Genomic DNA, 115,343 nt, shown 5'->3' on the forward strand with positions numbered 1-115,343 from the left:
CTGGAGTGCAGGTTGATGGACGCTGATTATTTCCTTTCCGTCGCGCGGCAGGCGGTATGGGTGCTGGCGCTGGCATCGGCACCGATCCTGATTCCGGCGCTGCTTTCGGGTCTGGTGCTCGGCATGGTGCAGGCGGCAACCTCGATCAACGAACAGACTTTGTCGTTCGTGCCCAAGCTGGCCATCGTCGGGTTCAGCCTCGTCATTTTCGGGGGCATGATCCTGGGGCTGCTCAGCGATTTCACCATCGATATCTTCGCGCGCATTCCCGAGCTGGTGCGATAGCGCGGTGCCGCCCGCCAGCCCATTTCCGTCGAACAACCAACCGTTCGTGTCGTGCGAAGTCGAGACACGCTGGCCGCGCGCCGGCGATACGTCCCTCGACTGCGCTCGGGACGCACGGGGGCAGTGGAGCTCGCGGGTATGACCATGGGCTTCGGCCTTTCTGTCGAGCCGCAGCTCTGGGCGTTGCTGTTCGTGATGGTGCGCGTCGGTGCGGCGTTTCTGGCCGCGCCGGTGTTCAGCGCGGTTTCGGTGCCGCTGCCCGCGCGCATCGCGCTGACCGGCGCGATCGGCGTGCTGACAATGCACGCCGCGCCGGTGGTGCCGCCCGAAGACATCTTCTCGATCACCACCATGTTGATGGTCGCAGCCGAAGCGCTGATCGGCCTTGCCATCGGTTTCGTTCTGCAAATCGCCTTTTCCGCGCCGCTCGTCGCCAGCGAAGTGATGGGCATTTCGATGGGGCTGGGCTTTGCCCAGGCAGTCGATCCGCAAAGCCAGACCTCGACTCCGGCGCTCGGCCAGTTCCTGTCGGTGCTGCTGACTTTGTTGTTCCTGTCGGTCGACGGGCATCTCGTGCTCGTCGACCTGGTCGTGCGCAGCTATGAACTGATGCCGCCGGGCGAGGCGTGGCTCAATCCGCAGCGACTGCTCAACATCGCGCTGTTCGGCGGCTATGCGTTTCTGGCCGGGTTGCTGCTCGCGCTGCCGGTCGGCTTCCTGCTGCTCTGCGTCAATGTGATCGTCGGCATGCTGTCGCGCTCGGCGCCCGCACTCAACCTGTTCGCGGTGGGCCTGCCGGCCAGCCTGGCGATGGGGGTGATCGCGATCCTGATCGCGCTGCCCGCAATGGGCGATTATCTGCAGGTCATCATCCACGAAGCGCTTGAAGCTTCGCAGACGCTGGTGCTCGGCTGATGGCGGAGTCATTCGGCGAAAAGACCGAGGCACCAACCCCGAAACGCAAGCGCAAGGCGCGCGAGGACGGCAATGTCCTCAAGTCGCGCGATTTCGCTGCGGCGCTGGTGGTGCTGGCGGGGTGCGGCTGGATGGCGTTCATGGGGCCGGCGATGCTGTCGGCCTGCCGCGAAGTGATGCGCGCGAGCTTTACCTTTGGTCGCGCCGATATCGAGGATTTCGAACCCTGGCGCGCGCTTGTCGAAGCGGGGTGGAAGCTGGCGCCTTCGCTCGCCAGCCTGCTCGTGCTGGTGATGATCGCTGCCGTGGCGAGCCAGGCGGGGATCGGCGCGCTGACATGGAACGGCAAGCTGATCGCGCCCAAGGGATCGCGGATCAATCCTGCATCGGGGCTCAAGCGTATCTTTGGCCCCAATGGCTGGATCGAACTCGGCAAATCGCTGCTCAAGGTCGTGCTGCTGGTTTCGATAGGCGCCTGGATGCTCAGCAGCGCATCGGGATCGATGATGGGGCTCGTCTCATCGGATATCGACAGCGCCATCGGCGCGCTGGGCGGACAATTCGTCGCGCTGATCTTTGCCATGGCCGGGGGGCTCGCCCTGATCGCGGGCATCGATTTGCCGGTTCAGATCGTCCGCCATCTCGGCAAGCTCAAAATGACCAAGCAGGAAGTGAAGGACGAGCACAAGGAAAGCGAAGGGTCGCCCGAAAACAAGGCGGCGCAGCGCCAGCGCCAGCGCGAAATCGTCAAGGGCGGGCTGCGCAAGAGCGTGCAGACGGCGCATGTCGTGATCACCAACCCGACGCATTTTTCGGTCGCGCTGCGCTATGACCAGGGCAATGATCAGGTGCCGGTGGTGGTCGCCAAGGGGCGCGGCCAGACCGCGCTGGCGATCCGCGAACTCGCCGCGGAGTTCGCCGTGCCGGTGCTCGAATATCCGGCGCTCGCCCGTGCCTGCTATTATACCAGCCGCGAGGGGCAGGAGATCCGCGACGACCTGTATATGGCAGTCGCGACAGTCCTGGCCTTTGTCTTCGGCATCAATCGCAGCGCCGGCGGCGCGGCGCCGTCGATCGACCTGCCGCAAACCGCATTGTTCGACGAAAATGGTCTGCAACCGGGCGCAAAACGCTAAAGGCGGCGCGCGCGCGGCCGTCCATCGGATCAGGAGGACGTAAGTGACGACGGCATCGATCATATCCACGCTGGGCGCCGGGTCGGGCATCGACACCAAGCAGCTCGTCAGCGATCTGGTCGACGCGCAATATGCCGCCGAAACCAGCAAATATGACACCAACAGCGAAACGCTCGACACGCAGATATCTGCGGTCGGCGATCTGCTGTCGGGCATCACCGGCTTTGCGGGCGCGCTCAAATCGCGCGCCACCGACGGCAGCCTGGCGACTCAGCCGACCAGCTCGGACAGTTCGATCCTGTCGGTATCGGCGCTATCGGGTGCGAGCGTCAGCGGCCTCGACGCGCAGATCGAAGTGCGCCAGCTCGCCTCTGCCCAGGTTGCCAGCACCGGCGTGATCGCGGGCGCGGATGCGCGGATCGGCACCGGCACGCTGACGCTGACGTTCGGCTCGGCGAGCGTCAGCGACGGCGCGATGACCGATTTCACTGCCGGCGAGAAAACATTCGATATCGTGATCGGCGAGGATGATGCGACGCTCCAGGGGGTTGCCGACGCGATCAACGCGGCCAAGGCGGGGGTTACGGCATCGATCCTGACCGATGCCGACGGCGCGCGCCTCGTGCTCAAGAGCGCCACGGGCGCGGACCAGGCATTCACGCTGACCGCCGCCGAAACCGAAGGCGATGAAGGGCTCGCCGCACTCGACATCGGTGTCGGCGCGACCGGCACGACCATCGGCACCGCCGCAGCCGACGCGATCGTTGCCGTCGACGGTATTGCCGTCCGGCGCGGCAGCAACACCATCACCGACCTGATCCCGGGGGTGAAGATCAACCTGTCAAAGGCGGCGCCGGGCACGACGCTGAAGCTGGGATCCGAACGCCCCACTGCCGCGCTGAGCGCGGTGGTCAGCGATTTCGTCGATACCTATAACCAGTATCTGGGGATGATCGGCGATGCGACCGATGTTTCGACCGGCACGCTGAAGAATGATTCGGCGGTGCGCACGCTGTCGCGTTCGCTGAGCGGGCTTACGCTCGCGCCGCTGATCGCCGATGCGCCGGCGGGAACGCCGACGACGCTGGCCGAAATCGGCGTTGCCACCAATCGCGACGGCACGCTTTCGGTCGATACCGAACGGCTGGAGGCCGCGCTGGCGCGTTTTCCCGATTCGGTCGAAAAGATGTTCGCCGCAGCGAACGGACTGCCGTCGAAAATGGCGGATATCTCCGCTGCCGCGTCGAGCGCCAAGACCGGCCTCGCCGCCAGCCAGACGCGCTATACCGACAAGCAGGACGATCTGGATGAGCGGCACGAAGCGGCGCTGACCGCCGCCGAAAGCCTGCGCACCCGGCTGACTCAGCAATATGCGGCGATGGATGCCAAGGTCGCTTCGTACAAGGCGACTCAGGACTTCATCAAGCAGCAGGTCGATGCGTGGAACGCGTCGAGCAACTGAACCCATGAACCGCTATGCCTCCCCTCTCGCCCGCAGTCCTGCGGAAACCTATCGGCGGATCGACATCGCCGGTCGGACGGGCGAGGCCGATCCGCATCGGCTGGTCGGGCTGCTCTACGAAGAAGGCGTCAGCGCGTTGCGCGCCGCCGCCTTTGCGATCGAGCAGGGACAGGCGCGCGTGCGCAACGACCGGATCTCGCGCGCGACGGCGATTCTGTTCGCGCTGGAGGCCGGGCTCGATTTCGATCAGGGCGGCGAAATCGCGCGAACGCTGGCGACCTTCTATCACGGGCTGCGCCAGCAGGTGCTGGCGGCGTCGACCGGCATCGATCCCGCCCCGCTTCGCGACGCGGCCGACAGCCTTCAGGAAATCGCGGGTGCGTGGAGCGCGGTGCGGGCGAGCTGAATATCCGCCGTCGCGACCGTCATTGCCAGCGTGAGAGGATGGTTTCGACATCCTCGGGCTGTTGCGCCACGGCCTGGGCGGGCGATCCGGAAAAGCGCGGCGCAGGCATCGGCTGCAGCATTCCGAGCGGCGATCCGAACAGGCCGCGCGCCATGTTATGCGGATGATGCGGCGCTTCGGCGAGCGACAGCACGGGCGACACGCATGCGTCCAGATCGGCGAACCGCTCTGCCCAGCCTTCGCGCGGGCGCGCCGAAAATGCCTCGGCAAATGCCGATTCCATGTCCGGCCAGCAGCTGCGGTCGAACTGTTTGAAACGATCCGGTGCGATTTCCAGCCCCTCGCATAACGCGCGGAAATGGACGGGTTCGAGCGCCCCCACTGCGACATGGCGGCCATCGGCACAGGCATAGCAGCGATAGAAGGGCGCGCCGCCATCGACCAGATTGGCCGCGCGCCGGTCATGCCAGCGGCCCCCGGCGTGGAGCGCGTAATGCAGCGTCATCATCGACGCCGAACCATCGACCTGGGCCGCGTCGATCACCTGGCCCCTGCCGGTCGCCTGGGACGACAGGATGCCCGCGACCATGCCGAGCGCCAGATAGAGCGCGCTGCCGCATTCGCCGACCAGATTGAGCGGCGGGACCGGTGTATCTTCGGTGCCGATCGCATGCAGTGCGCCGCTGATCGCCAGATGGTTGATATCGTTGCCGCCGCGTCCCGACAGCGGGCCGTCGAGCCCCCATCCGCCCGCGCGGCCATACACCAGCCCGGGATGGGCATTGATGCAACGGGCCGGATCGAGCTCCAGCTCCTCCATCGTGCCCGGACGGAATCCTTCCATCAGCCCGTCGGCGAGCGTGATCAGCGCGAAGACCTGTTCGCGCGCTGCGGGATCGGAAAGATCGAGCGACAATTCGGAGCGCCCGCGAAACAGCGACGGCGCAACCGCGCTGCCGTCCGGTGCGCTGCGCCGGATGCGGATGACGTCGCATCCCATATCGGCCAGCAACATCCCCGCGAGCGGCACCTGACCGGTCGAACCGAATTCGATAATCCTTACGCCAGCCAGTGGTCCGTGCGTAAATTCCACGCGCCCTTCCCCTCGAATCGCCCCATGATGCGGTAATAGTCGTAGCGGGCGGGCCAGACAAAGCGGCTTGGCGGTGGTTTCCGTCCCGCAATTCCGCTAGCGGGACAGGTGATGACCGAACCGCACATCGTCGCACTGGGTGGCACGCTGCGCCCGCAATCCTCCACTGGCCGGGCGCTTGCCGCCGCGCTCGCCATTGCCGAGGCGCGCGGTGCGCGCACGACGCTGCTTACCGGCGAAGCGATCGACTTTCCCAATTTCGATCCCGAAGCGGCGGAAAACCTGCCGCGCGTCGATGCGTTCATCGAAACGCTGCGCAGCGCAGATGCGGTGCTGATCGGCTCGCCCGGCTATCACGGCACGCTTTCGGGGCTGGTCAAGAATGCGCTCGACCATGTCGAGCTGACCAGCAAGGACGCGCGCGTCTATTTCGACGGCATGCCGGTCGGGCTGATCGCCACGGCGGCGGGGTGGCAGGCGGCGGTTTCGACATTGCAGGCGCTGCGCACCGTCGCGCATGCGCTGCGCGGCTGGCCGACGCCGATCGGCATCGCGATCAACACGATGGGCGAAGGCGATGCGGTGGCCGAATGCACGGGGCAGATGGCGATCATGGTCGGCCAGATCTTCGATTTCCTGGATCGACGCTGACCTGCCGACGCCGGGCTTAACCATTTTGTGACCGCTGCCGCCTAGCATGCGCCACTCCATACATGGGGGCTGGCGATGGACGATTCGGCAGGCGAAAATCGGCATTTGGCGTCGCGCAAACATATGCGGACCATATTGGCCGTCGATGAGAGCCGGACGAACCTCAACGTCATGGCGCGTCGACTCGGCGATCTGGGCTATATGGTCGTCCAGTCGGACAGCGGCGCCGAAGCGCTCGACCTGATATCGGGGCGCGGGTTCGATCTGGTCCTGCTCGACATGCGGATGCCGCATGTCAACGGACTGGCGGTGCTGCGCGAAATCCGCAGCGCGCCCGATACCGCCGATCTGCCCGTCATCATGATTACCGGCGGCGACGATCCGCAAAGCGGAGTCGATGCGCTGGCTTCGGGGGCGGACGATTATGTCGCCAAACCGTTCGAATTTTCGGTGCTTGCCGCGCGGATCGCACGCACGCTGGCGCGGTCGCGGCGGATCGAGGAATTGAAGCGATCGAACCTTGCGCTCGACGCGCGGATCGCGGCGCGCGCGATCGAACTGGGCGAAGCGCGCACCGAACTGGCGACCAGCCGTGCCGACCGGACCCGGCTGATCGCTTCGATTCAGGCGCTGCACGACGAAGTCGAGCGGCTCAGCGTCGGAACCAGTGCCTTCTGACGAAATAGGCAGTGATGGCGATCGCCATCACGACGCAAACCAGGACCACGCCGTCAAACGCCCAGGGGCGATGGGCAAAGGGTATCCCCTCGACATTCATGCCGAGCAGGCCGGTCAGGAACGTCAGCGGCAGGAACACCATCGCCACCACCGCGATGATCAGCGAGCGCTGATCGATCTGTTCGGCGCGCAGATCGGTCAGCGTTTCATGCGTCAGCGCAGCGCGTTCGCGAATGCTCTCCAGCTCTTCGGCCATGCGCGCGGCGCGATCGGCGGCGGCGGCGAGATGAAGGCGATCATCGTCGCGCAGCCAGGGTTGCGGCAGCGTGCTGAGCTTTTCCAGCGCGGAGCGTTGCGGCGACAGGAAGCGGCGATAGCCGATCGCGCGAATCCGCACATCGTTGACGCTGCGCCGCAATTCGAACGCATGGGCAATGTCGAGGTTTTCCTCGCAATCGTCGAGCCCGTCGCCCAGATCGGCGACCATCGGATCGAGCTCGGCCGTGATCGCATCGCCGATTGCGGCGATCAGGTCGCCGGGGTCGAGCACGCGTCCGTTTTCGACCTGCAGCCGGACCGAATCGACCGCGTTCATCGGCTTGCGCGTTACCGAGAAGACATTGCCTTCGCTGGCATAGAGGCGGATCGACGCCAGCGGATCCGATGCAGTGAGCATTGCCGAGGAAAGTCCGCGAAGATTGATCACCGCGCCATCGCCCACCGGATCGCAGCGCGGCCGGGTTTCCGCCGCCGTCAGCGCATCGACGATGAACGGGGGCAATTGCGCCGCGTCGGTCAGCCAGCGCCGGGCCTGATCGTCATTGGTGGTAAGGTGGAACCAGCGCAGTTCGCCGGCGCGCTGCAATGCATCGTGCAGGTCGGGCGATTCGACATGGCCGTCGTGCACCACATAGGCAAAGCCGCTCATCGCTTCATCTCCAGATCCAGGGAAAGGCCGGGGCCGGGATCGGCGGGCGGCGCGGCGCAGGGGTGCCGCGCCGCGTCGGCCCGGGCGCGGTCGAGGATCGCGGCGGGAACGTCCGCGCGATGGAAGACCCTGTCCGCCTGCCCCAGCAGGCGCGCGGTGCGCAGCGTCAGATCATCGGGGTCGACCGAAGTCAGCGTGATGCGGACCAGATCGGACCCTGCCGGAGTGTCGGCCGCCGCCAGCCACCCGGCCACACAGTCCTCCGCGTGATCGGCAAGAGGGTCGAGCGCGCCGCCGGGCGCCAGCGCGGCGCCGATGGCGCGGCGCCGGTCGCCGCCATCGGGCCAGCGGGTCCGCAACGCCGCCCGCGCCTCTTTCAGTCCCGAAGCCAGTGCGCCCAGCCCGGCGGGGAGCAGTGTTTCGAAACGCTGGCGCAGCGCCGCCGCAAGTCCCGCCGAAGCGCCGCCGGTGGCGATGGCGATCAGCACCGGATCGCGGTCGACAATCGCCGGCAGCGTGAAGTCGCACTGGTCGGGCCGGTCGGTGGCGTTGATCAGCACGCCGCGCGCCCTGAGCCGGGCGATCGCGGCGATTGCGGTTTCGGTGTCTTCGATGGCGACAATCGCCAGCGCCGCGTCGCCATCCTCGCCGCAAATCCGCGCACCGGCACGTTCGAGCAGACGGCGTTTCGCCTGGGCGGCCTCGCCCTCGCCGAGCAGAATCACCGGCCGTCCGGCGAGCCGCAGCAGCACCGGAAGGCCGGTTGCGCTCATGCGGTCAGCCAGTCCGGGACATTCTCCTCGGACATGATCGTTTCCGCAGCGATGCGTTCGGCGACGATGGCATAGCGGCTGCCCTCGACCAGCACTTCGGGCACCAGCGGGCGGCTGTTATAGGTGCTCGCCATCGTCGCGCCATAGGCGCCGGCGCTACGCAGGACGATCAGGTCGCCGCTCTCGACCGCGTCGATTTCGCGCGCCTTGGCAAAGACATCGCTCGATTCGCATACCGGTCCGGCGATGTTCGCGGTGATCCGCGTGCCGCTTGGGCGCACCGATTCGACGGCGTGATAGGCGTCGTACATGGCGACGCGGGTCAGATCGTTCATCGCGCCGTCGACAATGACCCAGGGATGGGTAACGCCCGGCTTCACCCACAGGACCTCGGTAACGAAGACGCCGGCATTGGCGGCGATGACGCGGCCCGGTTCGAACATCAGCTCGACGTCCCAGTCGCGCGTCACGCGCGCTACCATCGCGCCGAAATCGGCGGGGCTCGGCGGGGTTTCGCCGGGACGATAGGGGACGCCCAGGCCGCCGCCCAGATCGACATGGGTGATGGCGTGCCCGCCCGCCCGGAGATCGGCCACCAGCGCGCCGACGCGGGTAAAGGCGGCTTCGAGCGGGTCGAGGCTGGTCAGCTGGCTGCCGATATGGACGGCCACGCCGCGCAAATTCAGGCCGGGCAGCTTTGCCAGCCGGTCGAATATCGCCGGTGCCTGATCGATCGGCAGGCCGAACTTGTTCTCTGCCTTGCCGGTCGAAATCTTTTCATGCGTGCCTGCATCGACATCGGGATTGACGCGCAGCACCGCAGGCGCCGTGATCCCGCGTTCGGCAGCGAGCTGTGCCAGCACGACGCCTTCTTCCTCAAGCTCCAGATTGAACTGGCCGATTCCGGCGTCGAGCGCGGCGGCGAGTTCCCTGCGCGACTTTCCGACGCCCGAAAAGACGATGTCCTTTGCCGCCATGCCGCTCGCCAGCGCGCGCTTCATTTCGCCCACCGAAACCACGTCCGCGCCGAACCCTTCCTGTGCCAGCACGCGCAGCACCGCGAGGTTGGGATTGGCCTTGATCGCAAAGGCGCAATGGACGCGCGGCAGCGCCGACAGCCCTTCGCGAAACACCCGCGCATGGCGGCGCAGCGTCGCCGCCGAATAGATATAGACCGGCGTGCCGACTTCGGCTGCGATCCGCGAAACCGGAATATCCTCGGCGTAGAGCTCGCCGTTCTGAAGCGTGAAATGATCCATGGCGCGCCGTCCATGGGGGAAAGCGAAAGCGCTGGAAAGGGACTTTTCTGGCTGCACGGCATTGCAGATATGTTGTTGCGTACCCTAAACGATGTGCTCCCGGAACAGCGGAGACCCATGCGGATGATCTTCACGCATTGCCGAAACTGCCTTGAACCGGTTCGCGCCGACGGCCTGGGCAGGCAGGAGCTGACCTGCGGATCCTGCGGGGCGCAGTTCGTGTTCGGCGAAGGCCCGCTGTACCTGGCGCCGCCGCCCGGCGCCGACCCGGAGACCGCGGTGTATGAGCTGACGATGAAGGATGGCAGCAAGGTTCGGCTGCACCCCGAATTGCCGCCGCGACCGAGTGAAGCGGCAGCGGCGGCGGACGATTATCCGGCAAGGCTGGGCGAGCTGCAGAAGCGCGCGGTGATTGTGGAAATCGCCGACAAGGCGCGCCCGCGCCTGCTGGCCGAAGGCGCCATCGATGCCGATTTCCCCGATTTCATGTTGCTGCTCAATGTCGCGCGCGACTTGCTCGAAGCCGAGGCGCAAGGCGATCTGGGCGCGATGCTGTCGCAGTATCAGGTGCGCGTGCCGCCGGCCGCTGACGATCCGGTGCCCGATCCGGCGGCGCATGCCGACGATCTTGCGCGGATCAGCAATCCCGAATGGACGCCGGTGGAAACCGACGCGTTCAAGGCGGCGGCGCTGATGCTCTATACCTTCGCCGATGCGGGGCGTCCGGTCGGGCCGCGCGATGTCGATCTCGAACGCGCCTATCAGCTTGCCCTGCACGAGCGGCGCGCAGAAGCCGCTGCCGAGAGCGAAGCGGAAGTTCCCGACGAGGAACTGCCGCCGGTATCGGATATTTTCGAAGGGCTGTTCCGCGCGACCGGTTCGAAAGACGCAGCGGCCACCGCCGCACAGGCCCGCGTGCTCGAGGAAATTCAGCGCCGGGCCGCGGCGGGCGAGACGCTGCCCGACGAATCACCGCCCGCGGCGGCACCCGCCGCGACGGCCGCGCCAGCCGTGCCGCAAAAGGACGCGGGCGGCTGGACGATCTTCGCGGTCGGTTTCGTAATCTTCACGCTCGCGTTCCCGATCGCGCACATGTTCGAAAAGATACATGAAATGGTCGGGACGCTGGTGATGCTGGTGCTGCTCGTCGCGGGCGCGCGCGGCATGTATTCGGGATTGCGTCAGGCGATCGGCACGGCGCCGATCGTTACCGGCATCCTGGTATTCGTCGCGATGGGACCGGCCAGCGCGCTCAGCCTGATGGGCATGGCCGCGCTTGGCATGACGTCGTTCGAAAGCGAGAACGCAACGCCCGGATCGGGTGCGAATTCCGCCGCTGCGGCAGGCGCGATCAGCGATTAGGCGGCGGCAGGTCGAAATCGTCGTTGCGGCGCTTTTCCGAGCTTTCGATCAGATCGTCGCTGCGCGCCGGGCGCGTCTGGACCGGCGCGGCCAGCAAATCGTCGGGCGTGGGAGTCGCTTCTGCGCCATAGGGCGCGACCGGCAGCGGCTGGCCCGCCGAAGGTTCGAGCGATTCGCGCGCGCCACAGCCTGACAGCAGGAGCAGTGCACTGGTGGTGACGGCGACAAGGGCGGTCCGCATCACTGATCTTCCTCTTCCAGCGCCTGGCGTGCAGTCGCAATGGCTTCGCGAACCCGTGCGGGCGCAGTGCCGCCAAAGCTCATCCGGCTCGATACCGACGCATCGACGCTGAGCACGTCATAGACGCGTTCGTCGATCCGCGCATCCACTTCGCGCAAGGCTTCGATCGGCAACTGGTCGAGCCGCACGCCATCGGCTTCGGCCCGCGCGACGGCGCGACCGGTGATGTGATGCGCTTCGCGGAAGGGCACGCCGCCTTCGCGTACCAGCCAGTCGGCAAGGTCGGTCGCGGTGGCAAAGCCCGATTCGGCCAGCCCGCGCATCCGATCGGTGCGGAATTGCGCGCTTTCGACCATCCCGGTCATCGCCGCGATGCTGAGCCCCAGCAGGTCGTGCGCTTCGAACACCGGCGGCTTGTCGTCCTGCATGTCCTTTGAATAGGCGAGCGGCAGCCCCTTCATCGTCACCATCAGGCTGGTCATGCAGCCCAGGATGCGCCCGGCATGGCCGCGCACCAGCTCGGCGGCATCGGGGTTGCGCTTTTGCGGCATGATCGACGATCCGGTCGACCATTGGTCGGACAGTTTGACGAAGCCGAAGGGCTGGCTCGCCCAGATCACGAATTCTTCGGCAAGCCGGCTCAGATGCAGCGATGCCTGCACGGCGGCGGTCAGATATTCGATCGCGAAATCACGATCCGATACCGAATCGAGCGAATTGCGCGTCGGGCCATCGAAGCCGAGCGCGGCGGCAGTCGCTTCGCGGTCGATCGGAAAGCCGGTGCCGGCCAGCGCGGCGGCGCCGAGCGGGCAGCGATTGAGCCGCGCGCGTGCATCGGCAAGCCGCGCCCGATCGCGCGCGAACATCTCATAATAGGCCATCAGATGGTGGCCGAGCGTCACCGGCTGGGCGGACTGGAGGTGCGTGAAACCGGGCATCACGCTGTCGGCATGTTCCCCGGCGCGCGCGAGCAGCGCAGTTTGCAGCGCCTTCAGCCCGGCTGCCGCCTCGTCCATCGCTTCGCGCGTCCACAGGCGGAAATCGGTCGCGACCTGATCGTTGCGCGAACGTGCGGTGTGCAGGCGTCCGGCGACCGGGCCGATCTTTTCGGCCAGCGCGCTTTCGGTGACCATATGGATGTCTTCGAGCGCATAATCGACCGGCACGCCGTCGCGTTCGAAATCGGCGGCGACGGCATCAAGGCCCTGCGAAATCGTCTGCGCATCCTCGGGCGCGACAATGCCCTGCTTGCCCAGCATCGCGACATGCGCCTGCGATCCGGCGATGTCCTGCTGCCACAGTCGCTTGTCGAACGGGATCGAGGCGTTTATCTCGCGCATCACTGCCGAGGGGCCTTCGGCGAACCGCCCGCCCCACATGCTGTTGGAGCCTGTCTTGCGCCCGGTAATCGCGTTTCTCCTTGTCGCTTTCGCAGCTTCGCTCGCCGGCTGCGATAGGCAAAGCAACCCGCCGGAGCAAGCGAACGACGCGCTTCCCGTCGACGCGCCGATGCCGCCTGTCGACGGCAATGCCGCCGTGGAGGAAATCGGCAAGCTCGATCGCAGCCATGCCGGCGAAATGGCACCGCATCTCAAGATCGTTGCGCCCGACGGATCGGAAACGTCGCTCGACGCTTTCCAGGGCAAGCCGGTGCTGCTCAACCTGTGGGCGACCTGGTGCGCGCCCTGTGTCGCCGAACTGCCGACGCTCGATACGCTGGCCGGGCGCGAGGCCGGCAAGGTGCAGGTGATCGCGCTAAGCCAGGATTTCGACGGCGCGGAGAAGGTCGCGGCGTTCTTTGCCAAGAACCGCTACGCCCATCTCCAGCCCTATCGCGACGATGAAGCGGCCTTCAGCCTGTCGATGCAGACCAATTTGCCGACCACCATCCTGTATGATTCGCAAGGGCGCGAGGTCTGGCGGATGCTGGGCGGGATGGACTGGACTGGCGACGCGGCGGCGGAACTGATCGCCGAAGCAAGCTAGCGCGCAAACCGGATCGGGCCGGGCCGCGCGGTCCGCGAAAACACGCTGTCGGGCAAAGCCGCATTGCGGTGCGCCATATCGCCGAGCGGTTGAAAACCGCGCTGATACAGTCCAGTAATACAGCCGATTTCCCGGGGGCACCGATGACAGCGTTATTACTCGATCAGGTCACGAAGCGGTTCGGCAATGTCACCGCCGTCAACGATCTGAGCTTTGCGGTGCCCGAGGGGGAAGTGTACGGCTTTCTGGGCGGCAATGGCGCGGGCAAGACGACGTCGCTGCGCATGGTGCTCGACATCATCCGGCCGACCGCCGGGCGGATCGAAGTGCTGGGCAAGGCGCCGGGGCGCGAGAACAGCGCCGATCTGGGCTTCCTTCCCGAAGAGCGCGGCCTCTACAAGACGATGAGCGCGATCGACACGATCGTCTATTTCGGGCGGTTGAAGGGGATGAGCGCGGGCGATGCACGGGCCGAGGGCGAGCGGTTGCTCGAACGGTTCGGCCTGTCCGATTTTGCCAAGACCAATGTCGACAAGCTGTCCAAGGGCATGGCGCAGAAGGTGCAGCTCGCCACCGCAGTGGTGAACAAGCCGCGCCTGCTGATCCTCGACGAACCGTTTTCGGGGCTCGACCCGGTCAATCAGGGGCTGTTGGAGGACGAGATACGGCGTGCTTCGCAAGGGGGCGCCACGGTCGTGTTTTCCACTCATGTCATGCAGCATGCCGAACGGCTGTGCGATCGCCTGTTGCTGCTGGCCAAGGGGGCCAAGCGATTCGAAGGCACGCTCGACGAAGCGCGCGCCGAATTGCCGGCGCGGCTGACCATCCTGTCGCGTGAGGCGCCCAACGGCCTGCCGGGCGTCGCCCGCGCGACCATGGCCGGGCCGGCGGAACATGGCTGGACCGCATGGGCAGTGGAGATGGAGCAGGGCCGCGATCCGGGCGACCTGCTCGAAGCCTGTACGCAGCGCGGTTTTGCCCTGCGCGGGTTCGAACAGCACAAGCCCAGCCTGCATGATGTTTTCATCCATATCGTCGGTGCCGGGGAGGCGCGCGCATGATCCAGCACATCCTCCTCGTCGCCGCGCGCGAATTTCGCCAGATCGCCGCGACGCGCAGTTTCTGGTTCACGCTGCTGATCCTGCCGGTCGCGCTTGCAGTCGGGCCGCTTGCCCAGTCGTTTCTGGGCGATTCGGATACGCGCAACGTGATGTTGATCGACGGCGGCAGCGGCGCGGGTCGGGCCGTGGCGCAGCGGATCGAGCTTGACGAGCAGCAGCGCGTGCTCGGTGCCCTGGCCCGTTATGTCGAACGCTATGGGCTCGAATCGGTCGATCCCGCCGCGCCCTGGGCACAGCATGACCGCTGGTATACCGATGCCGACGCTGCGCAATTCGCTGCCGATGGCGGCGCCGACGCAGTGGCGAAGAAGCTGGCCGCCGCCGCGCCGAAGGGGACGCCCGAATTCGAAGCGCCCGAGGCGAATTACGAGATCGTCAAAACGCCTGCCGATATTGCGGCCGCGCCGCCTGCGCAGCTCGACGCGCTGGTGAAACCCTATCTCGACCCGCCCGAGGATTCGGACCTGCGCAAGCTGGATTATGTGCTGTACGTGCCCGAGCGCGTGACGCCGCAGACGCCGGTGCGGATCTGGTCGAACGGTCGCGTTTCGCCCGGCTTCGTGCAGACCGTCCAGTCGGTGCTGACGGGTACGATGCGGGTGCAGTATCTGCAGGATGCCGGGCTGAGCGCCCAGCAATCCGTCGCCGCGAACACGCTGGTCCCGGCAATCAGGATCAATAGCCCGCCGCCCGGTGGCGGACGCGAAAAGGTGTTGATCCAGTCGATCCTGCCACTGCTGCTTGCCTATATCCTGCTCATGTCGCTGCTGCTTTCGGGCAGCTGGATGTTGCAGGGAACGGTCGAGGAACGGTCGAACAAGCTGATCGAGACCGTGCTTGCCTGTATCAGCCCCAATGAACTGATGTACGGCAAATTGTTCGGCACGGTCGCGGTCGGGCTGGTGATGGTGCTGTTCTGGGCGGTCTGCGCCGCCGGCGTCGCCTTTGCCGCGCATGGCCAGATTGCCGATATGATGCGACTCGCGATCGCGCCGGTGGCAACGCCGGGGGTCATCCTGACGATGCTCTACTTCTTCCTCGCCGGCTATGTGATGGTGTCGATGATCTTCCTGGCGATCGGGGCGATGAGCGACAGTTTCCGCGACGCGCAAAGCTATCTGACGCCAGTGATTCTGGTGATCGCCATGCCCTTTGCCTTTATCGCGCAGGCAGTGATGTCGCAGACCGGCGGGCTGGCGGTGCAGGTGATGACGTGGATTCCGCTCTATACGCCCTTCACGATGCTCGCCCGGCTGGGATCGGGCGTGCCGATGCTCGAAGTGATCGGTGCGGGCGTGCTGCTTGCCGCGTTCATCGCCGTCGAATTCATCTTCCTCGGCCGCGTTTTCCGCCACAGCCTGCTCGCGGCGGGCGAAAAGGCCAGTTTGAAGCAGATCGGCCAGCTCATGCGTCGCCGCGAGGCATGAGCGGCCCCCGCAAGGGGAATTTTGCCGGCGCTGTGGAAGTTTGGATGCCCCGCGTGGATTCGAACCACGATTGACGGAGTCAGAGTCCGTAGTCTTACCATTAGACGACAGGGCAATGCCGTAATGAGGGGCGCGAAATAGGCGGCGGCCCCGCGCATGTCAACGCCTTGTCGGGCGCCAGCTTGCTCCGCGGCTCCCGCTGCGCTAGCCTCGCATGCAAGCGCCGGTCGGATCGGCTTTTCGATCCGTGACGGAAAGAACATAAGCGAGTGGATTATATGGGGGACGGCTCCGCCAGGATGCCGCGCCCAGGGAGCAACGGCCCCGGCCATGGCTCCTCGCGCGCGACGACCGCATCAACATCTTCAGGGCGGGGGCGATGGCCCCATGCGCGCCATTTTGCCGCGCTCGACCTTGGCACCAATAATTGTCGGTTGCTGATCGCCCGGCCCCAGGGGGCGGGATTTGCCGTGGTCGATGCGTTTTCGCGCATCGTCCGGCTCGGCGAAGGGCTCGCCACGCATGGCCAGCTCAGCGATGCGGCGATCGAACGGACCATCGCGGCGCTGCGCGTCTGTGCCGACAAGCTGCGCAAGCGCAATGTGGCATTGTCGCGTTCGGTCGCGACCGAGGCGTGCCGCCGCGCGAGCAACGGCACCCAGTTCATCGAACGCGTCTATCGCGAAACCGGGATCGCGCTCGACATCATTACCGCCGAAGAGGAAGCGCGGCTGGCCGTGCTGGGGTGCCATGCGCTGCTCGAACCGGGCGACGGGCCCGCACTGGTGTTCGATATCGGCGGCGGATCGACCGAATTGGTGCTGGTCGGTCCGGGCGAGGAAGTGCCGCCGATTCTCGACTGGCACAGCGCGCCCTGGGGCGTGGTGTCGCTGACCGAAGCGACTGCGCGCGGCGATTCGCCCGAGGCGCGTGCCGCGGCCTATGCCGATATGCGCGCGCGGGTGCGTGAGAGTTTCGCGCCCTTTGCCAAGCGGCTGAAAGCGCCGCCGGGGCGCCCGCGGCTGCTGGGTACGAGCGGTACGGTGACGACGCTGGCGAGCGTCCATCTGGGGCTCGAGGCCTATGACCGGGCCGTGATCGACGGACTGATCGTGCCGGTCGCGGCGATGCGCGGCGTCAGCGCCCAACTGGCCGGGATGAGCGTGGCGGAACGGTCGCAGGTGCCGTGTATCGGTGGCGAGCGCGCCGATCTGGTCGTCGCGGGCTGCGCGATCCTTGAAACGATCCTCGATTTATGGCCCGCCGAGCGGCTAGGGATCGCCGATCGTGGGATTCGGGAGGGCATATTGCGGCGTTTGATGCAGGGACAGCGGACATGAGCCGGGGCGGCGGGCGCGGCCATACGCGCGTGCGCACGTCGCGGGGGCGAACCGCGCAATCGACACGCTGGCTCGAACGCCAGCTCAACGACCCTTATGTGAAGCGCGCCAAGGCGGAGGGCTATCGCAGCCGCGCAGCCTATAAACTGACCGAGCTCGACGAGAAATTCGGATTTCTGAAGGGCGCTCGGCGAATCGTCGATCTGGGCATCGCGCCTGGCGGCTGGACTCAGGTGGTGCGCCGGAGATTGCCCAAGGCCGCCGTCGTCGGCATCGATTTGCTGCCGGTCGACCCGATCGACGGGGCGACGATCCTGCAGATGGATTTCATGGACGATGCGGCGCCCGAAAAGCTGATCGAAGCGCTGGGCGGTGCTCCCGATCTGGTCCTGTCGGACATGGCGGCGAATACCGTCGGCCATCCGCAGACCGATGCGCTGCGCACCATGGGGCTGGTTGAAACCGCCTTTGCCTTTGCCTGCGAAACGCTCGAGCCGGGCGGGGCGTTCGTCGCCAAGGTGTTTGCCGGCGGCGCCGATTCGGCGCTGGTCGCCGAAATGAAGCGCAATTTCGCAACGGTGAAGCATGCCAAGCCGCCCGCCAGCCGCAAGGGCTCGGTCGAATGGTATGTCGTTGCGCAGGGGTTCAAGGGGCGGAGCGAAGACGCGGGCGAGGCGGAATAGCCGGAACCGGCGTGCGACTCGCGTCGGCGGCGGTTCGCCTTTCGTGCGCGATGCAAGAAAAAGGGCCCCGGCGATCGATACGCCGGGGCCCTTTTTTCATCAAACCGTCTGTCGCGCGATCAGCCTTCGTAATCGCCGCCGACATTGGTGTTGCGCGGCGGAGCGGCTGCGGTGAGGCGCAGCGCTTCGGCCGAGGCCGAGAGCGAACCGATTTCGTCGGGCGCTTCCTCATCGTCGATCTGGACCCGCTGGAGCCCGCCGACAACGGCTTCCTCCAGATGGTCGGGACGAACCGTCTGCTCGGCGATTTCGCGCAGGGCGACGACGGGATTTTTATCGCGATCGCGATCGATGGTCAGATCGGCGCCGCCCGAAATCTGCCGTGCGCGCTGCGCGGCGAACAGGACCAGATCGAAACGGTTGGGGACCTTGTCGACACAATCTTCGACAGTGACGCGAGCCATGCGCGGCTTCCTCGAATCTCAGGGTTTCCGGAAAGGCACAGCACCTAGGGATGCGAGGCGCTGCTGTCAAGGAATGCGCCGGTATCGCCCGGCCGGATTTGCCGCGGCGATGGCTTGTTCTTTGCCGCACCCGGCCCCATCAGGAGGTAATGAGCGATCAGGATACGCCCCCGTACAGCCATGTTGTCGACGGCAATCGCCTGACGATGATCACGCGCGGGCCGGACCGGATGCGCGCGCTGCTCGACCTGATCGCGGGGGCGAAGCGTTCGCTGCGGCTGCTTTATTATATCTATGTCGCCGACGAAGCGGGCGAGGCGATTCGCGACGCGCTGATCGACGCGGCGCGGCGCGGGGTGACGGTTTCGCTGATCGTCGACGGGCTGGGCAGCGAGCAGGCGGCGAGCAGGAATTTCTTCGATCCGCTGTGCGAGGCCGGCGCGCAGGTCTGTCGTTTCGTGCCGCGATGGGGGCGGCGCTATCTGCTGCGCAACCATCAGAAGCTGGCGCTCGCCGATGAGGAGCGCGTCATCATCGGCGGCTTCAATATCGAGGACAGCTATTTCGGGACGGCAGCGCAAGAGGCGTGGCGCGATCTGGGGCTGCTGGTCGAAGGGCCGGCGGCGGCGCGGCTGGTGGGATATTTCGACGCCCTGTCGCGCTGGGTGCGGCATCAGCGCGCGCCGCTTTCGAAACTGACCGAAGCCCTGAAACAATGGAGCGAGCCGCACGGCAATGCGCGCTGGCTGCTCGGCGGCCCGACCCGGCGCCTGTCCCCCTGGGCGCGGGTGGTGAAGAAGGACATGGAGGATTCGCAGCGGATCGATCTGATCGCTGCCTATTTCGCGCCCAATCCCGCAATGTTGCGGCGGCTGGACAAGGTCGGGGTGCGCGGCCGGGTGCGAGTCGTGCTGCCGTCGAAAATGGATCATGGCGCCGCGATCTGGGCCGCGCGCTTTACCTATGCCGGGCTGTTGCGCAAACAGGTCCAGGTTTATGAATATCAGCCGACCAAGCTGCATACGAAGCTGTTCGTGATCGACGATGTCGTGCACATCGGATCGGCGAATTTCGACATCCGCAGCATGTTCCTCAATCTGGAACTGATGCTGCGGATCGAGTGCCCGGCCTTTGCCGCGCATGTCCGCGCCTATGTCGAAGGCGAAATCGCGAGTTCGGAAGCGATCACGCCGGCGTTGTACAAGCGGCGCACGACATTATGGGTCCGGTTCAAGCAGATGTGCGCCTATTTCGTGATGGCGGTGCTCGATTATAACGTGACGCGCCGCTTAAATTTCGGGCGCGATCCGCGCGAACAGTAACTGCCGCAGCGCCGTTGGCGGTTCGGCCGTCGTGCCCGCTTTCCCCTTTCATCACCAGGAATAGCACCGCCCGCGCGCTGTGGGTTCGCGGCGCGTCGGGCCTCGCCCAACGCTGCCCGAGTCAATACTGACTGACGAATAAGTCAGTATTGACTCGGGCAGGGAAAAGGCGGAAATATCGCCCCGATCGCTGAACGGCGCGCCGATAGCGCCGGGCGAGGAGGAGGGGATATGAAGACACTGGCTTATACCGCGTCGCTTTTTGCGCTGATCGCAGCGGCGCAGCCGGCCATGGCGCAGACGAGCACGACGCAGCCCGCGCAGGATGATGCCACTGCTGCCGATCAGGACGGAATTTCCGCCAACGAGATCGTCGTCACTGCCACACGCCGTGCCGAGCGCCTGCAGGACGTGCCGCTCAGCGTCACGGCGTTCGATCAGGAAGAACTGACCGAAAAGGGCATTGTCGGTTTCGAAGGCGTGGCGCGCGAAACGCCGGGCGTCGTGCTCAATCAGGCGAGCGACAATAATGCGCGCATCACCGCCCGCGGCATTTCGACCAATGGCTGGGGCGCCGGGCTTCAGACCACCACGACCATCTATCTCGACGAACTGCCGCTCAGCACCATCGGCAACACGGTAACGCTGAACCCGTTCCTCTATGACGTCGAACGCGTCGAGTTCCTGCGCGGGCCGCAGGGCACGCTGTTCGGATCGGGGTCGTTGTCGGGTGCGCTGCGCATCCTGACCAAAAGCCCTGAGCTCAACCATTTCGATGCGTCGGCGCTGGTCGATGTCGGCCTGACGCCGGTCAGCAGCAGCGCGCGCCTGCGCACGAGCGCGATGATCAACGTGCCGCTGGTCGACGACATGCTCGGCCTGCGCGTCGTCGGCTTCTATCGCGACGAAGACGGCTATATCGATAACCTTGGCACCGGCGTCCATAATTCGAACGGGCTGAAGGATTGGGGCGGTCGCGCGACCTTGCTGTTCAAGCCGACCGACCGGCTGAGCATCCGCCTGCTCGGTTCGTACGAGGACAGCTTCCCCGAGGATGCGTCGCTGACATCGCCCGATCTGGGCGAGCGCAAGCGCTATTCGCTGCGCCCCGATCGCTACACGTCGCGGACGCAGATCTATAACGGCACGATCGATTATGATTTCGATTTCGCCAAGCTGACCAGTTCATCGACCTATTCGATCGCGGACGGCCGGTTCGACGTCGATCTGCTCGGCACCTTCGGTGCGGCGAACGTGCCCTATTTCCTTGTCGACGGTCTGCATGTGAAGACCTTCGTCCAGGAAACGCGACTGGTGTCGCAAACTGACGGATTCCTCAGCTGGGTCGTTGGGGGCTTTTATCTGCACCGCGATTCGGAACTGACCGGCCAGAACCAGACGACGGCGGCGTTCCTTGCCGCCAAGCGCTACACGCTGCCCGGCGACGGAGTCACCTTCTCGGAATTCGGCAACGACACCTCGACCTATGAACTGGCGGGCTTTGGCGAACTGACGTTCAACCTGACCAGCCGGCTGTCGCTGACGGGCGGATTGCGCTACGGCAAATATGGCGGCGACGTTACCACCAAGCCGGGGTTCAATTCCTCTTATTTCGCCTATGCGCTGGCCGCGCGCGCGCCGAACGCGCCGATCCTGGCGATCCCGACGGCGGCGACCACTTCGACCACCAGCACGTATCCGGGTGCCGAACGCGCATCGTGGAAGGCGAGCATCAGCTATCGCCCCAACCGCGATCTTTCGACCTATGCGACGATTTCTACCGGCTATCGCACGCCGGTCTATAATGCCCGCGCGGGCTATGTCAGTCCGGTCGATCCCAACGACATCGTCATTCCGCAAGGCGCGGGATCGGACAGCCTGACCAATTATGAGATCGGCCTGAAGGGGCGTTTCCTCGACGGCAAGCTGACCGCTGCGATCGCCGGCTATTATATCGACTGGCGCAATATCCAGGTCCAGGCGAACCGTCCGTCGGATTCGGTGCAGTTCAGCACCAATATCGGCCGGGCGCGCAGCATCGGCCTGGAAGTCGAGCTCGCCTATCGTCCGACGCCGTTGACGGTGATCGGGCTCAACGGGTCGGTCAACGATGCCAAGATCGTCGATCTGACTCCCGAAGAAGCGCTGATTTCCGGTGCGGAAGAAGGGTCGCAGCTGGCATCGCCGCCGGTCCAGGGATCCTTCTATGGCAGCCATGGCTATAAGCTGTGGGGCGGCGCGAGCGGCTTTTCCGGCTTTCAGGTGCAATATGTCGGATCGTTCCCCAACGGCTTTCCGAACACGCCGGGCACCGGGGTGCCCGCCCCGCTGTATGACGAGACCGACGCCTATACCTATATCAACCTGCAGACGGGGGTCCGGATCGGCAATCTGACCACCACTTTCTATGTCGAAAACCTGCTCGACAGCGACGCGGTGACTTATATTCACCCCGAACGCTTCATCATCAGCCGTTATTCGGTTCTGCGGCCGCGCACGTTCGGCGTCCGCCTGAACTGGACGATGTAATCGACCGGACGTCGCCGCCGGAGCTGCGGTGGCGACGTCGATCGGCAAGGGGGACGATGCTCCGGCGTTGACCCTTCCTTGTCGGGTCGCCAGCGTGGAATTCTATGACCAGTACAAAATCCTCCGCGCTGAAGCCTTCCGTGCAGCCACCGGCCAAGCCGCGTCCCCGCAACCATAAGGAGCGGGTACGCGAGGCTTCTATCGAGCGTATCCTCGATGCCGCCGAAGCATTGTTCGCTGAATTCGGCTTTCATGGCGTCACGTTGAAGGACGTGGCCAAGCGCGTCGGCGTCAGTTCGACGCTGATCCATTATCATTTCAGCGGCAAGGAAAGCCTGTACGAGGCGGTGTGGGAGCGCAAGGCGCCGCTTTCCGCGCGCAACCGGCTGGAAGCGATGCGCCTCTATGCCGAGCAGGCCGGCGACGCAGTGACGGTCGAAGGCGCGCTGCATGCCTGGATCGATGCCGATCTCGACGCCCAGATCGAAGACGAGGAAACCTGGGTCGCGTTCGGCAAGATCGCCGCGCAGGCCAACAGCGCGACCGGATGGGGCGCGGAAAAGATGACCAATTATTTCAACCCGGTCGTCCTCGCGCTGATCGACCTGTTCAAGAAGGCGATGCCCGATTGCGACGAACGGCGCATCTTCTGGGCCTATCATTTCGTGTCGGGCGCGATGACGCACAATATGGCGCGGACCGGCCGTCTCGACGAATTGTCGCACGGCCTGTGTTCGTCCGACGATTTCGTTTCGATCAAACGGTACATGGCGAAGTTCATGGCCGCCGGCGTTCGGGCAATCTGCGAAGGGCCCGACGACGAAAACCTGTGATCGCATCAGGGCGGGCGCGGTGACCGAAAGGTACGGCCGCTGCCCGTGAGCAAGGGGCACGGCATGGCGAATGCAACAATGGCGGACAGCGCCGGCGAACGGCGGACGGGACGATATGCATGGGTCGTGCTGGCGCTGCTCTGCTTCGTCTATGTCCTCAATTTTCTCGACCGCCAGCTGCTGTCGATCCTCGCCAAGCCGATTCAGGACGAACTTGGCGTGTCCGACGGCCAGCTCGGGCGGCTGGGTGGCCTGTATTTCGCGCTTTTCTATTGCATTCTGGGCGTTCCGGTCGCCTGGCTCGCCGATCGCAGCAACCGCGTGCGCGTGCTTTCGATCGCTTGCGCGTTGTGGAGCGCGGCGACGATCGCATGCGGCATGGCGCACACCTATCCCCAGCTGGTGGTCGCGCGGATGAGCGTCGGCATCGGCGAAGCAGGCGGCGTGCCGCCGTCCTATTCGATCATATCCGATTATTTCCCCGCCAACCGACGCGGCACGGCGCTGGCGCTGTTCAACCTCGGGCCGCCGATCGGCCAGTCGCTGGGCGTGGCGTTCGGTGCGACGATCGCGGCGGCCTATGACTGGCGGCTGGCGTTCATCGTGCTCGGCGGTGTCGGGCTGATGGCGGCGGCGGCAGTGGGAGCGTTCGTGCGCGAACCCCGGCGCGGCGCGACCGACAAGCCCGCAGCCACGCCTGTATCGGCGGAAGCGGCCGCGATCGGTTTCTGGGCGACGATGCGGATGTTCGTCACGCGCCCGACGCTGTTGCTGGTGTCGCTCGCCGCGGCGGCGACGCAGTTCGTCACCTATGGCACGCTGGGCTTCACGACATTGTTCCTGATGCGCGAAAAGGCGATGACTCTCGACCAGATCGCGATCTGGTACACGCTGATCCTGGGTATTTTCGTCAGCGCGGGCATTTTTCTGTCGGGCCGGCTGACCGATCGCTTCGCTGAGCGCGCGCCGCAGGTTTTCGGCCTGTTGCCGGGTATCGCGCTCGCGCTTGCGGTGCCGGGCTTTATCGGTTTCGTCCATGCGCCCAGCTGGCCGGTCGCGATGGCGTTCCTCGCGGTCCCGACCTTCTTCAACTATTTCTATCTGACCCCGGCCGTAACGCTGGTGCAGAACCGGGTAGCGGCGCATCAGCGCACGCTCGCCGGGGCGGTGCTGCTGCTCATCATGAATCTCGTGGGACTGGGGCTTGGCCCCACCTGGGTCGGCGCGGTGAGCGACTGGCTGCGCCCGGCGCATCCGGACAATTCGCTTCAGCTGGCATTCTACAGCCTGATCCCCTTCTATCTGCTCGCGATCGGGCTGCATCTCGAACTCGCTCGCCGCCTCTCTCGCGAACGTCGCGCGGGTCAGCCCGCCGCATAAAAGGAACCGAACCGAACGATGAATGGCGCCACCGTGCCCGGCACGATGCAGCCCTATGCGCTGACGCTCGACCGATTTATCGACCATGCCGCGCGATGGCATGGCACCAGCGAAGTCGTGACCGGCGGCGACGGCATGTCGATGCGGACCGATTATGCACGGCTGCGCGATCGCAGCCGGCGCCTGTCGGGCGCGCTGCATGCGCTCGGCCTGGGGCCGGGCGACAATCTGGGCATCATGGGCTGGAACACCCAGGCGCAGATGGAATGCTGGTATGCGGCGATGGGCGTCGGGATCGTGTGCCACACGCTCAATCCGCGGCTGACGCCCGAACATCTCGCCGCGATGCTCGATCAGGCGGGCAATCGCGTGCTTGCGCTCAGTCCCGATCTTGCCGAGCTGGGCGACACGCTGGCGCGCGCATGCCCCGGGATCGAACATATCATCCTGCTCGACGAGCCCGGCGCCGAGGGGGGGCAGCCCGATTGCGGCGACGCGACCGTCTGGCGCTATGCCGACCTGCTGGAAGCGCATGGCGAAGCGGTGGCGTGGGGCCAGGTCGATGAAAATGCGCCTGCGGGCCTGTGCTTCACGTCGGGCACCACCTCCGCGCCCAAGGGCGTCACCTATACCCACCGCTCCAACTATCTGCACACGGTGCACCAGCTTCAGGCGGATGCCAGCGGCCTTCGCGCCGTCGACACGCTGTTGATGGCGGTGCCGATGTTTCACGCCAATGGCTGGGGCTTTCCCTTTGCCGCGCCGGCGGTGGGCGCGCGGCTGGTGCTGCCGGGTCGCTATCAGGACGGCGCCAGTCTCGCGCGGTTGATCCGCGAGGAGCGGGTAACGGTGGCGGCAGGGGTGCCGACGGTGTGGCTGGGACTGGCCGATCATCTCGACGCGACCGGCGAGGAATTGCCGTCACTCGAACGGTTGATGCTGGGCGGATCGGCGGTGCCCCAGGCATTGCTCGACCGGCTGGAACAGCGGCTGGGCGTGATCGTCCAGACAAGCTGGGGGATGACCGAATTGTCCCCGCTCGGCACCACCATGCCGGCATCGACGCCGCGGCGGGACGCGGCCAAGTCCGGGCGGCCGCCGATCGGTGTCGACCTGTGCCTTACCGATGCCGAAGGCGTGCCGCTTCCCGAACAGCGCGGCCCGGAAGGGCGGCTCCACGCGCGCGGCGCGAGCGTGGTGGAGAGCTATTTCGGTCAGGATACCCCGGCGGTGGATGCCGATGGCTGGTTCGATACCGGCGATCTGGCCACGATTGACGCGGCGGGCAATGTCAGCATCACCGGGCGGGCAAAGGACCTGATCAAATCCGGCGGCGAATGGATCAACCCCAGGGAAATCGAAGCGATTGTCGGTGCGTTGCCGCAAGTCGCGCAGGCGGCAGTGGTGGGACGCGCCCATGCCAAATGGGGCGAGCGCCCCATCCTTGTCATAGAGCCGCGCAAGGGCGCCGATTTCCCGGACGATCTGCTGCTCGATGCGTTGCGCCCGCGCGTGGCGCGCTGGTGGATGCCCGATGCCATAGTCCGCGTGCCTGCCATGCCGCTTGCAACGACCGGCAAGATCGACAAGCAGCGGCTGCGCGCCGAATATGGGAAGGCCGCCTGAGCGGCGGATGCCTGTTCCGGGCGCCGACGCCGATATTGTTTAGGGGTGTGAATGACGAGCCAGCTTATCCGCCGCGACGACCTGAATTTCCTGCTCCATGACTGGCTGCGGGCGGATGCGCTTGCCGATCGCGATACCGTCGATGCGATACTCGACCTTTCCGAAAAGCTCGCGACCGATGCGTTTCTGACGCATTACAAGCGGAGTGACAGCGAAGAGCCGCAATTCGCCGATGGCGCGGTGCGCATCTGTCCGGCGATTGGCGAGGCGCTGTCGCAATATGCCGAACTCGGCCTGTTCTCGGCGGGCTTTCCCGAGGAGCAGGGCGGGCTGGGGCTGCCCTATCTGCTGTGCGCCGCGTCCTTTGCCTATTTCGCTGCGGCGAATGCGGCGACGGCGGCCTATCCGATGCTGACGGTCGCAAATGCCCGGCTGATCGCCGCGTTCGGTACCGAGGCGCAGGTCGCCGCATTCGCCCGGCCGGAGATCGAGGGACGCTGGTTCGGCACCATGTGCCTGTCCGAACCGCAGGCCGGGTCCAGCCTTGCCGATGTGCGCACACGCGCCGTCCCGGACGGGGAGGACGCGCTGGGCGCGCGCTATCGCCTGACCGGCAACAAGATGTGGATTTCGGGCGGCGATCAGGACGCGACCGAAAATATCGTCCATCTCGTGCTGGCCAAGGTTCCCGGACCCGATGGCGTGCTGCCAGAAGGGACCGAGGGGATATCGCTGTTCATCGTGCCCAAGATCCTGCCCGACGGCACGCGCAACGATGTCACCGTTGCCGGGATCAACCACAAGATGGGCTATCGCGGTACCAGCAACTGCCTGCTCAACTTCGGCGAGCGGGACGGTGCGACAGGCTGGATCGTCGGCGCGCCGGGCGATGGCCTGCGCCAGATGTTCCAGATGATGAACGAAGCGCGGATCGGCGTCGGCATGGGGGCGGCGGCGATGGGATATCGCAGCTATCTGCTGTCGGTCGCCTATGCGCGCGAGCGGTTGCAGGGGCGCCCGGCGGGGCGGCGTTCGGGCGAACCGGTGGCGATCATCGAACATTCCGATGTGCGCCGCATGCTGCTTCAGCAGAAATGCTATGCCGAAGGCGCGCTTGCGCTCTGCCTCTATTGCGCGCGGCTGGTCGATACGGCGCAGGACAATGCCGAAGACGCGGCGCTGCTCGGTCTGCTGACGCCGGTCGCCAAGACCTGGTCGTCGGAATATGGCCTTGCCGCCAACGACATCGCGATTCAGATTCACGGCGGCTATGGCTATACCCGCGATTTCGATGTCGAGCAGCTGTGGCGCGACAATCGGCTGAATCCGATCCATGAAGGCACCACCGGCATTCAGGCAGTCGACCTGCTGGGCCGCAAGATATTGCGCGACGGCGGCGGATTGCCGGTGCTCGAGGCGCGGCTGATGCGTACGGTGGCCGCGGCGCGGACCGTCGCGGGGCTGGGCGACCATGCCGAAGCGCTGGACCGCGCGTGGGGCGCCGTGATCGGCACGATCGGCGCGCTGCGTGCAGGCGACGGCAAAGCGGCGCTCGACAATGCGACGCCGTTCCTTTCGGCATTCGGCCATGTCGTGCTGGGCTGGATCTGGCTCGATCAGGCGCTGGCGGCGGATGCGGCGGGCGCAGCCGGAACGGCGAACGCCGATTTTGTCGCGGGAAAGCGCCACGGCTGTCGCTTCTTCTTCGAATGCGAGTTGCCGCGCGTTGCGCAACTGCTCGATTTCGTAACGTCGGGCAGCGATGTCGCCTCGGCAGCACCGGTGCGCATCTTCTGATCTCTGCAAGATGCTGAAGGTATTGGCATGCCAAGGCGTCCCGGAATATCCGAAATGGAGCGTGTTTCCATCGGTTGCCCATGACTGCGGCAGAGGTGGAATCCGACTGTGTCCGAGAAGAATTGCACGGCGTAACTCGGATATTCGCTATCTCTACTTTACCGATAGGAAATGAATATCGCACGCTTCTGTCGACAGTAATCGCGATGATCAGTTTGTCTGACATCGACTTTTCGGTTGATGGTAAATGGCGCGTAAGGCATTGAAGCATTCCCCGCGTTTTACGGGGAGTGTTGTGGGCTGCATGGGGTAAGCGCGGCGTGCCAAAGCCGAAGAAGATAGTGAAATTATCCTCTCCCGGTGAAACGACTCTGCGGGATCTTTCGGAAGAACTCGGCGTATCGCTGACCACTATTTCGCGCGCGCTGCGTGGCAAGCAGGGCATGTCCGACGAAACGCGCGAGCGGATCAAGGCCGTGGCGGAGCGGCGGGGATATATCTCCAACAAGGCCGGGGCGACGCTGTCGACGGGACGGCTGTTTTCGATCGGCTATATCATTCCCGGCGAAGATCGCTGGCCGACCGGCCTGCTCCAGGCCGATGTGATGCGTGGCATGCTCAACGAACTGACGCCGCAGGGCTATTCGCTCCATGTCTATTCCGAATCCTATTTCGGGACCGACCGGACCTCGCTTCTGGAGGCGGCGCGCAGGCTGCGCGTCGATGCGCTCGCGCTGACGATCGAGCATGACGACCCGATCGTGCCGTCTTCGCATCCGCTGCCGTTCCCGCTGGTACTGATCAACCGGCGCGTCGAGGGCCTGGGCGCCAATTTCGTAGTCGCGGACGAGGAGCGCGGTGGGATGATCGCGACGGCGCATCTGATCGAATCGGGTCACCGGCGGATCGCGCATATCGGCGGCCCCAGCCGCACTGCACTCGAACGTCGCCTCCATGGGTATCGGGCGGCGCTCGACGCGGCGGGCATCGCGTTCGATCCCGCGCTGGTGGTCCATGCCGACGATGTTTCCTGGCGCGGCGGCTATCACGCTTGCGAGACGCTTTTCGAACGTTCGGGGGATCGACCGACGGCGCTGTTCTGCGGATCGGACATCCTTGCATTCGGCGTGCTCAAATATCTTGAGAATCATGCGATCCGGGTGCCGCAGGACGTCGCGATTACCAGTTTCGACGACAGCATGTTCGCCGAGATGACCGAGCCCGGGCTGACCAGCGTGCGAAAGTCGCGGCATGCGATGGGGCGAGAGGCGGCGCGGATGCTGCTGGCGCTGATCGACGGCAAGGCCGCGCCGGCGCAAATCATGTTGCCAGTGGAACTGATCGTCCGGGGCTCATCGGATCGCCCGGCGCGATTGCCGGCCCGGCTTCGGCACTGATCGTCCGGCGGTCGGACGCCGCGCGCAGCGTTGCCTGGAAAGGTGGATGCGCCCGGACTGGAATGTCCGGGCGCATCCGATCCGGCGACGGGATTGGGGGATCTGTCGCCGGATAAAGAGGTCAGAATTGCAGGCCGAAGCTCGCGCGCAATGACATGCCCACGCGGTCGTTCTGCTTTTCCGCGCCGATTTCGCCGCCGACCTGGAACTGTTCCGCACCGCCCATGGCGCGCACGCGGCCATACCAGCCATTGCTGCGATCCTCGGGGGTCAGCGTGAAGGACTGGCCACCGGCGAAATGCGCGGTCGTCGCGCCCATCGAACCGCCGACCAGCTCGCGCCAGCCGCCTTCGGCTTCCACACGGAACCAGTTGCTGTCGCGACGGCGGCTCCCCATCAGGTCCATGCCCAGCGTCACGCCGCCTTCGACGGCCATTTCGTCGCTGGTGCGCGATTCGACGATCAGGTCGAGCGCCTCGCCACCGCCGGTTTCGGTATAGCCGTCTTCGCTCAGCCGCAGATAATCGACCGAAACGCCCGGGCGGAGGAAGAAGCTGCTGCCGCCGAATTCATAGGAAACGCCGCCGCTGAACGATGTCAGCGTGCCGCCCCAGCTGCGCTTTACCTGGCGCTCGATTTCCTCGCCATCGGCTTCGCCGCTGAAGAAACGCGATCCGTTGAAATCGACCGTGCCGATCGATGCACGTCCGCGCGCGGCGAAACCGCCCCACTCGCCGCGCCAGAAGGCAGAGACCTGATAGGTATCCGACAGGACTTCATTGTCGCTGCCGCCATTGGTCCATTTATTCCACAAATAGGTCGCCGACAGGCCGAAATCGCCGACCCCGGTTTCGAACACGCCCGCCAGCGAAAAGCCCAGACCGCCCAGATCATAGGCCGCGGTGTCGCCTTCATCCTTGGTCGTGCCCCAGCCGCCGGCAGTCATCAGCATCTTGAAACCGCCGCGCTGGATCAGCGGGTTCTGCGGTTCGGCCAGTTGCCGCGCCATGGTGCGTTCGCCGAGACTCAGCCCGTCAAAGGCGCCGCCGGCATGATCGGGCAACATCTGGCGGAGCGTGTGGCGGAAGGATTCACCGTCGCGAATGCCGAGAAATACGCCTGCGACATCGTCATCTTGCGAAAGCGCGGCATAGATGGCGTTATAGGCCGTTGCCTGGGACTGGTTGAGGCCCAGTTCCTGTGCGTTGCGGCGCGTGATCTGGACGACCAGCTGGTTCGCGGGGGCGTCACTTGCGAGCACGCCCTTGTACAGGAAGGGCAGGAGATCGGAATCGGTGTCGATCTTCGATGCGCCGGTCAGCGATCCGGCCTGCAACACCACGAAACGCCCCTCGGCATTGTCGACATCGGTTACGTTCAGGCGCAGCGTCGCGCCGTCGCCGAACGATGCGGCACCCCCGACATTGAGCGCGGTGCCGATCGCGGAATCGGGGCTGAGCGTCACTGCAAGCACGCCATCGGATCCGACCGCGAGCGACCCGATCGACGATGCGCCGCGCGCGTCGAACACGCCGCCGGAAACCGAAACCGCCAGATTGCCGGCATTGGTCAGCGTTCCCGCGAAATGCGACGTTCCCGAAAGCGACAGCGTGTCGGCACCGCCGCCGAAATCGACCGAGCCGGTGAAGCTGCTCGATCCTGCCAGCGACATGGCGTCGGCACCGGCACCGAAGACGACCGCGCCCGACTGGCGCGCGTCTCCCGAAAGGCGCAGCGCATTGTCGCCCGCGCCGAAGCGCACCTGCCCCGCGACCGATCCGTCGGCGATTTCGAATATGTCATTGCCCGAACCGAAACGGACATCGCCCGCAATCGAAGGAGCAGTGATCCCTGCCGCCACTTCGGTCTGGCGCAGCGTCACGCCGCTGGTGTTCGCCGAAACGTCGATTGCGACGTTGCGGTTCGAATCGGCGGCTGCCCCGGTTGCGGAGATGGCGCCGCTATTTTCGATCTGAGTTACGTTGCCCGAGGCATCGATGATCGCGGTTGCGCTGCCTGCCGAAGACGTCGCCTTGGCGCCAAGCGCGCCGCTGTTGCGGATGGTGCCGACCGTGCTGCCGGCGTCGATGCGGATCGCCGTCGCGGTCGCGCCTTCCGCGCCGACCGCACCGGAAACGCGGATTTCGGGCATTGTCGTGCCCTCGCCGATGTGCAGCGCGGTTGCCGTTCCGCCTTTCGACGTTGCGGTAATCTTGCCCGCCACGCCCATGCCGTTGGCGATCGTGACATCGCCGCCGCGTCCGCCGATCACCAGCCCGTTGCCGTTAACGCCGGTGTAGACGCCATTGCCGGCGATCGTGCCGTCGATGATCAGGCCGAACTTGCTGCCGCTGGCGGCGACTTCCCCAATGGCGATGTCGCGGTCGGCGGCGCCGATCACCATCGCCGGGGCGGCGCCATAGGAAACGATGGCGGCATTGCCTTCCTTCGAATCGTCGATGCCGTCCTTGTCTTCGTCATTGTCGTTGGGGTCGCTGTTCGCGGGCGCGGTGGCGAGCACGATGCCGCCGCTCACATCGCCTTCGATGATCAGCGCCGATCCGCCCTGGAGCAGATCGTCGGCATCAAGCTTGCTCGTATCCTGGGGTGGGTTGGGATAGCGGTATCCGGTCGCCGAAATCGATCCCTGCACCACCATCGCACCGTCGATGTCGCCCGAAAAGCGCGCGCCGACTGCATTGGCGCCGGTGGCGGTAACCGTGCCCGCCAGCCGCACGTCGCCGACGATGTCCTGTGCCTGGACGGCGATCGAATTGTCGCCCAGCACGGTGGTCTTGCCATCGTGGGTGAAGGCGCCGGTCTGTGTGCCGCCCAGCCAGATGCCGGCCGAATCATTGCCTTCGACAGTGATCGTCCCGTCATTGACCAGCTTGCCGTTGTGCGCGCCATAGGTGCGGATGCCATAGCGCCCCGAACCCACGGCGAACGGGCCGTCCAGATCGCCATCCTTGTCGATATCGGTCGGCGTATAGGTTTCGTCGATCGTGATCGTGCCGCTATTGACGATATCGCCGCTGGTTCCCGCCGAGGCGCCGATGCCGACTGCGCCATTGGCGTTGCTGATCGCGATCGTGCCTTCGTTGGTGACGCCGTTGTTGCTGTCCATCGTCACGGCGGTGCCGCCGGTCGGCTTTACCGACCCGGCGCTGGAGATACGGATCGCATCGGGGCCGCCATCCTTGACTGTGGAGGTCCGCACCGGCTCGGTGCGTGCATTGCCGATTACGGTCTGGGCGGCGGCGGGTGTCGTGAAAACGACCAGTGCGGACGTGGCAAGCAGATAACGACGCATGAAAATCCCCTTCGGATCGGTACTCGATCCAAAGGACGGAGACGTTGCGGGCCAGCCTTGGCGGCCGACGCAAAAAAGTCAGAAACCGGCGTCGATGCCCAGCCGGAAGCTGCGGGGTCGAAGCGGCGTGATCTGATCCCGGCCGATCGAAAAAGGCGTGCCGAGCGCAAAGCGATTGCCGATCGTGTCGGTCAGGTTGGTGACGCTGGCCGACACGCCCAGCCGCGCGCTTCCGACACGCACCGTCACGCCGCTGTCCAGATAATTGCCCTGCCGCGCGCCGAGTTCGGGTCCGATGCCGAGGCGCGAGGGGCCGACATAGCGCGCCCATCCCTTTGCCTCGAGATTGAGATCGCCGCCGAGCGGGCGGCGATAGTCGAACCCGAACCGCCCGACGATGCGCGCGATATTCGGCACTTCGTCGATCCGCAGCATCGGCAGCATCCCGGCCGCCGGTTGGTCGACGCGGCTGTGATTGTAGATCAGGCCTGCGTCGAGACGCAGCGAAGGGGTGAGCGCGACGCCGCCCGACAGCGTGCCGGTCCAGATATGACCATCGCCGACATTGGCGGTGCTGGGAAATCCCTGTCCGTCGACGAAATCGGCCTGGATGTCGCGCCAGTCGGTATAGGATATGCTGGCCGCGATATCGAACGGTCCCGCGCCCGCGCGGCCATGGCGCACGCCGAATTCGAGTGTAGCGATGCGATCGTTGCGATAGCGGCGGACGAATTCGCCTTCGACCGCCAGTCCGCCGGGACGAAAGCCCTGCTGATACCGGATATAGACCGAAAGGTCGGGATCGAGCCGCGCCAGCAGCGATGCGGAAGGGAGGAAGGCGGTTTCCGTGCGCTGTGCCGTGATGTCGGCGCGCGCGAGGGCGATCGCCGCCAGCACGTCCTCGCCCGAGCCGCCGAGCAGCGACCGGGTCCAGCGCCCGCCGACCGTCGCCACCACTGCCGGATTGAGCCGCACGCTGGCTTCGCCATAGGCAGTGAATTCGTCGATGACATTTTCGACGCCGGTTGTCGGCGACTGGAGGAAGACCGATCCCAGCTTGCGCGTCAGGCGCGATTCATTGTGCGTATAGCTGACACCCGCAAGCCATCCGAAGCGTGTATCGAGCGGTTGCCAGAGGCGGGTTTCGTTGGCGATCATCCGCGTATGGCGATTTTGCCGGAACAGGCGCGGCGCTCCGTCGAGCAGCGTCGCGTCATAGCGTTCCTCGAGCGACTGACCGACCAGGCCGGTCGAGGAACGCAGCCTCACGCTCCCCAATTGCCCGGAAAGCACCAGCTGTGCCTGGCCGTAATCGGCGGAAAAGCCTTCGCCGACACTGCTCGATCGCGTCAGCGGCGGGCCGTCGCGATCGGCATATTGGCTGTCGGCGCCGCGCGTGCGCTGTCCCACGCCGAGCAGGTCGAGCGTCCAGACATCGCCCAGAGCCACGCGCAGCATCGCCCGCCCTCCGACGATGTCGGTACGATTGACGTCGTCGCGGCCGATCAGCGGCTTGTCGATATAGCCGCCCTGCCGCTCCGCGCCGAACGTGACGCGCAACGCCGCGCGGTCGCGTTGCAGGGGCAGGTTCGCGGTAAGGCTGATGTCGCCTCCGGGGGCGCCATGCTGCGTTGCCGTGCCGCCCAGCGTGCCGGTAACGACCGTCGAACCAAGATCGGGGGGATTGGGTATCAGCCGGATGATGCCGCCCACCGATCCGGCGCCATACAGCGTGCCCTGCGGCCCCTCCAGCACTTCGACCGACGCCATGTCGGACAGGCGCAGATCGGGGTCGGCGGCGTTATAATTGAGCCGCAGATCGCCCAGATACATGCCGACTGTCGCCTGAGTAGGGCCGGTGAAGCTCGAATCAGCGATCCCGCGAATGAACAGCTTGTCGCGGCCGCTGCCCAGATGCGTCGACGTGACGGTTGCCACTTGCGACACGATCCGGTCGCTGCCGCCTACCGAACCGAAGGCAAGGTCGCTGCCGTCGACTCTCGCCACCTGACCGGCATAATCGGCGAGCAGCGAATCGCGCTTGCTGGCAGTGACGATGATTTCGGGCTGTTCGATTTCGGGCAGGACGACGGGCTGTGGCGGAGCGGCCGGGCGCGCGGGCGCGGGGCGGATTTCGCGCCGGGGCGGCGGCGCATCGACCAGCCGCCATCCGCCCGGCCCGGCGGCGATTGCCGTCGCACCGGCGGCGCGCGCCAGCCGCTCGACGGCCTCACGCGCCGACATGCGTCCCCGGATTGCGGCTACGCGCCGGTTGGCGACGCGGGGATCGGGGATGACGATGCTGACGCCAAGCTGGCGCGCGAGTATTGCCGCCGCATCGCCCGCGCGTCCGGCAGGCGTGTCGACGCGCATCGTCGTCGCAGTCGCCTGCGCCGGGGATGCCGCGATCATGGCGCTGCACAGCAGCGCCGAACAAAGGGCCCTGTGGTGGTTCAGCCGATCACCCATGTGTCGCCGGTCCGGGTGAGTGCGATGCCCAGCAGCGCGCCCAGCATTTCCGGGTCTTCGCGGATATCGGCGGTGCGCACGCTTCCCGAAATACGCTTGTCCGCCGCGCTCGTCGAAACGGTGAAGGCGATGCCGGTCATCCGCGAAAGGTCGGCAGCGACATCGCGCAGCCTGGCATCACGGAACGTCAGCCTGCCTTCGCGCCATTCGCCGACCTGATCCGCCGGAACCTGCGAAACCGCATAGCCCGGGCTGCCGGCGCGGGTGGTCAGCACATCGCCGGGATCGAGCCGGACATTGTCCTTTTGCGGATTATAGGCGACCGCGCCTTCGGCCACGGCGACGCGGAGGCCGCCATCGCCGTTCGTCACGTCGAACACGGTACCAAGATCGACCAGATGCGCGTCGCCCACCGTCACGCGGAACGGCTTTGTGTCGTCGTGGCGGATCACGAACAGCGCCTGGCCGCGATCGAGTGTCGCGCTGCGCGGATCGTCATGGTTCAGCGCGACGCGACTGTCGCCCGCCAGCACGATCTGGCCGCCATCGGTGAGCGGAATCGTGCGCGTTTCGCCACTGGCGGTTTCGATCGCATAGCCGCCGTCCGACGATTGCCAGAAGCCGATGCCGGCGATCGCCAGCGATGCCGCGATGGCGCCGCCGACGAACCAGCGGCGCGTCGAGGCATGCCGGGCCGGCGTGGCTACCTCGTCCGTATCGGTGATCCGGACGGGCGGCTCGGACGCCACTGCGTCGGCCACGCCCGAGGCGACCCGGTCATAGGCGCGCGCATGGGCCGGGTCGCGCTCCAGCCATGCGGTGAAGCCCTCCCAATCCTCAAACGCGGGATCGCCGGTTCGCACGGCCCATGCCGCGGCCTGTTCTTCGATGCGTGCGTCATGCGCCATGCGGGCGACCTCCTGAGGGGAGGACGGAGACGATTGCCTCAAGCCTCATCGATTTCCTCCCGAAGCGCGGCGAGCGCGCGATAGACGATGCGCAGGTCGCTTTCCAACGTGCTCAGGCTGATGCCCAGTTCGCGTGCCACCTCGCGCTGGCGCAGCCCGTCGATCCGGTGGCGGCGGAACGCGGCGGCTGCGCGCGGATCGAGCGTGCCAAGGCGCTCGGCAACCAGCTGTGCATATTCGCGACCGATCAGCAATCGTTCGGCGGATGCTTCCTCGGATACGCCCGGCTGTGCGCCTGCCTGTTGATCGACCCAGGCATGTTCGCGCCGCCGCGCCTGCCGTTCGGCGCGATAGCGATCGATCATCAGGCTGTCGGCAGCGCGATAGAGATAGGAAAGCGGTGACGCGATTGGTCCCGGTCGCGCCGTTTCGATCCGAAGCCACAATTCGTGCAACAGATCCTCCGCCGCATCGCCCGCGCCGCGCGCGACCAGAAAGCGCAGCAGGGCGGCGCGATGCGTCAGGAACGCGGCTTCAAGGCCTGCGGGGGGAGCGGGGTCTGCCATATGATTCGAAATCGGCGGGGATATACACGCGGATATACAGGGGCCTGCAATCCCATGCCAGATCGGCGCCATGGGCCGGTCCCGCCGGCTCAGCCGCCCGAACCGCGCCAGTCGCTGGGGCGGATGCCGTGGCGACGCGCCTTGTCGTAAAAGGTCTTGCGCGGAATCCTGAGCAGGTCGACTGCCTTGCTCACATTGCCGCGCGTGGCGGAGAGCGCGCTGCGGATCTGCTGCGCCTCGAACGCATCGACTGCGTCGGACAGGCTCGGCCGGTTTTCGAACGACCAGGGCGCGAGCGCGCCTTCGCCTTCCAATATCCGGCGTTCGGCCATGTGCATCAGCTCGCGCACATTGCCCGGCCAGTCATGCGCGCGCATGTCGCCCCAGTCGGCATCGTGCAGCGCAGGAACCGCGCGTCCGTGCCGGCGGGCGCATTCGTCGAGGAAATGCGCATAGAGCAGCGGAATATCCTCGGGGCGCTCGCGCAAGGGGGGCAAGGCGATGGTGAAACGGTTGAGCCGGTATCGCAACGTGTCGATCATCCCGCCCTTGCGGATCGTGTCGGCCATCGACTGGCGGCTGGTCGCGATCATCCGGAAATCCAGATGGCGCGCTTCATTGCCGCCCAGCGGCACCACTTCGCGCGCTTCGATCGCGCGCAGCAGCTTGGGCTGTGCCGATTGGGTGAGCAGGTCGACATGGTCGAGGAACAACGTCCCCTGATCGGCTGCCTCGATGCGCCCGATGCGGGGCCAGCGGGCGCCGGGAAAGGCATTGGCGACATGGCCGAACAATTCGGCCTCGACCATCTGATCGGGCAGCGCGCCGCAATCGACCGTCACCATCGCGCGGCGGCGACGGTCGCTCGCGCGATGCAGCATCGCCGCGACCAGCGACTTGCCGGTGCCCGTTTCCCCTTCGATCAGGACGTCGACCGATGTCGGGCCGATCTGGGCAATGGTACGGCGGACCTGTTCGATCGCGGGCGAAATCCCGATCAGCGCGGATGCGCCCGCCGCCTGTTCGGCCTGCGTCCGCAGGCGACGATTTTCGAGCGCGACCTGTCGCATTTCATACGCCCGCCCCACCGCGCGCAGCAATGCGTCCGCCGGATAGGGCTTGGTCAGGAAATCATAGGCGCCGTCCTGAATCGCCCGCACCGCAGTGGCGACATCGCCATGGCCGGTGATCAGCACCACCGGCAGCTGCGGATCGCGCTCGCGCAGGGCGGCGAAAAGCTGAAGCCCGTCCATGCCCGGCATGCGCAGATCGCTGACGACGACGCCGGGAAAGTCCGCCGTCAGATGGTCGAGCGCCGATCGGGCATTATCGAACAGCAGCGGCTGATAACCCGCCAGTTCGAGCGTCTGGGCATTCGATGCGCGCATATCCGCATCATCGTCGACGAACGCGACGCGTTTTACCGGTTCGCTCATGCCGATTTGAGGGTCATGCGGAAACAGGCGCCATCGGCGACGGCGACGCGCGACAGGTCGCCGCCCAGATCGCGCATGATGTCGCGCGACAGCGTGAGGCCAAGGCCAAGGCCCTGTTCCTTGCTTGTCTGGAACGGCTGGAACAGCGATGCCGCCGCTTCTTCGGTCAGGCCCGGGCCATTGTCGGCGATATCGACATCGACTCGCTTGCCGCGTGCGGCGACCGTCAGCGTGATCCGGGGATCGGCAGCATCCTGCATCGCATCGAGTGCATTGACGATCAGATTGACCAGCACCTGTTCGAGCCGCACCCGCTCGCCGATCACCATCGCATCCATATCGCCCGCCACGGTGACTGCGACGCCGCGCCGCTCGATCCGGTCGCGCAGCAACAGCGTCGCGCCGTCGATCGCATCGCCGATCCGCAACGGGCCGAGCGTGCCGCGCGCCTTTCGCGCGAAACCGCGCAGTTCCGAAATGATCGCGTCGATCCGTTCGGTCATCGCGACGATGCGCGACAGATTGTCGGCGGCATCGGCGTTGCGCGCCTTTTCGATCAGGATGCGGCCATTGTCGGCATAGCTGCGGATCGCGGCGACCGGCTGATTGATCTCATGCGCGACCCCGGCCGTGATCTGGCCGAGCGAGGCGAGCTTGTTCGCCTGGACGAGCTGGTCGCGCGCCTGTTCGAGCTTTGCTTCGCTCGCGCGGCGATCGTGCATTTCCTGTTTGAGCTTGCGGTTGGCCTGACGCAGGTCGAGCGTGCGTGCCTCGACTTCGGCTTCGAGCTGCGCGCGGTTGGCTTCTGCGCGCGCGGCGGCCTGTGCGCGCCGCATCCTGCGGCGGACGAACATCCCGACCAGCAATGCCGCGAGCAACAAAATGACCGCCGTGACGATGCGCGCGCTATAGGCGGCCTGCTTCACGCCAGTGACGGGCGTGAGCAGGTGCAGCGTCCAGCCCGGTGTCGTGGTGGGCAGCAGCGTTTCGACATATTCGTTCGCCGCTTCGTCGCGCGACCCGGCGATGGTGACGATGCCGGGGCGATTGGTGCGCGCGATCGGCAGCGGCGTCAGTGGCGCCTGACCGAAATCGAGACTCTTGCGAAGCTGGGCGCGTTCTTCGCTGTCGATGAACCGGTTGGTGAGGAAGCGCCAGCCGGGGCGGCTGGTGATCAGGACGACGCCGCGCGAATCGGTGACAAAGGCAGGCGAGCCCGATTGCCGCCATTCATTTTCCAGCTGGTCGAATTCGACCTTGAGCACGACGACGCCGGTGCTGCGCCCGGTTTCGACGCGCCGGGCGATGTAGAGGCCGGGAAGGCGGCTGACGGTGCCGAGCGCGAATTGCTCGCCATTGCCGCTGGCGAGCGCATCCTGGAAATAGCTGCGGAACCCGTAATTGGACCCGACGAAGCTCAGCGGCTGATTCCAGTTGGAAGCGGCGATCGTCGTGCCTTGCGAATCGAGCAGATAGAGCGCCGCGCTGTGGATCCGATCGTTGAGCCGTTCGAGCCGCCGGTCGAACGTCACCACTGCCTCACGATCGGGCGAATCGAGCACCTGACGCGTCTGCGGATCGTCGGCCAGTGCGAGCGGGATCAGGCGAAATTTCTGCAGCTCGCTGCGGAGCAGGGCGGCGTGGAGCGCGGCGGACGCGCGGCCTTCGACGCGCGAGCTTTGATAGGCACGCTTCGAAGCGATCGAACCCGACAGCAGGATCGCGGCCACCGCCCCGATCAACGCCGCAGCCGCGACAACCATCACCCAGGGACGCAGGCGTCGGTCGGTCCGCATAGGGTTGGCGAAGCGCATGGCGCTTAGTGTGCGGATTTTCGCACATTGTCGAGATGTGCTGTGTGGTTATCCACACATCAATGCGGCACTCGGAATCAAAAACAAATATATATCAGTATCTTAGCAAGTTCAAGAAAATCGCTGTCGTCGCGCTGTCCAACGCTATCCTCACTGCGGTTACCGTCGGAAACACGCCGGAACCTTATTCGGGAGAGACTGACTTGCGAGACCTGACGGCTGCTGCAGCGGCGCCAAAGCGCACCCCATGGTGGCGGCATCTCTATGTTCAGGTGCTGGCCGGGATCGCGCTCGGTACGCTGGTCGGTGCGATCTGGCCCACCACCGGCGAAGGGCTCAAGCCGCTCGGCGACGCGTTCATCGCGATCGTCAAGATGATCATCGCGCCGGTCATTTTCCTGACGCTGGTGACCGGCATCGCCAATATGCGCGACCTCGGGTCGGTCGGTCGCGTCATGCTGAAGGCGCTGAGCTATTTCCTGCTGCTGTCGACCGCCGCGCTGATCCTTGGCCTGATCGTCGCCAATGCGACTCAGATCGGCGCGAGCATGCATATCGATCCGGCGACGCTCGATACCGCCGCAGTCGCCAAATATACGCAACAGGCGCATGATCAGACGATCACCGGCTTTCTGCTGCACATCATTCCCAAGACGATCGTGTCGCCGCTCGCCAGCGGAGAGATTCTCCAGGTGCTGCTGGTGGCGGTGCTGACCGGCATTTCGCTCGCGCTGATCGGCAAGGAAGGCGATCCGCTGCTCCGTGTGCTCGAATCGGCGAACCAGCTGGTGTTCCGCATGGTACACATGCTGATGAAGCTCGCCCCGATCGGCGCGTTCGGCGCGATCGCGTTCACGATCGGCAAATATGGCGTGGGCTCGCTTGCCAGCCTCGCGGCGCTGGTCGGCACCTTCTACATCACCAGCCTGTTGTTCGTGCTGGTCGTGCTCGGCGGCGTCGGCTGGCTGTTCGGCTTTTCGATCCTGAAGCTGATCCGCTATCTGAAGGATGAGCTGTTTCTGGTGCTGGGCACGTCGTCGTCGGAAGCCGCGCTGCCCAGCCTGCTCGAAAAGATGGAACGCGCGGGCTGCTCGAAACAGGTGGTCGGGCTGGTCGTTCCCGCCGGCTATTCGTTCAATCTGGACGGGACCAACATCTATATGACGCTGGCGGCGCTGTTCATCGCGCATGCCACCGGTACGCCGCTGTCGTTCGGCGAGCAATTGCTGCTGCTGGGCGTCGCGATGCTCAGTTCGAAGGGCGCGGCGGGAGTCACCGGCGCGGGGTTCATCACGCTCGCCGCGACCTTGTCGGTGGTGCCGTCGGTGCCGGTCGCCGGCATGGCGCTGATCCTCGGCATCGATCGCTTCATGAGCGAATGCCGCAGCCTCACCAATTTCGTCGGCAACGCAGTCGCCACGATCGTCGTCGCCAAATGGGACGGCGAATTCGATGCCGAACTGTTCGACCGGGCGATGCACGGCGCACCCGCCAGCATCGAAGAGGTCGAGCGAAAGGCGTCGACCGCCACAGGCTGAAACCCAAATCACATCGCACAGGGGAGCGGCAACGTCCGAAAGAGACGTGTCGCCGTGAGAGGAGACAGGAAATGAAGACATTCAGGACATGCGCGCTGCTGACCACGGCACTGGCAGGATGGCCGGCGGTCGCCGCCGCCCAGACCGCGCCTGCGGGACAGCAGGCCACTGCGCCACAGGGCCAGGACGCCACTCAGGCGGCCGAACAGGATGACGCGGCGCCGACCGAAATCGTCGTCGTCGGTTCGCGCATCACCGGGACCAGCATCACCGAAGCATTGCCTGTCACGGTCGTCGATTCGAACCAGATCGCCGCCACCGGCGCCGTGTCCGGCGATGAGCTGCTCCGATCGATCCCGCAAATGGGCGATGTCAGCTTCAATCCGAACAACAGCCCGCAAACGAGCAATGCCGCGCGCGGCGACGTCAGTTCGATCGACATCCGCGATCTGGGCCCCGGCAACACGCTGGTCCTGATCAACGGCCGCCGCCTGGTCCAGCACCCGGTTACCCAGGCCGGCATCGCCAATGTGCCGGAGCAGACGTTCAACGCCAATTCCCTGCCGGTCGGCGCGATCGAGCGAGTCGAGGTGCTGCGCGACGGTGCTGCCGCAATCTATGGCTCGGACGCGGTGGCGGGTGTCGTCAACGTCGTGACGACCGAAAACTATCAGGGATTGCGCGGCAGCCTGCGCTATGGCGGTGCGGAAGGCACGCATATGCGGGAATTCAACGCCAATCTGGCCGGCGGCACCAATTTCGGCAATGGCCGGGGCAATATCACCGTCATGGGCGAATATACCCATCGTACGGCGATGCTGGCGAGCGACGAAAGCTATACCGCTACCGGCGATCTTCGCGGCTATTTCGCCGGATATCCCGGCTATGCCGATTCGACCGATCCGGACAACCGGTCGAGCTATACGCCCTTCGCCAATTTTTCGACCAACGGCGTGGTGGTGCGTCAGGGATCGAGGACGCTGACGTCCGGTGCGGGGTCGTTCCACATCCAGCCGCAGGATCATGACGGCTGCCGCACCAATTTGTCCGACGGCATGTGCATCGGGCGCGGCAACATCAGCTATAACACGTTCCGCGATCTGCGGTTCGACGATGCGGTCGGGACGACCGTCCGGTCTCAGCTCGAGCGGATCAATCTGTTCGCCACAACGCATTACGACGTCAGCGACACCCTCACGCTCTTCGGCGAGGCTGGCTATTATCATGCGACGTCGCACCGGCTGCAACCGGCCGTCATCCGGTTGAACGACGTTACCGTTCCGGCATCGAATTACTGGAACCCGTTCGGCGCGACGACGCTGCCCGACGGATCGCCCAATCCCAATCGCCTGCCCGGGCTGGACATTCCGGACGAAGGCATTCCGGTGACTCTCACGCGCTATCGCTTTGTCGATACCGGCTTGCAGAATGTCGATGTCACCAACGATCAATGGCGCCTGTTGGGCGGCGCGCGCGGATCGTTCGACAAATGGGACTGGGAAGTCGCAGGGACCTATTCCGAAGCAACGTCGGAGGACCTTTCCGACAATATCAACACCACCTTGTTGCAACAGCAGCTCGCTCTGGCGACGCCCGACGCCTATAACCCGTTCAACGGTGGCGGCTGTGACGGCAACTACAGCGTCGGCGATTGCACGCCGAGTTCGGCCGCATCCTATCAACCGTTCCTTTTCAGGATGCGCCGGTTCGACAGGACGACGCTGGCGATGTTCGACGCGCGGATCAGCACCGGCCAGCTGATCCAGCTTCCCGCCGGCGATCTGGGGCTTTCGATCGGGATGGAGCTGCGCCGCGAAACCCAGCGCGACGACCGCGATCCCAATCTGGACGGCACGAACACCTTCACTGACATGGTCACCGGCGAGACCAATGAAAGCAATGTCGTGGCGGTCAGCCCCACGCCCGACAGCTATGGTTCCCGGCGGGTCTTTTCGGCCTATGGAGAGCTTGCCGTGCCGGTCATTTCGCCGGCCATGGGCGTCCCGCTGATCCGCAAGCTCGAGCTGCAGCTGGCGGGCCGGTATGAGAATTACAGCGATTTCGGTTCGATCTTCCGGCCCAAGGCCGCGGCGGCATGGGACGTGTTCAAGGGCGTCCGCCTGCGCGGATCCTTCGCGCTCGGCTTCCGTGCGCCGAACCTCGAACAGCTTCATGCCGGCGAATATGGCCGGCTGGGTACGAACAACGACTATATCCGCTGCGAAGCGGATTTGCGGGCCGGACGGATCAGCAACTTCAACCAATGCTCCGAACCGGCAAGCTATTCGATCCGCGTCGCCGGCAATCCCGATCTACAGCCCGAGCGCAGCCAGAATGTCACGTTCGGACTGGTGCTTCAGCCGGGTTTCATTCCCGACCTGACCTTCACGGTCGATTGGTGGCAGATCAAGCAGAACGGCATTGTCGGCCAGTTCGGCGGCAGCAACTCGCTGGCGCTCGACTACCTTCAGCAGATTCAGGGCGCGAGCAATCCCAATGTCGTGCGCGCCGCGCCGACGGCCGATGACGTCGCATTCTTTGCCGGCACCGGTATCGATCCGGTCGGCGAAGTCATCGGAGTGAACGATTCCTTCGTCAATCTCCTGCCGCAAACCGCGCGCGGCATCGACTATGGCGTCCGCTATACGCTGCGCGATCACGGCCTGGGCCGGTTCGAATTCAACCTGAACGTCGCGCAGCTCCTCAAATTCAAGCGCGACCGCGGCGATCTGGTCGATATCCTGTTCGATGCCCGCGACGCCGGGACGATCGATGCGGGGACGCCGCTGTCGGGCGGGGGCAATCTGCTTGCCAATAACGGCCGTCCGAAATGGAAGGGAACGGCCTCGCTCACCTGGTCGCTCAACGGCTTCCGGATCGGCGCCTCCGCGCAATATACCGGGTCGGTGCACGACACGAGCTTCCTGTCGGACACGGGCCAGGAATGGGTGGTGCCGGCGACGACGATGGTCAATCTCTATGTCCAGTATCGCATTCGCGAGCTGGGGCCGCTCGAGGGGCTGCGGTTCCGGATCGGCGCACGCAATGTGTTCGATACGCAGCCGCCGCTGACCGCAGACGGCTATTTCGGCGAGCTCTATCAGCCCTATGGCCGCTACATCTACACCTCGGTGGGTTTCGATCTGTGAGGATGCGGTTGAGGAAGGACAGGGTCGCCGGGGTCGTGCTTGCGCTTGCGGGTGTCGTGATGGCGCCTGCAGCATCGGCACAGGACCATCCGGCATCCCCGCCGCCGTCGGAAACAACGGCGGCGGCGGCGACCGCCGAGCAGCCGGAAACGATCCTCTTCATCGGCAACAGCTTCACCTATGGCGGGCATAGCGCGGCATGGCGCTATCGCGCCGACAGCGTCACCGATCTGAACGGCGACGGCGTCGGCGGGGTGCCTGCACTGTTCAAGCTGTTTACCGTTGAGGCGGGGCTCGATTACGCCGTCAGCCTGGAAACAAGCGGGGGCAAGACGCTGGGCTGGCACTGGGACCACCGGCGCGATGTGGTCGACCGGTCATGGGACCATGTGGTCTTGCAGGATCTGAGCACCTTCACGCGCGACAATCCGGGCGATCCCGCGACGCTGATCGCATATGCCCGCAAATTCGCGAACCTGTTCAAACGCGCCAATCCCGATGTCGATATCAGCATGATCGCGACCTGGTCGCGGCCAGACCTCACCTATATCGCGGGCAAACGCTGGTCGGGTCAGCCGATCACGCGGATGGCCGAGGATATTCGCGCCGGATATGACAAGGCCAAGGCGGAAATACCCGCCATTGGTACGATCCATCCGGTGGGGCAGGCGTTTTCGCGCGCGATCGCGGACGGCGTGGCCGATCCCGATCCCTATGACGGGATTGCGTTCGGCCAGATCGACCTGTGGACCTATGACCAGTATCATGCGAGCAGCGCGGGCTATTATCTCGAGGCGCTGGTCATCTTTGCCGATGTGACCGGGTGTGATCCGACCGGTTTCGGCAGGGATGAGATCGCAGCATCGGAACTGGGCATTTCGCCGCTGGCCGCCGTCGCGCTCCAGCGCGTCGCGCAGCAAACCACTGGCGCAAGCCGCGTCTGTACCGCTGTGCCCGCGCAGTGAAATGCGAATAGCGACGTGATTGCCCGAGCCACTCAGGGCCGGAAATGCGCGACCAGCGCGTGGCGGGTGCCGGGGCAGGTCTGGCGCGCATAGGTGATCCGCTCGCTCCCGCGCCACGTCCAGCGTTCGAGTGCGAGACAGGGGCTGGCGGGAGCGATCGCTAATTGCCGGGCGATCGCGGCGTCGGCGGCGACTGCCGTGATGCGATGCTCGGCCTCGGTCCAGGGAACATGGGCGAGCAGCCAGGAGCCCGGCGGTTCGTCGGAGAAATCCCGCTCCGCCGCTTCGGGCACGGCGGCAAGATTGATGAGGCGGAATTCCAGCGCATAAGGGTCGTCGCCCGCGAAATGCAGGCAATCGATCGCGAGCACATCGCCCGGAACATCGAGCCGCAACAGCCGCTGGTCGGCATCGGTCGCGGTCCGACGTTCGGTGCGCAACAGCTCCAGCCGATAGGCGAGACCCCGTCGCGCGACTTCCTCACGGATGTCGGGGATTTCCAGCGCCGCGCGATCGAAGCGCGGGGCTGCGACGAACGTGCCCGCCCGCCGCCGGCTTTCGAGCAGCCCGGCGTCGATCAGCCCGCGCAGCGCGCGGTTCACTGTCATTCGCGAACAGCCATAGCTGGCCATCCACTCATGTTCATAGGGAATGCGGTGCCCCGGCGCCCATTCGCCCGACCGAATGCGGCGTTCGATTTCCTGACGGATACGCGTGTGGATGGCGAGAGGCGGAACCGGACCGGCAGTCAATCGAGCAATTTCCCAAGCGTCTGGCGATAGCGTGCGGCAATGGCGTCGCGCGCGACATGGCGCCCGCCGCTAACGCAGCGGCGCCCGCGCGACCAGACGCTTTCCACCACCCCGCGCCCGCCCGCAAACACCCAGCTGTCGATCAGAGCGTCGCCCGGTCGTGCGACCAGCGCAGGGGCATCGGCGCGGAGCGCGACGATATCGGCAACGGCGCCCGGTGCGATTGCGGGTCGGATGCGGCCCAGCGCCTGTGCGCCGCCGGTCCGCGCCGCGTCGTACAGGTTGCGTCCCGTCGACCGGCCCGGCCCGGCGGCGAGCAGGTTGCGCCCGCCATGCGCAAGCCGCTGCCCATATTCGAGCAGGCGCAATTCGCCCGCCGCGTCGATCTCGACATTCGAATCCGACCCTATGCCGATACGCCCCCCCTGTTCCAGAAACGCGCGCGCGGGGAACAGGCCGTCGCCCAGATTGGCTTCGGTAATCGGGCAGAGGCCGACGACTGCGCCCGACCGGGCAATGCCGGTCAGTTCGGCGTCATCGACATGCGTCGCATGAACCAGACACCAGCGCGGATCGATCGCTATGGTGTCGAGCAGGAATGCGACAGGGCGGCGCCCGCTCCACGCCAGGCACGCATCGACTTCGGCCTGTTGCTCGGCGACATGGATATGGATCGGCCCGTCGGGCACCAGCGCGGCGAGGTCGGCAAGCTCGTCAGGCGTCACGGCGCGCAGGCTGTGCGGCGCCACCCCGAGCACCGCGCCGTCGAGCCCGGACACTGCCGTCCGGCACCCGTCGATCAGCCGCGCAAAGCTGTCGCAATCATGCACGAAGCGGCGTTGTGACGGGCTGGGAGGCGCACCGCCAAAGCCCGAATGGGCATAGAATACCGGGAGCAGACTGAGCCCTATTCCAGTCTCGCTTGCGGCTTCGACCACGGCCTGCGCCATTCGTGCCGGCGCGGCATAGGCACGGCCGTCGGGCGCGTGGTGGAGATAGTGAAATTCGCCGACTGCGGTGAAGCCGCTTTCGAGCATTTCGGCATAGGCAAGCGCGGCGATGGCGGCGAACCCTTCGGGATCGAGCCGGTCGACAAACCGGTACATCGCCTCGCGCCAGGTCCAGAAACTGTCCGCATCGTCGCCGGCACGTTCGGCAAGGCCGGCCATCCCGCGCTGAAAGCCATGGCTGTGGACATTGGGAATGCCGGGAAGCGCCGGGCCGAAGCATTGGTCGCCGGGCTGTGGCGCCGCCCCGGGCGCAACGTCGGCGATGGTGTCGCCCGCCAGCGTGACGCGCACCGAATCGCGCCATCCATCCTCCAGCAGGGCCCGTTCGAACCAGAGCGCCATCGCCTTCCTTCCCTGCAACTGGACAGGTGCTACATGTCGAATTTAAGTATATACATTATCGAATCGAGCGCCAATGGGAAGCGGATATGGCGATGCGCTGCGACAGTTTATGGACCAATGCGCGACTGGCGACGCTTGCTGCCGATCGCGACGGTCTGGGCGTGATCGAAGCGGGCGCGATTGCCGCGACCGATGGCCGCATCACCTGGGTCGGGCCTGCTGCGGAGGCGCCGCCCGCCGCGCGCAGCATCGATTGCGAAGGGCGCTGGATCACGCCGGGCCTGATCGATTGCCACACCCATCTGATCCATGGCGGCGATCGCGCGCAGGAATTTGAAATGCGGCTGGCGGGCGCCTCTTATGAGGAGATCGCCCGCGCTGGGGGCGGCATCGTGTCGACGATGCGTGCGACGCGCGCGGCAAGCGAAGCCGAGCTCGTCACCGGCGCGCTGCCCCGGCTCGACGCGCTGATCGCCGAGGGCGCGACGACGGTCGAGGTTAAATCGGGCTATGGCCTCGATCTCGACAGCGAGCTCAGGATGCTGCGCGCGGCGCGGGCGCTGGGCGCCGCGCGGCCCATACAGATCGCCACGACGTTTCTCGGCGCGCATGCGTTGCCGCCCGAATATGCCGGGAATGCCGACGGCTATGTCGACCATGTCTGCGACACGATGATACCGCGCGTCGCCGAGTTGGGGCTAGCCGATGCGGTCGATGCCTTTTGCGAGAATATCGGCTTTTCGCGCGACCAGACCGAGCGCGTGTTCGCCGCCGCCGCGCGCCACGACCTGCCGGTCAAGCTCCATGCCGAACAGCTTTCGAATCAACATGGCGCGGCGCTGGCCGCGCAATATCGCGCGCTGTCCGCCGATCATCTCGAATTTCTCGATGCCGATGGCGCGGCTGCCATGGCGCGGGCGGGAACGGTCGCGACCTTGCTCCCCGGCGCCTTTTACTTCCTGCGCGACACGCATCTGCCGCCGATCGACGCGCTGCGTGACGCTGGTGTGCCGATGGCGGTGGCGACCGATTGCAATCCGGGCACGTCGCCGCTTTCGTCGCTGTTGCTGGCCATGAACATGGCCGCGACGCTGTTCCGGCTGACCATCGACGAATGTCTGGCCGGCGTGACGCGAAACGCCGCCGCCGCACTGGGGCTGGCTGCGGAAACCGGCACGATCGCGCCAGGCAAATCCTGCGACCTGGCGATCTGGGACATCGAACGGCCGGCGGAGCTGGTCTATCGCATGGGGCTCAATCCGCTCCATGCGCGCATCTGGAAAGGGCAGGCGGCATGATCGAGCTGGTGGCGGGGGACGTCGCGCTGGCGCAATGGCGTGCGGTGTACGAAGGTGCGCCCGCGCGGCTCGACGCGGCCAGCGCGCCGCGCATCGCCGAAAGCGCCGCTTCGGTTGCGCGGATCGTCGCGCGCGGGGCGCCTGCCTATGGCATCAACACCGGTTTCGGACGGCTGGCGACGGTGCGGATCGGCGATGACGATCTCGCCACGCTGCAACGCAATCTGGTGCTGAGCCACGCCGCAGGTACGGGCGATCCGGCGCCGGTGCCGGTGGTGCGGCTGATGATGGCGCTCAAGCTGGCGAGCCTGGGTCAGGGCGCATCGGGCGTGCGCCCCGAAACGGTCGCGCTGATCGAAGCGATGCTGGCGCGCGGGCTGACGCCGGTCGTTCCGGCGCAGGGATCGGTGGGCGCGTCGGGCGATCTTGCGCCGCTCGCGCATATGGCGGCCGCGATGCTCGGCGTCGGGGAAATCGACACCGGCGCGGCACGGCTTCCGGCGGGGGAGGCGCTGGCGGGCGCTGGGCTTGCGCCGCTCGATCTGGGGCCGAAGGAAGGGCTGGCGCTACTCAACGGCACGCAATTTTCGACTGCCTATGCGCTCGCGGGGCTGTTCGATGCCGAAACCGCGTTTCGCAGCGCGCTCGTCACCGGCGCGCTGTCGACCGAAGCGGCCAAGGGCACCGACGCGCCGTTCGATGCACGCATCCACAGGCTGCGTCGCCATGCCGGGCAGATTGCCGTGGGGGACGCACTGCGCGAGCTGATGGCCGGATCGGCGATCCGCGCTTCGCATCGCGACGATGATCCGCGCGTTCAGGACCCCTATTGCCTGCGCTGCCAGCCCCAGGTGATGGGCGCCGCGCTCGATGTGCTGCGTTCGGCCGGCGCGATGCTCGCCACCGAAGCCAATGGCGTATCGGACAATCCGCTGATCTTCGCCGATACCGACGAAGTGTTGTCGGGGGGCAATTTCCATGCAGAGCCGGTTGCCTTCGCCGCCGACATGATTGCGATGGCGCTTTGCGAAATCGGGTCGATCGCCGAACGCCGCGTCGCGATGCTGCTCGATGCTTCGCTCTCGGGATTGCCTGCGTTCCTGACGCCGCGTCCGGGGCTCAATTCGGGCTTCATGATTCCTCAGGTAACCGCCGCCGCGCTGGTATCGGAAAACAAGCAGCGCGCCTTTCCCGCCAGCGTCGATTCGATCCCAACATCGGCCAATCAGGAAGACCATGTCTCGATGGCTGCGCATGGGGCACGGCGGTTGCGCGACATGGCGGCGAATGTGACGATGGTTCTGGGGATCGAGCTGCTGGCTGCGGCGCAGGGGTGCGATTTCCATGCGCCGCTTTGTTCCTCCGATCCGCTGGAGGCTGTGCGCGCGCGCCTGCGTGCCCAGGTTCCGACACTGGCCGATGATCGGCATATGCATCCCGATATGGAGGCGGCGGCGGCGCTGATCCGTTCGGGCGCGATCGTCGATGCCGTGGCCCTCCCGCTGCCCGGGATGGTGGCATGAGCTGGCTCAAAGTCACGCGCGGCGATGCGCCGCTGGTGATCGGTTTGCCGCATACCGGAACGGGGCTTGGCGATGTGGCGGAGCGATTCCGCTCGCACTGGCTGGCGCGGCGCGATGCGGACTGGTGGGTCGACCGGCTCTATGCCGTCGCCGCCGAAATGGGCGCCACGTTGGTGTGCACCGGCGTGTCGCGCAGCGTGATCGACGTCAATCGCGATCCGAGTGGCGCTTCGCTCTATCCGGGGCAGGTTACGACGGGGCTGTGCCCGGTCGAAACCTTCGACGGCGAGCCGCTCTATGCCGATGCAGAGCCCGATTCGGACGAGATCGCGCGCCGCCGCGCGTTGTGGTTCGAGCCCTATCACGCCGCGCTTTCGGCCGAGATTGCCCGGTTGCGCGCCAGCCATCCGCGCGTCGTCCTGTATGATGCGCATTCGATCCGCAGCCATATTCCCCGGCTGTTCGCCGGCATATTGCCGCAATTCAATATCGGCACCGATGGCGGCAGCACCTGCGCGAGCGAACTGACATCGGCCGTGGCCGATATCTGCGCCGCGAGCGGACTGGGCCATGTCGTCGACGGGCGGTTTCGCGGCGGATGGACGACGCGCCATTATGGCCGCCCCGAAACGGGCGTGCACGCGATCCAGATGGAACTGGCGATGCGCGGCTATCTCGATGAGCCGGAAACGCCGCGCGCGCCCGACTGGCCGCCCGAATTCGATGCAGAGCGGGCCGCGCCGCTCACTGCCGTGCTGCGCGACGTGATCGCCGCCTGCCTTGCCTTTGCCCGATCCTGATCGCTGGGAGAAACCGCGTGAATCGTCACGACAATAGCCGCGTCATCAAGCCTGCGACCGGAACGGCGCTGAGCGCGCGGAGCTGGCTGACCGAAGCGCCGCTGCGGATGCTGATGAACAATCTCCATCCCGATGTCGCCGAACGGCCCGAGGAACTGGTCGTCTATGGCGGCATCGGTCGCGCCGCGCGCGATTGGGACAGTTATGACCGGATCGTCGCGACGCTGAAGCGGCTGGGGGATGACGAAACGCTGCTGATTCAGTCGGGCAAGCCGGTCGGCGTGTTCCGCACGCATCCCGATGCGCCGCGCGTGCTGATCGCCAATTCCAACCTCGTGCCGCATTGGGCGAGCTGGGAGCATTTCAACGAACTCGATCGCAAGGGGCTGGCAATGTACGGCCAGATGACTGCGGGTTCGTGGATCTATATCGGCACGCAGGGCATCGTTCAGGGCACGTACGAAACCTTCGCCGAAATGGGGCGCCAGCATTATGGCGGCGATCTTTCGGGCCGCTGGCTGCTGACGGCGGGGCTGGGCGGCATGGGCGGCGCACAGCCGCTGGCGGCGGTGATGGCGGGGGCGAGCTGCCTTGCGGTCGAATGCCAGCCGAGCCGGATCGAGATGCGGCTGCGCACCGGCTATCTCGACACGTCGGCGAACAGCATCGACGAAGCGATGGCGATCCTCGAACGGGCACGCCAGGACGGCAAGCCGGTGTCGGTCGGCTTGCTTGGCAATGCCGCCGAAATCCTGCCCGAAATGTTCCGGCGCGGCATCCGCCCCGATCTGCTCACCGATCAGACGAGCGCGCATGATCCGGTCAACGGCTATCTGCCGATCGGCTGGAGCGTTGCCGAATGGATCGAGCGGCGCGAACGCGAGCCCGAAGCGGTGGCGAAGGCCGCGCGGCAATCGATGGCTGTCCATGTCCGCGCGATGCTCGATTTTCAGGCGGCCGGCGTGCCGACCACCGATTATGGCAACAACATCCGCCAGATGGCGAAGGACGAAGGCGTCGAAAACGCATTCGATTTTCCCGGTTTCGTACCGGCCTATATCCGCCCGCTCTTCTGTCGCGGCGTCGGGCCGTTCCGCTGGGCGGCGCTGTCGGGCGATCCGGAGGATATCTATCGCACCGATGCGAAAGTGAAGGAGCTGCTGCCCGACGATGCGCATCTTCACAACTGGCTCGACATGGCGCGTGAGCGGATACGCTTTCAGGGGCTGCCCGCGCGCATCTGCTGGGTCGGGCTGGGCGATCGCCACCGGCTGGGGCTGGCGTTCAACGACATGGTGGCGAAGGGCGAATTGAAGGCGCCGGTCGTGATCGGACGCGATCATCTCGATTCGGGATCGGTCGCGTCGCCCAATCGCGAGACCGAGGCGATGGCCGATGGCAGCGACGCCGTGAGCGACTGGCCGTTGCTCAACGCGCTGCTCAACACCGCGAGCGGCGCGACCTGGGTCTCGCTGCACCATGGCGGCGGCGTCGGCATGGGCTATTCCCAGCATGCCGGGATGGTGATCGTCGCCGATGGCAGCGCGCAGGCCGCGAAGCGGATCGAACGCGTATTGTGGAACGACCCGGCCACCGGCGTGATGCGGCATGCCGATGCCGGCTATCCCGAAGCCATCGCCTGCGCGCGCGAAAAGGGGCTCGATCTGCCCGCTATTCTCGACTGAGGGCGCGCGCTACGCGGCGGCGCGCATTCTACATGGGTGGTGCGGCAGCGATCTGTGCTAGGCTGGCCCTATCGTCGGCAGGTTCACATGTAAGCGCGGACGGCTGAGAGACATTGCGCTCCCGCTTACCGTTCGGGAGCCTCGTCATCGAAACACGTCTGGTGATTGCCTATGCGCTGATCGCGCTCATGGCCTTTGCGCTTTGTGCCACCGTTGCGGTTCTGAAGCTGCGCAGGCGGCGGGAACGATATCTGCTGCGATATCCGCATCAACGGGTGCCGGCATTCTGGGCGCGGCGGCGCAAATGACCGATGCGCCGCGCTATGCGATGCACGAATATCCCATCGCCATCCGCCCGACCGACATCGACGCGCTGGGCCATGTCAACAATGCCATCTATCTGGAATGGGTACAGAATGCCGTGCTCAGCCATTGGCACGCATTTGCCGATGCCGATGCGATCGCGGCGTTCCGATGGGTCGCGGTCCGGCATGAAATCACCTATCGCAAGCCGGCGTTTCTGGACGACGGGCTTGTGGCATCGGTGCTGCTGGAACGGGTGCGGCGCGAAAGCGCCTATTATGAAACCGTGATCCGTCGCGGTGACGAATGCGTGGCCGAGGTGCGATCGCGATGGTGCTGTATCGAAGCCGATACCAAGCGTCCGGCACGGTTGCCCGAAACGGTTATCGCGGGGTTTCCGCTAGCATGCGCGGCGGGCGCGCCCGGTCAAGGCCGGAACTGAAGCGCCCGTCGCGGCCGCACGCCGGAAATGGCGTGCGCGCGGTCGAACCTGTCAGCCGAGAATCGCGATCGCCGCTTCGCGGGCGACCGGGCAGAAGTTCGGGAGGTTCAGGGGCTTTGCACCATTCTGGCCGCACGGGGCGGGGCGGAAAGCATTATGCTGGCGGCGTGCGTGCCGCTGGTTGGAACGTGAAATCATGTAATATCCTGTAACTGGGTTCGGCCGTTGCGCGCTGCGGTCTCGCTGGATGCGGCATGCAAATGGCCGGGATTGTGATCGACACCCGGCGCGCAACGCCGCGGGGATGCGGCGTTCCGCCTGTGGCGACAGATGCGCCGCCGGCGTTTCGCCCTGGGTATCGGGTTGGTGCCAGCGGGACGTCCGCGGGCGCGTGCCTGGCATGTTCCTGCCGGTTCGTTCGGATGCACCGATGTACATCGATGGAAACCGGGGCATCGCCGCTTCGAATGTCGAAAGCGACGCCGTCATCGCGCTTCCGACATTGCGGAAGCTGGCAGTGCCAGAGGTGCTTGGGGAGATTCCTTTTCCTGAAATGAGCCGACCACCGGAAGATCACCCCGGCGCCGTTGTGCAGATAGAAGGAAAAGGGGGCCGCAAAGCTCCAGAAACCGTCGATTTGCGACTGTAGCGGAGCTCTATATGGCTGTTATGCCGCGTATTTGCAAGGCATATCTGGCCGCCCAACTTTGAGCGATCGGCCATGGTCCGCCAATAATATTCGGCACGGCACCGGATTTTAGAAACCGTTATTCCTCATTTCCTGCGCCCAGACGCGTTTTTCAGGGGTGTGAACCATGCTCCGCGAGTCGGGGCAAATGCACGCAAGCGCATGCTGTACTTCATCTGTCACCCGATCGCGGCGAGAGGCGATATGTCCACCCCAAACGAAAAACGCCCCGGAGTCTCCTCCGGGGCGTTTTCGTCTCGGTCAGGAACCGCGATCAGTGATGCGCCTGTTCCTCGATCACCGGCAGCGTTTCGAACTGGTGGAACGGCGGCGGGCTGGACAGCGTCCATTCCAGCGTCGTGGCACCTTCGCCCCACGGATTGGCTTCCGCCTTGCGGCCCGCCAGCAGCGAGAGGATGATGTTGAGGAAGAAGATCAGCACGCCGACCCCCATCACCGCATAGCCCCAGCTCGCGATATAGTTCCAGAAGGCATAGGCGTCCGGATAGTCCGGGATACGCCGCGGCATGCCGTCCAGGCCCAGGAAGTGCATCGGGAAGAACAGCATGTTCACGCCGATGAAGAACACCCAGAAGTGCAGCTGGCCGAGGAACTCGTTATACATCTTCCCGGACATTTTCGGGAACCAGTAATAGAAGCCCGCGAACAGCGCGAACACCGCGCCCAGCGACAGCACATAGTGGAAGTGGGCGACGACGTAATAGGTGTCGTGGACGACATCGTCGAAGCCGCCATTGGCGAGCGCCACACCGGTCACGCCACCGACGGTGAACATGAAGATGAAGCCGATTGCCCAGACCATCGGGGTCTTGAAGCTGATCGAGCCGCCCCACATCGTCGCGATCCACGAGAAGATCTTCACGCCGGTAGGCACGGCGATCACCATCGTCGCGGCGGTGAAGTACATCTTCACATTCACCGGCAGGCCGGTGGTGAACATGTGGTGCGCCCAGACGATGAAGCCGACCAGGCCGATCGCGACCATGGCGTAGGCCATGCCGAGATAGCCGAACACCGGCTTGCGGCTGAAGGTAGCGATGATCTGGCTGACGATGCCGAAGCCCGGCAGGATCATGATGTACACTTCGGGGTGTCCGAAGAACCAGAACAGATGCTGGTACAGGATCGGATCACCGCCATAGGCCGGATCGTAGAAGGCCGTGCCGAAGTTGCGATCGGTGATCAGCATGGTGATCGCGGCGGCCAGAACCGGCAGCGCGAGCAACAGCAGGAAGGCCGTGATCAGCACCGACCACACGAACAGCGGCATCTTGTGCAGGGTCATGCCCGGCGCGCGCATGTTGAAAATGGTGGTGATGAAGTTGATCGCACCCAGAATCGACGCCGCACCGGCAAGGTGGAGCGAGAAGATCGCGAAATCGACCGACGGCCCCGGCTCGCCATAGGTTGAAAGCGGCGCATAGACCGTCCAGCCGGTACCCGCGCCGATGCCGACGAACGGCGAAAGCATCAGCGACACGAAGCCCGCCACGGTCAGCCAGAAGCTGATATTGTTCATGCGCGGGAACGCCATGTCCGGCGCGCCGATCATGATCGGAACGAACCAGTTGCCGAAACCGCCGATCATGGCGGGCATGACCATGAAGAACACCATGATCAGACCGTGCGCGGTGATCAGCACGTTCCAGAAGTGAAGCGATTCGTCAAAGCTCTGCTCGCCGCCATGGACGAAGCCGGCAATGCCCTGGAGATACTGGATGCCCGGCTGGGCGAGTTCGAGGCGCATCACGCCCGAAATCACGCCGCCGACAATGCCGGCGATGATCGCGAAGATCAGATAGAGCGTGCCGATATCCTTGTGGTTGGTCGACATGAACCAACGCGCGAAAAATCCCGGCGTGTGATGATCGTCATGCGCATGATCATGCGCGGCGGGTGAGAGTGCGGTATCGGTCATTGCTTATTCCACAGCGGCGGGAGTTGCGGTGTTGTCGGCCGGTTCGGCGGCGTTGCCGTCGACGGCTTCGGTCGCATTGGCTTCGGCGGTTTCGTTCGAAGCGGCTTCGCTCGCCGCTTCGTCGCCCGGCATGGTGCCGCCCTTGGCGCGGACCCATGCGGCATATTCTTCCGGCGAGACCGCTTCGACGGTGATCGGCATGAAGCCGTGGCGCGCGCCGCAGAGTTCAGAACACTGGCCGTAATAGATGCCCGGTTCCTTGATCTCGAACGTGGTTTCGTTGAGGCGACCGGGGACCGCGTCGAGCTTGACCCAGAAAGCCGGGATCGCCCAGCTGTGGATCACGTCGTTGGCGGTGGTGATCAGGCGGATCGGCGTGTTGACCGGCAGCACCACGCGATTGTCGGTGGCGAGCAGGCGGGGGCCGTCTGCGTCGGTGCGATAGCGCTGGCCGGCTTCGACCTGATTGCGCTCCTTGAGCAGGTTCGACGAGAAGCTGATGTCGCCATTGTCGGGATATTCATAGGACCAGAACCACTGGTTGCCGATCGCCTTCAGCGTGACGGCATTGTCCGGTGCGGGTTCATATTGCTTGGCAAGCAGGCGGATCGACGGGACCGCGATCGCCAGCAGGATCAGCACCGGGACCAGCGTCCAGACGACTTCGATCGTGGTGTTGTGCGACGTCTTCGACGGCACCGGATTGGCGGCGCGGCGATAGCGGAAGATGACCCAGCCCAGCAGCACGAGCACGAAGACCGAGATGAGGATCAGTACCGGCAGCAGCACCCAGTTATGGAACCACAGGCCGTCATCGCCGATGACCGAATATTGTTCCTGCAGGCCGATCGCGCGAGCGACGGGCTGGCCCTTGCCGGCCACCGGCGCCACTTTCTGCGTGCCATCGGCATTCAGCGTGGGGTCGGCCGGAGCGGCCTGCGGGGTTGCGGGCGCATCGCTTGCGGCCGTTGTGCTTTCCGTCGCCGGAGCGGCGGTCGGAGCCTGGGCGTGTCCGGCGCTCCCCAGCGCCAGGCTCGCGGCCAGGACAATCGAAGTCAATCCAAGCATGCGCATCTTCAATAGTCACCCTTTTGCGGAGCGCCGGTTTTCTCGGTCGCAGGCGGTCAGTCGAGGCCTATACGCGCCGAATCCCGATGTCTCAAGCGTATGATCGGGGTCTTTTCGGCGGTGGTTGCGGCGCGTCAAGTGCCGTCTTAGAGGAAGTGCGGCTTCGATCAGGGAAGGAATGGCATGACAGGCGACGAAATTCTGGCGGAGTTCCGCGATGCGGGAGCCTTGCTGGAAGGGCATTTCATCCTGTCCTCGGGCCTGCGCTCGCCGATATTTCTTCAGAAGATGCGCATTTTCGAAGACCCGGCGCGCACCGGTCGCGTGTGCGGCGCGCTGGCACAGGCGATTCGCGAGTCGTTCGGCGAGGTCGATATGGTCGTCTCTCCCGCGATCGGCGGAATCATCCCCGGCTATGAAACTGCGCGCGGGCTCGGCTGCAGGGCCGTGTTCGTCGAGCGCGAGGATGGCGAGTTCCAGTTGCGGCGCGGATTCGAGATTCCGAAGGGCGCGCGGATCGTGATGGTAGAGGATATCGTCACCACCGGCCTTTCCTCACGCGAATGCATCGCCGCGATTCGCAAACATCCGGGCGAACTGCTCGGTGCGGCGTGCATCGTCGACCGGTCGAACGGCAAGGCCGATATCGGCGTGCCGCTGGTTTCGCTGCTCAGGATGGATGTGCCGGCATATGAGGCCGACAAGCTGCCGCCCGAACTCGCGGCGATCCCGGCGGTGAAGCCGGGCAGCCGCGCCCTTGCCGGGTAAGCGCCGATGAGCGGACCATTGCGCCTCGGCGTCAATATCGATCATGTCGCGACCGTGCGGAATGCGCGCGGCAGCGGCTATCCCGATCCGGTGCGCGCGGCGCTGCTGGCCGCCGAAGCGGGGGCAGACGGCATCACCGCGCATCTGCGCGAGGATCGCCGGCATATTACCGATGGCGATATCGAACGACTGTCGGCGGGGCTGCCGATTCCGCTCAACCTGGAAATGGCGGCGACCGACGAAATGCTCGCCATTGCGCTGCGCCATCGCCCGCATGCGGTGTGCATCGTCCCCGAAAAGCGCGAGGAGCGGACGACCGAGGGCGGGCTCGATGCCGCCGGGCAGATCGATCATCTGACGCCGATCGTCGCGGCGCTGCGCGAAAATGGCAGCCGCGTGTCGCTGTTCATCGAACCCGATGCCGCGCAGATCGACGCGGCGATTCGCCTGCGCGCGCCGGTCGTCGAATTGCACACCGGCCGCTATGCCGAACTGGAAGGCGAGGATTGTGCCGTCGAGCTCAAGCGACTGGCCGATGCCGCGGCGCTGGCGGCGAAAAACGGAATCGAGGTCCATGCCGGCCATGGCCTGACCTTCGACAATGTCGTGCCGATCGCCGCGATTCCGCAGCTCGCCGAGCTCAATATCGGCCATTTCCTGATCGGCGAGGCGATTTTCGACGGGCTCGCCCCGGTGGTGCAGCGGATGCGTGCACTGATGGATGCGGCGCGGTGAAACGCGCGCCCGGCTTCGGCTTCCGGCGCCACGCGGCGGGATCCGCTTCGATGGCGCTGGGGGGCTGAGTCCCGATCCGGAGCATTTCGGAACTATCGCGCGTTTCATGTCCTTATTGCCGCCCTATCCCTTCGCTAACGAGCTTTCATGATCATCGGCCTTGGCTCAGACCTTTGTAATATCGAGCGAATCGAGTCGTCGCTGCAGCGGTTCGGTGCGCGGTTCGAAAACCGCGTGTTTACCGAAACCGAGCTAGCAAAGGCGAACCGGCGTCCCTTTACCAAGCCGGGGACGCTGGCAAAGCGCTTCGCCGCCAAGGAGGCGTTCTCCAAGGCCGTGGGTACGGGATTTCGGGCCGGCGTGTTCATGAAGGATATCGGCGTGGTCAATGCGCGGTCGGGCGCACCTACGCTGGCGCTGAGCGGAGGCGCCAAGGCGCGGCTTGACGCGCTGGTGCCCGAGGGTCACGAGGCGCGAATACACCTGACGCTGACCGACGATCACCCCTGGGCGTTCGCGCTGGTGATGATCGAAGCGGTGGCGCGGGCAGAAGGGTAGAGAATGGCGTCGGACGATCTGGCACTGGAACGCGAGCAGCCGGTCGATGCGCGGCCCGGCGACGGTGCCGACGCGCCCGTGCATGACGGGGATGCCGTTGCCGATGCCGATGCCGCTGTTGATGCCGGCGCAGGCAGCGACGATGGCGACCCGCCCCATCGCACCGATTGGTGGGGCGAAATCAAGGGGCTGTTCTGGCTGGTGATCGCCGTGCTCGGCTTTCACACGCTGATTGCCAAGCCTTTCTATATCCCGTCCGAATCGATGCTGCCCGGCCTGTTGGTCGGCGATCGCCTGATCGTCACCAAATATCCCTATGGCTATTCGTTCGTCTCCCCGACCTTTCACATATTGCCGTTCATCCATGGACGGTTGTTCGGGAGGATGCCCGAGCGCGGCGATGTCGTCATCCTGACCCCGCCGGGGAAGGAAACCGACTATATCAAGCGCGTCATCGGCCTGCCCGGCGAAACGATCGAGGGGCGCGGCGGCACCGTCTATATCGATGGCAAGCCCATTCAGCGCACTGCCGAGGGGCCGAAACTGATTCCGGTCGATGCGAATAGCCGCTGCGACCGGGGCCAATATCCCGGCCGCCGGATCGAGGGTGCCGATGGCCAGCTTTATTGCCGCCTGCCCATCTATCGCGAAACCCTGCCCAATGGCCGTTCCTATGAAACGGTCGATCTGGGGCGTACCGTGGCGGATGATTTCGGGCCGATCCACATTCCGGAAGGGCATGTGTTCCTGATGGGCGATAATCGCGACAATAGCGCCGACAGCCGCTTTCCGGTCGCCGATGGCGGCCTGGGCGGCCCGGTGCCGTGGGAGAATATCGGCGGCCGCGCCGAATTCATCACCTTCTCGCTCAATGGCAGCGAAAGCTGGAATCCGGCGACCTGGCTCGGCGCGTTCCGCTCCGGCCGCGCGGGCAAGACGCTGCATCCGAGCTCCGGCAAGCAATGAGCCGGGATCGCATCCCCGTCTATCCCGAACCGGGCCCCAACGAGATGCGCGATCCGATGGTGCGCGCGGAATTGAAGCGCGCATCGGTCTGGTTCGGGCTGGCGATCGCAGTGGCGCTGGTGGTGCTGCTGATTCAGCCGCTGCTGATCATTTTCGGCGGGCTGGTGGTGGCATCGATGCTCGACGGCGGCGCGCGTCTGCTGGGCAAGGTGCTGCCGCTGCCGCGTCAGGTGCGGATCATGATCGTCGTGCTGCTGGTGATCGCGTTCGTCGCGGGCACTTTCTATCACGCCGGGATGGAAATCGCGCAGCAGGCCGAACAGCTGCGTGAAACGCTGATGGTTCAGGCCCAGCATGTCGCGCAATGGGCGACCGACATGGGGCTGCTTCAGGAACGGTCGGGCATATTCAGCCTGGCGCAACAGGTGGTGGGCTCGATCGGCAAGGTCACGTCGGTGGTCGGATCGGTAATCGGCGCGTTCGCGGCGCTGTTGATGATCATGATCCTCGGCCTGTTCGTGGCATTGGAACCGCGTATTTACGAGCGCGGGCTGCAATGGATGGTGCCGCTGTCCGCGCGCGACGATTTCGCGGTGACGGTGAACGCGATGGCAGTGACGATGCGGCGGTTGCTCGCCGGGCGGCTTGCCGGAATGGCGTTCGAAGGCATCATCACCTGGCTGTTGCTGTCGATCGCCGGCGTGCCGATGGCGCTTTTGCTCGGCATCATCACCGGTACGCTCGCCTTCATTCCCAATATCGGCGCGTTCATCAGCGGCGTGTTGATGGTCGCGGCGGGATTTTCGGTCGGCAATGCCGAAGGGTTCTGGGCGATCATCATCTATTTCGGGGTCCAGAATTTCGACGGCTATGTCGTTATTCCCATGGTGGCGCGGCGCACCGTCGACCTTCCCCCCGCACTGACTCTCGCTTCGCAGATTCTGGCGAGCACGTTGTTCGGCGTCCTGGGCCTGGCGCTGGCCGATCCGATGCTGGCGATGGTGAAAGTGCTGCTCGAACGCGAATCGGAACTCGCCGCACGCGATGGCGGGAGCGAGGATGATGGCGACAGTCCCGAAACCGTCGAGGCCGAACCATCGCCGGGCTAGCGTCCGCACGCGGCGGAGACGCATAGCCATATCGGACAGGATTCGTTTATACCGAATCGATTGCCCGAATTGCGGACGGCCGGACAAGGCCGCCGCCCTCCGCCGCGAGGAAAGGAAGCCACAGAGAGATGCTGCTCTACGATTATTTCCGTTCGTCCGCATGCTATCGCGTGCGGATCGCGCTCAATCTGAAGCGCGTCGCCTATGACAGCGCGCCCATATCCCTGATCAATGGCGAGCAGCGTTCGGCCGACCATCTGGCACGCAATCCCCAGGGGCTGGTGCCCGCGCTCGACACGGGCGAGGGCGCGGTGCTCACCCAATCGCTGGCAATCATCGACTGGCTCGACGCGCGCTTCCCCGAACCGCGGCTGATCCCGGCCGATCCGCTGGCGCGTGCACAGGCACTGTCGCAGGCGATGGTGGTGGGGATGGACGTGCACCCGCTCAACAATCTGCGCGTGCTCAACCACTTGCGCGACACGCTCGGCGCCGATGGCGATGCGCGCAACCAATGGTATCGTCACTGGACCGCCGAAGGGCTGGCCGCGCTGGAGGCAATGGCGGGCGAGGGTCGCTTTCTGGGCGGCGACGCGCCGGGCATTGCCGATCTGTTCCTGATACCCCAGCTCTATAATGCGCGCCGGTTCGAATGCCCGCTGGACGCCTATCCGCGACTGGTCGCGATCGATGCGCAGGCACAGGCGATCCCGGCATTTGCCGCCGCGCATCCGGACAAGGTGAAACCGGCGGAATGACGAAGCCGCTGTTGCAGGGCGCTGCCGCCGCGACTGCGCTGCTGGCGGCGATGCCGGCGCTCGCGCAACAGGCGTCGCCCGAAATCGTCGTGACCGGCGAGGGGCTGGACCCGTCCCCGGGCGACGACGTCTATGCGACCGTGGAGATCGATCGCGACCGCCTGATGAACAGCGCGAGCGGGCGGATGGAAGATCTGCTCGGCGATGTCGCGGGTATCGCTGCGTTCCGCCGGTCCGATTCGCGTTCGGCGCATCCGACCAGCCAGGGCGTGACGTTGCGCGGGCTGGGCGGCAATGCATCGAGCCGCACGCTGCTGACGCTCGACGGCGTGCCACAGGCGGACCCGTTCGGCGGATGGGTGGCGTTTCCCGCCTATCTGCCCGAGCGGATGGCGAGCGTGCGCGTGACGCGCGGCGGCGGCAGCGGCGTTGCCGGACCGGGTGCACTGGCGGGAACGATCGCGATGACCAGCGCCGGGCCCGAACTGCTCGGCCCGTTCGGCGCGGGGCTGCGCTATGGCAGTCGCGACAGTATCGACGCCGTCGCCACTGCCGCGATCACGCCGCGCGGTGGTGGTTTCGTCACGCTGGCGGGGCAATATGGGCGCAGCGACGGATTCGCGCCGGTGGTGGCACAGGATCGCGGCCCGGTGGACCATGCCGCGCCCTATGAACAGGCGAGTCTCGCGCTTCGCGCCGTGGCACCGCTCAGCGGCGTTACCGAATTGCAGGCCAATCTTTCGGGTTTCACCGACCGGCGCAATCGCGGCGTCGATTTTACCGATGTGAAGAGCGAAGGCGTGGACGCCAGCATCCGGCTGGTCGGGCGAGGGGCATGGCAATGGTCGGCGCTCGGCTATCTTCAGACCCGCACTCTGGCGAGCGGCTTTGCCAGCGTCAGCGACGCGCGCGACACAGCCACGCCCGCGCTGGACCAGTATAATGTCCCGTCGACCGGGATCGGCGCGCGCATCGAAGCGCAACCGCCGACGGGCGATGCGCTGACGCTGCGGATCGGCGCGGACCTGCGCCATGTCGAAGGCGAAACGCAGGAACGCTATATCTTCGTTGCCGGCGATCCGACCCGGCGGCGCGAAGCGGGCGGACACAGCCTGACCATGGGCGGCTTTGCCGACCTCAGTTATCGCGACGGTGCGGTCACGCTGAATGCCAGCGGGCGTATCGACCATTGGCGGATCGGCCAGGGTCGGCTGATCGAACAGCCGCTGATCGGCGGTCCGGCGCTTACCGATGCCCGGTTCGCGCCGCGCACCGGATGGGAAGCGACCGGCCGGATCGGGGCTGCGCTGGAAGCGGCACCGGCACTCACGCTGCGCAGCGCGGGCTATCGCGGCTGGCGCCTGCCGACGCTCAACGAACTTTATCGCCCCTATCGCGTCGGCGCGGATGCGACGGCGGCCAATGCCGAACTGACGCCCGAACGGCTATGGGGTGGCGAGGCCGGGATAGACTGGCGACCGGCCCCCGGGCTGACGCTGTCGGCCACCGGCTATTGGAACCGACTCGACAATGCCGTTGCCAATGTGACGCTGGCGAACGGCCCGGGCAGCTTTCCCGGGGTCGGTTTCGTTTCGGCGGCGGGGGTTTATCGTCAGCGGCGCAATCTGGATGCCATCGAATCGCATGGCGCCGAAGTCGATGCGCGCTGGCGGCAGGGGCCATGGGCGCTTTCGGCGAGCTGGGCATGGACCGACGCGCGCGTACGCGCATCGGGCGTCGCGGCGGCGCTCGACGGATTGCGGCCCGCCCAGACGGCGCGGCACAGCGTTTCGGCGAGCCTCGGCTGGTGGCCGGGCGAAGCGGGCGGCGCGGTGACGCTGCGTTATGCCGGTCCGCGGTTCGACGACGATCAGAATCTGGCGCGGCTGAACGGCGCGGTCACGGTCGATGCCGTGCTGCGCGTGCCGATCGCGGCGGGGCTTTCGCTCGATCTGCGCGGCGAAAATCTGTTCGACACGCGCGTCGAGGCGGGAATTTCGGATGTGATAGAACGCGCCAGCCCGCGCAGCTTGTGGATCGGCCTGCGCTACCGCCCCCGCTGAGCCATCAGCGCGTCGAACAGCGCCAGATAGGCCGCGGTCGAATCGATCGCCCCGGCCTGGCGCGGCGCCGGGCGGGGCGCACCGGGCGCAAGCCAGCGTTCGAGCGCAGCAACCAGCGCATCGCCGTCGCCCGGCGGCACGATGCTGCCGCTTTCGGGCGCGATCAGTTCGCGAATCGAAACGCTCGATTCGGTCGCCACCACCGGCGTGCCGAGCGCCAGCGCTTCGTTCACGGCGCCGGGAACTCCTTCGAAATCGGACGTCAGCGCCACCAGCGCCGCGCCGCGCATCGCGGGGATGGGATCGGCGGCATAGCCGGGCAGCATCACGCGATCCGCGATGCGCAGCTGTGCCACCTGTGCTTCGAGCGCGCCGCGCGCGCTGCCTTCGCCGAGCAGCAGCAGCGACAGGTCGGGCATATCCAGCCGCGCAAAGGCTTCGATCAGCCGCTCCCAGCGTTTCTGGGGCTCGAGCCGCCCGACGCCGAGCAGGTAGCGTCCGGCCGGCAGCGCCACGGGAACGGCGTCCGCGCGCGGCAGCGCCGGGGGATTGGGAATGACGGAAACGCGTTGCGGGGCAATCCGCATCTCGCGCACTGCTTCGGCAGCGGTCGCCCGGGTCATCGCGACAATATGGTCGCAAAAGCGCGGATGGCTGCGCAGCCACCGCCGATAGCCCCAGGCGCCGATGCCATGCATATCCGACCGGACCAGGCTGTTCGAAACCTTGGCGACGATCGGCGGCGCGTTGCTGCCCATCCGCAATCGTGTCCATGCCGCCACGCCGGTATAATGATTGCCGGGGATGAAGATCAGGTCGGGGCGATGGTCGCGCGCCAGTGTCGGCATCGCCATCAGCGCGCGATACGCGGTGTCGCCCAATTCGATCACGGATAGTCCGTCCGGCATTTCCTGCGCCAGCGGCCCTTCCCGGCTGCCCAGGATCAGCGTGACGCGGCGCCCCGCCGCAACCCATCCGCTTGCCATGCGCAGCATCGCGCGTTCGACTCCGCCGCCGCGAAAGCTTTGGGCGAGCGTCATGACATGCGCCGCTATGGGAGGGGTGGATTCGTGCATGGACTTGCGGATCGGCCTTATAATCGCCAAATCATCACGCCAACAGACCCGATCTCGGGAAGCCGAGTGTAGTGGAGCGTCGTCGCCGGGAGAGCGTAAGCCGCTCATTTTGAGTATTACGAACAGCCTTGTGAACGACAGCGAGAGCGATTTGGCAACCCGATCCGGACTGGATGCTCCCGCTGCCGGGGGCACGGTCGATACGCAATCCGAACCAGCCGATGTAACGGGGCTTGAGCCGATCCAGCGGATCCGGCGTCGCTGGCCGACGATTCTGGGCGCGATCCTATCTGTCCTGATGATCGTGGCGGTGGGTCGCGAGCTGCTGGACAGCGGTCTGGCCGGGCTGTCGCGCGTGATTCCGCGCAGCGTCGGCTTCTGGTTCTTCTTCCTGACCGCCTATCTGATCCCGCCGACCTTCGACTGGTTCATTTTCCGCAAATTATGGAAAATCCCGCTGTCGGGCATGGTCGCGCTGCACAAGAAGCGCATCTCCAACGAAACGCTGATCGGCTATTCGGGCGAAGCCTATTTCTATGCCTGGGCGCGGCAGCGGACGAAGATGGTCGCGGCGCCCTTTGGCGCAGTGAAGGACGTCACCATCATGTCGGCGATGGCCGGCCATGCCGTGACGCTGACGATGCTGTTGATCGTGCTGCCGCTCGGCATCAAGCTGCTCAAACCCGAGGATCAGCATACGGTGCTGCTCGCGGTGGGGGCGATCATCATCATGACGCTGCCGTTCCTCATTTTCTCGCGGCGGGTCTTTTCGCTGCCGGTGCGAACGCTCTGGTGGGTCTTCGGGATGCAATGTTCGCGCATCATATCGGGTTCGGTGACGCTCGCCTTTGCATGGTATTTCGCGCTTCCGGCGGTGTCGGTGGGAATGTGGCTGATTCTTGTTGCCGGGCGGCTGCTGGTGTCGCGCCTGCCCTTCCTGCCTCAGAAGGAAACGGTTTTCGCCGCATTTGCGATCATGATGATTGGTAGAGGAGATGCGATATCGGAGCTGCTCGCGTTCACCGCAGCGCTATCTCTGCTGTTGCATGCTCTGCTTATCGGCTGCTTCAGCCTCTATTCGGTTTTGAGGAAGGAAACATGAAGACCACCAACTTGCTGACCGTGGCGGTGTTTGGCGCGCTGACCATGGCTGCGCCTCTGCCTGCCGCCGCGCAGGGCAGTGGCATATTGGGCGACGATGCTTCGGCCTGTGCCAATGGGCAGGGCCCGGCGATTCGCGCCACGATCACCGGCCTGCGCGACCGCACCGGGCGGCTCAAGCTTGAACTTTACCCCGGCAACGAGAGCGATTTCCTGAAGGATGATCGCGACCTTGTTTCCGAAGGCAAGTTCTTCCGCCGAATCTGGGCGAACACGCCCGGATCGGGCAATGTCGTGATGTGCATCAAGGCGCCGCGCCCCGGCACCTATGCCCTGTTCTTCACGCATGACCGCGACGGCAAGAACAAGTTCAATTTCTGGCGCGACGGCGCGGGTTTTGCGCGTCCGGGCAATCTGGGCCGCAGCCGCCCGCGTCTGGAACAGGCGCTGGTGACGGTCGGTTCGGGCGTGACCAACGTCACGATCCGCGCGCAATATCTGCGCGGGGTCGCCGGCTTCCGCCCGATCGAATGAGCGGAGGCGGATCGATGCGCATCGTCGACGTCAACGAATATTATTCGCCCACCGGCGGCGGCGTGCGCACCTATCTCGACCGCAAGATGGGGATATTGGCGGAACTGGGGCACGAACTGATCGTGATCGCCCCGGGCCGCGAAAACAGCATCGAGGATCGGCCGGGCGGCGGGCGCATTCATTGGGTCAAGGCGCCCCGGCTGATCTTCGATCGCAATTACGGCATTTTCATCGACGGCGCGCCGATCTGCAAGCTGCTCGACGAAATCCAGCCCGATGTCGTGGAGGCGAGCTCCCCCTGGCGTCCGGCATGGATTGTCGGCAACTGGCAAGGCGATGCGCTCAAGATCTTCTTTGCGCATAACGACAATATCGGCGCCTATCCCCAGCGCTGGCTCGACGGCATCGCCAATCGCGATCAGGTCGAAGCGATGTTCGACTGGTACACCCAGTATATGAATCGCTTTCTTGAGAAATATGACGCGTTCGTCACCAACGGCGCGACTCTGGCGCGGCGGTTCCGGCGGCGCGGCATGCATGTCGATGCGTCGATGCCGCTGGGCATCGACAAAGGCTATTTCTCGCCCGACCTGCGCGACGAAAAGCTGCGCGCGGCGATCCTCGCACAGATCGGCCTGCCGCCCGAGGGGCATTTGCTGCTCGGCATGGGCCGGCACCATCGCGAAAAACGCTGGTCGGTGGTGATCGACGCGGTCGAGGCGGCGGGAAGCGACCTGCCGGTGGGCATGATCATGCTGGGCGACGGCGTCGATCGTCAGCGGCTGGAAAAGCGAATCGCGGGCAGCCCGCATATCCGCATGTTCCGCCCGATCTATGACCGGTTCCGGCTGTCGCAGATCATGGCGAGTTGCGACGCGCTGATCCACGGTGCCGACAGCGAGCCGTTCGGGCTGGTGGGCACCGAGGCGCTGGCGTCGGGCCTGCCGCTGATCGTGCCCGATCGCGGCGGATGTTCGGACATTGCCGAAGTGCAGTTCGCCGAAACCTATACCGCCGGCAACGCTCAGGCCGCAGCCGAAGCGATTCGCCGCATGTTCGCGCGCGAACCGGCGATCCTGCGCGCGGCCTCACGCGCCGCATCGCAACGGGTCCGGTCCGACCGCGACCATGCCATCGCGCTGATGGACTATTATGCCGAAAAGCTGGAGGAGCGGCGGCGCGGCGGATCGGTCCGGCTGCGCGTCGCCTGATTTCCCGTGCCGTCGGCGGGGACATAGAGGCGGAACCGGTCGCTGTTCATCGGCACCCGTCGCCATCCGGCATGCACTGCCCAGGCTTCGAGCATCGCATCGAGCGCGGAGTCGCCGCTCGTCCATGCGCCTTCGCCGCCGACCAGAATCGCCGCCGGGGGACGCGTGCGGAAACTGTCCGCGAGCCTTGGCGCCGAAACCAGATTGCGCGCCGTCTCTTCCTCTTGCGAAAGCAGCGACTGCGCCCGGAAATAAAAGGGGCCGGTGACGAAGCGTTTGTCGACCGCGCGCCCGGTCCCGGCAAGGAATTGCGGCGCCAGCGTCGCGACCGGACCGGTCACGCCGGCCGCGTCCATCGCCGCGGCTAGCGTCGCCATTTCGCGCGTCGCCGTCGCCATTGCGGGCTTTCCGGCAAAAACCGCCGACAGGCTGGGCGCGAGACCGGCCAGTGCGAATATCAGGAAGGCCATTTTCCAGGCTCCCGACAGCCGCTCGGGCAGCATGATCGCCAGCGCGACGAACAGCGGTGGCAGCGCGGGGAGCAGATATTGGCGCCAGATCGGCGTCGGCAACAGCGCGGCGATCAGTGCCGCCGCCGCGAGCGCGAGGCATAGCAGCGCCGGCTCGGAGCGCGGGCGATGGATAGAGAGAAAGACGAGCGCAGGCAGCGCGGGGCCAAGCGCGAGGAATTTGAGCGCATCGACTGGTTTGAGCGCGGCCCAGAGTTTCCAGGCACGCTCGCCCGCAGCATAATAATCGGCAGGCGCCGCTGAGGGGAAAATCAAAACGCCGAACAGGAAATCCTGCGGCGCGGCGATCCATAGTCCCACGACCAGCAGGCATGGCGCCAGCGCCCCGGCAGCGACCCAAAGCGGCAGATGCCGCCGGTGCCACAGGGTATAAAGGCCATAGGCCGCAGCCGGAAAGGCGCAGGATATCTTGGCCGCCGCAGCACTTGCCAGCAGCAATCCGGCAAGAAAGGCGCCGACCGGCGTCGCTTTGCCTTGCGTTGCGCGCAGGATCGGGATCAGCGCGGCGGCAACCAGCGCGCCGGGAAGCGCATCATTGCGCGCGACGCCGATGCTGAACAACAAAATGTCGGTCGTCGCGAACAGCGCCGCCGCGATCGTGGCGGCGCGTTGCGACGCTCCTGCCTCGCGCGCCGCGCGATGGACGCACAGCACCGCCACCAGCCCCAGCGCCGCATTCACCAGCCGCAGCCCCTGCCAGGCGAAAGCGCCGAACAGCGCGGCAAACGGCGCAAACAGCAGCGGTTGAAGCGGCGTCTGCAGATAGGCGAAGTCGCGAAACGGCAGCGCGCTGCCGCTCAATATCGCGGCGGCGACATATTGGCTCTCGTCATGGTCGATCGGCCGCGCGATCGCCAGCAACGCGAAGAGCAGGGCGAGCGCGGCAATCGCCGACGCCCGCCACGCGCTTTGGCTCATATTTCCTCGGGATAGATGGGCTGAATATCGACCGGGATCGCATCCATCGCGGCAATCGCGTCCTTCGCATGATCGTCGAGCACGGCCCAGCGGTCGAAGAATGCCCTGGTCCCGGCATAATCGCCATGCGCCTGCAGCATCAGCATGTCGTGGAGCAGCGCGCGGATGCCGCTCTCCATCCGGTCCATGTCGATGACATAATGGCCGCTGGCATCATCCCAGGCGAAGGCGCCATGCGCGAGCAGATAGCCATATTGCGCCGCTGCGCCCTTGCCATGGGCCTCCTCGGTGCCAAAGCGCATCGCGCGGAAGATACCGGTGAAATAGGTGGCGAGCAGCTGGTCTTTTTCGGCTTCGGGCAATTCGCCCTTGTCCATCATGAACAGGATGTTCCACGCGCCCATCACATCGGCCTTGGCCTCTTCGAGCGCCGAATATTGGTCGCGCAATTCGGCATTCACCGTGGTGGTGCGGCCGTCGATCGTGATCGTGCCCGGCCCCAGGCTGTGCGACAATTCGTGGAACAGCGTTTCGAGCTGCATATATTTCTTCACCACCAGACCGGCCTGATCGGGGGCGAGGACGATCGGGGCCATCGGCGCCAGAATGCGCTCATATTTGGCGCCGAGGACGTTCGACAGGATCACTTTCTTCGCGCCCTTCGCCTCACGCACGCGCTCGTCATTGGGCAGGTTGAAGGCGATGGTCTGCACCCCCGGTACATTGTCGCCGCCGCCATGCACCTGTTCGGCGACCGAGATCGGGCTGGCGAAACCGCGCTGGAAATTCTTGTACGCGTCATCGATCGGCAGATTTGCCTCCATGTCGCGGAGATAGCCCTTATATTTGTCGAGCGCGGCGCTTTCTTCCGGGTCGCGCAACGTGACGAAGCTTTCGAACGCCGTCTTGGTGCCCATCAGCCGGTCGGTATAGACTTCGTACGGTCCGATCGCGACTTCGATCGGCGTGTCCTTCAGGTCCATCCACGCCAGTTCGCTTTCATAATAATCGTCGGTACGGAACGATTGCGCACGCAGCGTCAGGAAGCGTTTGAGGCTGGGGTTGGTCGTGATCGCCGCTGCCTGTTCCATATATTGCGCGGCGGGTTCGAGCCATTGTTTGTATTCGACCGAATAGGGGATGGCGACGAGCGCGTCGCCGTCGCGCTTCACCACCGTATAGGGGCTGAGCAGCGCGTCCTTCTGATCGGGATGCGCGGCGATATAGGCGTCAAGCTGCTCGCGCGTCAGGTCGTGCGGATAGAAGCCGGCGCCTTCGGGCATCGCAGTCGTGCCCCAAAAGGGGTGCAGCTCGGCAATCTCGTCCCACGGTCCGAAATTGCGGTCGAACATCTTGAGCAGCAACGGCACATCGGCGCGGCGGCTGCGCGCGATGGTTTCGCGGAGCGCGGGCAGTTCCGGGCCACGCTGGCGCAGATAGACCTGATTGAGTTCGTTCGATGCCTTGATCAGCAGATTGACGACCTGGCGTTCCTCGTCGCTGAGAAAGCCCGTGTCGGGGTTCATGTCGATTCGCGCGATCTTGTCCCATTGCGCCTGAAGGTCATAGGCTTCGGCGTGCGGCGGGACGGGCGTTTCCACCGGAGCGGCGGGCACGGGTTCGCCAGGAACGGAGCCGGCCATGCCGGTGGTGCAGCCGGCGGTGGCGAGAAGCAGGGGGACAATAGCGAAGCGCATCGAGGAAGACCTTTCCGCGGATTGGAATATGATCCTGCATTAGCGGTGGCGGCGGACACTGTCACGAACCCGCCATATCCGCGGTGCAGGAGCTGGGCCGAACAGGAGTTTCGCCATGACGTTTCAGATCGACCGCCGTTCCCTTCTGATGACCGGCACGCTGGGCCTGGGTGCCTTTGCCGTGCCGGGTTTTGCCCGCGCGCTGACCGTCGCCGATATGCGCGGCTTTACCCATTCGGTGGCGAGCGGCGAACCGTCGGCGACGTCGATGCTGCTGTGGACCCGCTATGTCCCCGCCGATGGCGGCGCGGCGAAACTGCGCGTCGAAGTGAGCGAGGATGCCGATTTTGCGCAGGTCGTAAGCGGCGGCGAAATGATCACCGGCCCGTGGCGCGATCACACCGCCAAGATCACGGTGACGGGGCTGAAGCCGGGAACCGCCTATCATTATCGCTTCATCGCGCCCGATGGCGGCATGTCGCCAATCGGTCGCACCCAGAGCTTGCCCCAGGGCGATGTCGCGCGGTTCGGCATCGCGACTTTCTCCTGCTCGAACATGCCCTATGGCTATTTCAACGCCTATGGCCATGCCGCCGCGCGCGACGATATCGACCTGTGGGTCCATCTCGGCGACTATCTCTACGAATATAAGAAGGGCGGCTATGCGCCCGCCGGCGGCGCCGTCGACGGTCGCTGGCCCGCGCCCGATGGCGAGCTGATCGCGCTTGCCGATTATCGGCTGCGCTATGCCAGCTATCGTTCGGACCCCGATTTGCAGAAACTGCACGCGGCCAAGCCGATGATCGTGTCGATGGACGATCACGAATCGGCCAATGACAGCTGGGAAGGCGGCGCGCAGAACCATCAGGCCGATGAAGGCGACTGGAGCACGCGCAAGGCCGCGGCGCTGCAGGCATGGCGCGAATGGATGCCGATTTCCGACGAACCCTGGGCGCATTATCAGATCGGCACGCTCGCGACCTTCTTCCGCACCGATACGCGGCTGATCGCGCGCAGCAAGCAGGCCGAACTTGCGCCGCTGTTCACTGCCGCCAATCCGGGGCAGGCGCTCGCCCGGTTCCGCGACGGCGAATGGCAGGACCCGGCCGCAACGATGATGGGTACGACGCAGGAAGCCTGGCTTGCCGAGGAAATGCGCCATTCGATCCATCACGGCACCAAATGGCAGGTCGTCGGCTTCGGCACGATCATGGGCAATTTGCGCGCGCCGCAAAATGTGCTCGACTGGCTCTCGCCCGACGCGCCTTCTTATACCAAGCAATATTTTCAGGCCGGCGCGATCGCCGCGCAGGCCGGTCTGCCGTTCAATATGGACAGCTGGGGCGGCTATCCCGCCGCACGCGCGCGCTTCCTCAAATCGGCGCAGGAAATGGACGCCGAACTGCTGGTCCTGTGCGGTGACAGCCACAATGCCTGGGCGTTCGATCTGGCGCAGGACGGCAGGCCGGCGGGCGTCGAATTTGCCGGGCACAGCGTGTCGTCGCCGGGGTTCGAATCGGCGACCACCGCCGATCCGCGCACGATCGCGCGCAGCCTGGTCGACGCGAATAGCGAGCTGAAATGGTGCGACACCAGCAACCGCGGCTATATGGCGATGACGCTGACGCCGGAGAAGGCGACGAACGACTGGCTGTTCGTCGACAGCATCACTCGCCACGATCCCGCCGCGACGCGCGTCGGCTACAGCACCAGCGTGATGCGCGGTGCAAAGGTCATGGCGTAAGCGTCGCGCTTTCCCGGCCCGGTGGGGCCGGGGGCGGCGTGAGCCCTAAACCCGCTCCGCCGAGCTGACGACTTCGGTCGCGCGCAGGGCCGCGAGCAGGCGCATCAGGTGCTGGAGGTCGCGTACCTCCAGCTCGAGCGTGTTGGTGTGGAAGGTCGTGTCGCGATCGTCCATGCGCAGGCCAAGGATATTGGCTTTGTGCGCGCCGATCAGTGTCGCGATCGTGCCCAGCGCGCCGGGTTCGTTTTTCAGCGTCACGTTGATCCGCGCGACTCCGCCTGCGGCCTTTTCGCCCCATTGCAGGTCGACCCAGTCGGCATCGGTGACTTCGGCCAGTTTTTCGCAGGTGATGGCATGTACTTCGATGCCTTCGCCGGGCCGGCGGATGCCGACGATCCGGTCGCCGGGAATGGGGCGACAGCAATCGGCAAGATCATAGGCGACGCCCGGCGTCAGCCCCTTGATCGAAATCGCATATTGCTGCGGCGGCATATCCTGTTCGAGCCCGTCGGCGGTTCCGGGCATCAGCGCCTCGATCACCTGGGCGTCGGTCACTTGCTGCCGCGCGACTGCGTCCATCAGCGCCGCTTCGTCGGGTAGCTGCAGCCGCTTGAGCGCGTCCATCAGCCCGTCCATGCCGACCGGCGCGGGCAGCCGCTGGACGATTTCGTCATAGAGTTTGCGGCCAAGCGCTTCGTTTTCCTCGCGCTCCTTATGGCGCAGATAGCGGCGGATCGCCGCGCGCGCCTTGCCGGTGATCGCGAAGTTCAGCCAGTTTTCCTGTGGCACCTGTGCCTTGGAACGCAGGATCTGGACCTGATCGCCCTGTGCGATTTCGGTGCGCAGCGGCACGACGCGCCCGTTGATCTTTGCACCCACTGCCTGATCGCCCAGATCGGTGTGGACGGCATAGGCGAAATCGATCGGCGTCGCGCCCTTGGGCAACTGGATCAGCTCGCCCTTGGGACTGAAGGCGAAGATGCGATCCTGATACATCGCCATGCGGGTATGTTCGAGCAGCTCTTCGGCATTGCCCGCATTGTCGAGGATTTCGACCAGATCGCGGATCCAGCTGACCTGTGTATCGGGTCGCACCGCGTCCTGTTTATAGGCCCAGTGCGCGGCGAGCCCATATTCGGCCTGGGCGTGCATTTCGTGCGTGCGGATCTGAATTTCGACGCGGGTATTTTCGGCAAGGATCACGCTGGTGTGCAGCGAGCGATAGCCGTTGCGCTTGGGCGTCGAGATATAATCCTTGAAGCGGCCCGGGACCATCGGCCATTTGCGATGGATGACGCCCAGCGCGCGATAGCATTCCTCTTCGGTACCGACGATCGCGCGAAAGGCAGTGATATCGGAAAGCTGTTCGAGGCTTACATGCCGCTCGGACATTTTCTTCCAGATCGAATAGGGGTGTTTCTCGCGCCCCGACACTTCGGCTTCGATGCCGTTGCGTTCGAGCAGCTGCGACAATGTCTTGGAAACCCTGGCGATGCGATCGTCGCCGTCCTTGCGCAGCGCCTCAAGGCGCCGGGTGATCGATTCCCATGCCTCGGGCTCGAGTTCGCGGAAGGCGAGCGTCTGCATCTCCTTCATGAACTCGTACATGCCGATCCGCTCGGCGAGCGGGGCATAGATGTCCATCGTCTCGCGCGCGATGCGGCGGCGCTTGTCTTCCTTCTTGATGTAATGAAGCGTGCGCATGTTGTGCAGCCGGTCGGCAAGTTTGACCAGCAGCACGCGGATGTCGTCCGACATGGCGAGCAGGAATTTGCGCAGATTTTCCGCGGCGCGCTCATTCTCGCTCTGCGCTTCGATGCGCGACAGCTTGGTGACGCCATCCACCATCCGCGCCACCGACGGACCGAATTTGCTGAGGATTTCCTCCGGCGTCGCCACCGTATCCTCGATCGTGTCGTGCAGGATCGCCGTCGCGATCGTCTCATCGTCGAGATGCAGGTCGGTCAGGATGCCCGCGACTTCGATCGGGTGGCTGAAATAGGGGTCGCCCGATGCGCGCTTCTGGCTGCCATGCGCGTGCATCGAAAAGACATAGGCGCGGTTGAGCAACGCCTCATCGGCCTGCGGGTCGTACCCTTTGACCCGTTCTACCAGTTCATATTGCCGCAGCACGCGCGTCTTACTCTGTCCTCAGCCAATGCAGGCAGGAATGCCCAAGCTGAGCCTAGATGGGGCCGCGTGCTGCGGATTTGCAACAGAAATGGTCAGCTTCGCGCGTGCGCGTTGCAATTGGACAAGGATTCGGCGTCGAACGCTTCGCCATTGGCGCTGAAACTTGCGAGCTCACCGACCTCGCGAACGATCAGCTGGCACATGATCGCATCGCGCGAACGCCCCTTGGGCGCATCGCAGCTGGTCTCGCCGCAGGTCCACACCGTCGATCGGGTGACAATCTGCCCCGGGGCCGGAGCGGTTGCCGGCGTGGCGGAATAATAGCCGTTCGATACCTGGGCGATGCCCGTGCCGGGCATGAGGGCGAACGAGGCTGCAGCGGCAACAGCCGCGAAAGTCAGACGGGCCATGACGAATCCTTTGAAAAATGCGCAGCATTAAGTTGCGAAACGCTACTTAAATCGCCAAAATGATAGTTGCAAGTTGAAACTGTTGCTGCGACGCAAAACGCATAAGCGATTTGGGTCCGGCCGAAATGTGAGTATGGTGCGCGTTCATGGATGATGCCGTTCGACAATCGCTGCGGGAATTGGTCGCGAGCTGCAGCCTGCCCGCGGCGCTGGAAGCCATGGGCGAGCGCTGGTCGTTTCTGATCCTGCGCGGCGCGTTCAACAAATTATGCCATTTCGAGGAGTTCCAGTCGGAACTGGGCATTGCGCGCAATATCCTCGCCAACCGGCTCACGCGGCTGGTCGATCACGGCATCCTCGAACGCAGGCCGCATGCGGACGACCGTCGCAAGATCGAATATCGGCTGACCGACAAGGGTTATGCGCTGTTGCCGACGATGGTCGCGCTGCGGCAATGGGGCGAACGGTGGGAAACCGGGGTGCCCGCCAATCCGATCCTGGTCGACGCGCGCGATCGCAAGCCGATCCGCCAGGTGCAGGTGCTCAGCCATGACGGCCGCCCGCTGGGCAAGGGCGACATGCTCTGGGCGCTGTCCGAAGAGGCCGAGGCCGCTCCGGCGAACACCGAAGCAGCCGAATAGCAATTTTCGCAGTCAGAGCAGGATAAGATGGCCGTTCGCTCGCTTTTCGCCACGCGCTTCTATGAAGGCGCGCTCGACGATTCCGCATTGCTCGAGGAACTGGAGGATGCGTGCCGCGATCTTTCCGGCGATGATCGCGCCGGTCGGGCATGGTCGAAGGAACATGGCTATCGCGGCTATACCAGCTATGCCTCGCTCGCCGATCTGCCGCAGCGCGATCCGCGTTTCGGCGATCTGGTCCGTCACCTGAACCGCCATGTTGCCCGGTTCGCGAAGCTATGCGCGTTCGACCTTGGCGGGCGCAAGCTCAAGCTCGACAGCCTGTGGGTCAATGTGATGAAGCCCGGCGGAACGCATTCGGGGCATATCCATCCGCACAGCGTCGTATCGGGGACGCTCTATGTCACCGTGCCGCCGGGTTCGGGTGCGCTCAAGCTCGAAGATCCGAGGCTTTCGATGCTGATGGCCGCCCCGGTCCGCACGCCCGACGCGCCCGAGGATCTTCAGCCCTTTGTCTATGCGCAGCCGGAGGCCGGAGCGATCTTCCTGTGGGAAAGCTGGCTGCGCCACGAAGTGATGCAGAGCAGCGCGAAAAGCGACCGGATCAGCGTCAGCTTCAATTATCGGCTGTAACCGGCGCCATCAGCGTTTCGAGCCGTGCGCGCACGCGCGGCGAAATGGCCAGCGGGCGGCGCGTTGCGAGGTCGAGCTGGACGCTGGTGACATCGACCATGGTGTGCAGCGCGCCTGTCCCAGAGTGATAGAGTTCGACGCGCATCGTCATGCTCGAATTGCCGATCCGCGCGACATGCGCGCGCCCGTCGATCAGATCGTCATATCGGAAGGGGCGGGAATAGTTCAGCTCCGCGCGAACCACATTAAACTCCGCTTCGGTCCATTCCGGCCCCAGATCGTCGATCCCGGTCCAGCGCCAGAATTCGTTGATCACGACATCGGCATATTCCAGATAGCGCGAATTGAAGACGATCTTCTGACCGTCGATTTCGGAGTAACGGACGCGGATCGGCGTCGAAAATTCGGATGCGGAAATGGACATGGCCTGCGGATACCCACAGGCCATGCAAAAATCACGTGATTGTTGCGATGCAAAATCGCAGGCGCTTCAGCCGGTCTTCTTCTGTCCGCCCGAATTGACGCCCATCGATTGAAGATATTTTTTCACGTTGCGCGCCGCCTGGCGCAGCCGTTGTTCGTTCTCGACCATCGCGATGCGGACATAGCCTTCGCCATTTTCGCCATAGCCGACCCCCGGCGCGACCGCGACCTTGGCTTCGGTGAGCAACTGCTTCGAAAATTCGAGACTGCCCAGATGCGCAAGCGCGGGCGGCAGCGGTGCCCAGGCGAACATGCTCGCGCGCGGCGCCGGGATATCCCATCCGGCGCGGCCGAAGCTTTCGACCATCACGTCGCGGCGCTTGTGATAGAGTTGTCGGTTCTTTTCGACGATGTCCTGCGGGCCGTTGAGCGCGGCGCAGGCCGCGGCCTGAATCGGCGTGAAGGCGCCGTAATCGAGATAGGATTTCACGCGCGTCATCGCGGCGATCAGCTTTTTGTTGCCGACCGCAAAGCCCATCCGCCATCCGGCCATCGAATAGGTTTTGGACAGCGAGGTGAATTCCACCGCCACATCCTTGGCGCCCGGGACCTGCAGGATCGAAGGCGTCGGATTACCGTCGAAATAGAGCTCGGAATAGGCAAGGTCCGACAGGATCCACAGCCCCTGTTCCTTGGCGAAGGCGACCAGGCGTTCGTAGAAAGCGAGGTCGACGACTTCTGCCGTCGGGTTGGACGGATAATTGACGACGAGCACGCTCGGCCGCGGCACGGTGAAGTACATCGCGCGCTCAAGGCTTTCGAAATAGGCCTCGTCGGGCGTCGTCGGCACCGCGCGGATCGTCGCGCCGGCGATGATGAAGCCGAAGGTATGGATCGGATAGCTGGGGTTGGGCGCCAGAATGACGTCGCCCGGCGCCGTGATCGCCGTGGCAAGGCTGGCGAGCCCTTCCTTCGATCCCATCGTCACCACGACTTCGGTTTCGGGGTCGAGATCGACTCCGAACCGGCGCCCGTAATAATTGGCCTGGGCGCGGCGCAGCCCGGGGATCCCCTTTGACTGGGAATAGCCATGGGCATCGGGCTTGCGCGCAACTTCGCACAGTTTTTCGATCACATGGTCGGGCGGGGGCAGGTCGGGATTGCCCATTCCCAGGTCGATGATGTCCTCGCCTGCCGCGCGCGCCGCTGCCCGCATGCCGTTGACTTCGGCGATGACATAGGGCGGCAAACGCTTGATGCGGTAGAACTCGTCGGACATGGGAAAAGTCACGCCTCCTCGCGTGGAGAAAATGATTGCGGTTCCGAATTGGCAGCCGCTGCGCGTGACTCTATACCTGTGTGCACTGCCATGCCAGCAAAAGCGCGGCGAAAGGGGCAAGCAATGTCGCTTAACGAGGCCCGCCGCCGCCTGCGCGAGGCGGCGCAGGAAACATGGCTGCTCGGTCCGAGCATCGAAGCCACCGCAAGCTGGCTCGGCGGCATGCCCCAGGGGCATATCGGCGGCGACTGGCCCTATTGGGATGGCGAGCCGCTCGATTTCATCGGTCAGCTCGACTTGTCCGAACTGAACAGCGTCGGTGGTCCCGACTGGCTGCCGCGATCGGGCGTGCTGCAATTCTTCTATGACTGCAAACAGCGCGGCTGGGGGCTCGATCCCGCCAAGAAAGGCAGCTGGGTCGTGCGATTCCGACCGGGTGCCGAGCCTGAGGGGCTGACCTTGCCGCCGCCCGATGCATGCACGCCCTTTCCGGTCCGCCCGGTGATGTTCGTGCCGGAAGTGTCGTGGCCGACGACGGCACGGATCGCACTGGGCGATCTTGCGTTGTCAGAACGTGATCTCGACGCCCTGTACGAACCGTTCGAGCTGCTCGGAGAGCAGCGGCACCGCGTCGGCGGGTGGCCGGAACCGATCCAGGCGGATATCATGGAGGAGCAGTGCCAATGCGCCTCTCAGGGTATCCCGGTGCTGGAGCCGGACCAGTTGCCGCCGCACGCCGATACGGCGCTGGGCGCGGGCGCGAACGACTGGCGGATGTTGCTGCAGGTCGATTGCGACCCCGATCTCAACATGGAATGGGGCGATGGCGGCAGGCTCTATTTCTGGATACGCGAAGACGATGCCCGCAACGGCCGTTTTGGCGAAAGCTGGATGATCCTGCAGTCCTTCTGACGGAAAGGCGATAATGAGCACGAGCGACACCGGACCGAACACGGCGACGATGCCTTCGCTCGAAGACATGCAGCACTGGACCTGGGTCATCGGCCGGGCGCAGCAGATGATGCTCGAACATGGGCTCGACATGATGGCGCACCTGCCGCCGGCCGCCGCGCTGTCGCACGAGATCGACATGAGCGCCGCGATTCGTGCGAGCGCCGATTTCTGGTCGGACACGATGCAGCTGTGGACGCGGTTCCTGACTCAGGAACCCGGCGAACCGCTGGGTCAGGCCGCCGAACAGGCGCGCGACCGCCGGTTCAAGGCGCCGCAATGGCACGAACAACCGGTGTTCGACTTTATCCGCCAGAGCTATCTGGTGCTCGCCGAACATATGCTGAAGGGCGTCGACGCGATCGAAGGCGTCGATGCGCGGCACAAGGAACAGATGCGCTTCGCGACGCGCGGGTTGCTCGATGCGATGAGCCCCGCCAATTTTCCGGCGACCAATCCGGAAGTGCTGGAAAAGATCGTCGAGACCAAGGGCGAAAGCCTGCTCAAGGGTCTGCAGCACATGCTGAGCGACATGGCGCGCGGGCAGATGACTCAGACCGACCCCGACGCGTTCGAAGTCGGGCGCAATCTGGCAACGACGCCGGGCAAGGTGGTGAAGCGGACGCCGCTTTATGAGCTGATCCAATATACGCCAGCCACGCCCGACGTTCTGAAGACGCCGGTGGTGATCTTTCCGCCGTGGATCAATCGCTATTACATCCTCGATCTGACGCCGGAAAAAAGCTTCATCCGCTGGGCGGTGGAACAGGGCGTGACGGTGTTCGTCGTGTCGTGGAAATCGGCGGACGCGTCGATGAAGGATGTCGTCTGGGACGATTATGTCGAAGGCGGCCAGATCGATGCGATCGATACCGTGCGCGATCTGCTCGACGTCGATAGCGTCCATGCCATCGGCTATTGCGTCGCGGGGACCACGCTTGCCGCGACGCTGGCGGTGCTCGCCGAACGCGGGCAGGCCGACAAGGTCAAAAGCGCGACTTTCCTGACCGCCCAGGTCGATTTCAGCCGCGCGGGCGATCTCGTCAATTTCGTCGATGACGAGCAACTGGCGGTGATCCGCAGCCTTTCCACCGAAGGGTTTCTCGACGGTCGCTATATGGCGGCGACGTTCAACCTGTTGCGCGGCCGCGATCTGATCTGGAGCTATGTCACCAACAATTATCTGCTCGGCAAAGACTATACGCCGTTCGATCTGCTCCACTGGAATTCGGACGTCACCAATCTGCCCGCCAAATGGCATTATGCCTATCTGACCGATCTGTATCGCGACAATCGGCTGGTCGAGCCCGGGTCGCTGTCGGTCGGCGGCACCCCGATCGACCTGCGACAGGTAAAGACCCCCGCCTATATTCAGGCCGGGCGGGAAGATCATATCGCGCCGGCCGAAAGCGTGTGGAAGCTGACCGAGCATTTCAGCGGCCCGACACGATTCCTGCTTGCGGGCAGTGGCCATATCGCCGGTGTGATCAATCCGCCGTCGAGCGGGAAATACCAGTATTGGACCAATGGGCGCCGCGCCAAAACGCTCGAATCCTTTGTGAAGGGCGCCAAGGAGACAAAGGGAAGCTGGTGGCCCGACTGGGTCGCATGGCTGCGCGGGCAGGATTCCGAAACCACGCCCGCCAAGGGCGCGCGCGTGCCCGGCGACGGCAAGCTGAAGAGCCTGGCGGATGCGCCGGGAACCTATGTGCGGATGCGGTAAAACGTGCGTTCCGGGGGCTGAAGCCCTTATGCTGCACTGCACAATAACACTTGCAATTTAAACACTCCATGTCTAAATGCTGCATTGCAGCAAGAGACAGGAGCCCATCATGGCAAGCAAGGGACCCAAGCAGCAGGCACGTTCAGCTGCGAAGCCCGCGCAGCCGAAGAAGCCGGCTGCGACGAACAAGAAGACGCCCGCTCCGGCAGCCGCCAGGACCCCGGCAGAGCAGCCCGAAACGGTTGCGGCCCCGGCTCCCGCGGCAGCGGAGACGGCGCCGCAGGAAGCAAAGAAAACCGAACCGGCGCCGGCCCCCGCCAGCGCACCCGAACCCGTTGCGGCGAAGACCGAAGCGTCCGCCGCAATCAAAAAGGAAGTGATTGCAATGGAAGCCACTGCAGAAAACACCATCAACCGTGCACAGGCGATGTTCGCGGATTTCAACGATCGCACCAAGGCCGCCGTCGAAAAGTCGACCAAGATGGCCGAGGAAATGAACGATTTCGCCAAGGGCAATATCGAAGCCCTGGTCGAATCGGGCAAGATCACTGCCAAGGGCTTTGAAGGCTTTGGCCAGGAAGCTGCCGAATTCGGTCGCAAGTCGTTCGAGGAAGCCACTGCGGCGTTCAAGAACCTCGCGTCGGTCAAGACCCCGGCCGATTTCTTCAAGCTGCAGAGCGAATATGTGCGTGGCGCATTCGACAGCTATGTCGCCGAAGCGTCGAAGACGACCGAAGCGATGCTGAAGCTCGCCGGCGATGCCGCGCAGCCGCTTTCGAACCGTTTCGCCGTTGCGGCGGAAAAGGTTAAAACGGTCGCCTGAGCGCAGCCGTTTTCAAAGGGAGGCATCGGGCGGTCGCGCATGGCGCGGCCGCCCGAACCGCTTTTGGGGCATCGCGTTCCGGCGCCGACTGTCCCGCTACGACCGGCTTCCGTGCCGGGACCGGACGGCGGGTACTTGCCCTCTCGCCATGGGGTCCATATTTCTGGAGCCGCAATGGCAGTGACATTCCTTCCCATCCGGATGAACGAAGACGACGCCCAGGGCGGCGATGGCGACAACTCGGTCGGCATCGCGACCCGGACGCGTACGCGTACGAAAAAACCGACGCCGTATCGCGTTCTGATGCTGAACGACGATTACACGCCGATGGAGTTCGTCGTTCTGGTGCTCCAGCGTTTTTTCCGCATGGATATGGAAGAGGCGACGCGCGTGATGCTGCACGTGCATCAGCGCGGTGTCGGCGTATGTGGTGTCTTCAGCTATGAAGTGGCTGAAACCAAAGTCGCGCAAGTGATCGAATTCGCGCGGCAGAATCAGCATCCGCTGCAATGCACGCTGGAAAAGGCCTGATCCCGCGCGTCACCGCGCCGGCGGCAGCCAGCTCAGATCCAGACGTTCATAGCGATTGGCGTAGTTCGCCGCGCGCGTCAGCGCCGCTTCGTCGAGCAACGTGACACGCCCGGCTTCGCGGGAGATCATCTTTTCCTCTTCCAGCTGGCGGAACATGCGGTTGACATGGACCGATGTCAGCCCGGTGGCGTCGCCGACTTCCTCCTGCGTCAGGCCGAGCGGGAACACGTTGGTCACGCTGCGGTCGGTGCCGCGCAGCCGGTTGCGCAGTTCGAGCAGCAAGGCCGCGATCCGTGCCTTTGCCGATGTCCGGCCCAGCGCGGCCAGCCGGTCCGTTAACGTTACACGTTCGATCTGACAATAAACGAAAATCATCGCCGCAAGCCGGGGATGGTCGCTGAAAATACGCGACAAAAGGCTTCGGTCGAACGGCGCCACCACACAGTCGGTAAGCGCGCAGAGCGCTTCGGGCGCTTCGCTGTAAATCAGCGAGGAAACGCCGATCAAGTCGCCGGGAAACAGGAAGCGCAATATCTGTCTGCTGCCGTCATCCAGCAGGACATAGCTCATCATCAGCCCCTTGCGGAGCACATAGAGCTCGTTACAGCGTTCGCGCTCGCGTTGGAGCACCGCCCCGCGGCGCAAAGTCCGCTGACGCTCTTCAAGATTTTCAAGTGCGGCCGTTTCAGAGCCCGTCAGATCAATCAGACGGCCCAAAACATCCGCGAAACAACTCGCAGACACACTTTGCTCCCCCACCTGTTCGATCCAAAGCATCCCAAACAAATCAACGCATTAAAGTCGATCAAGTCACATACTCGCTCTGCCCCTTGCACCAACGCTGTCACCGGCTAGAAGCGCCGCAATGGACCGCATATTGATCCGTGGCGGAAATCGCCTTTCGGGCCGCATCGCTATCTCGGGCGCCAAGAACGCAGCACTGACGCTGTTGCCGTGCGCGTTGCTGACGGACGAGCCGCTGACGCTGCGTAATCTGCCGCGTTTGGCCGACGTCGACAGCTTCGGACATCTACTTAACCAGCTCGGTGTCTCCACCATGGTGGAAGGGGCGCATCCTGCCGATTTCGGGCGGGTTATGACGATGCGCGCCGCGCGACTCACTTCCACGGTCGCGCCCTATGACATCGTGCGAAAGATGCGCGCGTCGATCCTCGTGCTCGGGCCGCTGGTCGGGAGGATGGGCGAAGCGACCGTGTCGCTGCCGGGCGGCTGCGCGATCGGTAATCGGCCCGTCGACCTCCATCTCAAGGCGCTCGAATCGATGGGCGCCGAAATCGAAGTCACGGCCGGCTATGTGAAGGCGACGGCGCCGGGCGGGCGCTTGCCGGGCGGGCGCGTCAATTTTCCGATCGTTTCGGTCGGCGCCACCGAAAACGCCGTGATGGCGGCGGTGCTGGCCAAGGGTACGACCCGGATCGAAAATGCGGCACGCGAGCCGGAAATCGTCGATCTTTGCAATCTGCTGGTCGCGATGGGCGCGGCGATCGACGGTATCGGTACCGAGACGCTGGAAATCGAAGGCCGCGACCGGCTGCACGGCGCCACCTATCGCGTCATGCCCGACCGGATCGAGGCGGGCAGCTATGCCTGTGCCGCGGCGATCACGGGCGGCAGCGTCGATCTGGTCGGTGCGGCGGCGGGCGATATGCTGGCGACGCTCGATGCGCTGCGCGAAGCAGGCGTGACGGTCGAAGAGCGCAAGGATGCGATTCATATCGAAGCGTCGAACGGCCTTGCGCCGCTGACGCTTTCGACGGCGCCCTATCCCGGCTTCGCCACCGACATGCAGGCACAGTTCATGGCGATGTTGTGCAAGGCGGACGGCGCCAGCGTGCTGACCGAAACGATCTTCGAAAATCGCTATATGCACGTGCCCGAACTGGCGCGCATGGGCGCCGATATTCAGGTGCGCGGGCGTGCTGCGGTGGTGCGCGGCGTCGATCGGATGGTCGGTGCACCGGTGATGGCGACCGATCTGCGCGCGTCGATGAGCCTGATTATCGCGGGTCTGGCCGCCGACGGCGAGACGCAGGTCAACCGCGTCTATCACCTCGATCGCGGCTATGAACGGCTTGAGGAAAAGCTCCAGGCGGTGGGTGCAGACATCGAACGCGTCGGCGACGGCTGACGGGCGACGGGAGAGCGCCGGCTCCCGCGGCGCTCCCGTCACATGCAGGGCTCAGAAGCTGGCCCAGTCCCCGCTGTTGGTTTGCGCGCTGCTCGCAATCGCGGCCGGCATGAGCGGCGCGGATCGGGTGCTCGGCGCAGCGGGCCGGGCCGGGGCCCGCGTGCTGGCCGAACTTGCGGCGGGGCGGCGTCCGCCCGAGTCGATCACGAAGGACGATGCCTGATTTGACAGGGTTTCGGCTTCGCTGGTCAGCGAGCGCGCCGCGGCAGAGGTTTCCTCGACCATTGCAGCGTTTTGCTGGGTTGCCTGATCCATCGACCCGACGGCTGCGCTGATCTCCGTGATCGCACTGGCCTGGGCCTGATTGTCCTCGGCCATCGTGCCGAGCAGCCCATGGACTTCAGTAACGCCTTCGGAAATGGCCGACAGGGCCTCGTCAACGCGTTCGACTGCACTGACCGCCATCTGGATGTCGCCCTGCGTCGCGGTGAGCTGATCGCGGGCGCGACCGGCTTCCTCTTCGGCGCGCATGGCAAGCGCGGAGACCAGATCGGCGACGACCGCGAAACCGCGTCCCGCTTCACCGGCACGTCCGGCTTCGACCGCCGCATTCATCGCCAGAACGCGCGTCTGGAACGCGATCTTGTCGAGCCCCTCGATCACGCTGTCGATGCCCTTGGCGCTGTCCGAAACGCGGCCCATCGCCTGCACGGCTTCATCGGCAATCCCGCGACCGCCATCGACGGTAGCGATCGCGCCATCGGCGCGCGTCACGGTGCGCTGTGCGGCAGCGGCAGTCGCCTTGAGCCGGCCGTCCATCTGCGTGATCGACGCGGCAGTCTGTTCGAGGCTGGCCGCATTCGCTTCCGTACGACGGGCAAGGTCTTCGGACGCGGTCGCGATCTCGTTGGACCCCGTGCGAATCGCGAAACCCGATTCGATAACGGCGGCGATCAGGCCACGCAGGCTTTCCAGTGCGGCATTGTAATTGTTCTTCAGCGTCACATAGTCGCCGGTGAAATCGGTATCGATCGTCGCGGTCAGATCGCCATCGGCGAGTTTCTCGAGCTTTTCGGTAAAGGTGCTGACCATCACTTCCTGTTCGCGTGCGCTTTCCCGCTGGCGCTGTGCGGTGTCGCGAAAGGTGAACATCGCCTTGGTCATGCGGCCGACGCAGTCTTCAAATTCGGTGTATTGGATTTCGCTGTCGAGATCCCCGGCGGCCAGGCCCTCCATGCGTACCACGGTTGCCACATAGGGATCGGCGATCGCCTTTCGCAGGCGCATGCCGAGCACCCCGGTGAATATCGCGACGAGCGCGCCGAGCGGCAGTCCGATATAGGTCGGCGTCAAGGCAGCGCACAGCACTCCCAGGACCACCAATGCGGTCATCGCGATAAACGTGACCTCCAGCTTTTTGCGTATCGGCGCCTTGGCCGTGAACCACTCCATGCTAATTCCTCATATACCAAACCTGCGGAGCCCGATTGCTCTTCTGTTCTTTCGTAGAGGGCGAGCGGGCTGCCGGACGGGGAATCAGACAAAAAAGGGCCGAAAACGCAGTTAAAATGCGTTTTCAGCCCATTTCCATATCAATTTCTTGATATGGGTTGGTGTAGCCGCGATTCAGATTGCCGCCAGCGCGGCTTCGAAATCGGCGATCAAATCATCGGCATCCTCGACCCCGATCGAAATGCGCACCAGATTGTCGGTGATCGCGAGCGCCTTTTTGCGTTCGTCGGGAACCGAAATATGCGTCATCGCGGCCGGTGCCGATGCCAGCGTCTCGGTGCCGCCCAGGCTCACTGCCAGCTTGGCGATCCGCAACGCGTCGAGAAAGGCGAAAGCCTCTTTCTCACCGCCCTTGAGATAGAGTGAAAAGGTCGATCCGGCGCCGGTGCAGTGGCGGCGATAGATATCCGCCTGCGCATCGTCCTTCAGAAAGCCGAGATAGCCGACTTTCTCTACCTTGGGATGGGTGCGCAGGAATTCGCACACCTTTGCGGCGTTTTCCCCCGCGCGGGTCATGCGCAATTCCAGCGTCTCCAGGCTGCGCAGCAGCATCCACGCCGTGTTGGGATCGCAGATCGTGCCGATCGTGTTGCGCATCGCGCGGATCGGATCGAGCAGCTTCTTCGATCCCAGCACGCCGCCCGCGACCAGATCCGAATGACCGCCGGCATATTTGGTCAGGCTGTACACCACGATATCGGCGCCGTGGCGCAGCGGCTTTTGCCACAGCGGACCCAGAAAGGTGTTGTCGATTGCGATCGGCGGGCCGTTGTCCTTGCCGAACACGGCATCGCGCGCGGCGACCACCGCTTCGATATCGACCAGCACATTGGTGGGGTTGGCGGGACTTTCGAGATAGATCAGTGCGACGCGGCTTTCGCCTGCCTTGCGCATCACTGCCTCAAGTTCGTCGCGGCTCGCATCGGCGGGGAAATCGAGCCAGTTGACGCCGAACTTGCCCAGCACGCGGCCGATCATCGTTTCGGTGGCAGCATAAAGCGGCCCCGAATGGATCACCGTGTCGCCGGGATTGGTCATCGCCAGGAACAGAGTCGAGATCGCCGACATGCCGGAGGAAAAGGCGAGCGCCTCCTCGGCTTCTTCCCACACGCCGAGCCTATCCTCCAATATCTCCTGATTGGGACCGTTGAAGCGCGAATAGACCAGCCCTTCGGCGCCGCCCGGGCGAATGCCGGTGACGCCTTCGAAATGGCGCTTGCCGGCGGCTGCGTTGGGAAAGACAAAAGTCGAGGTGGCAAAGATCGGCGGCTTCAGCGCTCCTTCCGACAATGTCGGATCATAGCCATGGCCCATCATCAGCGTCGACGGCCTGAGCTTGCGTCCGCCAATCTCGTCGACATCGGGCTTGGGCCGGCGGCGCGGCGTGATGCCGGTCATGTCGGCTTCGGTTTCGTCGGTCATGCAATTCCTCTCAAAGACTGAAGTTCGCCCGACTGGCGCGGGCGCAATATGTCCTTGTAACGAACCCGGTGGCCGGTTGGATCACCCAATATAATAAAATTGCGCGTGATGTTTTTCTGCCGCGCCCGACGCGCGGGGTTCAGGCGAGCCCGATCAGGCTGATCTGCCGTCCATAATCGGGTTCGCCGCGATGGGTTGCACGGCGATAGCTGAAGAAACGGTCGGCATCGGCATAGGTGTCGAGGCCGAGCAGTTCGACCTGCCGGATGCCGGCGGATGCCAGCCGGTGCGCGACATAGGCTTCGAGATCGAACTGGTGATGCCCCGGGCGTCCGGCGGCGAAGAAGCGTTCATTCTCCGGGTCTTCGGCACAGAATCGCTGAAGGAAGCCGTCATCGACTTCATAACTCGCCCGCGCGATGCACGGGCCGATGGCGGCGGCGATCCGGTCGCGTTGCGCGCCCAGCATCTCCATCGCCGCGATGGTCGAATCGGTAACCCCGCCGATCGCGCCTTTCCATCCGGCATGCGCTGCGCCGATCACCCCGGCCTGCGGATCGGCGAACAGCACCGGCGCGCAATCGGCGGTCAGAATGCCGAGCAGCAGCCCCGGCCGGTCGGTTACCAGCGCGTCGGCACGCGGACGCAGGCGTTCCTCAAACGGTTCGACAATGGTGACGGCATCGGCGGAATGCACCTGATACAGCGTAACGAGCCGCGCGCCCGGCAGCACAGCTTCGCGCGCACGGCGGCGATTTTCGGCGACGGCTTCGGCTTCGTCGTCCGATCCGGGACCGACATTCAGCCCGGCATGCATCCCCTGTGATACGCCGCCGCGTCGTCCCAGAAAGCCATGCGGAATGTCACCAAGCGCACTGGCGCGGTGCACGTCGATCGCGGCGCTCACAATGCGCGCGCCCAGATCCGGTCATCATCGACATGATTGCCGACGCGAAACGCATAGCGCCCGATTTCGACAAAGCCGTTGCGGGCATAGAATCGCTGGGCGCGGATATTGTCGACAAAAACGCTGAGCACGATCCGGGAATAGCCTTCGTCACGCGCATGATCCAGCGCCCAGTCGATCAGCGCCTGCGCCACGCCGCTGCCCTGCGCTTCGGCAGCGACATAGAGCTGGTGGAGTTCGGTCGTGTCGCTGCCCCAGTCGCCGGGAAAGGCGACCGGGCCGGTCTTGATAAAGCCGACCAGCGCCCCGCTCGCTTCGGCGACGCGAATGGCAAAGACAGGGTCGCCGATCTGAGCGGGCAGGCCCCCGGGGCCGAACGTTTCGTTCAGAAACTGCGCAAGATCCTCGGGCGCGTACAGCGTGCCGAATGTTTCGGTGAAGATTCGCGATGCGAGCGCCGACAGCGCCGCCGCGTCCGAAGGCGACGCCGGGCGGATCGCCGCCATCAGAAACCGGCCGGTTCGGGCGCGCCGGGCGCCGTGACGGCGAGCATCTTGAACAAATGCCCCATGGCGTCGGGGCCGGTCAGGCGCCGTTTGGCGATGTCGATATCCTCGGCGCGATCCGGGGCCGCTGCCGCCAGCGACGCGGCGCGCGGGCCGATGCCCAGCGCTTCGAGAAAGGGGCCCTGTTCGACCGGGCCATAGAGTTCCAGTTCCTCGGCCACCGCTTCCTGTGCGAGCGTTCCGAAATCGACATGCGCGGTCAGGTCCTGCTCGCCCGGATCGGCGAACGGATCGGCATAGGCATGGCCGCGCACGGCCTGCAGCGTCTCTCCGGTCGCCGGGCCGCGATAGCCATAATCGGCGATCAGCGCGACGCCGCCCTGATGGTGCAGCCGCGCGGCAAGCTGACGCATCACTGCGATCGCCGCGGGGCAGGTTTCGAGGATCGATCCTTCGGGCGCGTCGCGCAGCGTCTGCGGTACGATCTGGTCGAAGCGGCGGTCGCCGACCACGCCGTGAAACACGCCGCTGGTGCAATCGACCAGCCGTTCGAACCATCCCTCGCCGGTCTTCACGAACTGGCGGATCGGCAGCGCATCGAAAAATTCATTGGCGACGACCAGCAATGCCGCGTCGTCGGGCACGCCCACCAGATCGACATGCCATTCGGCATCGGGCACGCGTTCGGCCTGGGCGGCGCGCAGCACCGGGCTGGTTTCGATGAAATGCACCGGCGGTTCGAGCCCGACCTTTCGCATCGCGCGCAACGCATCGGATGCCAGCGTGCCGCGCCCCGGCCCGAATTCGACATAGCGGACCGGTGGGCGTTCGCCGCGATCCCACAGATCGGCGAACCACAGGCCGATCAGCTCGCCGAACATCTGGCTGATCTCGGGCGCAGTGGTGAAATCGCCGCGCGCGCCGAGCGGATCGCGCGTCGCATAATAATGGGCGTTCGCCTCGCCCATATATTGGGCGAGCGGGATCGGCCCGCTTGCGGCGATGCCTTCGGCAAGGCGCTGGGCGAGCGGAGCCTGCGTCACTGGTTCAGGCGGCATTCTCTTCGGCGGGCACCGGGCGCACGCGATCGGTGCGCCGGTTCGCCGTGAGGATCAGATAAAGCCCGCCGAAGATCATCGGCAGCGTCAGCAACTGACCCATATGGATCACCGAATAGAGGAAAGTGCCCTGAAACTGCTGGTCGGCTTCGCGGAAAAACTCGACGAAGAAGCGCGAACAGCCATAGCCGAGCAGGAAGGTGCCGACGAGCAGGCCTGGCTTGTACCGCGCCCGGGTCTTCCAGAACAAATAGGTGAGGATGGCGAGGAGCAGCAGCCCTTCCAGTCCGGCTTCGTACAGCTGGCTCGGATGGCGCGGCCATGGCCCGGCATTGGGAAACACCATCGCCCAGGGAACATCGGTCCGCTTGCCCCAGAGTTCGCCATTCACGAAATTGGCGCAGCGACCGAAGAACAGGCCGATCGGCGCGACGGTGGCGACATAATCGTGCACCCGCATCCAATCGAGGCGGAATTTGTGCGCGGTATAGAACATCGCAAGCGAAGCGCCGATCGCGCCGCCATGGAACGACATGCCGCCATCCCATAGCTGCAGGATCTGCAGCGGATTGAGCAGCATTTCGGGCTGATAGAACAGCACATAGCCCACGCGCCCGCCCAGAATGACGCCCAGCGCGGCATAGAAGAACAGGTCGTCAGCATGGCGCGGCGCCATCGGCGCACCGGGTTGCTTCAGCATCCGGATCAGCACGATCCAGCCGAGGATCAGCCCGGCGATATAGGCGATCGAATACCATTTGAGCGACAGCGCATGCCCCCAGACCATGATGGTGAAGACATTGGGATTGAGATGGAGGTCGCTGAAGTGAAGATAGTTGCTGGCGACGGAGAAGATGGATTCGATCACGTGGGAGAGCCTTTTCCGGCGCCGGGGTCCGTTCCCGGGGGTCGCGCGTCTCTTATCGCGGTGCGGCGACAAACCCAAGACGGCAAAATCGCGCGGGCACCGCACAGGCGACGGCTGGCGAAGCGCGCGCGGGCGCGATAGAGCGATGGGGATGGCGGAAAACGGACATGCGAATCGCGGGCCCAGCCGGCGCACGCTGCTGATCGGCGGCGGGGCCGGTATCGGGCTGATCGTCGCGTGGAGCCTGTGGCCGCGCACTTATATGCCCAACCTCACTGCCGAAGAGGGCGAGAGCATTTTCGGCGCGTGGATCAAGATCGGCACCGACGGGCATGTCACGGTTGCCGTGCCGCAGGCGGAAATGGGCCAGGGCGTGTTTACGGCATTGCCCCAGATCGTCGCCGACGAACTGGGCGCCGACTGGAACCGGGTGGGCGTGGAGGCCGCGCCGCTCAATCCGCTTTACGCCAATCCGCTCGCCGCCTCGATCCTGTTCGAAGTGGCGCTGGGGGGACTGCCGGAGGATTGGCAGCGCAGCCATGCGACACGATCGACGCTGATGCTGACGGGCGCATCGACGTCGATCCGCCAGTTCGAGGAACCGTTGCGGATCGCCGGCGCTTCGGCGCGGATCATGATGTGCAAGGCGGCGGCGCGGCGCTGGAATACCGATTGGCAGGCTTGCGGCACCGCCGATGGCAAGGTCATTCATGGCGACGCGCGGATCGGCTTTGGCGAACTGGCGGCAGAGGCCGTGCATGAAAAGCCGCCCAGCCCGGTGCTGTTGCGCGGCGGCGAGGAAAACCGCCTGACCGGTCAGGCGCTACCCCGGCTCGATGTTCCGGCCAAGGTCGACGGCAGCCTGAATTATGCCGGCGATATCCGGTTGCCCGACATGGTATTCGCCGCCGTGCGGCAGGCGCCTCCCGGTGCGACGCGGCTGACCAAATATGACGGCCAGGCCGCCGATCGCGTGCGCGGCATCTTTACCAAGGTGCGCACCGACACATGGATTGCGGCGGTCGCCAATAATGGCTGGGCCGCCGAACGCGCTGTCGAGGCGATGAACCCGCAATTCGCCGTCGAGGGCGAACCGGTGAACAGCGATTCGATCGAGGCCGCGCTGACCGCGGCGCTGGATGGCGGAGGCACGCGCGTCGCATCGGCGGGCGACCTTTCGGCGGTGTTCAAGGATGCGCGCGTGGTGACCGGCGAATATCGCGTCGGGCTGGCGGTCCATGCGCCGCTCGAACCGATGACGGCGACGGCCTATTACGACAATGGCCGCCTCAGCCTGTGGCTGCCAACCCAGGCGCCGGCTCTCGCGCGTGCTGCGGCGGCCCGGGCGGCGGGCGTCAGCGAGGATCGCGTCGTCATTCATCCGATGATCGGGGGCGGTTCGTTCGGCGCGAAGCTGGAACATGCGGTCGCCGAACAGGCTGCGGTGCTTGCCAGACAGGTCGAACGTCCCGTCCAGCTTACCTGGTCGCGCAGTGAGGATCTGGCGCACGATCGTTTCCGTCCCGCGGCGGCGGCGCGGATGACCGCCCGGATCGACGACAAGGGCGCGATTATGGGCTGGCTTGCCAAGATCGCGGCACCGGCAAGCGGGCGCGAGCTTGCTTCGCGGCTGCTGGGTGGCGATCTGGTCGCATCGGCTTCGCTGGCGCTGGGCAGCTCCGATCCCAGCGCAGTGGCGGGCGCGGTCCCGCCCTATGCCATTCCCAGCTATGCGGTGGATCACCATCCCGCCGATATCGGCGTGCCGACCGGATATTGGCGGTCGGGCGCGCATAGCTACACGGCGTTTTTCACCGAAAGCTTCATCGACGAACTCGCCCATGTCGCGGGGATCGAAGCGCATAGTTTCCGCATGGCATTGCTTGGCGACAATGTCCGGCTGGCGCGCTGTCTCACCACGGCGGCGCAGCTGGGCGGCTGGCAGGGCGGGGTGCCGGGAAGCGGGCAGGGAATCGCCTGCCACGCCTTTCGCAATTCCTATATTGCCGTGATGGCGGAGGCGCATATCGGCAGCGACAAGAAAGTGAAGGTCGAACGGCTGGTCGCTGCAGTCGATTGCGGACGCGTGATCAATCCCGATCTGGTGCGCCAGCAGATCGAGGGCGGGCTGATCTTCGGCATGGCGGCGGCGCTGGGCGGAACGACCAGCTTTACCGAGAATATGGCCGATGCACAGCGGCTGGCCGATCTGGGGCTGCCGACCCTTGCCGATTGTCCCGACATCACCGTCGAACTGATCCGCAGCGGCTCCGATCCCGGGGGCGTCGCCGAACTGGCCGTGCCTGCGGTCGCGCCTGCCATCGCCAATGCGCTTCAGGCGAGCACCGGCGTTCGCTTCCGTCGCCTGCCCCTCCTCTCGGACGCGTCCTGATGCTGCCTGAAAACCATCCGCCGGTGCCCGATCGCCGGATCGGCGTGCTGCTGATCAATCTCGGCACGCCCGAGGCGCCCGATGCGCCGTCGGTGCGCCGCTATCTGGGCCAGTTCCTGTCGGATCGCCGCGTCGTAGAGATTCCGCCCTTGCTGTGGCAACCGATCCTGCGCGGCATCATTTTGCGCACCCGCCCCAAAAAATCCGCCCATGCCTATGCTCAGGTGTGGAGCGAGGCGGGGTCGCCGCTCGCTGCGATCACGCGCGGCCAGGCACAGGCGCTGGAGGGCGCGTTCGGCAAGCAGGTGGTGGTCGATTATGCCATGCGCTACGGCAATCCGGCGATCGACGACCGGCTGGCGGCGCTCAAGGCACAAGGATGCGAGCGCATCCTGCTCGCTCCGCTCTATCCGCAATATTGCGCGGCGACGACCGCCACGGCCAACGACGCGGCCTTTGCCGCGCTCGCGGAAATGCGCTGGCAGCCCGCGATCCGCACGCTGCCGCCCTATCACGACGATCCGGCCTATATCGAAGCGCTGCGACAATCGGTGAGCGACGCGCTGGCGACGCTCGATTTCGCGCCCGATGCGATCCTTGCCAGCTTTCACGGCATGCCCGAGCGGACGCTGCATCTGGGCGATCCCTATCATTGCCATTGCCGCAAGACCGCGCGCTTGCTGGGCGATGCGCTGGGGCGCGAGCTGATCGTGACGTTCCAGTCGCGTTTCGGTCGTGCAAAATGGCTCGAACCTGCGACCGACACGGTACTCGCCGGATTGCCGGGACAGGGCGTTCGCAAGATCGCGATCGTCGCGCCGGGCTTTTCCGCCGATTGCCTCGAAACGCTCGAGGAGCTGGCGATCCGCGGCCGCCACACTTTCGTCGCAGCCGGTGGAACCGATTTCGCCTATCTGCCTTGTCTCAACGATGGCGATGTCGGCATCGCCATGCTGCATAAGATATTGCGCAGCGAGCTTGCAGGCTGGGTCACAGCTGCATAGCTTTCGGCAACAAGCATAGTTGAGGGGAATGTCAGTGGCACGACGCATAGCCATCGTAACCGGAGGCACGCGCGGAATCGGCGAGGCGATCAGCCTGGCGCTCAGGGATCAGGGCGTTGTGGTGGCCGCCAACTATGCCGGCAATGAGGAAAAGGCCCGCGCCTTTTCCGAACGTACCGGCATCGCGGCGTTCAAATGGGATGTCGGTGATTTCGACGCTTGCGAAGCGGGCGTGAAACAAGTGTCCGAAACGCTGGGCGGGAATGTCGACATCGTCGTCAACAATGCCGGCATCACCCGCGACGCGACGCTTCAGAAAATGTCGCGCGACATGTGGGAAGACGTGATCCGCATCAATCTGGGCGGCTGTTTCAATATGGCGCACGCCACCTATCCCGGCATGCGCGAACGCAAATGGGGGCGAATCGTCAATATCGGTTCGATCAACGGCCAGGCCGGACAATATGGCCAGGTGAATTATGCCGCGGCCAAATCGGGCATCCACGGCTTCACCAAGGCACTGGCACAGGAAGGTGCGCGGTTCGGCGTCACCGTGAATGCCGTCGCGCCCGGCTATATCGATACCGACATGGTCGCAGCGGTTCCTGCCGAGGTTCTGGAAAAGATCGTCGCGAAGATTCCCGTCGGCCGCCTGGGACAGGCGAGCGAGATCGCGCGTGGCGTTGCTTTCCTCTGTTCGGAAGAGGCCGGTTTCGTCACCGGATCGACCATGTCGATCAACGGTGGCCAGCATATGTATTGAGGGCGTCCGGCTGCCTCAATAAAGACTTGGGGCCGGAATCCCTGCGGATTCCAGCCCCGACCCTCGGTACGCCACATGAGGGATGTTACGCTACAACAGTCCAGACCCTAATCGGGTTCCGTTGAAACGGTGCTGAACGATATGGTTACCAAACGTTCAGTTTCCGGTTCTGCCGTTTTCCGCTGGATTCCGGGCCGGGCATCGGCCTGGCGTTTCTTCCTGCTCGCGCTGATCCTGTCGCCTTTCGCGGCGCTGCAACCCGAATGGCGCTACACGCTGGGCCCTGCCCGCGCGATCGTGACTCAGAAAGTGGCGCTGGATCCGGGCAACCCCGGCCGGAAAAAGCTGGGGAGCCTGACCTATCTGGGCGGGGTGCGGCTGATGAGCCGCGATTCGGTGTTCGGCGGTTTTTCCGATCTGGCGGTGGTCGGGGATCGATTCATTCTGTTGAGCGATCGCGGCGGGATCGTCGATTTCCGCATGGGGCGCGACTGGCAACCGCGCGATGTTCGTTTCGCCGATCTGGGCGATGGCCCGGGACAGGGGTGGAACACGCTGCAACGCGACAGCGAATCGCTGGCGCATGATCCGGCGACCGGGAAATTCTGGGTCGGTTTTGAAGTCGTCAACCAGATCTGGCGGTACACGCCCGATCTGCGCGTTGCCGAGCAGCATGTCGCGCCCCCGGCAATGGCGAAATGGATTGAGACGGGCGGCCCCGAATCGATGGCGCGGCTCGCCAACGGCGCTTTTGTCGTCCTCTCCGAATGGAGCGCTGGCGACAATCCCAGGCTGCGCGACGGTATCTGGTTTGCGGGCGATCCCGTCGAAGCGCCGCGCCACGGCTTTCGTTTTTCCTATCGGCCCCCGCGCGGCTATGCGCCGACGTCGCTCGCCGAATTGCCCGATGGCGATCTTCTGGTGCTGTTGCGCCGGTTTCGGCTGCCCGTTCGGTTCGATTCGCGGATCGAACGAATCCCGCGCGAATCGATTCGCGCCGGTGCCATTGTTTCGGGCAGCGAAGTCGCGACACTGGCCGCGCCGCTGATCCACGACAATTTCGAAGGGATTGCGGTGACGCGCGAAAACGGGGCGACGATCGTCTGGATCGTGTCGGATGACAATCAGATGATGCTGCAGCGCAGCCTGTTGCTCAAATTCCGGCTCGACGCCGAACGCTGACAGCAAAACGGCCCGCCAGCCACGCGCTTCCGCAGCGACAGGCTACGGAAGGGAATGGCAAACGGGCCCTTATCGCATGCGTCCGGCGAACCGGACGACCGATCAGGCGGCGAGTTCGGTACCCGCGACCTTCTTGCGAATCTCGCGCTTCAGGCGGCGTGCACGCAGCGACAGCTTGTCGTCGCGCGTCTTCAGCAGCCAGTTGTCGAGACCGCCGACATGCTCGACCGAGCGCAGGCCGTGCGTCGAAACGCGCAGCTTCACACCCTTGCCCAGAGCATCGGAGATCAGCGTCACATTCTGCAGATTGGGCAGAAAGGTCCGCTTGGTCTTGTTATTGGCGTGAGAGACATTGTTTCCCACCTGCCGGCCCTTGCCGGTCAGCTCGCAAATGCGCGACATCGCTTCCAAATCCTGATTTCAGCTCGTTTTAGCGAGCCCGGAAAGAGCGCGCCGATACCCGCAATGGGACGCGGCGTCAACCGATTCACCGTTTACCGCGCAACCATCATGGTTGATAGAGTGTTATTACGCTGCCGATTCAACCACGGCAAATTACAAGGGAGACAGGACGATGCGTGCGATTCTCGCCCTGATTGGTATTGCAGCAATTGCCGTCGTCGTCCTCATGGCGCTCGGCATGCTGAAAATACAGCAGGAAGAAGGGGCTTCGCTGCCCTCCGTCAGTTTCAATGTGGAAGGCGGCAAGATGCCGTCGTTCAAGGCCGAAACCGGAACCATCGGTATCGGCACCACCAACAAGACCGTCGAATTGCCGACCGTCGAAATGCGCAACACCACGATCTCGCTGCCGACTGTCGAAGTGAAACAGGCGGGCGATCCTTCGCCGACCCCCACGCCCGCGCAGTGATTCGCGCCTTGCTCCGCCGATCGGCGGAGCAAGGTGACGTACGACCACTCCGGTATTAAAGGCGTCGGGCGATGTTTCCCTTGCCCGAACCGATGCGCGCGGCGCTTGCCGCAGCGCACGCCGCCGCCGCCGATGGCGAAGTGCCGGTCGGCGCGGTGGTGACGTGCGGCGGACGAATCGTCGCGAGCGCGGCCAATGCGCCGCGCGGGCTGAACGACCCCACTGCCCATGCCGAAATACGCGTGATTCGCGAAGCTGCCCGGACGCTGGGGCGCGACCGGCTGGAAGATTGCGATCTGTGGGTGACGCTCGAACCCTGTGCGATGTGCGCGGGCGCCATCGCACATGCGCGAATCGCGCGGCTCTATTATGGTGCGCCCGATGCCAAGGGCGGCGCGGTGGAACATGGGCCGCGCTTTTTCTCGCAACCCACCTGCCATCATCGTCCGGAAATCTATGGCGGTATCGGCGAAGGCGAAGCGGCGGCGCTGTTGCGCGATTTTTTCCGCGACCGGCGATAAAAAAGGCCGGCCTCTCGCGCGAGAGACCGGCCGGATGGTCCGAAAGGAGCCGGGGCGCCTTATTGCTGAATCGGGACCAGCTTGATTTCCACGCGGCGATTGGCGGCGCGGCCTTCCTCGGTCTCGTTCGATGCGACCGGCTGGGTTTCACCGAAGCCGCGCGTTGCGATTCGCGCCGAATTGACGCCGTGTGCGCTCAGATAATCCGCGACCGAGCTGGCGCGGCGTTCGGAAAGCGCCTGATTATAGGCTTCGCTGCCCACCGAATCGGTGTGCCCGTACACGTCGACGAAGGTGTTTTCGTAATTGGCGAGCACGTCCGACACCTGATCGAGTGTCGAGCGGAACTGCGGCTGGATGGTCGAGCTGTCGGTGGAGAAGGTCACGTTCGACGGCATCGACAGGATCAGGTCGTCGCCTTCGCGAACGACGCTGACATCGGTGCCTGCCGTGCGCTGGCGCAATTCGCGCTCCTGCCGGTCCATATAGCTGCCGACCGCCGCACCGGCGATGCCGCCAATGCCTGCGCCGATCAGGCTTTCGGTGCGGCTGTTGCGACCGCCGATGATGTCACCGAGCAGATAGCCGCCCAGCGCGCCGCCGATGCCGCCGATTGCGGTGCTGGAAATCCGCCGCTGGCCGGTAACCGGATCGGTAACGCACGCCGCGGTCAGCGTCATCGCACCCAGCGCAGCCGCGCCCAGAATCTTCGAACCCATTTTCATAGTCTTCCTCCTGTCGGCCATTTGGCCGTTGATCGTCATTCTCGAGGCGCAAAACCCGCCACCGGCACGACTTGTTCCGCCTCCGATTTGAACGAAAGATGACCAGCCAGTTGTGAAGCGCGTGAAAGTGCGGTTATGGAGAGACACTCCCGATGGACCCGCTTCCTCCCTTTCCCTGGCTCGACGTCGCGATCATTCTCGCGCTGATCGGTTTGAACGGCGTGTTCGCCATGTCCGAACTCGCGATCGTGTCCGCGCGCAAGGCGCGGCTGGAAGCCTTGGCGCGCGCGGGAAAGACCAGCGCCACCACGGCGATCCGACTTGCCGAGGACCCTGGCAAGTTCCTTTCGACGGTCCAGATCGGCATCACCCTGATCGGCATCGTCGCGGGCGCCTATTCCGGCGCCAGCCTGGGCGGACCGGTGGGTGCGCGACTCGAAACGCTGGGCATCGATTCGGCAACGGCGGCGACATTGGGCTTCGCGCTGGTGATCGGACTGACCACCTATGGTTCGCTGGTGATCGGCGAGCTGGTGCCCAAGCAATTTGCGTTGCGATCGCCCGAACCGATCGCAATTCTGATGGCGATTCCGATGCTGTGGCTGTCGCGAATCACGGCGCCGCTCGTCTGGCTGCTCGATTCGACCACCGGCCTTGTCTTCCGCCTGTTGCGGATGAACCGCGAATCGGAAAACCGCGTCACGGCGGAGGAACTGCACCTGCTGGTCGCCGAAGCCACGCGGTCCGGCGTGATCGAGGAGCATGAGCGCTCGTTCATTTCGGGAGTCGTGCGGCTTGCCGATCGTCCGGTGCGCGAAGTGATGACTCCGCGAACCGATGTCGAATGGCTCGATGTCGATCTGGACGATGCGGGGGTTCGCGCGGCGCTGATCGATACGCCGCATACGCGCCTGCCCGTGGCCGAAGGATCGGTCGACAGCGTCATCGGCGTCGTTCAGGCGCGCGATCTGGTCGCGGCGCTCAGCCGGGGCGAACCGCTCAACCTGCGCAAGCTGATGCGCGACGCCCCCGTATTGCCGGATCAGATCGATGCGATGGATGCGCTCGACATGCTGCGCGCCGCCGAAGTGCCGATGGGGCTGGTCCATGACGAATATGGCCATTTCGAAGGCATCGTCTCGCCGGCCAATCTGCTTGCGGCGATCGCGGGCGAATTTCTCTCCGACGTCGATCCCGATGACGACCCCGATATCGTCGAGCGCGAGGACGGATCGTTGCTGGTGTCGGGGCAGATGTCGGCGGACGGTCTTGCCGACAAGCTGGAGATCGAACTGCCCGAGGATCGCGATTATGCGACGGTCGCGGGGCTCGCGCTCGCGCATCTCAAGCACCTTCCCGAGGAAGGCGAGCATTTCCACGAACAGGGCTGGCGCTTCGAAATCGTCGATATGGACGAACGCAAGATCGACAAGCTGCTGGTCAGCAAGGAAGCGGGCGGGGATTAGGTCGGGGATTCGGCCGCTTATCGGCGCCTGCCGCGCGCTTTTTTAATCTCCGCTTGCGCTGAACCTATCGAAGGGCCGTTCCTTCTTGTCCCGACGAGCGGAATGAAGAAGGACAGCGCTTCGACAAGCTCAGCGCGAACGGTGCATGATTGGCCAAATCAGCGCGTCGGAACCGGCGTCTCGCCCGAATAATCGTAAAAGCCGCGCCCGGTCTTGCGGCCATACCAGCCCGCTTCGACATATTTGATGAGCAGCGGGGCGGGGCGGTATTTGGGATCGCCGGTGCCTTCATGCAGCACCTTGCAGATTTCGAGGCAGGTATCGAGCCCGATGAAATCGGCGAGCGTCAGCGGGCCCATCGGGTGATTGAGGCCCAGCTTCACGGCGGTATCGATATCGGGAATCGTCGCCACGCCTTCGCCCAGTGCGAAACAGGCTTCGTTGAGCATCGGCATCAGCACGCGATTGACGATGAACCCCGGCGCGTCATTGGCGTGGACGATTTCCTTCCCCAGCGACTTGCCGAAGCCTTCCACTGCCGCAACGGTCGCGTCGGACGTCGCAAGGCCGCGGATCAGTTCGATCAGCCCCATCACCGGCACCGGATTGAAGAAATGGACGCCCATGAAGCGCGCCGGATCGGGCGCCGCCTGTGCCAGCCGCGTGATCGGAATCGACGAAGTGTTGCTGGCAAGAATCGCAGTATCGCTCAGCACCTTGCCGACATTCTCGAAAATCCTGCGCTTGATTTCCTCGCGCTCGGTCGCCGCTTCGATCACCAGATCGCACGAGCCCATTTCCGAAACATCGCCGATACAGGTCAGGTTGGCGAGCGCGGCGTCGCGGTCCGCTGCAGTGATCTTTTCCTTTTCGACCGCGCGGGCAAGCTGTTTGGCGATCCCGGCCTTGCCCTTTTCGGCATGTTCGAGGTCGAGGTCGGAAAGCAGCACATTATAGCCCGCCTGCGCCGAAACCTGCGCAATTCCCGCGCCCATCTGTCCTGCACCGATCACGCCGATGGTCTTCATTCTTGCCTCCTCAATCACTGGCCGCGCTCTATCGGTTGCAAGGCCGCGGGGGCAAGCACAACCGCGAAACCCGAATGGGAAAGCGGACTCGCGCGCCTTAGGGCGCGGGCCGAACCGGCTTCGCCTCGGCCAGGATCAGCGCGAACCAGTCCCTGGCGTCGGTCCATTCGGCAATCGGCGTCCAGTTGCCCGACCGCAGCAGCAGGCGCGCATCGCGGGGCCCGTATTTATGGCTGTTCTCGGTATGGATCGTCTCGCCCGCTTTCATGGCGAAATGTTGGCCGCAAACCGTGAAATCCACGTCCTCCAGCGCCTCGAGATGCATTTCGACGCGCGCGAGATTGTCGTTCCACACCGCCTTGTGGCGAAACGCGTCGACCGGAATGTCGCCATCGAGTTCGCGATTGATCCGGCGAAGCAGGTTGAGGTTGAATTCGGCGGTCACGCCGCCCGCATCGTCATAGGCCGGGATCAGGATGCTCGGGTCCTTCACCCGGTCCATGCCGATCAGCAGCAGCGATCCTTCGCCAAGCGAAGTCCGCATCGCGCGGAGCAGATCGACTCCCGCGGTGGCGGTCATGTTGCCGATCGTCGATCCGGGAAAGAAACCCAGCTTGGGCACATCGCGCACGCTTTCAGGCAGCGCGATGGGCTTTAGGAAATCGCCCTCGACCGGATGGATCGGCAGCGCGGGAAAAGTGTCGCGCAGCGCATCCGCCGAAGCGCGCAGGAAATCGCCCGAAATATCGATCGGGACATAGGCGGAGGGATCGCTTGCTTCGAGCAGGATCGGCGTCTTGGCCGAACTGCCCGACCCGAATTCCACCACCGCCCGGCCCTTGCCGGCGATTTCCGCCACTTTGGGACAGGTTTCCCGGAGCAATGCGGTTTCGGTGCGCGTCGGATAATATTCGGGAACATCGGTAATATCCTCGAACAGTTCCGACCCGCGATGGTCATAGAGCCAGCGCGCCTGAATCGCCTTGGGTTCGAGCGACAGTCCGGCAAGGACATCGGCGCGGAATGCAGGATCGACCGGCGTGCTGTCGTTTCCGGATTGCTCGGCGGTGTCCGCTTCGGGTTTCAGCATGTCAGAGATCCTTTGCCAGACGCACGCCGGTGAATTGCCAGCGCTGATGCGGATAGAAGAAATTGCGATAGCTGGAGCGCACATGGCCGCGCGGCGTGGCGCAGCTGCCGCCCTTGAGCACGAACTGCCCGCTCATGAACTTGCCGTTATATTCGCCGACTGCGCCTTCGGCGGCGCGAAAGCCGGGATAGGGGCGATAGGCGCTGCCGGTCCATTCCCACACATCGCCGAAAAAGGCCGGGCCGCCGATCGCGGGGCGCGGTTCGACCGGGCCTGCGGCATCGAGCTGATTGCCGCTATCGCTGGCATGTTCGGAGGCTGCGGCTTCCCATTCGGCTTCGCTGGGCAGGCGCACCCCCGCCCAGCTGGCATAGGCATCGGCTTCGTAGAAGCTGACATGCGTGACCGGAGCAGCCGGATCGATCGCGCGACGTCCGTCGAGCCCGAATCGGGTCCAGGCCTCGCCCTCGCGTTCCCAGTACAGCGGCGCTTCGATGCCTTCGCCCTGCACCCATGCCCAGCCGTCCGACAGCCAGTGGCGCGGATCGGCATAGCCGCCATCGGCGATGAAGGCGGCCCATTCGCCGTTGGTCACCGTCCGGTCGGCAATGGCATGGGGATGGAGCAATTCGCGATGGCGCGGCCCTTCGCAATCAAAGGCGAAGCCATCGCCGTCATGTCCGATCTCGACCAGCCCGTCGGCACCTTCGATCCAGCCGATCGGTCCGGGCATGCGCACCGGCACCTTGCGCTCGCCGGGCCAGAGCGCGGGCTGAAGCGGATTGCACGAAAGCCCGTGGAGGATATCGGTCAGCAGCAATTCCTGATGCTGCTGCTCATGATGGCAACCGAGCGTCACCAGCGCCCGCGCCGCCTCTGGCAGGTCGGGCAGGGCAGCGGTCAGCGCGGCGTCCACTGCCGCGCGATAGGCCAGCACTTCGTCAAGGCTCGGCCGCGTCAGCATGCCGCGCCGGGGACGCGCGTGGCGCTGGCCCTCGGCCTCGTAATAGCTGTTGAACAGAAACGGAAAGCGATCGTCGTGCAGCCGATAGCCGGGGACATGATCGCGCAGGACGAAGGTTTCGAAGAACCAGGTGACATGTGCCAGATGCCATTTGGCCGGGGAGGCGTCAGGCATCGACTGCAGCGTTGCATCGGCATCGCTCAGCGGCTGCGCAAGTGCCCGGGTGAGCGCGCGAACCTGCCGGAACTGTTCTTCCTGTGCCTGTGGGGCCGTTTGTCTTGCCGTGCTTGCTCGCATCGCGCCTCTCCTTTCGCGGTGGCGAGGGCTATCCGTCCCCCGGTTGCTCCTATGGGTCGGTCTGCTCCGATTTTGCCCGCGTCACGCCGGGACGCCACAATATGTCGCCATCGGCCGATGCGTTAGTAACGCGCGCGAGGACAAAAAGATGATCCGACAGGCGATTTAAATATTGCAGCGCCAACGGGTTGAGCAAAACCTCGCTCGCCGCGGCCACTGCCGATCGTTCGGCGCGACGCACCACGGCGCGGGCCTGATGCAGCGCGGCTGCGGCCGGACTGCCGCCGGGCAATATGAAGCTGGTCAGGGGTTCGATGACGCTATTCATCGAATCGATTTCCTGTTCCAGCCGCTCCACCTGATCGGCGGTGATGCGCAGCGCCATGTCCGAAGGCGCGAAATCCTCGCCCGGAGTCGCCAGATCGGCGCCCAGGTCGAACATCTCGTTCTGGATACGCCGCAGCGTGGCCGTGCTGGGCCGGTCGCGGATCAGCGTGACCGCGATGCCGATCGCGCAATTGGCTTCGTCGACATCGCCGATCGCCGCCATGCGCGGATCCGCCTTGGACAGGCGCGATCCATCGACGAGCCCCGTCGTGCCGTTATCCCCGGTGCGGGTGTAAATCCGGTTGAGCCGGACCAGCGGATCAGCTCCCGCTGCTGGCGAGCATCAGGATGAGCGCGACGATCACCAGGGCGATGCCCTGAAACAGAATCCGCGCCTGCATCATCTTGTTGGCGCGCAGCCCGGGCGTGCTCGGTCCCGTGCCGTTCAGATCCGCCTCGGTCGTCTTGAGGAAGATGATGATGCCGCGCACGAGCGCGACCACAGTGGCGATCATCGCCGCGATCAGCAGCAGGGCGAGAAACAGGTTCATGGCATCAATTTAGTGCTTTGCGACGCCGATGCCAACCGGCAGCGTTCCTGCACGCAGCGCAGCGGCAACCGCCAGCCCGTCCGCCCCCGATTCGCGCATTTCGGCAAGCGTCGGCGCGCCGTGTCGCTTGGCGAGCCGTTCGCCCTTTTCATCGGTCAGCAACCGGTGGTGGCGATAGACCGGAGTCGGCAGGTCGAGCAGCGCCTGAAGCAGGCGATGGACATGCGTCGCTTCGAACAGATCCCGGCCGCGAATGACATGGCTGATGCCCTGATCGGCATCGTCGACAGTGACGGCCAGGTGATAGCTGGCGGGCGCATCCTTCCGCGCGAGCACGACATCGCCATGCGCCATCGGGTCGGCGGCGACATCCCCCGCGATTTCGTCGTGCCACCATAATTCCTCCCCGGCACGGGGAGGGGGACCAGCCCCAGGCTGGTGGACGGGGGGCGCCGCACACGCGGCGCTGCCGGGTAGCCGCCCTCCACCACTGGCTTTGGCAGCGTTCCCCCTCCCGATACCGGGGAGGATCTCCACCGCCTTCGCCATGTCGATCCGCCAGCAATGCGGCTGCGACAGATCGGGCGCGTCCAGCCCGCGACAGGTGCCGGGATAGAGGATGCCGCTGGGGCCATGCGGTGCGCTGGCGCTCGCCGCGATATCGGCGCGTGTGCAGAAACAGGGATAGAGCAGTCCCATCGCGCGCAATCGGTCGAGCGCGGCTTGATAATGCCCCAGCCGCTGCGACTGGAAAACGACTTCGCCATCCCAGGCAAGCCCCAGCCAGCGCAGATCGTCGAGGATGGTCGCGACATGTTCGGGGCGGCTGCGCGTTCCGTCGATATCCTCGATCCGCAACAGGAACTGCCCGCCATGGTCCCGCGCAAAGTCGTGCGCCTGCACCGCCGACCATGCATGGCCCAGATGCAGGCGCCCGGTGGGGCTGGGGGCGAAGCGTGTGACTATCGACATCAACGCTGCTCTTGACCGCGAGTCGCGCCCTGTGCTGTCATCATGGCGTCATCTCGATTGTCGAAAGGCGTTGCGAGTGAAACAGGGCGAGGGGAACGCATGTATCATCCCGATCTGATCCGGCATCCGGACGGATGCCCGGCTCTTGTTCTCAACGCCGATTATACGCCGCTCAGCTATTATCCGCTCAGTGTGTGGCCCTGGCAGACGGCGATCAAGGCAGTGTTTCTCGAACGCGTCGATATCGTCGATTATTATGACCGGGAAGTGCGAAGTCCCAGCGCGAGGCTGAAGCTGCCTTCGGTCATCGCGCTCAAACAATATGTGAAACCTTCCCAATTTCCCGCCTTCACACGCTTCAATCTCTTCCTTCGCGACAAGTTCAGCTGCCAATATTGCGGCTCGCAGCGCGACCTGACCTTCGACCATGTCATTCCTCGCGCCCAGGGTGGTCGCACCACCTGGGAAAATGTCGCAACGGCATGCGCGCCGTGCAACCTGCGCAAGGGCGGGCGCACTCCCAAACAGGCGAACATGGCGCTGCACATCGCGCCGATTCGCCCGACCAACTGGCAGCTTCAGGAACATGGCCGCCGCTTCCCGCCGCATTATCTGCACGATAGCTGGCGCGACTGGCTTTACTGGGATGTCGAACTGGAGGCCTAGCGCGATTGCCAGCGGCTTTCCGCCTGCTAGATTCGCTGCAAATTTTCGGGGAGTCGGGCAGTGAGCGGATTTTCGGTAACGCGGCGGCAGGCGCTGGCGCTTTCGACGGGCGGTCTTGCCACGCTGGCGACTCCGGCCTGGGCGCGGCACGCGCTGCTCGACGACGGGCTCGAAGCCCGGGCCGATGCAGTGGTCACTGCGTTCATGGAAAAATTCGACACGCCCGGCATCGGCGTTGCCGTCGTCCGGCCCGGCATGGCGCCGTTCCTGAAAGGCTATGGCGTGCGCACCATGGGGCAGGCGGCGCCGGTCGACGTGCACACGCGATTCGGCATCGCGTCGAACAGCAAGGCGTTCACTGCCGCCGCGCTGGCGATGCTGGTCGATGCGGGCAAGCTGGGCTGGGAAGACCCGGTTACGCAGCATATCCCCGAATTCCGCATGTACGACCCCGCGGTGACGGCGATGATGACGGTGCGCGACCTGCTGGTCCATCGCAGCGGGCTGCCGCTCGGGGCGGGCGACCTGATGTTCTTTCCGGCGTCGAGCCATGTGCCCGAAGATGCGCTGACCGCGCTGCCCTATCTCAAGCCCGCGCGCGGTTTCCGTGCCGGTTATGATTACGACAATATCCTCTACATCGTCGCCGGGCTGCTGGTCGCGCGCGTTTCGGGGCAAAGCTGGGAGGATTTCATCAGCACGCGGCTGCTGCGCCCGCTCGGCATGGCCGATGCGGTGCCGTCGCGCGATTTGCTCGATACCCCCAATGTCGCCGGGCGCCATGCGCGGCTGGGCCCGCCCGTGCGCGGCATGGGCGCGATGGAAATCGTCCAGCCCGACGAAAGCACGATGATGAATGCGGCCGGCGGCATTCAGGCGAGCGTTTCGGACATTGCCCATTGGCTGTCGGCGCAAATGGCGTTCGGCGCGCTGCCCGATGGCGAGCGGCTGTGGAGCCGCGAACAGGCAAGGGAAATGTGGACGCCGCAGACGATCATCGGCGCATCGAACGGCCCGACGCCCGATTATCCGATCCGGCCGGTCACCACGACCTATGCGCTCGGCTGGTTCTGTCAGGATTATCGCGGCGAGCGGCTGATCCAGCATTCGGGCGGATTGTCGGGCCAAGTGACGCAGACCGCGATGCTGCCCGCGCGCGGCATCGGCGTCGCGGTCTTCTCCAACACCGAAGACGGCGTGTCCGCGGGCATTCGCAACGCCCTGCTCGATCATCTGATCGACGCACCCGCTTTCGACTGGGTGAACTGGCTCGACACGCGCGTCACCGCGTCGCAGCAACAGGCGCTTGCCGCGATTTCGGGCGGCATCGACACCGCGCCCGATGGCGGCCCCAGCCTGCCGCTGTCGGCCTATGCCGGTCGCTATCGCGATCCCTGGTATGGCGACATCCTGGTGTCGCAGCATCAGGGCGGGCTGTTCATCGATTTCACGCCGACCCCTGCGTTCAAAAGCGCGCTGACCCCCTGGGGGCCGGACGCGTTCCGCACCAATTTTGCCAAGGATGCCGGCGAGGATGCGATCGTCACCTTCACGGTGGCCGATGGTCGGGTGACCGGAGTGACGATGAAGCCGCTCTCGCCGCTCGCCGATTTCAGCTATGATTATCAGCATCTCGATTTCACACCGGTGCGGTGAGGATCGCTGTATTATTGAATTAATACACAAGGTGATTTACCATCCGTCGCTTCGGGACTCGGGAAGAATCGGATGAAGCCAGGCACCATCGTCACATTTCGTTCGACCCCCGGCCGTTCGCCCCGCGCCATGGTTGAATCGCGCGCGTGAGCGACAAGGAACCTTTCGACTGGACGCATTTCGGCCCGCGCGAGAGTGACGAGCCGCTCGAACTGCGCGGAGGTATGCCGCCGCCGCGCAGCCTGAGCGCCGCGCGCGTGCCGTTGCGTACGCCCGTGCCCTCTGCGCCGTCGGGGCCGGTGCCGCCGCCCAACGATCCGGACGATGAACCGGATTTCGGGCCGGGCGGCTACACCACCAATTTGCCGGTCGCCTATCGCCCCAGTCCCTGGCGCTGGGCAGTGCGCGGGCTTGCCGCGCTGCTGTTGCTGGTGATCCTGGCGATTGCCTGGCTGACCGTCACGGCGCCGCTTTCCAAGTCGCTGCGACCGCCTGCGCCGCCTTCGATCACGTTGCTCGCTTCGGATGGCACGCCGATCGCGCGGCGCGGCGCCAATATCGGCGATCCGGTCGATGCCACCCAGCTTCCCGATTATGTGCGCGAGGCATTCGTCGCGATCGAGGACCGGCGCTTCTATTCGCACTGGGGCGTCGATCCGCGCGGCGTGCTGCGCGCGGCGGTGCATAACGCCACGACCGAAGGCGATACCCAGGGCGGCAGCACGATCACCCAGCAGCTGGCCAAGAACGCGTTTCTCGATTCGAGCCGCAATATGGGCCGCAAGTTTCAGGAGGCGCTGATCGCCTTCTGGCTGGAAGGCTGGCTGACCAAGGACGAAATCCTCTCGCGCTATCTCTCCTATGTCTATTTCGGCGACAATGCCTATGGCCTGTCCGCCGCCGCGCGGCATTATTTCAGCACCACGCCCGACAAGCTCACTTTGTCGCAGGCGACGATGCTCGCGGGGCTGGTTCAGGCGCCGTCGCGGCTGGCGCCGACCGGCAATCTGGCGGGTGCACGCGAACGGCAGCAGCTGGTGATCGCCGCGATGGTCGATGCCGGCTTCCTGACCGAGGAAGAGGGCGAGGACGTAAAGCCGGCGGTGCTCAAGACCGACCATGTCCGCGAGCTGCCGATCGGCACCTATTTCGCCGACTGGGTGTTGCCGCAGGCGCGCGACCGTGCGGGCGAAATCGCGACCGAACAGACCGTGCGCACCACGCTCGACATGCGGATGCAGCGCGCGGCAGAGGCCGCCGTCCGGCGCGCTTCGCTGGGCGGCGCGCAAGTCGCGCTGGTGGCGATGCACCCCGATGGCAGCGTCGTCGCGATGGTCGGCGGGCGCAAATATTCCGAAAGCCAGTTCAACCGCGTAACCCAGGCGCGGCGCCAGCCGGGATCGACGTTCAAGCTGTTCGTCTATCTCGCCGCGCTGCGATCGGGGATGACGCCCGATTCGACCGTCGCCGACGAACCGGTGACGATCGGCGACTGGTCGCCGTCGAACAGCGACGGGCGCTATCTGGGCGATATCAGCCTGCGTCAGGCGTTTGCGCGGTCGAGCAATGTCGCGGCGGCGCGGCTGACGCAAAAGGTCGGCCCGCGCGCGGTCATCCGGGCGGCGCGCGATCTGGGCATTTCGACCGACATCCCCAACGAAGCCTCGATCGCGCTGGGCACTGCCAATGTCTCGCTGCTCGAGCTTACCGCTGCCTATGCCGCGATATCCTCGGGTGAGGCGCCGGTGCGGCCGCGCGGCCTTCCCGAGGAAGAGGATAATGACGTCTGGCTTGCGCAGGACCGCACCCGGGCGCTCGGCCGGCGTGAGCTGGAAGGCATGCGGACGCTGCTCGCTTCGGTCGTAACCGAAGGCACCGGCCGCCGCGCGGCACTGTCGATCGACGCGTATGGCAAGACCGGCACGACGCAGGACAATCGCGACGTCTGGTTTATCGGCTATGCCGGCGATCTGGTCGTCGGCGTGTGGGTGGGCAATGACGACAACAGCCCCAGCAATCGCCTGCGCAGTTCGCTGCCCGCCGGGATCTGGCACGACTTCATGGTGTCGGCGCTGCGCGTCGCGCCGCGTCCGGCGCCGCGCGAACCGGTGATCGAAGAAGCCGTGTCGGACGATGGCGATATGCTGGAAAACGGCATTGCGTTCGACGTTCCCGAAATCGGACTGGAGGGCGAAATCTCCGGTCGCGGCCTGAATATCCGGATCGGTCCGAACGACGAGCTGATCCCGCTGCCACCGCCCGCGCCGCCGGGCAGGAACGCGCCGGAAACCGATGGCGAAGCACGCGACCGGGCACGCGATCGCCCCGAAGTGCAGCAGCGCGGGCCCGAACGGGGGCAATAGCCGAACCGCTGGCCGCAGCGCAGCGCGGTCGCGATTGACGCACGTCGCATGGCACGCCAAGGCGCCAGTCATGCGTTTCTTTTCCGACAATGCCGCCCCGGTCTGCCCCCAGGTCATCGAAGCGATTTCGAGCGCCAATGTGCTCGACACCGCCTATGATGGCGACGAATGGAGCCAGTCGCTCGATGCGCGCTTTTCCGAAGTCTTCGAAACGCGAGTCCATGCGCTGTGGGTGCCGACCGGCACGGCGGCGAACGCGCTGGCGCTTGCCGCGCTCTGTCCGCCCTATGGCGGCGTGATCTGCCACCGCGACGCGCATATCCAGAATGACGAATGCGGCGCGCCCGAATTCTACACCCACGGCGCCAAGCTGATGCTGGTCGACGGGCCGCAGGCCAAGCTGACACCCGATGCCATCTCTACTCTGCTCGGCACGATCCGTGACGACGTGCATCAGGTGCAACCGCACGCGATTTCGATCACCAACGCCACCGAATATGGCTGTGTCTATACGCCCGACGAAGTGGGCGCGATCGGCGCGGTGGCGCGCAAGCATGAACTCGGCCTGCATATGGACGGCGCGCGCTTTGCCAATGCGCTGGCGCATCTGGGTTGCGCGCCGTCGGAACTGACCTGGCGCGCGGGGGTCGACATGCTGAGCTTCGGTTTTGTCAAGAATGGCGGGATGTCGGCCGAGGCGCTGATCTGTTTCGGCAGCGATCTGACGACGGCGACGCTGTATCGCCGCAAGCGCGCCGGCCTGCTCCTGTCCAAGGGCCGCTATCTGGCGGCACAGCTGCATGCGATGCTCGAAGACGATCTGTGGCTCGCCAATGCCGCCGCGGCCAACGCCGCCGCGCGCGTGATCGCCGATGCCGCGGACGATCGGCTCGTCTATCCGGTCGAAGCGAATGAAATATTCATCCGCCTTTCGAAGGAGGAAGCGGGGCAGCTGCGCAAGCTCGGTTTCGATTTCTATGACTGGGGCGAAGGCGAAGCGCGGCTGGTGACCAGCTGGAATCATGGCGAGGCCGATGTCCGCCCGCTTGCCGACGCGATTGCGGCACTTCCATGAGCGATGCGCCGCCACCGCAATCGACGCGGATGGCGATCCTGATACCGTTTTTCATCGTGACCTTCATCTGGGGGTCGACCTGGCTGGTCATCGTCGATCAGATTGCCGTGGTGCCGCCCAGCTGGTCGGTCGCCTATCGTTTTCTGGTCGCCGGGGTGGCGATGCTGGTCGTCGCGGCGCTGCGGGGCAATTCGCTCCGGCTCGATGCGCGCGGCATCGCCTTTGCCGCGATGTTCGGCATTCCGCAGTTCGCGCTCAATTTCAACTTCGTCTACCGCGCCGAACAACATGTCACATCGGGGCTGGTCGCGGTGGTATTCGCGCTGCTGCTGGTTCCCAATGCGCTGTTCGCGCGCATCTTTCTGGGCCAGAAGCTGGGGCGGCAATTGCTGCTCGGGTCGTGCGTGGCGATGATCGGCGTGGCGATGCTGTTCCTGCATGAGGCGCGCCGCGATCCGGCGGCCAGCGGTGAAGTGCTGATCGGCGTCGGGCTGACGCTTCTCGGCATCCTGTCGGCCTCGATCGCCAATGTGCTGCAGGCGACCAAGACCGCAAAAGCCTATCCGCTGCCCACGCTGCTCGCCTGGGCGATGCTGATGGGTGCGGCGGTGGATGCGGCTTTTGCCTTTGCGATTGCCGGGCCGCCGACCGTCGAATGGCGGGTCGGTTATTTCCTCGGCATCGCCTATCTTGGCATTGCTGCCTCGGCGATTGCCTTCTCGCTCTATTTTCGACTGATTCAGGTCATCGGCCCGGCCAAGGCTGCCTATTCCAGCGTCCTTATTCCGGTGATCGCGATGCTGCTGTCGACCTTGTTCGAAGGATATCGCTGGTCGTTGCTGGCGGCGTCGGGGGCGGTGCTGGTGATTGCCGGACTGATCCTCGCGCTCAGGGCACGCAGGCCCAACCGGTAATCGTAAAAGCGCGGGCGCCAGCCGAGCAGGCGCTTGGCGCGGCCGTTGGCGACGCGGCGGTTTTCCGAATAAAAGCCGCGCGCCGCCGGCGAGATGGCGGCGTCGTCGAGCGGGACGAGCGGTGGAACCGGCACGCGCAGCAAGGCGCAGCCATAGGCAATGACATCGGCCTGCGGCGCGGGCATATCGTCGGACAGATTATAGGCGCCCGGCGGGCCGTCGAGCGCGCGCACGACCCCTTCGGCCAGATCGTCGACATGGATGCGGCTGAACACCTGATCGCCCGCGTCGACGCGCGTCGCGCTGCCGCTCGCGATCTTGTCGAGCACCGAACGGCCAGGTCCGTAAATGCCGGGCAGGCGAAAGACATGCGCGCGGGGCAGGGCAAGCCAGTCGGCATCCGCCCGGGCCCGCGCGACGCGACGGCCGCCGCCGGTGGGCGCGCTTTCATCGACCCAGGCGCCGCGCGTGTCGCCATAGACTCCGGTCGAGGAAAGATAGCCGATCCACGCGCCCGAAGCGGCGATCGCGCCGCCATAGTCGGCAAGCACCGGATCTGCGTCGTCGGCGGGCGGGACCGAGGAAAGGATATGCGTCGCCTGTTCGATTTCGAAGGCGACGCGGTCGCGATCGGCAAAGGCGATGCTGCCGTCGCGACCGTCGCGTGTCGTTCCCGCGATGCGCCAGCCCCGGGGAGCGAGCCGCGCCGCGACATGCGCGGCGCTATAGCCCATCCCGAAAATCAGCAGGCGCATCGCGGGACGATCTTAGTTTGCCGCGTCCGTTTCCGGCTCGCGGTCGGCGCCATAGCCATTGTAGCGAACGCCATATTCGTCGCCCGGATTCCAGGCGGGACGGTCATCGGCATTCGCGACATTGCGGACGAAGGTATAGGAAAGCAGCGCGAACTTGCCCGCCGATTCCCAGTTGATCAGGCCGATCTCGTCCGACGGCTTGTGATAATCATTCTTCAGGAAATGCTGGATCGCATCGGTGCCCGTGCCGTCCGGCGCGGGGCCCGAATCGATCGAGATCGCCGGAATGCCTGCGGTCACGAAGCTGTAGTGATCCGAACGGACGAAGAAATTCTCTTCGGGGAACGGATCGGGGATGACGCCCAGCCCGACTTCGTCGGCGGCGACATGGACCGCCGGCCCGAGTGTGCTGTGCTCTTCGCCCAGCGCGACGATATGGGTCAGCGGGAAGGTGAGGATCGGCATGTCGAAATTCAGGTCGCCGACCAGCATTTCACCATCGCCCACCGGCCAGTGACTCGCCATGTAGCGCGAACCGAGCAGGCCCTTTTCCTCTGCCGTCAGTGCGACGAACAGGATCGAGCGGCGCGGCGCCTCGCCGGCGTCCTTGAACCGCTTGGCCATCGACAGCACGGTGGCAACGCCGATCGCATTGTCCATCGCGCCGTTATAGATGGTGTCGCCTTCGGCATTGGGACGACCGACGCCGACATGGTCGAGATGCGCGGACACCACCAGATACTGGTTGGCGAGTTCGGGATCGCTGCCGGTCAGCTTGCCGATCACATTCTTGCTGGTGAAACGCTTCATATCGGTCGTGACATGCGCGGTCATCGTCGTGCCCAGCGCGCCGTGCGGAATCGGCTTGGCATCGTTTTCCGCGGCCAGCACGTCGGCAAAGTCGATGTCCGACCCGGCAAAGACCTTGGCTGCGGCTTCCTGGCTCAGCATCGCGATCGGTTCGACCATGTCGCTTTCGTCGCCCAGATCGAGCGTGGTGCGGCCGCCGCTCAGATATTGGGCAATCGTGGCGAAGGGAATGCGCGCGCGCAGCTGCGCCGATTCGATCAGCACAACGCCGGCGGCGCCGTGATCCATCGCGCCCTTCACCTTGTCGGCAAGCCCGCCCCAGCGATTGGCGACTTCTTCGGGCGCATTCTTGGGCACGCCGAACAGCATCGCGACGATCTTGCCGTCGACATCGAGGCCTTCATAATCGTCGATACCTGCTTCGGGATCGTCGATGCCGAAGCCGACGAACACGACCTTTGCCGAAACCGAGCGATCTTCCTGCGTGGCCGAAGGAATGCCGAGCACTTCGGTGCCCGCCGTCAGTTCGGTCGGCGTCCCGCCGCGCGAAAAGCTGATGCTGACATCGCCGGGTTTGTACGTGACGAGCGGAACCGGCTGGAACCAGGTGCCGTCGACGCCGCCGGGCTGAAGCCCGATCGCCTCCATCTGCGACACGACATAATCGGCCGCCTTGTCGAAATCGGGCGTGCCGGCTTCGCGGCCGCGCAGTTCGTCCGACGCCAGATAGGCGACGTGATCGTGCAATATCTGTTCATCGGGCGTCAGCTGCGGCGCGGTCTGCGCCGTGGCTGCAAGCGGTGCTGTAATCAGCATCGCGGTAATCAGGGTACGTAACATTGGGATCCCCTCCCGTGTGGAAAAGACGTTGGGAGCGACGTGACGCCGCCCACGCGAAACTCAATCGGCCATCGGCCCTTCATACAGCGTGCCGAAATAATCGCCCTTGTTCCAGACCGGCGTCTGGTCGGCATCGGCGATTTCGCGTGCGATCTGGTAATTGACGTTGATGAAACGGACACCCGCTTCCCAATCGATCGCGGGCGACTGGCCCACTTCGTCCGACGGCTTGTGATAATGGTCGGCGAAGAAGCCGTTGGTGCCCGCTTCGCCATTGCCGGCATAGCCGGGCCAGACGAAGACCGACGGGATGCCCTGCTGAACGAAGCGATAATGGTCCGACCGGACGAACAGGCTCTGTTCGGGCATCGGATCGGGCGAATAGCCGACACCGGCATCTTCCGCTGCCTTGCGTACGATCGGGCCGAGCGTCGAGCGATCCGCGCCAAAGGCAATGATGTCTTCGAACGCATAGGTCAGGATCGGCATGTCGAGATTGACGTCGGCGACCAGCCGGTGACCGGGCAGCGTCGGATTGTTGGCGAAATAGTCCGAACCGACCAGCCCCTTTTCCTCTGCCGTGACGGCAAGGAACAGGACCGACCGGCGCGGCGGCTTGCCCGATTCCTGAAAGCGCTTGGCTTCTTCGATCAGCGACGCGATGCCGACGGCATTGTCCATCGCTCCGTTGTAGATCGTGTCGCCCGAAGCATCGGCACGACCGACGCCGACATGGTCGAGATGCGCGGTCAGCACGACGACTTCGCTCGCCAGGTCGGGGTCGCTGCCCGGGATCAGGCCGCCGACATTATAGCTGACGAAATCCTCGCGCTCGGTGTTCACGATCGCATGGAGCGACGTGGCGAGCGGGAATGGCTTGAATTTGGTCGATGTGTCGCCGGCCTTGGCGGCGATGTCTTCCCAGCTTGTCGGGGCCCCTGCGAACAGCTTGGCGGCGCTTTCGCGGCTGATCGTCGCGAGCATCGGCGCGGCGGCGGACGGCGAATGGCCATTGCCCTCGCCATCGACCCAGGTCGTGGCGGCGCGTTGCCAGTTGGCGGCCAGCGCCGAGAAGGGCCAGCTGCGGCCACCGGTCGGATTGTCGATCACGATCGCGCCGATCGCGCCGCGACGCGCCGCCATTTCGGCCTTGCTGCTTGCCCGGCCCAAAGTCGCGCGGATTTCGCTGTGCAGATCCTCGGGCACGCCGTTCAGGAACACGACGATCTTTCCGGTGACATCGACCCCGGCATAGTCGTCATGCCCTTCGCC

At 64.9% G+C, this 115,343-nt stretch carries 100 protein-coding genes, 1 tRNA gene and 1 pseudogene (1 of these 102 only partly in view); 59 read left to right on the forward strand and 43 right to left on the reverse strand.

Annotation, left to right across the window (positions count from 1 at the left end; genetic code table 11):
- Positions 1-15 precede the first annotated feature (15 nt).
- The 5 genes from fliQ to DKB74_RS10475 all read left to right on the forward strand — a co-directional run bounded on the left by fliQ (position 16) and on the right by DKB74_RS10475 (position 4,204).
- On the forward strand, positions 16-285 hold the full coding sequence (gene fliQ, locus DKB74_RS10455) for a flagellar biosynthesis protein FliQ (RefSeq protein ID WP_109808071.1): 270 nt from the start codon (positions 16-18) through the stop codon (positions 283-285).
- 138 nt (positions 286-423) lie between these two features.
- Positions 424-1,200, forward strand: a complete 777-nt coding sequence (gene fliR, locus DKB74_RS10460; RefSeq protein WP_239987464.1) for a flagellar biosynthetic protein FliR — start codon at positions 424-426, stop codon at positions 1,198-1,200.
- Positions 1,200-2,336 (forward strand): EscU/YscU/HrcU family type III secretion system export apparatus switch protein, encoded by a 1,137-nt coding sequence (locus tag DKB74_RS10465; protein ID WP_109808073.1) that lies wholly within the window; start codon positions 1,200-1,202, stop codon positions 2,334-2,336. Before fliR ends, DKB74_RS10465 begins: the two co-directional genes overlap by 1 nt.
- 43 nt (positions 2,337-2,379) lie before the next feature.
- Positions 2,380-3,798, forward strand: a complete 1,419-nt coding sequence (gene fliD, locus DKB74_RS10470) for a flagellar filament capping protein FliD (RefSeq protein ID WP_109808074.1) — start codon at positions 2,380-2,382, stop codon at positions 3,796-3,798.
- 4 nt (positions 3,799-3,802) lie between these two features.
- Entirely contained in the window at positions 3,803-4,204 is a 402-nt protein-coding gene (locus tag DKB74_RS10475) for a flagellar export chaperone FliS (RefSeq protein WP_109808075.1), read from the forward strand.
- A 19-nt stretch (positions 4,205-4,223) separates the two neighbouring features.
- Here DKB74_RS10475 and DKB74_RS10480 read toward each other — a convergent pair whose 3' ends face one another.
- On the reverse strand, positions 4,224-5,297 hold the full coding sequence (locus DKB74_RS10480; protein WP_161956846.1) for a CaiB/BaiF CoA transferase family protein: 1,074 nt from the start codon (positions 5,295-5,297) through the stop codon (positions 4,224-4,226).
- A gap of 111 nt (positions 5,298-5,408) precedes the next feature.
- Here DKB74_RS10480 and DKB74_RS10485 point away from each other — a divergent pair, with 111 nt between their 5' ends.
- Both DKB74_RS10485 and DKB74_RS10490 read left to right on the forward strand, forming a co-directional pair.
- Positions 5,409-5,948: an NADPH-dependent FMN reductase gene (locus DKB74_RS10485; RefSeq protein WP_109808077.1), complete on the forward strand. Its 540-nt coding sequence runs from the start codon at positions 5,409-5,411 to the stop codon at positions 5,946-5,948.
- Between the two features lie 75 nt (positions 5,949-6,023).
- Positions 6,024-6,626, forward strand: a complete 603-nt coding sequence (locus tag DKB74_RS10490; RefSeq protein WP_239987465.1) for a response regulator — start codon at positions 6,024-6,026, stop codon at positions 6,624-6,626.
- Here DKB74_RS10490 and DKB74_RS10495 read toward each other — a convergent pair.
- Genes DKB74_RS10495 through lysA form a run of 3 tightly spaced genes read right to left on the reverse strand, consistent with a single transcriptional unit; the run spans position 6,601 to position 9,586 of the window.
- Positions 6,601-7,554, reverse strand: coding sequence for a zinc transporter ZntB (locus DKB74_RS10495; protein WP_109808078.1), 954 nt, complete (start codon positions 7,552-7,554; stop codon positions 6,601-6,603). The two genes, DKB74_RS10490 and DKB74_RS10495, sit on opposite strands and share 26 nt — an antisense overlap.
- Positions 7,551-8,327 carry a precorrin-2 dehydrogenase/sirohydrochlorin ferrochelatase family protein gene (locus DKB74_RS10500; RefSeq protein ID WP_109808079.1) on the reverse strand — a complete coding sequence of 259 codons (777 nt, stop codon included), beginning with the start codon at positions 8,325-8,327 and terminating at the stop codon, positions 7,551-7,553. The genes DKB74_RS10495 and DKB74_RS10500 overlap by 4 nt, the downstream gene beginning before the upstream one ends.
- Positions 8,324-9,586, reverse strand: a complete 1,263-nt coding sequence (lysA, locus tag DKB74_RS10505; protein WP_109808080.1) for a diaminopimelate decarboxylase — start codon at positions 9,584-9,586, stop codon at positions 8,324-8,326. Before lysA ends, DKB74_RS10500 begins: the two co-directional genes overlap by 4 nt.
- A gap of 117 nt (positions 9,587-9,703) precedes the next feature.
- On the opposite strand from lysA, the gene DKB74_RS10510 reads away from it, so the two are divergent.
- Positions 9,704-10,948 carry a hypothetical protein gene (locus tag DKB74_RS10510; RefSeq protein WP_145960948.1) on the forward strand — a complete coding sequence of 415 codons (1,245 nt, stop codon included), beginning with the start codon at positions 9,704-9,706 and terminating at the stop codon, positions 10,946-10,948.
- Here the strand turns inward: DKB74_RS10510 and DKB74_RS10515 are convergent.
- Positions 10,938-11,189, reverse strand: a complete 252-nt coding sequence (locus DKB74_RS10515) for a hypothetical protein (RefSeq protein ID WP_109808082.1) — start codon at positions 11,187-11,189, stop codon at positions 10,938-10,940. The two genes, DKB74_RS10510 and DKB74_RS10515, sit on opposite strands and share 11 nt — an antisense overlap.
- Complete coding sequence (gene argH, locus DKB74_RS10520) at positions 11,189-12,568, reverse strand: argininosuccinate lyase (RefSeq protein WP_109808083.1); 1,380 nt, start codon at positions 12,566-12,568, stop codon at positions 11,189-11,191. The genes DKB74_RS10515 and argH overlap by 1 nt, the downstream gene beginning before the upstream one ends.
- 16 nt (positions 12,569-12,584) lie before the next feature.
- On the opposite strand from argH, the gene DKB74_RS10525 reads away from it, so the two are divergent.
- From DKB74_RS10525 to DKB74_RS10535, 3 genes are all read left to right on the forward strand, one after another.
- On the forward strand, positions 12,585-13,175 hold the full coding sequence (locus DKB74_RS10525; protein WP_239987466.1) for a TlpA disulfide reductase family protein: 591 nt from the start codon (positions 12,585-12,587) through the stop codon (positions 13,173-13,175).
- A gap of 143 nt (positions 13,176-13,318) precedes the next feature.
- Entirely contained in the window at positions 13,319-14,236 is a 918-nt protein-coding gene (locus DKB74_RS10530; RefSeq protein ID WP_109808085.1) for an ABC transporter ATP-binding protein, read from the forward strand.
- Positions 14,233-15,723, forward strand: coding sequence for an ABC transporter permease (locus tag DKB74_RS10535; RefSeq protein WP_109808086.1), 1,491 nt, complete (start codon positions 14,233-14,235; stop codon positions 15,721-15,723). Before DKB74_RS10530 ends, DKB74_RS10535 begins: the two co-directional genes overlap by 4 nt.
- 41 nt (positions 15,724-15,764) lie before the next feature.
- Here the strand turns inward: DKB74_RS10535 and DKB74_RS10540 are convergent.
- Positions 15,765-15,838 (reverse strand) — tRNA-Gln (locus tag DKB74_RS10540).
- A gap of 184 nt (positions 15,839-16,022) precedes the next feature.
- Here DKB74_RS10540 and DKB74_RS10545 point away from each other — a divergent pair.
- Entirely contained in the window at positions 16,023-17,063 is a 1,041-nt protein-coding gene (locus DKB74_RS10545) for a Ppx/GppA phosphatase family protein (protein WP_239987467.1), read from the forward strand.
- Positions 17,060-17,746, forward strand: a complete 687-nt coding sequence (locus DKB74_RS10550) for an RlmE family RNA methyltransferase (RefSeq protein ID WP_109808087.1) — start codon at positions 17,060-17,062, stop codon at positions 17,744-17,746. The genes DKB74_RS10545 and DKB74_RS10550 overlap by 4 nt, the downstream gene beginning before the upstream one ends.
- Before the next feature lie 119 nt (positions 17,747-17,865).
- Here the strand turns inward: DKB74_RS10550 and rpoZ are convergent, their stop codons facing one another.
- On the reverse strand, positions 17,866-18,210 hold the full coding sequence (rpoZ, locus tag DKB74_RS10555) for a DNA-directed RNA polymerase subunit omega (protein WP_109808088.1): 345 nt from the start codon (positions 18,208-18,210) through the stop codon (positions 17,866-17,868).
- 149 nt (positions 18,211-18,359) lie between these two features.
- Here rpoZ and DKB74_RS10560 point away from each other — a divergent pair, with 149 nt between their 5' ends.
- From DKB74_RS10560 to DKB74_RS10590, 7 genes are all read left to right on the forward strand, one after another.
- Positions 18,360-19,532 (forward strand): phospholipase D-like domain-containing protein, encoded by a 1,173-nt coding sequence (locus DKB74_RS10560; protein ID WP_109808089.1) that lies wholly within the window; start codon positions 18,360-18,362, stop codon positions 19,530-19,532.
- A 231-nt stretch (positions 19,533-19,763) separates the two neighbouring features.
- Positions 19,764-22,061 (forward strand): TonB-dependent receptor, encoded by a 2,298-nt coding sequence (locus DKB74_RS10565; RefSeq protein ID WP_109808090.1) that lies wholly within the window; start codon positions 19,764-19,766, stop codon positions 22,059-22,061.
- 104 nt (positions 22,062-22,165) lie between these two features.
- Positions 22,166-22,894, forward strand: a complete 729-nt coding sequence (locus tag DKB74_RS10570; protein ID WP_109808091.1) for a TetR/AcrR family transcriptional regulator — start codon at positions 22,166-22,168, stop codon at positions 22,892-22,894.
- A gap of 63 nt (positions 22,895-22,957) precedes the next feature.
- A complete protein-coding gene (locus DKB74_RS10575) occupies positions 22,958-24,274 on the forward strand; it encodes a spinster family MFS transporter (protein WP_109808092.1) in 1,317 nt (438 codons plus the stop codon).
- Positions 24,275-24,292: 18 nt separating this feature from the next.
- Positions 24,293-25,900, forward strand: a complete 1,608-nt coding sequence (locus tag DKB74_RS10580) for an AMP-binding protein (protein WP_239987468.1) — start codon at positions 24,293-24,295, stop codon at positions 25,898-25,900.
- 51 nt (positions 25,901-25,951) lie between these two features.
- Positions 25,952-27,697 carry an acyl-CoA dehydrogenase family protein gene (locus DKB74_RS10585; RefSeq protein ID WP_109808093.1) on the forward strand — a complete coding sequence of 582 codons (1,746 nt, stop codon included), beginning with the start codon at positions 25,952-25,954 and terminating at the stop codon, positions 27,695-27,697.
- A gap of 341 nt (positions 27,698-28,038) precedes the next feature.
- A complete protein-coding gene (locus DKB74_RS10590; RefSeq protein ID WP_145960949.1) occupies positions 28,039-29,094 on the forward strand; it encodes a LacI family DNA-binding transcriptional regulator in 1,056 nt (351 codons plus the stop codon).
- 121 nt (positions 29,095-29,215) lie between these two features.
- Here the strand turns inward: DKB74_RS10590 and DKB74_RS10595 are convergent, their stop codons facing one another.
- The 6 genes from DKB74_RS10595 to DKB74_RS10620 form a co-directional block, all read right to left on the reverse strand.
- Positions 29,216-32,407 (reverse strand): autotransporter outer membrane beta-barrel domain-containing protein, encoded by a 3,192-nt coding sequence (locus DKB74_RS10595; RefSeq protein ID WP_109808095.1) that lies wholly within the window; start codon positions 32,405-32,407, stop codon positions 29,216-29,218.
- Between the two features lie 78 nt (positions 32,408-32,485).
- Positions 32,486-34,819: a TonB-dependent receptor gene (locus DKB74_RS10600; protein ID WP_239987469.1), complete on the reverse strand. Its 2,334-nt coding sequence runs from the start codon at positions 34,817-34,819 to the stop codon at positions 32,486-32,488.
- Positions 34,820-34,860: 41 nt separating this feature from the next.
- The gene (locus DKB74_RS10605) at positions 34,861-35,784 is read right to left on the reverse strand and encodes a FecR family protein (protein WP_109808097.1); all 924 of its coding nucleotides are present in this window, start codon (positions 35,782-35,784) and stop codon (positions 34,861-34,863) included.
- A 38-nt stretch (positions 35,785-35,822) separates the two neighbouring features.
- Complete coding sequence (locus tag DKB74_RS10610; RefSeq protein WP_109808098.1) at positions 35,823-36,350, reverse strand: RNA polymerase sigma factor; 528 nt, start codon at positions 36,348-36,350, stop codon at positions 35,823-35,825.
- 89 nt (positions 36,351-36,439) lie between these two features.
- Positions 36,440-37,786 carry a sigma-54-dependent transcriptional regulator gene (locus DKB74_RS10615; protein ID WP_109808099.1) on the reverse strand — a complete coding sequence of 449 codons (1,347 nt, stop codon included), beginning with the start codon at positions 37,784-37,786 and terminating at the stop codon, positions 36,440-36,442.
- Positions 37,783-39,582, reverse strand: a complete 1,800-nt coding sequence (locus tag DKB74_RS10620; RefSeq protein ID WP_109808100.1) for a sensor histidine kinase — start codon at positions 39,580-39,582, stop codon at positions 37,783-37,785. The genes DKB74_RS10615 and DKB74_RS10620 overlap by 4 nt, the downstream gene beginning before the upstream one ends.
- Positions 39,583-39,803: 221 nt before the next feature.
- Between DKB74_RS10620 and DKB74_RS10625 the strand changes: the two genes are divergently transcribed.
- The 3 genes from DKB74_RS10625 to DKB74_RS10635 all read left to right on the forward strand — a co-directional run bounded on the left by DKB74_RS10625 (position 39,804) and on the right by DKB74_RS10635 (position 45,252).
- Positions 39,804-41,138 (forward strand): dicarboxylate/amino acid:cation symporter, encoded by a 1,335-nt coding sequence (locus tag DKB74_RS10625; protein ID WP_239987470.1) that lies wholly within the window; start codon positions 39,804-39,806, stop codon positions 41,136-41,138.
- A 71-nt stretch (positions 41,139-41,209) separates the two neighbouring features.
- Positions 41,210-44,287, forward strand: coding sequence for a TonB-dependent receptor domain-containing protein (locus tag DKB74_RS10630; protein ID WP_109808102.1), 3,078 nt, complete (start codon positions 41,210-41,212; stop codon positions 44,285-44,287).
- Between the two features lie 2 nt (positions 44,288-44,289).
- Positions 44,290-45,252, forward strand: a complete 963-nt coding sequence (locus DKB74_RS10635) for a PEP-CTERM sorting domain-containing protein (protein WP_109808103.1) — start codon at positions 44,290-44,292, stop codon at positions 45,250-45,252.
- A gap of 32 nt (positions 45,253-45,284) precedes the next feature.
- Here the strand turns inward: DKB74_RS10635 and hutC are convergent, their stop codons facing one another.
- Together hutC and DKB74_RS10645 are read right to left on the reverse strand one after the other, a co-directional pair.
- A complete protein-coding gene (gene hutC / locus DKB74_RS10640) occupies positions 45,285-46,004 on the reverse strand; it encodes a histidine utilization repressor (protein ID WP_193504420.1) in 720 nt (239 codons plus the stop codon).
- Positions 46,001-47,356, reverse strand: coding sequence for a formimidoylglutamate deiminase (locus tag DKB74_RS10645; protein WP_109808105.1), 1,356 nt, complete (start codon positions 47,354-47,356; stop codon positions 46,001-46,003). Before DKB74_RS10645 ends, hutC begins: the two co-directional genes overlap by 4 nt.
- Positions 47,357-47,448: 92 nt before the next feature.
- On the opposite strand from DKB74_RS10645, the gene hutI reads away from it, so the two are divergent.
- The 6 genes from hutI (at position 47,449) to DKB74_RS18570 (ending at position 54,056) form a co-directional block, all read left to right on the forward strand.
- Positions 47,449-48,654: an imidazolonepropionase gene (gene hutI, locus DKB74_RS10650; protein ID WP_164497946.1), complete on the forward strand. Its 1,206-nt coding sequence runs from the start codon at positions 47,449-47,451 to the stop codon at positions 48,652-48,654.
- Entirely contained in the window at positions 48,651-50,177 is a 1,527-nt protein-coding gene (gene hutH / locus DKB74_RS10655) for a histidine ammonia-lyase (protein WP_109808107.1), read from the forward strand. The genes hutI and hutH overlap by 4 nt, the downstream gene beginning before the upstream one ends.
- Positions 50,174-50,977, forward strand: a complete 804-nt coding sequence (gene hutG / locus DKB74_RS10660) for an N-formylglutamate deformylase (RefSeq protein WP_109808108.1) — start codon at positions 50,174-50,176, stop codon at positions 50,975-50,977. The genes hutH and hutG overlap by 4 nt, the downstream gene beginning before the upstream one ends.
- A 17-nt stretch (positions 50,978-50,994) precedes the next feature.
- Positions 50,995-52,662 carry a urocanate hydratase gene (gene hutU / locus DKB74_RS10665; protein WP_109808109.1) on the forward strand — a complete coding sequence of 556 codons (1,668 nt, stop codon included), beginning with the start codon at positions 50,995-50,997 and terminating at the stop codon, positions 52,660-52,662.
- A gap of 304 nt (positions 52,663-52,966) precedes the next feature.
- Positions 52,967-53,407, forward strand: coding sequence for an acyl-CoA thioesterase (locus tag DKB74_RS10670; RefSeq protein WP_109808110.1), 441 nt, complete (start codon positions 52,967-52,969; stop codon positions 53,405-53,407).
- A gap of 400 nt (positions 53,408-53,807) precedes the next feature.
- A complete protein-coding gene (locus tag DKB74_RS18570) occupies positions 53,808-54,056 on the forward strand; it encodes a hypothetical protein (protein ID WP_145960950.1) in 249 nt (82 codons plus the stop codon).
- A 313-nt stretch (positions 54,057-54,369) separates the two neighbouring features.
- Here DKB74_RS18570 and ctaD read toward each other — a convergent pair whose 3' ends face one another.
- Positions 54,370-56,034 (reverse strand): cytochrome c oxidase subunit I, encoded by a 1,665-nt coding sequence (ctaD, locus tag DKB74_RS10675; RefSeq protein WP_109808111.1) that lies wholly within the window; start codon positions 56,032-56,034, stop codon positions 54,370-54,372.
- Positions 56,035-56,037: 3 nt separating this feature from the next.
- Positions 56,038-57,108, reverse strand: a complete 1,071-nt coding sequence (gene coxB, locus DKB74_RS10680; protein WP_109808112.1) for a cytochrome c oxidase subunit II — start codon at positions 57,106-57,108, stop codon at positions 56,038-56,040.
- A gap of 177 nt (positions 57,109-57,285) precedes the next feature.
- On the opposite strand from coxB, the gene pyrE reads away from it, so the two are divergent.
- From pyrE to DKB74_RS10715, 7 genes are all read left to right on the forward strand, one after another.
- Positions 57,286-57,870, forward strand: coding sequence for an orotate phosphoribosyltransferase (pyrE, locus tag DKB74_RS10685; protein WP_109808113.1), 585 nt, complete (start codon positions 57,286-57,288; stop codon positions 57,868-57,870).
- A gap of 6 nt (positions 57,871-57,876) precedes the next feature.
- A complete protein-coding gene (locus tag DKB74_RS10690; protein ID WP_109808114.1) occupies positions 57,877-58,605 on the forward strand; it encodes a pyridoxine 5'-phosphate synthase in 729 nt (242 codons plus the stop codon).
- 147 nt (positions 58,606-58,752) lie between these two features.
- A complete protein-coding gene (acpS, locus tag DKB74_RS10695; RefSeq protein ID WP_109808115.1) occupies positions 58,753-59,163 on the forward strand; it encodes a holo-ACP synthase in 411 nt (136 codons plus the stop codon).
- A 3-nt stretch (positions 59,164-59,166) separates the two neighbouring features.
- The gene (gene lepB, locus DKB74_RS10700) at positions 59,167-60,129 is read left to right on the forward strand and encodes a signal peptidase I (RefSeq protein ID WP_109808116.1); all 963 of its coding nucleotides are present in this window, start codon (positions 59,167-59,169) and stop codon (positions 60,127-60,129) included.
- Positions 60,126-61,238 carry an AI-2E family transporter gene (locus DKB74_RS10705; RefSeq protein ID WP_109808117.1) on the forward strand — a complete coding sequence of 371 codons (1,113 nt, stop codon included), beginning with the start codon at positions 60,126-60,128 and terminating at the stop codon, positions 61,236-61,238. The genes lepB and DKB74_RS10705 overlap by 4 nt, the downstream gene beginning before the upstream one ends.
- 128 nt (positions 61,239-61,366) lie before the next feature.
- On the forward strand, positions 61,367-61,996 hold the full coding sequence (gene maiA / locus DKB74_RS10710; protein WP_109808118.1) for a maleylacetoacetate isomerase: 630 nt from the start codon (positions 61,367-61,369) through the stop codon (positions 61,994-61,996).
- Complete coding sequence (locus DKB74_RS10715; RefSeq protein WP_109808119.1) at positions 61,993-64,059, forward strand: TonB-dependent receptor; 2,067 nt, start codon at positions 61,993-61,995, stop codon at positions 64,057-64,059. The genes maiA and DKB74_RS10715 overlap by 4 nt, the downstream gene beginning before the upstream one ends.
- Here the strand turns inward: DKB74_RS10715 and DKB74_RS10720 are convergent.
- Complete coding sequence (locus DKB74_RS10720) at positions 64,044-65,099, reverse strand: glycosyltransferase (RefSeq protein WP_109808120.1); 1,056 nt, start codon at positions 65,097-65,099, stop codon at positions 64,044-64,046. The two genes, DKB74_RS10715 and DKB74_RS10720, sit on opposite strands and share 16 nt — an antisense overlap.
- Positions 65,100-65,286: 187 nt before the next feature.
- On the opposite strand from DKB74_RS10720, the gene DKB74_RS10725 reads away from it, so the two are divergent.
- The 3 genes from DKB74_RS10725 to DKB74_RS10735 are packed head-to-tail and all read left to right on the forward strand — an operon-like array spanning position 65,287 to position 67,981.
- Positions 65,287-66,237 (forward strand): hypothetical protein, encoded by a 951-nt coding sequence (locus tag DKB74_RS10725; protein ID WP_239987471.1) that lies wholly within the window; start codon positions 65,287-65,289, stop codon positions 66,235-66,237.
- Positions 66,234-66,770 carry a DUF2141 domain-containing protein gene (locus DKB74_RS10730; protein WP_109808121.1) on the forward strand — a complete coding sequence of 179 codons (537 nt, stop codon included), beginning with the start codon at positions 66,234-66,236 and terminating at the stop codon, positions 66,768-66,770. Before DKB74_RS10725 ends, DKB74_RS10730 begins: the two co-directional genes overlap by 4 nt.
- 14 nt (positions 66,771-66,784) lie before the next feature.
- The gene (locus DKB74_RS10735; protein ID WP_109808287.1) at positions 66,785-67,981 is read left to right on the forward strand and encodes a glycosyltransferase; all 1,197 of its coding nucleotides are present in this window, start codon (positions 66,785-66,787) and stop codon (positions 67,979-67,981) included.
- On the opposite strand, the gene DKB74_RS10740 is transcribed toward DKB74_RS10735, so the two are convergent.
- Positions 67,921-69,429 carry a DUF2029 domain-containing protein gene (locus DKB74_RS10740; protein ID WP_193504422.1) on the reverse strand — a complete coding sequence of 503 codons (1,509 nt, stop codon included), beginning with the start codon at positions 69,427-69,429 and terminating at the stop codon, positions 67,921-67,923. The genes DKB74_RS10735 and DKB74_RS10740 overlap by 61 nt on opposite strands.
- A complete protein-coding gene (locus tag DKB74_RS10745; RefSeq protein WP_109808122.1) occupies positions 69,426-71,126 on the reverse strand; it encodes a dipeptidyl-peptidase 3 family protein in 1,701 nt (566 codons plus the stop codon). Before DKB74_RS10745 ends, DKB74_RS10740 begins: the two co-directional genes overlap by 4 nt.
- Positions 71,127-71,241: 115 nt before the next feature.
- Between DKB74_RS10745 and DKB74_RS10750 the strand changes: the two genes are divergently transcribed.
- Positions 71,242-72,870: an alkaline phosphatase D family protein gene (locus DKB74_RS10750; protein ID WP_109808123.1), complete on the forward strand. Its 1,629-nt coding sequence runs from the start codon at positions 71,242-71,244 to the stop codon at positions 72,868-72,870.
- A 45-nt stretch (positions 72,871-72,915) separates the two neighbouring features.
- Here the strand turns inward: DKB74_RS10750 and DKB74_RS10755 are convergent, their stop codons facing one another.
- Complete coding sequence (locus DKB74_RS10755; protein WP_109808124.1) at positions 72,916-75,003, reverse strand: RelA/SpoT family protein; 2,088 nt, start codon at positions 75,001-75,003, stop codon at positions 72,916-72,918.
- Positions 75,004-75,095: 92 nt separating this feature from the next.
- On the reverse strand, positions 75,096-75,413 hold the full coding sequence (locus tag DKB74_RS10760; protein ID WP_109808125.1) for a CC_3452 family protein: 318 nt from the start codon (positions 75,411-75,413) through the stop codon (positions 75,096-75,098).
- 146 nt (positions 75,414-75,559) lie between these two features.
- On the opposite strand from DKB74_RS10760, the gene DKB74_RS10765 reads away from it, so the two are divergent.
- Both DKB74_RS10765 and DKB74_RS10770 read left to right on the forward strand, forming a co-directional pair.
- Positions 75,560-76,054, forward strand: coding sequence for a winged helix-turn-helix transcriptional regulator (locus DKB74_RS10765; RefSeq protein ID WP_109808126.1), 495 nt, complete (start codon positions 75,560-75,562; stop codon positions 76,052-76,054).
- Positions 76,055-76,081: 27 nt separating this feature from the next.
- A complete protein-coding gene (locus tag DKB74_RS10770) occupies positions 76,082-76,687 on the forward strand; it encodes a TIGR02466 family protein (RefSeq protein ID WP_109808127.1) in 606 nt (201 codons plus the stop codon).
- Here the strand turns inward: DKB74_RS10770 and DKB74_RS10775 are convergent.
- Together DKB74_RS10775 and DKB74_RS10780 are read right to left on the reverse strand one after the other, a co-directional pair.
- On the reverse strand, positions 76,671-77,111 hold the full coding sequence (locus DKB74_RS10775; RefSeq protein ID WP_109808288.1) for an acyl-CoA thioesterase: 441 nt from the start codon (positions 77,109-77,111) through the stop codon (positions 76,671-76,673). The two genes, DKB74_RS10770 and DKB74_RS10775, sit on opposite strands and share 17 nt — an antisense overlap.
- Positions 77,112-77,177: 66 nt before the next feature.
- On the reverse strand, positions 77,178-78,389 hold the full coding sequence (locus tag DKB74_RS10780; RefSeq protein WP_109808128.1) for an LL-diaminopimelate aminotransferase: 1,212 nt from the start codon (positions 78,387-78,389) through the stop codon (positions 77,178-77,180).
- 123 nt (positions 78,390-78,512) lie between these two features.
- On the opposite strand from DKB74_RS10780, the gene DKB74_RS10785 reads away from it, so the two are divergent.
- From DKB74_RS10785 to clpS, 4 genes are all read left to right on the forward strand, one after another.
- Positions 78,513-79,301 carry a YwqG family protein gene (locus DKB74_RS10785; protein WP_161956847.1) on the forward strand — a complete coding sequence of 263 codons (789 nt, stop codon included), beginning with the start codon at positions 78,513-78,515 and terminating at the stop codon, positions 79,299-79,301.
- Positions 79,302-79,314: 13 nt separating this feature from the next.
- Entirely contained in the window at positions 79,315-81,063 is a 1,749-nt protein-coding gene (locus DKB74_RS10790) for a PHA/PHB synthase family protein (protein ID WP_109808130.1), read from the forward strand.
- A gap of 109 nt (positions 81,064-81,172) precedes the next feature.
- Complete coding sequence (locus DKB74_RS10795) at positions 81,173-81,886, forward strand: phasin family protein (protein WP_109808289.1); 714 nt, start codon at positions 81,173-81,175, stop codon at positions 81,884-81,886.
- 201 nt (positions 81,887-82,087) lie between these two features.
- On the forward strand, positions 82,088-82,417 hold the full coding sequence (gene clpS, locus DKB74_RS10800) for an ATP-dependent Clp protease adapter ClpS (RefSeq protein ID WP_109808290.1): 330 nt from the start codon (positions 82,088-82,090) through the stop codon (positions 82,415-82,417).
- A gap of 9 nt (positions 82,418-82,426) precedes the next feature.
- On the opposite strand, the gene DKB74_RS10805 is transcribed toward clpS, so the two are convergent.
- Positions 82,427-83,194, reverse strand: coding sequence for a Crp/Fnr family transcriptional regulator (locus DKB74_RS10805; protein ID WP_109808131.1), 768 nt, complete (start codon positions 83,192-83,194; stop codon positions 82,427-82,429).
- An 88-nt stretch (positions 83,195-83,282) separates the two neighbouring features.
- On the opposite strand from DKB74_RS10805, the gene murA reads away from it, so the two are divergent.
- Entirely contained in the window at positions 83,283-84,566 is a 1,284-nt protein-coding gene (murA, locus tag DKB74_RS10810; protein WP_109808132.1) for a UDP-N-acetylglucosamine 1-carboxyvinyltransferase, read from the forward strand.
- 51 nt (positions 84,567-84,617) lie between these two features.
- Here the strand turns inward: murA and DKB74_RS10815 are convergent, their stop codons facing one another.
- The 6 genes from DKB74_RS10815 to lgt all read right to left on the reverse strand — a co-directional run bounded on the left by DKB74_RS10815 (position 84,618) and on the right by lgt (position 90,839).
- Positions 84,618-86,018, reverse strand: coding sequence for a methyl-accepting chemotaxis protein (locus DKB74_RS10815; RefSeq protein ID WP_109808133.1), 1,401 nt, complete (start codon positions 86,016-86,018; stop codon positions 84,618-84,620).
- Positions 86,019-86,192: 174 nt separating this feature from the next.
- Positions 86,193-87,500 carry a cystathionine gamma-synthase family protein gene (locus tag DKB74_RS10820; protein WP_109808134.1) on the reverse strand — a complete coding sequence of 436 codons (1,308 nt, stop codon included), beginning with the start codon at positions 87,498-87,500 and terminating at the stop codon, positions 86,193-86,195.
- Positions 87,501-87,639: 139 nt separating this feature from the next.
- Positions 87,640-88,407 carry a peptidoglycan editing factor PgeF gene (pgeF, locus tag DKB74_RS10825; RefSeq protein WP_109808135.1) on the reverse strand — a complete coding sequence of 256 codons (768 nt, stop codon included), beginning with the start codon at positions 88,405-88,407 and terminating at the stop codon, positions 87,640-87,642.
- On the reverse strand, positions 88,404-88,913 hold the full coding sequence (locus tag DKB74_RS10830) for a GNAT family N-acetyltransferase (protein ID WP_109808136.1): 510 nt from the start codon (positions 88,911-88,913) through the stop codon (positions 88,404-88,406). Before DKB74_RS10830 ends, pgeF begins: the two co-directional genes overlap by 4 nt.
- Entirely contained in the window at positions 88,913-89,971 is a 1,059-nt protein-coding gene (locus DKB74_RS10835) for a class I SAM-dependent methyltransferase (RefSeq protein ID WP_164497940.1), read from the reverse strand. Before DKB74_RS10835 ends, DKB74_RS10830 begins: the two co-directional genes overlap by 1 nt.
- Positions 89,961-90,839: a prolipoprotein diacylglyceryl transferase gene (gene lgt, locus DKB74_RS10840; protein ID WP_109808137.1), complete on the reverse strand. Its 879-nt coding sequence runs from the start codon at positions 90,837-90,839 to the stop codon at positions 89,961-89,963. The genes DKB74_RS10835 and lgt overlap by 11 nt, the downstream gene beginning before the upstream one ends.
- A gap of 151 nt (positions 90,840-90,990) precedes the next feature.
- Between lgt and DKB74_RS10845 the strand changes: the two genes are divergently transcribed.
- From DKB74_RS10845 to DKB74_RS10860, 4 genes are all read left to right on the forward strand, one after another.
- The gene (locus tag DKB74_RS10845; RefSeq protein ID WP_109808138.1) at positions 90,991-93,231 is read left to right on the forward strand and encodes a xanthine dehydrogenase family protein molybdopterin-binding subunit; all 2,241 of its coding nucleotides are present in this window, start codon (positions 90,991-90,993) and stop codon (positions 93,229-93,231) included.
- Positions 93,231-94,235: a ferrochelatase gene (gene hemH / locus DKB74_RS10850; RefSeq protein WP_109808139.1), complete on the forward strand. Its 1,005-nt coding sequence runs from the start codon at positions 93,231-93,233 to the stop codon at positions 94,233-94,235. The genes DKB74_RS10845 and hemH overlap by 1 nt, the downstream gene beginning before the upstream one ends.
- Before the next feature lie 34 nt (positions 94,236-94,269).
- Positions 94,270-94,998, forward strand: coding sequence for an acetoacetyl-CoA reductase (gene phbB, locus DKB74_RS10855; protein ID WP_239987472.1), 729 nt, complete (start codon positions 94,270-94,272; stop codon positions 94,996-94,998).
- 141 nt (positions 94,999-95,139) lie between these two features.
- A complete protein-coding gene (locus tag DKB74_RS10860; protein ID WP_145960952.1) occupies positions 95,140-96,180 on the forward strand; it encodes an esterase-like activity of phytase family protein in 1,041 nt (346 codons plus the stop codon).
- 102 nt (positions 96,181-96,282) lie between these two features.
- Here the strand turns inward: DKB74_RS10860 and rpmB are convergent, their stop codons facing one another.
- Positions 96,283-96,582, reverse strand: a complete 300-nt coding sequence (rpmB, locus tag DKB74_RS10865) for a 50S ribosomal protein L28 (RefSeq protein WP_109808292.1) — start codon at positions 96,580-96,582, stop codon at positions 96,283-96,285.
- 172 nt (positions 96,583-96,754) lie between these two features.
- Here rpmB and DKB74_RS10870 point away from each other — a divergent pair, with 172 nt between their 5' ends.
- Positions 96,755-97,051: a hypothetical protein gene (locus DKB74_RS10870; protein ID WP_109808142.1), complete on the forward strand. Its 297-nt coding sequence runs from the start codon at positions 96,755-96,757 to the stop codon at positions 97,049-97,051.
- Between the two features lie 92 nt (positions 97,052-97,143).
- Complete coding sequence (locus DKB74_RS10875) at positions 97,144-97,572, forward strand: nucleoside deaminase (protein ID WP_109808293.1); 429 nt, start codon at positions 97,144-97,146, stop codon at positions 97,570-97,572.
- Positions 97,573-97,631: 59 nt separating this feature from the next.
- On the opposite strand, the gene DKB74_RS10880 is transcribed toward DKB74_RS10875, so the two are convergent.
- The gene (locus DKB74_RS10880) at positions 97,632-98,297 is read right to left on the reverse strand and encodes a YiaD family glycine zipper/OmpA-like lipoprotein (protein WP_145960953.1); all 666 of its coding nucleotides are present in this window, start codon (positions 98,295-98,297) and stop codon (positions 97,632-97,634) included.
- A gap of 152 nt (positions 98,298-98,449) precedes the next feature.
- On the opposite strand from DKB74_RS10880, the gene DKB74_RS10885 reads away from it, so the two are divergent.
- Positions 98,450-99,763: a hemolysin family protein gene (locus DKB74_RS10885; protein ID WP_109808143.1), complete on the forward strand. Its 1,314-nt coding sequence runs from the start codon at positions 98,450-98,452 to the stop codon at positions 99,761-99,763.
- 158 nt (positions 99,764-99,921) lie between these two features.
- On the opposite strand, the gene DKB74_RS10890 is transcribed toward DKB74_RS10885, so the two are convergent.
- The 6 genes from DKB74_RS10890 to DKB74_RS10915 form a co-directional block, all read right to left on the reverse strand.
- Positions 99,922-100,791 (reverse strand): 3-hydroxybutyryl-CoA dehydrogenase, encoded by an 870-nt coding sequence (locus tag DKB74_RS10890; RefSeq protein WP_109808144.1) that lies wholly within the window; start codon positions 100,789-100,791, stop codon positions 99,922-99,924.
- Positions 100,792-100,888: 97 nt separating this feature from the next.
- Entirely contained in the window at positions 100,889-101,881 is a 993-nt protein-coding gene (gene egtD, locus DKB74_RS10895) for an L-histidine N(alpha)-methyltransferase (protein WP_109808145.1), read from the reverse strand.
- 1 nt (position 101,882) lies between these two features.
- Complete coding sequence (gene egtB / locus DKB74_RS10900) at positions 101,883-103,142, reverse strand: ergothioneine biosynthesis protein EgtB (RefSeq protein ID WP_109808146.1); 1,260 nt, start codon at positions 103,140-103,142, stop codon at positions 101,883-101,885.
- A gap of 49 nt (positions 103,143-103,191) precedes the next feature.
- Positions 103,192-103,785, reverse strand: a complete 594-nt coding sequence (locus DKB74_RS10905; RefSeq protein WP_109808147.1) for a cob(I)yrinic acid a,c-diamide adenosyltransferase — start codon at positions 103,783-103,785, stop codon at positions 103,192-103,194.
- Positions 103,786-103,789: 4 nt separating this feature from the next.
- The gene (locus tag DKB74_RS10910; protein ID WP_109808148.1) at positions 103,790-104,020 is read right to left on the reverse strand and encodes a twin transmembrane helix small protein; all 231 of its coding nucleotides are present in this window, start codon (positions 104,018-104,020) and stop codon (positions 103,790-103,792) included.
- Positions 104,021-104,029: 9 nt separating this feature from the next.
- Positions 104,030-104,992, reverse strand: a complete 963-nt coding sequence (locus DKB74_RS10915; protein ID WP_109808149.1) for a glutamyl-Q tRNA(Asp) synthetase — start codon at positions 104,990-104,992, stop codon at positions 104,030-104,032.
- 99 nt (positions 104,993-105,091) lie between these two features.
- Here DKB74_RS10915 and DKB74_RS10920 point away from each other — a divergent pair, with 99 nt between their 5' ends.
- The 5 genes from DKB74_RS10920 (at position 105,092) to DKB74_RS10940 (ending at position 111,666) form a co-directional block, all read left to right on the forward strand.
- Complete coding sequence (locus tag DKB74_RS10920) at positions 105,092-105,658, forward strand: HNH endonuclease (protein ID WP_109808150.1); 567 nt, start codon at positions 105,092-105,094, stop codon at positions 105,656-105,658.
- Between the two features lie 60 nt (positions 105,659-105,718).
- Positions 105,719-107,314: a serine hydrolase gene (locus tag DKB74_RS10925; RefSeq protein WP_109808151.1), complete on the forward strand. Its 1,596-nt coding sequence runs from the start codon at positions 105,719-105,721 to the stop codon at positions 107,312-107,314.
- A 224-nt stretch (positions 107,315-107,538) separates the two neighbouring features.
- The gene (locus tag DKB74_RS10930) at positions 107,539-109,677 is read left to right on the forward strand and encodes a transglycosylase domain-containing protein (RefSeq protein ID WP_109808295.1); all 2,139 of its coding nucleotides are present in this window, start codon (positions 107,539-107,541) and stop codon (positions 109,675-109,677) included.
- Between the two features lie 70 nt (positions 109,678-109,747).
- Positions 109,748-110,752 carry a threonine aldolase family protein gene (locus DKB74_RS10935; RefSeq protein ID WP_109808152.1) on the forward strand — a complete coding sequence of 335 codons (1,005 nt, stop codon included), beginning with the start codon at positions 109,748-109,750 and terminating at the stop codon, positions 110,750-110,752.
- Entirely contained in the window at positions 110,749-111,666 is a 918-nt protein-coding gene (locus DKB74_RS10940) for a DMT family transporter (RefSeq protein WP_109808153.1), read from the forward strand. Before DKB74_RS10935 ends, DKB74_RS10940 begins: the two co-directional genes overlap by 4 nt.
- Here DKB74_RS10940 and DKB74_RS10945 read toward each other — a convergent pair.
- The 3 genes and pseudogenes from DKB74_RS10945 to DKB74_RS10955 form a co-directional block, all read right to left on the reverse strand.
- Positions 111,579-112,421 (reverse strand): annotated as a pseudogene (locus DKB74_RS10945) (Rossmann-fold NAD(P)-binding domain-containing protein); the annotation flags it as partial. The gene DKB74_RS10940 and the pseudogene DKB74_RS10945 sit on opposite strands and share 88 nt — an antisense overlap.
- 12 nt (positions 112,422-112,433) lie before the next feature.
- A complete protein-coding gene (locus DKB74_RS10950; RefSeq protein ID WP_109808154.1) occupies positions 112,434-114,071 on the reverse strand; it encodes a M20/M25/M40 family metallo-hydrolase in 1,638 nt (545 codons plus the stop codon).
- 60 nt (positions 114,072-114,131) lie between these two features.
- On the reverse strand, positions 114,132-115,343 hold the 3' portion of the coding sequence (locus DKB74_RS10955) for a M28 family metallopeptidase (RefSeq protein WP_109808155.1). It continues 465 nt past the right edge of the window; 1,212 of the gene's 1,677 nt are visible here — the last part of the coding sequence; its start codon lies beyond the right edge, outside the window — the gene reads right to left on this strand; it ends in the stop codon at positions 114,132-114,134.

This window comes from Stakelama portus (assembly GCF_003171655.1).
Lineage (GTDB): Bacteria > Pseudomonadota > Alphaproteobacteria > Sphingomonadales > Sphingomonadaceae > Sphingomonas > Sphingomonas portus.

Coding starts and splice junctions, on each gene's coding strand:
- ctaD (WP_109808111.1), bottom strand. CDS start 56,034: ATGACCGATACCGCACTCTCACCCGCCGCGCATGATCATGCGCATGAC.
- DKB74_RS10770 (WP_109808127.1), top strand. CDS start 76,082: ATGGCCGTTCGCTCGCTTTTCGCCACGCGCTTCTATGAAGGCGCGCTC.
- DKB74_RS10745 (WP_109808122.1), bottom strand. CDS start 71,126: ATGCGCTTCGCTATTGTCCCCCTGCTTCTCGCCACCGCCGGCTGCACC.
- murA (WP_109808132.1), top strand. CDS start 83,283: ATGGACCGCATATTGATCCGTGGCGGAAATCGCCTTTCGGGCCGCATC.
- DKB74_RS10735 (WP_109808287.1), top strand. CDS start 66,785: ATGCGCATCGTCGACGTCAACGAATATTATTCGCCCACCGGCGGCGGC.
- maiA (WP_109808118.1), top strand. CDS start 61,367: ATGCTGCTCTACGATTATTTCCGTTCGTCCGCATGCTATCGCGTGCGG.
- DKB74_RS10690 (WP_109808114.1), top strand. CDS start 57,877: ATGAGCGGACCATTGCGCCTCGGCGTCAATATCGATCATGTCGCGACC.
- DKB74_RS10550 (WP_109808087.1), top strand. CDS start 17,060: ATGAGCCGGGGCGGCGGGCGCGGCCATACGCGCGTGCGCACGTCGCGG.
- DKB74_RS10670 (WP_109808110.1), top strand. CDS start 52,967: ATGACCGATGCGCCGCGCTATGCGATGCACGAATATCCCATCGCCATC.
- DKB74_RS10860 (WP_145960952.1), top strand. CDS start 95,140: ATGGTTACCAAACGTTCAGTTTCCGGTTCTGCCGTTTTCCGCTGGATT.
- DKB74_RS10475 (WP_109808075.1), top strand. CDS start 3,803: ATGAACCGCTATGCCTCCCCTCTCGCCCGCAGTCCTGCGGAAACCTAT.
- DKB74_RS10930 (WP_109808295.1), top strand. CDS start 107,539: ATGCCGCCGCCGCGCAGCCTGAGCGCCGCGCGCGTGCCGTTGCGTACG.
- DKB74_RS10820 (WP_109808134.1), bottom strand. CDS start 87,500: ATGACCGACGAAACCGAAGCCGACATGACCGGCATCACGCCGCGCCGC.
- DKB74_RS10510 (WP_145960948.1), top strand. CDS start 9,704: ATGCGGATGATCTTCACGCATTGCCGAAACTGCCTTGAACCGGTTCGC.
- DKB74_RS10615 (WP_109808099.1), bottom strand. CDS start 37,786: ATGAGCGAACCGGTAAAACGCGTCGCGTTCGTCGACGATGATGCGGAT.
- lepB (WP_109808116.1), top strand. CDS start 59,167: ATGGCGTCGGACGATCTGGCACTGGAACGCGAGCAGCCGGTCGATGCG.
- DKB74_RS10620 (WP_109808100.1), bottom strand. CDS start 39,582: ATGCGGACCGACCGACGCCTGCGTCCCTGGGTGATGGTTGTCGCGGCT.
- DKB74_RS10910 (WP_109808148.1), bottom strand. CDS start 104,020: ATGAACCTGTTTCTCGCCCTGCTGCTGATCGCGGCGATGATCGCCACT.
- DKB74_RS10815 (WP_109808133.1), bottom strand. CDS start 86,018: ATGGAGTGGTTCACGGCCAAGGCGCCGATACGCAAAAAGCTGGAGGTC.
- egtD (WP_109808145.1), bottom strand. CDS start 101,881: ATGCTGAAACCCGAAGCGGACACCGCCGAGCAATCCGGAAACGACAGC.
- DKB74_RS10610 (WP_109808098.1), bottom strand. CDS start 36,350: ATGGCAGACCCCGCTCCCCCCGCAGGCCTTGAAGCCGCGTTCCTGACG.
- DKB74_RS10830 (WP_109808136.1), bottom strand. CDS start 88,913: ATGGCGGCGATCCGCCCGGCGTCGCCTTCGGACGCGGCGGCGCTGTCG.
- DKB74_RS10720 (WP_109808120.1), bottom strand. CDS start 65,099: ATGACGCTCGCCCAAAGCTTTCGCGGCGGCGGAGTCGAACGCGCGATG.
- fliQ (WP_109808071.1), top strand. CDS start 16: ATGGACGCTGATTATTTCCTTTCCGTCGCGCGGCAGGCGGTATGGGTG.
- DKB74_RS10875 (WP_109808293.1), top strand. CDS start 97,144: ATGCGCGCGGCGCTTGCCGCAGCGCACGCCGCCGCCGCCGATGGCGAA.
- pyrE (WP_109808113.1), top strand. CDS start 57,286: ATGACAGGCGACGAAATTCTGGCGGAGTTCCGCGATGCGGGAGCCTTG.
- DKB74_RS10835 (WP_164497940.1), bottom strand. CDS start 89,971: ATGCCGCCTGAACCAGTGACGCAGGCTCCGCTCGCCCAGCGCCTTGCC.
- egtB (WP_109808146.1), bottom strand. CDS start 103,142: ATGCGAGCAAGCACGGCAAGACAAACGGCCCCACAGGCACAGGAAGAA.
- DKB74_RS10940 (WP_109808153.1), top strand. CDS start 110,749: ATGAGCGATGCGCCGCCACCGCAATCGACGCGGATGGCGATCCTGATA.
- DKB74_RS10845 (WP_109808138.1), top strand. CDS start 90,991: ATGGCGGAAAACGGACATGCGAATCGCGGGCCCAGCCGGCGCACGCTG.
- rpmB (WP_109808292.1), bottom strand. CDS start 96,582: ATGTCGCGCATTTGCGAGCTGACCGGCAAGGGCCGGCAGGTGGGAAAC.
- DKB74_RS10575 (WP_109808092.1), top strand. CDS start 22,958: ATGGCGAATGCAACAATGGCGGACAGCGCCGGCGAACGGCGGACGGGA.
- DKB74_RS10465 (WP_109808073.1), top strand. CDS start 1,200: ATGGCGGAGTCATTCGGCGAAAAGACCGAGGCACCAACCCCGAAACGC.
- hemH (WP_109808139.1), top strand. CDS start 93,231: ATGCTGCCTGAAAACCATCCGCCGGTGCCCGATCGCCGGATCGGCGTG.
- hutH (WP_109808107.1), top strand. CDS start 48,651: ATGATCGAGCTGGTGGCGGGGGACGTCGCGCTGGCGCAATGGCGTGCG.
- DKB74_RS10545 (WP_239987467.1), top strand. CDS start 16,023: ATGCCGCGCCCAGGGAGCAACGGCCCCGGCCATGGCTCCTCGCGCGCG.
- DKB74_RS10535 (WP_109808086.1), top strand. CDS start 14,233: ATGATCCAGCACATCCTCCTCGTCGCCGCGCGCGAATTTCGCCAGATC.
- DKB74_RS10600 (WP_239987469.1), bottom strand. CDS start 34,819: ATGATCGCGGCATCCCCGGCGCAGGCGACTGCGACGACGATGCGCGTC.
- DKB74_RS10935 (WP_109808152.1), top strand. CDS start 109,748: ATGCGTTTCTTTTCCGACAATGCCGCCCCGGTCTGCCCCCAGGTCATC.
- DKB74_RS10890 (WP_109808144.1), bottom strand. CDS start 100,791: ATGAAGACCATCGGCGTGATCGGTGCAGGACAGATGGGCGCGGGAATT.
- DKB74_RS18570 (WP_145960950.1), top strand. CDS start 53,808: ATGTTCCTGCCGGTTCGTTCGGATGCACCGATGTACATCGATGGAAAC.
- DKB74_RS10880 (WP_145960953.1), bottom strand. CDS start 98,297: ATGAAAATGGGTTCGAAGATTCTGGGCGCGGCTGCGCTGGGTGCGATG.
- DKB74_RS10780 (WP_109808128.1), bottom strand. CDS start 78,389: ATGTCCGACGAGTTCTACCGCATCAAGCGTTTGCCGCCCTATGTCATC.
- DKB74_RS10495 (WP_109808078.1), bottom strand. CDS start 7,554: ATGAGCGGCTTTGCCTATGTGGTGCACGACGGCCATGTCGAATCGCCC.
- DKB74_RS10560 (WP_109808089.1), top strand. CDS start 18,360: ATGAGCGATCAGGATACGCCCCCGTACAGCCATGTTGTCGACGGCAAT.
- DKB74_RS10645 (WP_109808105.1), bottom strand. CDS start 47,356: ATGGCGCTCTGGTTCGAACGGGCCCTGCTGGAGGATGGATGGCGCGAT.
- DKB74_RS10565 (WP_109808090.1), top strand. CDS start 19,764: ATGAAGACACTGGCTTATACCGCGTCGCTTTTTGCGCTGATCGCAGCG.
- DKB74_RS10705 (WP_109808117.1), top strand. CDS start 60,126: ATGAGCCGGGATCGCATCCCCGTCTATCCCGAACCGGGCCCCAACGAG.
- hutI (WP_164497946.1), top strand. CDS start 47,449: ATGCGCTGCGACAGTTTATGGACCAATGCGCGACTGGCGACGCTTGCT.
- DKB74_RS10595 (WP_109808095.1), bottom strand. CDS start 32,407: ATGCGTCGTTATCTGCTTGCCACGTCCGCACTGGTCGTTTTCACGACA.
- DKB74_RS10585 (WP_109808093.1), top strand. CDS start 25,952: ATGACGAGCCAGCTTATCCGCCGCGACGACCTGAATTTCCTGCTCCAT.
- acpS (WP_109808115.1), top strand. CDS start 58,753: ATGATCATCGGCCTTGGCTCAGACCTTTGTAATATCGAGCGAATCGAG.
- DKB74_RS10920 (WP_109808150.1), top strand. CDS start 105,092: ATGTATCATCCCGATCTGATCCGGCATCCGGACGGATGCCCGGCTCTT.
- DKB74_RS10775 (WP_109808288.1), bottom strand. CDS start 77,111: ATGTCCATTTCCGCATCCGAATTTTCGACGCCGATCCGCGTCCGTTAC.
- coxB (WP_109808112.1), bottom strand. CDS start 57,108: ATGCGCATGCTTGGATTGACTTCGATTGTCCTGGCCGCGAGCCTGGCG.
- DKB74_RS10730 (WP_109808121.1), top strand. CDS start 66,234: ATGAAGACCACCAACTTGCTGACCGTGGCGGTGTTTGGCGCGCTGACC.
- DKB74_RS10750 (WP_109808123.1), top strand. CDS start 71,242: ATGACGTTTCAGATCGACCGCCGTTCCCTTCTGATGACCGGCACGCTG.
- DKB74_RS10765 (WP_109808126.1), top strand. CDS start 75,560: ATGGATGATGCCGTTCGACAATCGCTGCGGGAATTGGTCGCGAGCTGC.
- DKB74_RS10515 (WP_109808082.1), bottom strand. CDS start 11,189: ATGCGGACCGCCCTTGTCGCCGTCACCACCAGTGCACTGCTCCTGCTG.
- DKB74_RS10740 (WP_193504422.1), bottom strand. CDS start 69,429: ATGAGCCAAAGCGCGTGGCGGGCGTCGGCGATTGCCGCGCTCGCCCTG.
- DKB74_RS10605 (WP_109808097.1), bottom strand. CDS start 35,784: ATGGCGCATGACGCACGCATCGAAGAACAGGCCGCGGCATGGGCCGTG.
- DKB74_RS10530 (WP_109808085.1), top strand. CDS start 13,319: ATGACAGCGTTATTACTCGATCAGGTCACGAAGCGGTTCGGCAATGTC.
- DKB74_RS10760 (WP_109808125.1), bottom strand. CDS start 75,413: ATGGCCCGTCTGACTTTCGCGGCTGTTGCCGCTGCAGCCTCGTTCGCC.
- DKB74_RS10785 (WP_161956847.1), top strand. CDS start 78,513: ATGTCGCTTAACGAGGCCCGCCGCCGCCTGCGCGAGGCGGCGCAGGAA.
- rpoZ (WP_109808088.1), bottom strand. CDS start 18,210: ATGGCTCGCGTCACTGTCGAAGATTGTGTCGACAAGGTCCCCAACCGT.
- fliR (WP_239987464.1), top strand. CDS start 424: ATGACCATGGGCTTCGGCCTTTCTGTCGAGCCGCAGCTCTGGGCGTTG.
- DKB74_RS10580 (WP_239987468.1), top strand. CDS start 24,293: ATGAATGGCGCCACCGTGCCCGGCACGATGCAGCCCTATGCGCTGACG.
- DKB74_RS10950 (WP_109808154.1), bottom strand. CDS start 114,071: ATGTTACGTACCCTGATTACCGCGATGCTGATTACAGCACCGCTTGCA.
- DKB74_RS10795 (WP_109808289.1), top strand. CDS start 81,173: ATGGCAAGCAAGGGACCCAAGCAGCAGGCACGTTCAGCTGCGAAGCCC.
- DKB74_RS10635 (WP_109808103.1), top strand. CDS start 44,290: ATGCGGTTGAGGAAGGACAGGGTCGCCGGGGTCGTGCTTGCGCTTGCG.
- DKB74_RS10500 (WP_109808079.1), bottom strand. CDS start 8,327: ATGAGCGCAACCGGCCTTCCGGTGCTGCTGCGGCTCGCCGGACGGCCG.
- DKB74_RS10915 (WP_109808149.1), bottom strand. CDS start 104,992: ATGTCGATAGTCACACGCTTCGCCCCCAGCCCCACCGGGCGCCTGCAT.
- DKB74_RS10885 (WP_109808143.1), top strand. CDS start 98,450: ATGGACCCGCTTCCTCCCTTTCCCTGGCTCGACGTCGCGATCATTCTC.
- clpS (WP_109808290.1), top strand. CDS start 82,088: ATGAACGAAGACGACGCCCAGGGCGGCGATGGCGACAACTCGGTCGGC.
- DKB74_RS10570 (WP_109808091.1), top strand. CDS start 22,166: ATGACCAGTACAAAATCCTCCGCGCTGAAGCCTTCCGTGCAGCCACCG.
- DKB74_RS10715 (WP_109808119.1), top strand. CDS start 61,993: ATGACGAAGCCGCTGTTGCAGGGCGCTGCCGCCGCGACTGCGCTGCTG.
- DKB74_RS10490 (WP_239987465.1), top strand. CDS start 6,024: ATGGACGATTCGGCAGGCGAAAATCGGCATTTGGCGTCGCGCAAACAT.
- hutG (WP_109808108.1), top strand. CDS start 50,174: ATGAGCTGGCTCAAAGTCACGCGCGGCGATGCGCCGCTGGTGATCGGT.
- argH (WP_109808083.1), bottom strand. CDS start 12,568: ATGTGGGGCGGGCGGTTCGCCGAAGGCCCCTCGGCAGTGATGCGCGAG.
- DKB74_RS10870 (WP_109808142.1), top strand. CDS start 96,755: ATGCGTGCGATTCTCGCCCTGATTGGTATTGCAGCAATTGCCGTCGTC.
- DKB74_RS10805 (WP_109808131.1), bottom strand. CDS start 83,194: ATGCTTTGGATCGAACAGGTGGGGGAGCAAAGTGTGTCTGCGAGTTGT.
- DKB74_RS10630 (WP_109808102.1), top strand. CDS start 41,210: ATGAAGACATTCAGGACATGCGCGCTGCTGACCACGGCACTGGCAGGA.
- DKB74_RS10485 (WP_109808077.1), top strand. CDS start 5,409: ATGACCGAACCGCACATCGTCGCACTGGGTGGCACGCTGCGCCCGCAA.
- DKB74_RS10790 (WP_109808130.1), top strand. CDS start 79,315: ATGAGCACGAGCGACACCGGACCGAACACGGCGACGATGCCTTCGCTC.
- lysA (WP_109808080.1), bottom strand. CDS start 9,586: ATGGATCATTTCACGCTTCAGAACGGCGAGCTCTACGCCGAGGATATT.